This window comes from Tritonibacter multivorans, assembly GCF_001458415.1.
GTDB classification, from domain to species: Bacteria; Pseudomonadota; Alphaproteobacteria; order Rhodobacterales; family Rhodobacteraceae; genus Epibacterium; species Epibacterium multivorans.
This window is the reverse complement of the sequence record NZ_CYSD01000012.1, coordinates 449,103-559,033: the sequence shown is the minus strand read 5'-3', so window position 1 is coordinate 559,033 and position 109,931 is coordinate 449,103. Positions and strand designations below refer to the sequence as shown.

The following is a 109,931-nucleotide window of genomic DNA, read 5'->3' as shown; positions in this document are numbered from 1 at the left end:
GGTTTCCGCCTCCAACCGGCTGGCGGCATTGACGGTATTGCCGATCAGGGTGCGCGGCGCATGGTCGGCGGTGCCGATTTCCCCCAGCACAACGGTGCCCAGATGCAGGCCAATGCCGATCCGCAGGGGCTGTTCGCCATCTGCTTCCATGGCGGTATTGAACTGTTCGAGCGCCGCGCCCACGCCTTCCAACGCCCGCAGCGCGGCCCCCGCCACGGTGTCGGCAGGGCCGGCCTCGAACAGGGCAAGGAACCCATCGCCCAGATATTTGTCCACCCGTCCGCCCTGCGCCGTGATCTGCGGCACCACCGCATCAAAGAAGCGGTTCAGAAGGAACACCACATCATAGGGCAGCAGGCCGGTGGAGCGTGCGGTGAACCCCCGAATGTCGAGGAACATCACCGCCACCGGTTTTTCTTCGCCCGCGCCATTGCGGTTGCGGCGCCGGCTGACGGGGGCAAAGGCGCGGGTCACGGTCAGGGGGGCGGTGGGGCGGATCTGGCAGGCGAGGCGGCTGCCTTCGGGGGCTTTGGCGGCGCGCAGGGCGCGGGCCTCGGCTTCGCTTGGGGGATCCAGCGTGTCGCCGCCCTGCGGGATCAGCACCCGGCAGGTGGTGCAACGCCCCTTGCCGCCGCACAGCGAAGGGTGATCCATGCCATTGCTCTGGGCGATTTCCAAAAGCGTCATGCCGCGTTCGCCGGTGATCTGCGGGCCTTCGGTATAGGTGATCCGCACCGAGCGCCGCAGGCGCAGCCAGCGGGTGAGCGCATAGCTGACAAAGGCCGCCCCCAAGAGCAGCCCATAGGTGGCATTGCCGCGGTCGCTGACCATGGCCAGAAACGCAAAGCCTTCGGGATCCGGCCAGTTGAAATCGGCGCGCATGTCGTCCCAGTAGCCATCCTCAAAGGCCAAATCGACCAGCCGCCGCCCTTCGGTGAGCAAGCCCGCCAGCGAAAATGCAGGCAGCAGCACGGCGCCGGCAAACAGGACGCTCTGGCAGCGCTGCCAAAACGGCGTGAGTTTCAGCCAATGGTGCAGGCCAATGCAGCCGTGCACCCAAACCACCAGCAAAAGCGCGCTCTGCCACCAGATCGACGGGTTGCCCCACATCAGCAGGATTTCATAGGCATAGCTGTCATTGACCTCCAGCACCTCGTCTGCGACGCGGGTAAAGGTGATATGAGCGATCAGCTGCACCGGGATCAGCAGGCCCAGAATGGTCTGCACCCAGGCGGTGGGGGGCAGGCGCAGATTGCGCCGCTGTGACAAATCCCACACGGCCAGCCCGGCGTGGATCAGCAGCGCCCCATAGAGCAGTACAGACCCCGGCAGGCTGCGCTGGAGCAGCTGGCGGGCGTCTTGCAGCGCGTCCATCCAGCTGGGGCTGAGCAGGCCAAGGCCGAGGTTCAGGAAGTGAAACAGAGCCCAGACAAACAGGATCAAGCCGCTGATGATCCGCGCCCGAGCTTTCAGGCTGCCTTGCCAGATAGAATTTGCCATGCATCTGCCCTGCCTTGTTTGTTTCTAGGTGTGTCAGATGCTTCTGCGGGTCAAGCCCTTGCGCTGTTTCTTGCGCCTCTGGGTCAGGACTTGAAAAACAAAGCGACCTGTAATCAGGTGCTGCGCAGCCGCAGGTGTTTCAGAGGTTTTCTCGCGAGGGCTTTCTGGACCTTGGGGCTGGAATTTGAAGAAGGTTGATTTGATGACGATCCGGAAATTTCTACAGCTGGTCAGCAGTGGTGTGATCTTGGCCCTGCCGCTGGCCGCAGGGGCGCAGACCGTAGACGTGGATGCACGCGGCAAACAATTGGTGCTGCATCAGGATGTGGACCTGACCCGCAAACAGCAGCGCCGGTTGGACCGGTTTCTGAAGAAGGCGGATTTTTACGGCGCGCTGGCGGCGAATGTGACCGATCTGCGCGATGAGGCGTTTGGTGCGGCTTGGAATAAACATTCGCTCAAGGCGGCGACCTCGATTGCGATGGACTCCTGTCGGCACAAGGCCAAGACCCCGTCAGACTGCGTGCTGCTGGCAACCGTTGTCCCGGAGAACCGCACCAAGCTGCCGCCCGAGTCGCAGATGCTGTCGGCGCGGGCCCTGCGTGAATACGAGTATATGTTGTTGGAGCGTCTGGATGCCCCGAACGCTTATTTTGCGATGGCCACCAACATGAAAGAGACCTGGGCCTGGCGCGTCAGCGAAAAGAGCCTCGCCGACGCCAAAACCAAAGCGCTGCAGGGCTGTCGGGAAAACGTCAAAAGTGGCAAAAAGGGCAAGCCCTCTGCCTGGGACAAGGCCACCTACAAGGCGGAACACGACGTCTGCCGGATCCGCGCGATCCTAATGCCGCGCTGAGCCCGTCGAAGGCCCCCGAAACTCCCACAATAAAAGGCCGCCTCAGGGGGCGGCCTTTTTTGGGATTTTGGGACCAATTAGTCGTCTTGTTCAGCGAGGAAGCGTTCCGCGTCCAGCGCGGCCATGCAGCCCATACCGGCCGAGGTCACAGCCTGACGGTATTTGTGGTCGGTCAGGTCACCTGCGGCAAAAATACCGGGGATCGAGGTTTCAGTTGTGCCCGGTTTCACTTTGACGTAGCCGCCATTGTGGGTTTCCAGCACGTCTGCCACCAGTTCGGTCGCGGGCGCATGGCCAATCGCCACAAACACGCCTTTGGCCGGGATATCGGTGATTTCGCCGGTTTCAACATGTTTGACTTTGACGCCTTCAACACCCAGCGGGCTGTCGGTGCCATAGACCTCGTCCAGCTGGTGGAACCAGAGGGTTTCGATCTTTTCGTTCTTCATCAGGCGGTTTTGCAGGATCTTTTCCGCGCGCAGCTCGTCGCGGCGGTGGATCAGCGTCACTTTGGAGGCAAAGTTCGTCAGGAACAGCGCCTCTTCGACGGCGGTGTTGCCGCCGCCGATCACCACGATCTCCTGACCGCGATAGAAGAAGCCGTCACAGGTGGCACAGGCAGAGACGCCAAAGCCTTTGAATTTTTCTTCCGTCGGCAGGCCCAGCCATTTGGCGCGCGCACCGGTCGCCAGGATCACCGCATCGGCAGTATATGTGTTGCCGCTGTCACCCTTGGCCACAAAGGGGCGCTGGCTGGTGTCGAGCGAGGTGATAATATCGCCGATGATTTCGGTGCCCATGGCGCGGGCGTGGGCTTCCATATTGACCATCAGGTCAGGGCCTTGAATTTCGGTGTGACCGGGCCAGTTTTCGACCTCGGTTGTGGTGGTCAGCTGACCGCCGGGTTCAATGCCCTGAACCAGGATCGGCTCCAGCATCGCGCGGGAGGCATAGACCCCTGCGGTATAGCCTGCAGGGCCGGAGCCAATGATCAGGACCTTGGTGTGGCGCGTTTCGCTCATGTCTCATCCTCGAATTTGCCAAAAGCGGTCTTGCCGCCGTCGGAACATGCATATAACTGCAGCCCGCGTTCGCTTAAAGCCCTGGGTTACGAAGTTGTGTGATCAATGTTGTCGCAACTTCAGCGCAGGGCTGTCGCAAAGCCATCAATAATGTTGCTTGGGTGTGAAATAATATTGCGTGCCAAACAGGTGCTGCTATAAGAATCCCAATTGCCTGAAGAGGTCCGCATGGTCACAACCCGTCTTGATCCCATTGATCGCAAGATTCTTTCCGAGCTGCAGGCCGATGGTCGTATGACCAATGTCGAGCTTGCCAAACGTGTTGGTATCTCAGCGCCGCCCTGTTTGCGCCGGGTGCGCAGCCTTGAAGAGGCGGGCTATATCCGGGGCTACCACGCGGAGGTGAACTCGCGCGAATTGGGATTCGAAGTGCAGGTGTTTGCCATGGTCGGGCTGGAAAGCCAGGCCGAGGCAGAACTGTCGGCCTTCGAGGAAAAATGCCGCAGCTGGCCTTTGGTCCGGGAATGTCACATGCTGAACGGCGAGGTGGATTTCATCCTGAAATGTGTCTCCCCCGATCTGTCGACCTTCCAGTGCTTCCTGACCGGTGACCTTCTGACCACGCCGAATGTGGCCAGTGTCAAAACCTCGCTGGTCATTCGCGGCGCCAAGGATGAACCGGGCGTGCCTTTCGATGTGCTCGAAGAGCGGCTGGCGCGCGAAGCCTGAGCCACCCGCCATCGGCTGACCAGCCGCCATGCCATGCAAAAGCAGACAGCTTGCTGTCTGCTTTTTTCTTTGCTGACTGTGCGCTTCAGGTGGGGGCTTCGGTGCGCTGGCGCAGCATATCGAGACCCGCCCGGAGGCAGATCGTGACAACCGCCGCTTGCCCAACCATCACGGCAGGCCAGATCAGCGCAAACTGTGCATCCAGGTATTTTTGTGGGCCAAACGACACGAGCCCCATCAGGGCGGCCAGAACCGCCAGCTGGCGCCCCGTCCCGTGATCCGGGCCTAATACGATGGCGGCCGCCGCCACAGCGAGGCTAGCGCCAATAAAAGGCGCAATGCCGAAGAGTGGGGTGGCCACAGGCGGATGCGGCGGGATGCCTGCATAGAGCGCGCTGAGCATGACCGTTTGCAACACAATCAGCACCAAGAGCGCAGCGGTTTCAGGTTTGGGGGCGTGCATTTTGGTCTCCATTCGAAGCATGAGGGTGAATCCGTAATGAAGTGTACGGTTGTCTATATCCGTAATCAAGTGTACGGTCCCCTGTCAACAGGGCCGTGAACCGAGGGCGGGCAATGAGGGAAGACAAACAAAGAGAGCGGCGCGATCAGATCGAGGCTGCGGCCTATGCGCTTTTGGCGGAAAAGGGCTTTGCCGGGACGTCCATGCTGGCCATTGCCAAACGGGCGCGTTGCTCAAACGAAACGCTTTACAATTGGTATGGCGACAAACTGGGTCTGATGCGGGCCATGGTGGCACGCAATGCGGCGGCGGCGCGGGCGCTGTTGGTAGCCGCACCGGCCCAGGGCGAAACCCTTGCCGAGACATTGGATGTCTTTGGCCCGCGACTGCTGTCGATTTTGCTGTCTGATCGCGCGGTGACGCTCAATCGGGCGGCGGCGGCGGATGTCTCGGGCGCATTGGGGGGCGAAATTGCCGCCAGCGGGCGTGAGGCGATTCTGCCGCTTCTGGAGGCGGTGTTTCTGCGCGCCCGAACGCAAGAGGGGCTTGTGATTGACGATCCTGCGGCAGCGGTGGATCTGTATCTGTCGTTGCTGATCGGAGACCAGCAGATCCGCCGGGTGATTGGGCGCCTGCCAGAACCAAGCGCGCGCGCGCAGGCCAAACGCGCAACAGCCGCCCGAGAGCGGCTGCTGAAGCTCTTGAAGTGACGGGCCTTAGGCCTGTGTGGTCAAGGCGCGTTCAAAGGCCAGAGGGCCAAAGTCGGCAATGCTCTCCACATGGGGGAACATGTTCAGGAACAGGGTTTTGATCGGATAGCTGACCAGCCGCAGCGCATCCGTGCCGGGGTGGTAGCTTTCAAACAGCAGCCCGCCGACCTTTATGACCGCGTGGTTGCGCAGGCAGATGTGGAACATATCCACCGGCGCGGGCGGGGCGGTTTCAAAGATGTTTATCCCGTCCTGAAAATCCTGCACGGGTGTCAGGATTTCACCGGACTGGGCGCTGTGGCGCAGATGCGGCGGCGTTGCCAGAAGCCGCGCCGCAGGGCCGGCCACCACACAGGAGCTTGGCTTTTGCATGCCAAAGCTGTCCGCCATAAAAGAGGTCAGCTTCATCGACGCCCCCGTGGCAGAGCTACGGGCGGGGATCAGCGTGGTCATGCCTTTCCAGACCACTTCTTCAAAGTGGCCATCGGCCGTCTGGATCTGGTCGCCGGGCAGCAGATCTTCGATCGCGACGGGGCCAAAATCCGTCTCCACCAGCGAGCCGCGGGAAAAGGCGGTAAAGGCCTGTTCAAACAGCGGCAGGGCCGGGGCGATGTGGCGGGTTTCCGTCACCGACCCATTGGGCAGCAGGGTGCAGACCTCGTAGCGGCGCAGCTGCGCCGAGGGCTTGCCATCGGTCTTTGGCGTGTTGCGCAGCAGCTGATTGGCCGCTGTGGCATTGGCAGCTGCACGTTGCAGCGAGTGTGCGAGCGTCATGGTCTCGGGTCCTCTTTAAGCACGGTCGTCCGGACAGGCTGGGGTGCAACCGGGTCCGGACGGAGTGCGACACCACCGGGGCGAGCAGGCCGGGGGGTGCCGAATTCTCTCAGGGTTCTCCGTGAGAAGATCGGTTCAGGTTCAGCCGTGGCAGCCCTGCAGAGGGTTCGTCTGCGTCGAGCCGGGCTTGGTGATCAGCGGAGCGTCCTGTGCCGGTTGGGTCGAACCATGCATCCACGGCAGGGCAATCACATCCGTTTCGGAGGATCGCAGGATGGATTGAACGAACCGTTTCGTCTTCGGCATACTTTAACTCCTGAGTACTGCCCTGCACCGTAGCGGAGGACCGCAGGGGCGAAGGCAGGGCCTAAAATCACGTATCTGTCTTAAGATTTGGCATCCTAATGCGGTGCGAATATGGCTGCATGGTGAAATTCGTAGGTGAAACGTCAGAAATGAGGCTAGGCGTCCTAACCTTTTGGTCAGGAAGTAATCCTTATAAATTAGATATTTACGGTGATGTTATTTTTGCTGTGCCGGCAATGTGGGCAGCCTGCGGTGGGAATGTGGCACGATATGCGGGAGCAGGTTCGCTCTGCGCCATATTGTGAGGTTATAATGTATCGATGCGCCGCCTTGACCTTGCAGGTGATCCGGCGTGCGCCCCGGTGATCCGGCGGCGGCCGGTGGGCGCGCAATAAGGTCGAGACAGGGTCAACACAGGCCCAAGACAGGGCCAACACGGGGGCAAGCCCGATCGGGTTTAAAGGCGGATGCAGGCCACCAGACGGCCATAGTCGGCCTCGCGCGCATGGGTGGTGCGGCGGTACGAATAGAACAACGCCGGGTCTGCATAGGTGCAGTGGCGCGTCCATTCCGCGGCTTTGATCCCCAGTGCGCGCAGGCGGGCAAGGCCAAGGCCCGGAAGGTCAAACAGGAAACGGTCCCCTTCGCCTGCAATAAAGAAGCGGGCGAATTCGGGGTCTTTGTCGGTGAAATCGGCGTGGAATTCCGGGCCGACTTCGTAGGCGGGTTGCGAAATGCTCGGCCCGATCACCGCGCGGATCTGGTCGCGTTTGGCGCCCAAGGACTCCATGGTGTCCACCGTTGCATCCAGCACCCCATCCAGCGTGCCGCGCCAGCCCGCATGGGCGGCGGCGACAACGCCTGCCTCAGGATCCGCAAACAGCACCGGCTGGCAATCGGCGGTCAGCACTGACAGCACCAGACCGGGGGTGGCCGTGACCAGCGCATCGGCGCGGGGGGCGGCGTCATCTGCAGCCTGCGGGGCGTCGATCACCGCAACCTCGGCGGAGTGGATCTGATGCATGCGCACAAGACTGTCCGCGCCCATGGCATCGGCCACGCGGGTGCGGTTCAGCATGACGGCTTCGCGCAGGTCACTTGACCCAAGGCCGCAGTTCAGACCCTCGAAGATGCCCGAAGACGCGCCGCCCTGACGGGTGAAGAACCCGTGGGCAACAGGGGAGAGAAGGTCAGAGGTGATGGGGTCTAGTGTCATGGCTCGAGCCCTGCCGGCGGTTGTGCGTGTTCGGGGTAGATCCCGATGACTTTGAACAGGTTTCCCATTTCCTGCGGGTGCGTCAACCGTCGATGCGCGGCAATCAGCCGGTCCAATTGCGACCCGGACAGACCTTGGGCGAGAGAATTTGCCCGTTGGGTGATGCCAAGACGTTCCAGAAAGATCCCTTGTGGGGTCACCCGGCTGTGGCGCGCGCCGCCTGCGGTGGTGGCGGTGGCCAGCGCTTCAAAGTCCACATGGGTGGTAAGGTCGGCTTCGCCGGGTGTGTGCAGCGGGTCGGCGGGCGCATGGGCGCGCAGCGCCTGCAGTGTGTCCCCAAGCGAACGCCAGTCGCCGTAATCCACAATCACCGCCGCACCGCCCTGGGTGGCAATGATCTGTGCGATCTGTTCGGTGATCGGCGCTGCAGCTGGGCAAAGTTCGACCAGATCGCCGTCTTTGGTGTCTGCCAACCGATCGGTCAGTGCGGCTTGCGGCGCGGCAGCGCCGAGGCCGAAGGTGAGCGTACCGTCATTCAGACCAACACAGCGTTCGCGCCACAGATCGCCATCGCGCAGGAACTGGCGCACGGGCAGGGCGTCGAAGAACTCATTGGCCAGCAGAAACAGCGGGGCGTCGGGCAGGTCGGCAACCGTGTCGAGCCAGTCCGGGGCATAGCCCGCAAGCGTCTTGGCCTGCGCGGCGCGCAGGGTGGGGGAGGCCTCGACCAGTTTGATCCGCATGGCGGCATGAAAGCCGGGCACGGCTTTGGTGGCGCGCAGAAGATCGACCATCAGGGTGCCGCGTCCGGGGCCCAGCTCGGCCAGAGTGAAAGGCGCAGGGGCGCCCTGATCGAGCCAGCTTTGCGCCAAACTCAGACCCAGCAGTTCGCCAAACATCTGGCTGATCTCGGGCGCGGTGGTAAAGTCCCCCGCCTCACCCAGCGGGTCGCGGGTGGTGTAATAGCCGTGGACCGGGTGCAGCAGGCAGTCGGCCATGTAATCCGCTACGGTCAGGGGGCCGTCTTGCTGAATGCGGCTGGTCAGGTGGTCCAATAGGCTCATGCGGGTTTGCCTTCCGCTGCGGGCCGGGCGCGGAGCATAAACCACAGGCCAAGGGCGATCATCGGGATCGACAGCGCCTGGCCTTGGGTGAGGCCCCAGCCGTCAATCTGCCATGCAAGACCCAAGGGGTTGCCGGGGCTGACAAACTGCGCATCGGGCTGGCGGAAAAATTCGACAATGAAGCGCGCGGCGCCATAGCCTGCAAGAAATAAGCCGAGAACAAGACCGGGGCGCAGGAAGGCGCGCCGCGCGTAGACCAGCCAGAGAAGAACCGCGCCCAGCAACAGCCCTTCGAGCCCGGCTTCATAAAGCTGGCTGGGGTGACGGGCGCAGAGATCGCCAAGGGGCTGGCCGCAGTCTTGTGCGGCCTGACCGGGAAAGATCACCCCAAAGGGCGAACTGGTGGCGCGGCCCCAAAGTTCGGCATTGATGAAATTCGCAACCCGCCCCAGCAGGAGGCCGGGGGCGACGGTATGGGCGATCAGATCCGCCATGGACAGACGGGTGATGCCGTGGCGCGCGCTGTAGATCCAGGCGGCGACGATCACGCCGATCAGCCCGCCATGGAAGGCCATGCCGCCTTCCCAGACCCGCAGGATCTGCGCGGGGTTCGCCAGATAGTAAGCGGGTTGATAGAACAGCACATATCCCAGACGGCCACCAAGGATAACGCCAAGGATGATCCAGGTCATCAGATCCTCGACCTGACGAGGCTGCATTGGGGCCTGAACGGCTGGCCAGAGGTCGGCACGCCGGACCGCGCGCACTGCCAGCCACCATGCTATCAGCAGCCCCACAATATAGGCCATGGCATACCAGCGCAGGGCAAATTCCATCCCGAACAGAGAAATGGTGAAAATCTCGGGTGAGAGATTGGGAAAAGGGATCATGGGGTCCTCGGCTGTGGACTGCGGGCAAATGGAGGGGCGGGAACGGCTTGCCGTTTCACTGTTTGATCTCCATATAGAGGGCGAGCCCTTCGGGGGTAAGTGATTTCTGGGAGAGCCAAGCTGATGCAGACCCGCAATAAGATCCTTGATGATATTTCGCAGCTGATGACCAATGCCATGGGCGTAGCTCAGGGCGCACGCGAAGAGGCAGAAACCGCGATGAAAAGCATGCTGGACCGCTGGCTTGCCGATCGCGACTTTGTCACCCGCGAGGAGTTCGACGCGGTGCGTGCCATGGCGCAGAAGGCGCGGGAAGAAAACGAAGCCCTGAAGGCGCGTCTGGATGCGTTGGACGCCAAGGGCTGATCAAGTCTGATCAAGTCCGATCTGGTCCTGATCTGGGCCTGATCAGGGGAAGGGGCTTTGCCCCTCTGCGCAGCGGCGCATTCACCCCAGAGTATTTCCGGCCAAAAGAAAACAACGGCGTTCCGGGTGGGGCGCCGTTTTTTACTGCGCGGCGGCGGTCAGCCGCGCGGCGATGGTGTCGTAGTCCTTGGCGAGGTGGTGGCCGCCTTCAAAGCTGTGTTTGGCAATAGGTGCTGACACGCCGGGGCAGGCCGAGACTTTTTCTTTGGTGCCATAGAGACAGAGGATTTTATCTGCGGGCAGGGCGGCGGCGAGGCGGTCGATTTCCGGTGTGACCTTGGTTGCGCCGGTGGCCTGCCCCAGCCAGCCGCCAACGCGGATTTCAAAGCCGGTTTGTTGTTCGGGGGCCAGCAGCGCCACGGCGGCGAGGTCCTGTTGTAAACTGGGGGGCAGGGCATTGGCGGCAAAGGGCATGGTATTGGCCCCCAGCGAGAAGCCGACCAGCATCAGGCGGTTTGTCCCGAAGGCCCGGCGGTAGTGCGCGTCAATGCGGGCGATGTCTGCGGCGATCTGGACGGGGCGTTTTTCCTGCCAGAGGTAGCGCAGGGCTGAGAGGCCCACTACCGGAATGCCTGCGGCCGCGAGGCGGTCGGAGACTTCTTTGTCAAAGGCCGCCCAGCCGCCGTCGCCGGACAGGAAAATTGCGTAAGTGTCCGATTGGGTGGCGGTGGCGTTCTGATGGAGCGTCAGGGGCAGATCGGCGAGGGGGCCGGGCTGTGCTGCGGTGCCCAGATCAAAGGCGCTGTCGGTGCCCGCCACGCGCAGGTAGCTTTGGTAGAAGGCTTTGCGCGGGTCGGGGTCAGGCGCGACGATGGTGGCCCCCGAAATGCCCTGCGTGGCGGAGGTTTCAGCCGTTTCCGTGACATCCAGCCAGCGCAGCGGGGCCTTTTGGCCTGCGGTCAATGGGGTTGGGCAGGGGGCTGTGCCTGGTTTCAGATCAAGCGTAACCAGTCCTTTGAACTGCGCCGTGCCGCCGGTGGAGGCGGCCGCCAGTGCGATGGCGCCGCCACCATTGGGCAGGCCGACCAGAACCGGCGTGCGGGCCAGCGCGCCGTGCTGTTGCTGCTGGCTGCGCGCCAGATCGGCCAGTGCGGTGCCAAGCGCGCTGCAGTCGCCGCCCACGCGGGTCAGGAGCCCTTCGCCATCGATGACCAGCACCATGGTGTGCATCTCGCTCAGGCGCTGGGCGCGGGCGGTTTCCTCCGCGCCCCAGCCATCCTTGCCGGTGATGAACAGGGCGGTGGAGCGGGCCTCTTTGCCGTCGGGCAGTTGCACGGCCAAAAGGCCCGGCGGGCCGACAGGGCGCAGGAAGGCCGGCAGGCGGGCCAGCAGCGGCGCAAAGGTCAGAAAGATCAGAAACAGGAAGAGCAGGATAATCTGGATACGGGTCATGGCGCGTGTTGTGCAGTCTGAAGTGTGAGCGGGCCCCTCGTCGGGCAGGTATGCTCTTGCGCTTATCCTGCAAAGGTGGGAAAGGCCAGCGCCTGCCTGTACGGGCGTCTGGGGATGCGGGCAAATCGGGGTCACCTTGCTGTGAGCCCGCGCGGATATGGCGTGATTCTTCCGAAATGCGGCGCATATTGCGCCAGCTTGTGGCGGGGCACTGGGGGTTGCTGCCGCCGACCTTGGCAGGGTTTTGTGACGTTTTGACCAAGGGCCGGCATTTTGAGGTTAATTTGATCTCATCCACAACTTATTGCAGTTATCCCCAAAATAAAGGTTGCCACAGATCTCATGTCGCCGCACCATATCTAGTATGGAGCGGGGAAACCTCCCCGGTCCATAGAGGCGAAAGCTAGTGTTGGGGGCTATCTGCTGGCCCCTCAGCTAGAGACCAGAGAGGTGACGACATGGCCCTTTCCGAGCATCAGTTTCAGGACGATCTACACCCAATCGACATTGTCGAGAACATCGCATCCCATCATGACTGGGATTTCGATCGTATCGCCGATGATCAGATCGCTATGGCGGTCGAGGGGCAGTGGCGGACCTATTCACTGACCTTGGCGTGGTCGGATTACGACGAATGCCTGCGCATGGTGTGTTCGTTCGAAATGGAGCCGCCAAAAGACAAAGAAGCGGCCCTCTATGAGCTGGTCAACAAGATGAATGACCAGTGCTGGACGGGCGCGTTTACCTATTGGGCCGAGCAAAAGCTGATGCTGTTCCGCTATGGTCTCGTGCTGGCCGGTGGCCAGATGGCGAGCCCGCAACAGGTGGACGCCATGGTGCAGACCGCCGTGGCCAATTGTGAACGCTATTACCCGGCGATCCAGCTGACCACATGGGGCGACCGCCCTGCGGATGAGGCGATGAATGTCGCCATTGCAGAGGCCTACGGGCGCGCGTAAACCTGTCCCCAAAGGCCCCTCTGCGGAGGGGCCGCAACAGAAGGGGACTGATGATGAACATGACCGATATTGCAGGCCGTGGCCTGGTGCTTCTGGGCTGCGGCAAGATGGGCTCTGCGATGCTGGCGGGCTGGCTGGAGCGCGGGCTGAGCCCGGAAAAGGTCTGGGTCATGGATCCCAATCCCTCGGACTGGCTGAAATCCACCGGCGTGCATATCAATGCGGCGCTGGATGGCACCCCGTCGATTGTGCTGATTGCCGTGAAACCACAGATGATGGGCGCAGCCCTGCCGGGCATGGCCGATCTGGGTGGGGGCGCGACCTTGTTCCTGTCGGTTGCGGCGGGCACCTCGCTGGCCACTTACGAAAAGATGCTGGGCGCAGAGACGCCGATTGTGCGCGCTATGCCCAACACACCTGCGGCCGTGGGCCGTGGCATCACTGCGATCATTGGCAACACGCGCACCAATGCCACTGATCTGGACCGGGCCGAGGCGCTGCTGTCGGCCGTCGGCCAAGTGGTGCGTCTGGACGCCGAAGGCCAGATGGATGCGGTGACCGGGGTGTCGGGGTCTGGCCCGGCTTATGTGTTCCACCTGATCGAAACACTGGCCGCAGGCGGGGTGGCGCAGGGCCTGTCTGAGGAGCTGGCAATGCAACTGGCCAAAGCAACCGTTGCAGGCGCGGGCGCGCTGGCGGAGCAGTCCGGCGACAGCCCGTCGCAGCTGCGGGTCAATGTGACCTCTCCCAATGGCACCACGCAGGCGGCACTTGAGGTGCTGATGAACGAGGAGGGTGGCTTTCCGGTGCTGCTGCCCCGTGCCGTTGAGGCCGCGACCAAACGGTCAGAGGAGCTGTCGCGTGGCTGATGAGATCTCTTTCGATGAGTTCCTGAAGGTTGACGTGCGCATGGGCACTGTGATGCGCGCAGAACCCTACCCCGAGGCGCGGCGCCCGGCGATCAAGATGTGGATCGATTTCGGCCCGGAGCTGGGGGAGAAAAAGACCTCGGCTCAGGTCACCGCCCATTATGCGCCGGAAACGCTGGTCGGCAAGCAGGTGCTGGCGGTGGTGAATTTCCCGCCGCGCCAGATCGGCAAGTTCATGTCCGAGGTGCTGGTCTTGGGCCTGCCGGATAAAAACGGCGAGGTGGTGCTGATTGGACCCGATGGCGCGGTGGACGCGGATCTGCCGCTGGGCGGACGGCTGCACTGATGGCGCGGGTTCTGATCACTCGGCCAATGACGGAAGCCGTGACGGCGCGGGCAGTGTCGGAGTTCAGCGCAGAGATCCGGGCTGCGACCACGCCAATGACCCGCGCTGAAATTGTCGCAAGCTTGCAGGATTATGACCTTGTGGTGCCCACCCTGGGCGATCTTTTCACGGCCGAGGTTTTTGCGGCGGCTCCCAATCCCCGCTGCAGGTTGCTGGCAAATTTTGGGGTGGGATATAACCACATTGATGTCGCAGCCGCACAGGCGGCCGGGGTGGCGGTCAGCAACACGCCCGGTGCCGTGACCGATGCCACCGCCGATATTGCCCTGACGCTGATGCTGATGACCGCACGGCGTGCAGGCGAGGGCGAGCGGCTGGTGCGCAGTGGGGCGTGGCAGGGCTGGCACCCGACTCAGATGCTGGGGATGCACCTGACCGGCAAACGTCTGGGTGTTGTGGGGCTGGGCCGCATTGGCGACGCCATTGCCCGACGCGCGCATTTCGGGTTCGGGATGGAGATCGCCTATGTGGCACGCAGCCCAAAAGCCACGACCTATCCGGCAGAGCGGGCGGCGGATCTGCGCGCGCTCGCGGCCACCGTCGATGTGCTGGTGCTGGCGGTGCCGGGTGGGGACGACACCCGCCATCTGATCAACGCGGATGTGCTCGCGGCCATGAAACCCAGCGCGCTGCTGATCAATATTGCCCGGGGTGAGGTGGTCGATGAGGCGGCGCTGATCGCGGCGCTGGAAACAGGGCAGATCGCGGGCGCGGGGCTTGATGTCTATGAGTTTGAACCAAAGGTGCCAGAGGCCCTGCGCGCAATGGAGCAGGTGACCCTGCTGCCGCATCTGGGCACGGCGACCGAGGAAGTGCGCAGTGCGATGGGGCATATGGCGCTGGACAACCTCGCGGCGCATCTGACGGGCAGGGATCTGCCCAATCGGGTCTGAGGAAAAGGGCGCCTCTGGCTGGAGCGCTCTTTTTTCGCTCCGCCCTTTTGGGGGTCGTTGCAAATAGGGCGAAGCCCCGCACCAACGACTTATGGCGGCCTCTGTCCCGCTTGAACGGTTTCAATGTTGCATCCTTTAAGCCTTTGATTGGTCCGAGGGGGCTTGCGGCCAAGACAGACTGTCGATCAGCTGGGACTCGGAGAGCTGCAGTGCGGATGGGGTGGATGGCGTCTGCACCAAGCGTCGCATTTTGCGGCACACTGCAGAAGTCATCTTCTGTCAGGAAAGGAGCCCCATCATGGAAGTTACGACAATAGGATTGGATCTTGGGAAGGACGTTTTCCAAGTTCACGGTGTCACAGCTGACGGCACGGTTGCCTTCAATCGTTCGATCCGGCGGCGACAATTGCTCAAGTTCTTCGAAGCGTTGCCGCGTTGTCTGGTTGGTATTGAAGCCTGCGGATCTGCGCATCATTGGGCACGTGAGCTGACTGCGATCGGTCATGATGTACGGTTGATGCCTGCCACCTACGTTAAGCCGTATGTTAAACGCGGCAAGACAGACGCCGTTGATGCTGAGGCGATTTGCGAGGCCGTCACACGACCAACGATGCGGTTTGTCGCTGTGAAGTCGAAAGAGCAGCAGGCCCTACTGACCATCCACCGGGTGCGCCAGCTTGTCGTTCGCCAGAAGACCCAGATGTTGAATGTGATCCGTGGTCTTCTGCGTGAGTTTGGTCATGTAATCGGGAACGGACCAGTCGCCGCAATGCGCTTCATCAAGACGTTCCAGACGGATAACTGCCTGGACATGCCTGACGTGGCAAAGAGCATGCTCAAGACGCTCTGCGAACAGGTTAATGCGCTCGATGACCGGGTCACGTTTTACGATAAACTGATCGAGTATCATTCTCGGATCGATGAACGCGCCAAACGCATTAGGACCGTTCCTGGCGTCGGCCCCATCACTGCTTCGGCCATTGTCGCAACCATCGGCGACGGCCAACAGTTCAAGAATGGACGCGAGTTTGCTGCTTGGCTGGGACTTACGCCGCTGAACAAGTCGAGCGGTGGTAAAGAGCGCCTGGGCCGCATAAGCAAGAAGGGAGACCGATACCTTCGACGATTACTCGTGATCGGCATGACCTCTCAAGTTCAGCGTGCCCGTGGCTATCCAGAACGTGTGCACCCTTGGATCATGCAGCTTCTTGAACGCAAACCCGTTCGCCTCGCAACGATTGCTATGGCGAACAAGGCGGCCAGGATCATTTGGGCGATCCTCACCAAAGATACCTACTACCGCCAATCGGCGGCATAGAAGGAGCCGAGAAAACACGAATTGCAAGACGAATGCCATGATGGCACGTGCGGTCATCCGAAAACCTGAAATCCCGTGCTTTGTCCTGAACTCTCAGGTTCGCGTCGCCGATTGGGAACAGGTTTGCGGAACCCATCAAGGCCAGCAGCAAATACCAACACTGCGACCAAAGGCCGGACACAGGACTGTACTGACCAACCGCGCAATCAACGCATTTTTTTCTTGCAAAGCAGACGCCATCCACACAGGACAAAGCGTCCTTTCGCCGCATTGGCCCCAACGGCAGCTTTCGGCACCTTGCGTATTCAGAGAATAACACCAAGAACTGGCAACCGGTCATTCGCCGCGAGCGCAAGTTGGTCCAGCTCTTCTATCACAAGCACAGGTTGACCTTCTGCTGTCTACTGTTCGCGTGCAACCTACTGGCAAAGGTGGCCTTGATTTTCCTGGTGGCGTTCCGTATGCCCTCATACCGACCGGCGCAATGGCGGCAGGTGTCCGGGCCGCTGCACCGGCCATTGCCCTGCGGGCATAAATGCCGGTTATATCGACGCCGACGTGTTGACGGATTTGGATTTATTCGGAAACGATTTCGTTACGGTGAAACGTCGGTTCCTGGTAAGGTTCATTTTCTACACAGTCATAGAAAACCCTGTCACACACCGTTTGTAGAGCTGGCGAAAACCCTCGGCACATGTGATCGTCGGCAAGTTGGGACCTCCTTACGCCATTCCCACCGGCTCCTGATTGGGTCGCATATCATCAGGTCGCGCCATCAGGATCTCGTTCAAGTCAGCCTTCATCGCAGCGTAGTCGGGATCATCGAAGACATTGCGAAGCTCATGCGGGTCCTTCTCCAGATCATACATCTCGCCTGCGCCGGATTGCAGGTCCAGGGTCAGTTTGGCCGTCTTGCTGCGCACGGTGCGCAGAGACAATCCGACACCCACGCGACCGGGCAGAAGCTCCCATTCGCTCATTGCGGCCTTGCGCGTGCCGTCCCCCGAAATGACATCGCGCATGGACTGGCCGTGAATATCCATCAGGCTGTCTGCGCCTGCCCAATCCATGAAGGTCGCGCCCAGATCAAGGGTCGAGAGCGGTTCAAAGCTGACTTTTCCGACCGGAACATCGGGGCCTTTGACGATGGCGCGGACATTCAACAGTCCCTCAAACGGCATCGGCCCTTTCAGAACCAACCCATGGTCGCCCAGCCAGTCGCCGTGGTCGGCGGTGTAGACGATATAGGTGTTATCGGCCAAACCCTGCGCTTCGAGTTCGGTGATGATGCGTCCGACTGAATGGTCGATCAGGGACAGCTGGCCATAGGTATTGGCTATCACCTCGCGCAGCTGTTCATCCGGAATTTCAGGATAACGCGAATAGCTTGTGCGGATCTCGGCGCCCTTGCCTTCGATCTTGGTCTCGACCGCCGCCTTGTGCCACCACGGTCGGCCCTCGAAGTCGCGGGTTCGGTGTTCCGGCAGATCCACGTCTTCCGGCCGATGCAGGGACGCCCAGGGTTCGGGGCAGTCAAACGGGTGGTGGGGGTCGGGAAAGGACACCCACATACAGAACGGTTTCTCGTGGTCCTGCTTGATGAAATCAATTGCGCGGTCTGCGATCCATGAGGAATTGTGCCAGGCCACAGGCAACTTTGATGACCAGACCTGTGGCGCATCCTTATGATCGCGGTGGCTTTCCCACAGCAGCTTGTTTTTCTGCGCGCCCCGACCGTCGCCGTAGTACCATTCCTCATAGGCCAGACCGGCAGGTGGTTCTTCGGGATGCCACCAGTTGTGGCCGATGTGGACGAGTTCGGCATGATCAAAACCCATATAGGGCCCGCGCCATCCCTCTGGCACCTTGGCCGATCCGGGAATGGACTCGACCGTGTCGCTGTCGCCAAAGGTGTGATAGGTCGCAAAATGCGCCTTGCCGATCTTGGCGGTGCGATACCCCGCCGCAGACAGCGAGGCGGCAAAGCCTTTTTCGCCCAGCTCAGGGTCCAAATCGATTCCATTGTCATGCACACCATGGGTGCGCGGCAGAAGACCTGTCAGGATCGACGCCCGCGCGGGCTGACAGACCACACAAGGCGTCACAACCGTTTCAAGGCTGGTGCCTTCAGCGGCAAGCATATCCAGATGCGGCGTGTAGACATTGCGGCCGCGAAACCCATAGCAATCGCCGCGTTGCTGGTCAGAGGTGATGAACAGGATGTTGGGGCGGGTCATGGCATGTCTCCTTTTGGCTTGCGAAGAGACACGAAAATCACCGCCAATGCGCAGAGCATGAACATGGCGGCGATCGGGCTTTTGAAGAGGAACCAGGGATCGCCTCCGGTCGCGGAAAATGCCTGTCGTGCGGTGTCCTCAATACGCCCGCCGAGAATGAACCCAATCACAAAGGGGAGCGGTGAGATCGCAAAGCGCATCATGAAATAGCCAAGGATGCCAAAGCCGAAGGCAAACCAGATGGCGCTCATTGAGGTTTCCTGAACATATAGGGACGCAAGCGTCAACAGCAGGACAACCGGCAAGAGATATTGCTTTGGGATGCGCACAAGGACCCCAAGTGACCGCATGAAGACCCCACCCACCGTCCAGTTCAAAAGATTGGCCAGGATCATGGTCGTGAACAGCCCGAAGGCGATCACCAGTTCGGGGTTCAGATCGGACGAAAACTGAAAAACCGCCGGCCCCGGATTGAAACCGCCAATGGATTCTGCAGCCAGGATCAGGAAAACGGCGGCCGTATTGCCGGGAATGCCAAGGGACAGGACGGGGATCAGGTTTGCGCCCGAAACCGAAGAATTTGCGGCCTCGGTCGCGGCAATACCTTCAGGCGCGCCCTGCCCGAACGCCGGATCGCCCGGTTTCTTGGTTTTGGTATAAAGGCGTTTGCTGGTCGCGTACCCGATGGTGGCCGCCAGCGTTGAGCCAACGCCCGGAAGGGCCCCGATGGTCGTGCCGATGAGGGCCGAGCGGCCGATATAAGGAAAGATCCGGCGAATGTCGGCCCAGTGCAGTCGCTGGTCGCCTTCCTCCTTTGCGACTTGAATTGCGCCTGTTTGGCGTTTTTGGGCCCAAAGGTTTTCAAGCTCGGAAAAGATTGCCCCAATAACCAGTACGCCAATGACCGCAGCGGTGATGGGGATCCCGTCTGACAGGGCCGCCGTGCCAAAGCTCAGCCGCGGGTAAAAGTCCTCTCCGGTGCCGATATAGACGGCCAAGAGCCCAAGCCCGCAGCTGAGCAGCCCTTTGGCCGCCGACCCGCCGACAACGGCTGCGATAAAGCTGAGCGATAGGATAAGAAGCGCCGTCTTCTCGGGCAGGTCCAGATGGGCCTCAACCAGGATCGCAAGAAATGGGGCACAGACGATCAGGACAACATCCGAAAACGTGTCCCCTGTGACAGATGAAAAATGCGAGATCTTGAGGGCTTTGCGCGCTTTGCCCGACTGCGCCATCGGATAGCCGTCCAGCGTGGTCATATAGGCGTCAGGCGTGCCGGGGGTGTTGAACAGGATCGCCGGAACCGCGCCGCCGACGGTGGACCCTTTCATGACGCCGATCAGGAACCCCATCACCGGCAAAAGCGCATCCGCGTTAAAGCCGAAGATTGAGATCAGGATGGGTAGGGAGATGGCCATCGCTATGACCCCGCCAAGACCCGGTGTTGCGCCAACAACGATTCCAAGGATCAGCCCGAAGGCAACCATCATCACAGTGATCGACACCGAAACGCCAAGAAGCGAAAAAGCCTCGGGCCCCTGAAAGACCGCAAGGATGCCGAGCCAGACATAGTCAAAGGTGCCCAAATCGGCCATCAGACATCTCCATTCGGTGGCAGCAGCACGTCGTCAAACGGGAGATCATACAGGGCGATAATGCCGACCACCGCCGCCAGTGCCACCCAAAATGCACGCCAGGACACACGCTGCTCCACAAAGGACACAATGCAAAAGACCATCGTGCTGCCGCCGAGGACAAAACCAATGTATTTCCAGGGCGCCGTGTCACGAAGAAGCCTGTATTCTTCTGCCCCAAACACGCTGGTCACAACCGGCCCAGACCAGCGCATCAGCAGAATGCCAACGAGACCAAAAAACGAAATCGCTCCGATGAATGTCAGGTTCTGGCGTGTAGGGCGCGGGTCACGAGACCTGCGCTCGAACCACAGCATTACTCCGGCCAACAGAATGAAAGCCGCGGCCAAAGTCGGCGCAAGGCTATCGCCAACGATATAGCGACCGCGTTTGCGTTCAACCAACCAGGTTTCAACATCGAGCGGTATCCAGATGAAGGCAAGGATCAAAGCAAAGGCAATACAGCCCAGACCCAGTGCCGTGCTGGCAGAGAGATTGCGCATATCGGTCTCTTATGTTGGCAAAGACGATCGGGCGGCGTATCGGCCGCCCGTGCTATAGGCGTGTTCGCACAGAGCCTTATTCGGCCGCTGCCGCAGCAAGTGCGCCCGAAGACTCAAAGCCCTTCTGAACAACGGCCTCAAGTTCTTCTCCGGCGATGATCATGGCTCCGCCAAACCCTTTGGTCAGGAACGCATTGGCTTTTCCACCTTCTTGCGTTGCAACTTCAGCAATTGCAGAGGCGATCGCGGCGCGGGCCACAGGATCCATGTCCTTTGGACCGGCGAACAGGAACGCAAGTTCACTCACAAAGTTCACGCCGTATTCCGAAAGCAGCGGCGCCTCAGGCGAATTGATCAGAGGTTCGCTGCGGGCCGAAGCCAGCTCGACCATATCACCAGCCGCAACGGCTTTGGCCTGAATGCCCGCGCCAAAACCCACATCCATGTCGCCTGCATTCAAACCGTTCATCACAGCCTTGCCGCCCTTGACCGAGATGATGTTGAAGTCGACGCCGTTTTCTTTACCAACCAAATAGGCAATGTCACCTAAGGCCGGGGACATGACGCCAAAACGGATATCCTCACCGCCTTTGGCGGCTTCGATCACATCACCCAACGTGGACCAACCTTTGTCGGCCCGCGCAACGACCGCCATTTGCGTGCCTGCGGTGGTGGTGATCGGGGTCACGTCCTGTGGGGACCCGGCTTTCGCGGTGACCATACTATAGCCAAGGCTGCTTGTGACGATCATGGCAATCGTTGTGCCATCTGCCGGTGCATCTTTGACTGCATTCACTGCGTTCAGCCCACCCTTGCCAGTGACTTGCTCGGGAATGACTTTCCAGCCTTGCGTTGCTTCAAGCTCTTCGGCAATCAGGCGGGCCTGTGTGTCAGCGCCGCCGCCCGCCGCAAAGGCAATCACCATCTTGATGGGCCCCGGCGGGGCCCAATCCTCTGCCAATGTGGCCGTAGATGTCCCGATAACCGCGGCGGCAACCACCGCAGATTTAAGCAACTTCCTCATGTTTCCCTCCCTGAAGTGCAATGTCGTTGGGAACGTTTGTCATTTCGAAAGGTGGAAAAGTCAACATTTAAGTTGACTTTTCCACCAAACTGCCCGAATTTCGATTTGAAAGAAGGATCGCGGAAAATGACAAATTCGGATGATAGTGCGATCGGGTTGGGCCTATTGCTGCCCTTCCAGATCGCGCAATTGCACACTGCGCTGAACGCGCAGGCAAAGGTCATCATCTCTGCCTATGGTGATCTGAATCTTGCCCAATGGCGGATCGTTCGGGTTGTCGCCCTTGGCGTCGAAAGCACCACAACGCCGGTGCGCAAAGCGGCCGGTATAGACAAGAGCCAGTTCAGCAAGATGCTGGGCGCTCTTGAGCAAAAGGGTTACGTGGTGCTTCACCCTTACAAAGCTGACAAACGCCAACATGTGATCGAGTTGACCGACAAAGCGCATCTCGCCCACGCGCGGCTTGGGCCAGTGCTGGACGAACGCCAGCGGCATCTGGTGGCGACGCTCAGCGAAGAGGAGCTGTCCGTCATCTACAAGGCGATCAGGGTCATGGCAGCAGCTGCGCAAAAGACCGATTTCGACATCCCGATTCCTGCAATGGAAGAAGAATAACCTATGAAATCCTCCCCCAACCTCCTCGTCATCCTTTCGGATCAACACCAGGCGCGAGCCATGTCCTGTGCGGATCATCCGGTGGTGCAGACACCGCATCTGGACGAACTGGCAGCACGTGGCACACGCTTTACCAACGCCTACACGCCGTCCCCCATTTGTGTGCCGGCCCGCGCCGCCTTTGCAACAGGTCGGCAGGTGCATGACATTCGCAACTGGGACAATGCGATGCCCTACAAGGGAACGCCGCGCGGCTGGGGGCATGCGTTGCAGGACAAAGGCGTGCGCGTAGAATCCATTGGCAAGCTGCACTACCGCCACCAAGAGGACGACAGCGGCTTTGACGCCCAGCATATTCCTATGCATGTGGCCGATGGAGTCGGCATGGTGTGGGGCTCCATCCGCCGCGAAGACGAACGTGTTTACAACAAACACGTGCGGATGATGGGCGACACAATCGGGCCGGGCGAAAGCAGCTATACAAAATACGATCGCAGCGTCACGGACATGACCTGCGATTGGCTGTCTAAAACACAGGACAGCGCCGCGCCATGGTGTCTCTATGTCGGGCTTTTGGCACCGCACCACCCGCTGATCGCGCCTCAGGAATTCTACGATCTTTATCCGTTGGACAAGCTTCCGGCGGACAAGCTGCGGCGCAAGGATGGCTACGTGCGTCATCCCTGGCTGGACAAAATGGCTGACGCCATGGTCGCGGAGGACGGCTGGAAGGACGAAGAAGAGCGGCGCGTTGCGATTGCGTCGTACTACGGTCTGACCAGCTACATGGACCACAATGTCGGGCGGATCGTAAGCGCGCTGAAAGACAGCGGGCAGTTCGACAACACCACGATCATCTACTCAAGCGATCATGGCGAAAACCTGGGCGTGCGCGACCTGTGGGGCAAGATGAACATGTACGAGGAATCTGCCGCGATCCCGTTGATTGTCGCGCCAGCCCCCGATCTGGGGGTCGATCCCCGACCGACCAGCGCGACCACGACTAGCCTGCTGGACATCTCGGAAACGATCATCGACCACTTCGACGCCGCGCTTCCGGGCGAACGCCCCGGAACTTCGCTGTATGACATTGCCGCCTGCGAAGACGACACCGACCGCGCCGTCTTCAGCGAATACCACGCGATTGGCGCGGTGTCCGGCGAGTTCATGCTGCGAAAGGGCGATCTTAAACTGATCGAATATGTCGGCTTCGAGCCTGAGCTGTTCAATCTGGCCGAAGACCCAGAGGAACTGACCAATCAGGCGCAGAACCCGGCCTATGCGGATGATCTTGCCCGGATGCAGGCAGAGCTTCGCAAGATCTGCGATCCGGACGCCGTCAACACCGAAGCCTTTGAGGATCAGGACGCGATGATCGAGGCCTATGGTGGCAAAGAGGCTGCGTCGAAATTGGGGGCGCCTTCGGCGACGCCGCCGCCCGCCACCTGAGCGGCGTTTGGGACCATTCAAAACGAGGATCTGCCATGACGCAGGACACTATTTCTTTGGCTTTGTCTGAGCTGCGGGCTCTTTTGGGGGACCGTTTGTCCACCGGCCAATCCGTGCGCGAAATCCATGGCCGCGACGAGGCCTATTCGGAACCCGCATTGCCGGACGCCGTGGCCTTCCCCGACAACACCGAAGAGGTGTCGGCGATCATGAAGATCTGTTCGGCGCATAAAGTGCCCGTTGTGCCCTTTGGCATCGGCACATCGCTGGAAGGCCATGTGATCCCGATCCATGGCGGCATCAGTGTGGACACAAGCCGGATGAACAAGGTGCTGGACATCCACCAAAGCGATCTGGACGCGGTGGTGCAACCAGGTGTGACCCGCAAACAGCTGAATGACGATCTGCGGGCCACGGGACTGATGTTCACGGTCGATCCGGGCGCAAATGCCACGCTGGGCGGGATGACCTCGACCCGCGCGTCGGGCACCAATACCGTGCGCTATGGCACCATGCGGGAAAACGTTATGGCGCTCGAGGTTGTGTTGCCGGATGGCAGGGTGATCAACACAGGATCGCGTGCGCGCAAATCTTCGGCAGGGTATGATCTGACCCATCTGTTCGTCGGCTCCGAGGGCACCTTGGGTATCATCACCGAACTGACGGTGCGCCTGTTTGGACGACCCGATTCCGAACTGTCAGCCACCTGCGCCTTTGACACGATTGATGATGCGGTGAACACGGTGATCACGGCCATTCAAATGGGACTGCCCATGGCCCGGATCGAGCTTTTGGACGACGTGCAGATGAAGGGCATGAACATCTTCAACCCTGACCTGAACCTGCCCGAAAAACCGCATCTTTTCATCGAGTTTCACGGGTCTGAGGCAGGCGTCAAAGAACAGGTGGACCTGTTCGAAAGCGTCGCGGAAGAATTCGGCGTCTCCGGCTTTGACTGGGCCACAAAGCTGGAAGATCGCGAACGGTTGTGGCAGGCGCGTCACAACGCCTATTACGCGGGTAAGTCGCTGCGCAAGGGCTGCGAGGGGCTTGTCACGGATTGCTGTGTGCCCATCTCGGCGCTGGCAGATTGCATCGCCCGCACAAAAGAGCTGATCGCCGAATCCGGCCTGATCGCCCCAATCGTAGGGCATGTTGGTGACGGCAATTACCACCTTTTGATCCTGGTCGACCCGGACAATGGCGACGAAATGGCGCGTGCCAAGCAACTGGCATCCGATGTGAGCCGGACAGCGCTTTCTTTTGGGGGGACGGTGACGGGCGAACACGGCGTCGGGACCGGCAAGAAGAAATACATGCCAGAGGAACACGGAGAGGCCTACCTGCTTATGGCGCAGCTCAAGCAGTCCATTGATCCGCTGAACATCATGAACCCCGGCAAGCTGGTCTCGGTGAACTGACCGGAAACGCCGTGTTGTACTGCCAAACAGAACCGGCCCCCGCATGACAGACTTCACATCCAAAGTGCTGCAAGTGTCACTGGTCCTTGCAACAGCCATTGTAGGGGCTTTTGCAGCCCGTGTTATGGGCTGGCCTATTCCCTTCCTTCTGGGAAGTCTGGTGGCAACGGCGATCCTTGCGCTGACATTTGCCGCGCGCGCCGGCAGGCCGGTGTTCTTCCCCAAACCCCTGCGAGAGGTGTTCATTGCCGTGATTGGCGCGATGATTGGCACGACCTTCACGCCCGACGTGTTGACCATGGCGCCAACCCTTGCCGTCACCCTGTGCGCGATGATGGTGTTTGTCGTTCTCGCGCTGGCGTCGAACTATGCCATTTTTCACTATCTGGGCGGCTATGACCGGCCCACTGCGTTCTATGCAGCCATGCCGGGCGGGTTGATCGAAGCGGTGGAATTGGGGACGCAAGCGGGCGGCAATGTCGAGACACTGAGCATCCAGCATTTCGTGCGTATCATTCTGGTGATCCTGCTTGTTCCCTTGCTTTTTCTGGTGATGACCGGAGAAACGGTGGGCAGCGCCGCAAGCCAGACCCTTGAAAAGAGCGCCTCCGACTGGCGGGATTGGCTGATGGTGGCTTTGATCGCCCCCATTGGCCTTTGGATCGGCAAAGCCTCGCGATTGCCAGCGGCCCCGCTGCTTGGCCCATTGGTTTTAACGGCGATCCTGCAATCTTCGGGGGCCATTGATCTGGGCGGGCCCCCAGCACTTCTCAATTTGGCGCAACTGATCGTCGGCGCAAGCCTCGGCGCGCAGTTTGCCAAGACCACCCCACGACGATTGCTGTCGGCTCTCGCGCTTGGTTGTGTATCGGTCATGGTGACGCTTGCCATTGCTTCTGGGTTTGCATTGATGCTGGGACAGCTCCTTTCAATATCTTTCCAGACATTGCTGATCAGCTTTGCGCCGGGCGGGGTCACCGAGATGAGCCTGATCGCATTGAGCCTCGGTGTCAGTCCGGTCCTTGTCTCGACCCATCACCTTTTTCGCATATTGTTCACCGTGGGCCTGGCCGGATTTCTGTTCAAGCGGTTTGGCAATGGCCCAACAGACACTTAGGCTCACCCCATGACAAAAGACACGAAACAAGGCAGCTGCTGTAGCCCCGCCCGACGTGCTGGGGCAGACGCCCCGCCTGCCGCACCCATCGTGACCTGCGGCAGCCGGATACCAGAGGATGCCCTGCGCATTCCCGGCGGCAGGTCGCTGACGGGCACCAACCATCCCGAAATCCTGCATGACGGCGAAGACCCGTTCCGCAACACCCGCGTCACCCCTTTTCGCATCGGGGCAACCACGGTCACAAACGCGCAATTTGCCGCGTTCATCCGCGACACCAACTATCTCACCGAGGCCGAAAGATTCGGCTGGTCCTTCGTGTTCTGGATGCAGGTCCCAGAGGCGCTTGGCCCGACACTCGGCGTCAAGGATGTCGAATGGTGGCGCCGCGTGGATGGCGCCAATTGGCGCGATATCAACGGGCCGGGCACCATGGAGACCGCCTGGAGGCCGGACCATCCCGTTGTTCATGTGTCGTGGAACGATGCACAGGCCTATGCCAAATGGGCCGGGGGTCGACTGCCCACCGAGATCGAATGGGAACATGCTGCCCGTGGCGGTCTTGGCGATGTGCGCTTTCCCTGGGGCGACCGCGAACCCGATGACGCCACGTTCCAACCCTGCAACATCTGGCAGGGCGATTTTCCCAAAACCAACAGCGCCAAAGACGGTTTCGTCACCACCGCACCGGCTAGGCATTACGAGCCGAATGGCTATGGACTTTACAATGTGGTCGGCAATGTATGGGAATGGACGGCCGACGCCTATCGCATCAAATCTTTGAAGAAACACGTGCGCCAACGACTTGCAGCGATGAAAGGCTATAAACTGTCCAAGGGTGGATCGTTCCTGTGTCACGCCTCCTATTGCTATCGCTACAGGATCGCCGCCCGGTCCGGGACCTCGCCAGACAGTACCACCACCCACCAAGGTTTTCGTGTGGTCTGGTCGGAATAGGCAAGGTACCACTGCACGGCATTCTTTCGACCAACGCCGAACCTATTTGTCATGACGAATGCCGGAAACGATGGGCTGCGCTGCAGCGCTTACGCGCACCCATGAACGGCAAGTTTGGGCTGATTTTGTTGAAAAACTCGTCCTTGATCGAAGGGCTGTCGGCTGATTCAATTCCTGTAGGGATGGGAGGATCGACGATTATGGGACCGCGGCAGGAAGCGCAACCGGCGCTGTTCTACGAGTTCTCGCTTGAGGATCATGTTCCGCAAAACCACCTGCTGCGCTATATTGATCGATTTAAGGATCTGTCTGGGATCCGCACCTGCCTTGCCGATTTCTACAGCCATACCGGGCGGCCTTCGGTCGATCCGGAGCTCCCCATTCGGATGCTGCTGGTCGGCTATTGCTTCGGTATCCGGTCTGAGCGGCGGCTTTGCGATGAGGTGCATCCGAACCTGGCCTATCGCTGGTTTTGCCGCCTGGACCTCAGCGCCCGCGTCCCTGACCACTCAACCTTTTCCAAGAACCGGCATGGCCGTTTCCGTGACAGCGAACTGCTGCGGCACCTGTTCGAAACGACTGTCGCGCGGTGCATCGAAAAGGGCTTGGTCAGTGGCCAGCGCATGGCCGTTGATGCCAGCCTGATTGAAGCGGATGCCAACAAGCAGAGCTCTACGCCGAAGGAGGAGTGGGACGCCGGGTCGATCAATCCCGCCGACGCGCCCCGGGCCGTTCGCGAGTATCTCGCCATGCTGGATGAGGCTGCATTCGGTGCCGCCAGCGAGGTTCAGCCCAAGTTCACCTCCCATTCTGACCCGGCCAGCCAATGGACGGCGGCGCGCAAGGGACCGGCTTTCTTCAGCTATTCCGACAACTACCTGATCGACACGGACCACGGCGTCATCGTGGACGTCGAGGCCACCAGATCGATCCGGCAGGCCGAGGTTGGCTCGACGAAGACCATGCTAAAGCGCGTGAAGGCCAAGTTCGACCTTCATCCCGAGCACCTGATCGCGGATACGGCCTACGGCACTGCGTCTATGCTGGGCTGGCTGGTAGACCGAAAGAACGAACCCCACATCTCGGTCTTCGACAAGTCAGGGCGGAATGACGGGACATGGACCCGCGCCGATTTCGCGTAGGACGCCGAGAATGACCAGTACATCTGCCCTGAGGGGCACGAGCTGAAGCAATTTCGCAGGAACTATTCCGACCCGAACCGAGGTCCGACTGGCAAGGGGACGGCTCGCTATCGGGCTCTGAAAGAAGTCTGCCAGGCTTGCCACTCCAAGGCAAAATGCTGCCCGAACACTGATGCCCGCAAGATCACCCGCGAGGAACATGAAGACGCCCGACAGGTCGCCCGCGACATTGCGAAGACAGACCAACACGTCATCTCCATGAAGCTGCGGAAGAAGGTCGAGATGCTCTTCGCCCACCTTTAACGGATCCTGGGCATAAACAGGCTGCGATTGCGTGGACCCTGCGGTGCGAATGACGAATTTCTACTCGCCGCAACCGCCCAGAAACTCCGGAAACTGGCCAAAATCCTTCCTGCACCGCAGCAACCGCGAAAAGCCTGCCAGAAAAGGCATGCGCGCCAGGTTCAGCCGTCTTTATTCTGCGCCAGCGAACGGCTGTTTTTCAACAAAATCGGCTCAGAGCTGCTCTTTGCCGTAACGCGGAACCGTGGCGCAGCCGTCGCGCAGCATACCGCCCCAGCAACTAGCCCCACACAGCATTAGGCCAGGCCGCCCGCCTGACGACGGGCTGAGGTTTGGCTTGGGGGCTGCTGTTGCGCGATACACGGGCCAAAAACGGTGCCGCGCCGCGCGGATGCGCGGCGCGTGGCCCAACGGGAGGCGATCCTCTTTGGAGGATCTGCCGACGGGCGGGAGGGCTTGCCTTGCGCGCAGCGGCGGCGGTTTAGCGTGCCATCATGAGTTCGAGGTTCGCTTTCACCGCAGGCCACTCTGACGCGATGATCGAATAGACCGCGGTATCCCGGATCGTGCCGTTTTTCATAATTATATGCGATCGCAGGATCCCGTCGAGCTGCGCGCCGAGCCGTTCAATCGCCGCGCGGCTTTGCCGGTTCAGGCGGTGGGTGCGGAATTCGACCGAAATGGCGTCTTTGTCCTCAAACGCGTGGCGCAGCATCAGGAATTTGCACGCCGTGTTCAGACCTGTGCGCTGCACCGCCTTGCGGCACCAGGTGGAGCCGATCTCGACCCGGCGGCTGGCGTGGTCGATGTTCATATAGGTGGTCATCCCCACCGCGCGGCCCTCGGGATCCAGAATGGCGAAGGGCACCATGGTGCCTGCGTCCTGCAGGCCGAGGCGGCGGTCAATCTCGGCCTCGATCTGCTCGGGTGCGGGCACGGTGGTGTACCAGAGCTTGTGCAGTTCTCCGTCCGCCGAGGCCGCGCGCAGGTCGGCGGCGTGGTCTTGGGACAGAGGGGCAAGGGCGTACACGCTGCCTTGCAGATGGGTCGGGGTGAGCCAGAGTTTGGTCATATCAGGGCCTTCAACAGTCGTATCGTATCGTTCGACCCCTCAGATAAAAATAAAGCGGCCCTTTGCGTAGGGCCGCTTTTTGACTTTTTGACTTGTCCAATTTGACCTGTCCAATTTGGCAGGGCTGTTTTTCAGAGCGTTTAGCCGAAGACCGCAGTCAGCGCCTTGTCCACTGCATCGGTGATCTGGTCGATGTCATCCGCGGTTGCGATCAGCGCCGGGCTGAAGCAGAGCGTATTGTTGCGACCGGGGATCGAGCGGTTGGTGACACCGATGATCACGCCATGCTTGCCACATTCTGCAACCACCGCTTGGGCCTTGGCTTCGGGGACCGGGTCCTTGGTGGTGCGGTCGGTGACCAGTTCGCAGCCCTGGAACAGGCCTTTGCCGCGCACGTCGCCGATGACCTCGTGCTTCTCCATCAGCGCCTTCAGGTTCGCGTTCATGCGTTCGCCCATGGCGATGCAGTTCTCGAGCAGGTTTTCGTCTTCGATGATCCGCATGTTTTCCAGCGCCGCCGCCGGACCCGCTGTACAGCCCCCAAAGGTGGAGATGTCACGGAAGTAGTTCATCGGATCGGTGGCATCGTCTTTGAACATGTCAAAGACTTCTTCGGTGGTCACAAGGCAGGCAATCGCCGCGTAACCAGAGGCCACACCTTTGGCCATGGTCACGAAGTCGGGCTGGATGCCATAGTGCTGGTAGCCAAACCAGGTGCCGGTCCGACCAACGCCGCAGACGACTTCGTCGATGTGCAGCAGAACCTGATACTGCTTGCAGATTTCCTGCACGCGGTCCCAATAGCCTTCGGGCGCCTCAATCACGCCGCCGCCTGCGGTGACGGGTTCCAGACAAAGGGCGCCGACGGTTTCGGGGCCTTCGCGCAGGATGACCTTTTCGATCTCATTGGCGCAGGCAATGCCAAACTCGCGCCCCGACAGGGCCGCCAGTTCCGGACCCAGCTCGTGCTTGCGGTATTCCATGCAGTGCGGCACGCGGACGAAATCCGGTGCAAAGGGGCCGTATTGCGCGTTGCGTTCGTCCTGACCGCCGGCCGACATGGTTGCCAGCGTGGAGCCGTGGTAGTCGCGCTCGCGGTACAGGATCTTGGTTTTCTTGCCGCCGTATTTCTTGTGTGCGATCTGACGGATCAGCTTAAAGGCTTTCTCGTTCGCCTCGGAACCGGAGTTCACATAGTAGACGCGGGACATGCCGGGCATCTTCTCGATCAGTTTTTCCGCAAACAGCGCGCCAGGCACAGAGCCTGCGGCCTGAGCAAAGTAGTTCATTTTCAGAACCTGATCATAGACCGCCTTGGCAATGCTTTCGCGGCCGTAGCCGACGTTGACGGTCCAAACCGCGCCAGAGACAGCGTCGAGCCACTCTTTGCCGTTCTGGTCCCAGACACGCATGCCCTTGCCTTCGACAATAATGCGGGGGTCCGAAGTCTCGAACGGTTTGTGCTGCACCAGATGGTGCCAGACATGGGCCTTGTCGGCCGCAATAACATCGCTGAGATCGTTTTCCGAGAACGCGCCGTGCATAGCGAGATCCTTTCCCTGTAAGGCCGGAGCCTTCGTGAAAAGGACGGCCGATTGTTCATCTGTCTCCACATGAGGCCAGTTCGGTCCCGCTGAGTAGGGCCAGCCGCTGTGCTCAGATAAGTCCAAATATTTGACCGTATAGTCAAATTTATTCACGCAAACCGGGCATCCGGCAAGGGGTTTGCCAAAAAAATGAGCAACCACAGGGGGCGGCTGTCAGCCGACTTGGTCAATCCAGTCAAGGGATTGACCATGCGGGCCGGTCCGGGCAAGCGGCTGGCCGTTCCTGAGCAGCAGAAACTTGTCCGCATGGCGCGGGGTCTCAGGACCGGCGTATTGCGGGAACACGCGCAGCCCCTCATTGCTGAGCCAGACTGCCTGTGAATTGAGCATGTCTTGGGCAAATCGATCCCGCGCGGCCTGATTTTGGACATAGGTCAGGACGGCCGTGTGAAAGACCACAAGGGTCGCGCCCTGCGGGGCCTCTGCCATCAGCGGGGCAAGGTCGCGGGTCAGGTCACCGGCACAGAGGCGCGGGGGCGCGGCCTGCGCCACGGATATGGCGGCGCGCAGCCGGGCAAGACGGGCGTCCTGCCCTGGCCAGACCAGCGTTTCCAGCCAGGCCACATCCTCGGGGTTGTTCACATCCAGCGGGTTCAGATCCAGCCCGGCGCGCCAGACAATATCCGGATGCTGACGGGGCAGCGGCGCATTGGCGGATGTCTTGCAGGCAAAGACCGGGGGGGCGTATGGCACCGGTGAAACGGGCGGGCTCGTTCCACTGGGGGGCGCGGGCAGGGTCGCATGGCCCCAGTCATAGCCATAGGCATCCGGCAACAGGCACAGACCGGCAGAGGCGCCGACCTCGATCAGCGCAATGGGGCGCTGTGTCTGGTCCTGAATCTGGGCCAGCGCGGGCAGCAGGGTGGCGCAGCGGGCGGGTTCGTTGGTCTGGGTGGTGCGGGTCTGCATGACAGCGGCGATGTCGGCGCCCTTCTCGGTCAGGAGATCTTCAAGCTCTTCGGGCGCAATCACCCGCCCGGCGACCAGACGCAGGGCGGCCAGAAACAGGTTCGGCTGTTGCCGGTTGGCTGGCAGGGGGGCGAGAAACGAACAGGCCGAGGCTGAGGCGGCCACAGCCAACGCCAGCGCCTCGTATAGCGGCGCCTGACCCGCCGCCTCGGTGGTGGCAAAGCGGCGATAGCGGGCGGCGATCTGGGACGTCTGCGGTGTCATGGCGGCTGTCTCTCTCTATTGCGCTCACACTCTACGCTGTCGCGAATTTGCGCAATGGGCCTGACACTCTGCGGGGATGCTATCTGGGCAGGAGCTGTGGAAATCGTGAGGGGTACATTTTAGACGTCGCGTGGCAGGGCTGAGCTGGCTTAGGGTTGTGCCAAATCTGCCGTTTCGAGCGTCGAGGAGACCCGCCATGAACCAATACGCCAAAGCCAGCGCGCCCACGGGCGCTGTCCTCTGCGATCTGCGCAGCGATACCGTCACCCGCCCCGATGCCGCCATGCGCGCCGCCATGGCCGCGGCTGAGGTCGGTGATGACGTCATGGGCGATGACCCCACGGTGGCCCGGCTCGAGGCCACGCTGGCCGAACGTCTGGGCAAAGCGGCGGGGCTGTTCCTGCCTTCGGGCACGCAAAGCAATCTGGCGGCGATGCTGTCCCATTGCGGGCGCGGCGAAGAGGTCATCACCGGGCGCGGCTATCATGTGTTTAAATACGAGGCCGGCGGGGCCTCGGCCTTGGGCGGGATTGTGATGGATCCGCTGGAAGTGGCATCTGATGGCGGGCTGGAGCCTGCGGCGATTGCGGCTGCGGTAAAGGAAGACGACAGCCACCATCCGGTCAGTCGGCTGCTGAGCCTCGAGAACACCCACAATGGCAAAGCCGTGTCACTGGAGCGGATCCGCGTTGCGGTGGACGCGGGCCGTGCGGCGGGGCTGATGGTGCATCTGGACGGCGCGCGGCTGTTCAATGCGGCCACTGCGCTGGGAGCGGCTGCGGCAGAGGTCACGGCACCGTTTGATACGGTGTCGGTCTGCCTGTCCAAGGGGCTTGGCGCGCCGGTGGGCTCGGTCCTGCTGGGGCCTGACGCGTTTATCGCGCGGGCGCGGCGCTGGCGCAAAATGCTGGGCGGCGGGTTGCGTCAGGCCGGTGTGCTGGCGGCGGCGGGGCTGCACGCGCTGGACCACAACGTGGCGGGGCTGGCCGCAGATCATGCACGGGCCGAGGCGCTGGCCGGAACGCTGCGCGCCCTTGGCGCTGGTGCGGTCGAGCACAACAGCAATATGGTGTTCTTCACGCCGGACAGCGCGGTAAATGCGCAGCTTGGGGCAGAGTTGGCGGCGCAGGGCGTTCTGATTGCAGCAGGTGAGGCGGGGCCGATCCGCATGGTGCTGCACCGCGATGTGACGGATGAGGCGCTGGCGGCGGTGCAAGGTGGATTGCAGCGGTTTTACAGCTGACCAAAGCGCCTGCCGCAAAGGGCGCGCTCCCGCCCGATCGCTTGTCGCAGCAAAGCTGCGTTGCGATCGGTTGGGCATGGCGCCGCGCCCGTGGCGCGGCGCGGCACCGTTTGGCGCTGAGTGGGCGCGCTACATTGGCCATGTGCCACCGCCGCAGCGCGCCGCAGGCGCGCTGCCTGGCCCAACGGGAGGAAATCATCTGTGATGATTGATCGACGGGCGGGAGCGCCCCGGCCGCTTGGCGCAGCCAAGCGGAACGCAGTGTCGGCGGGGCTGCACCTGGGCCGAGATGGAGCTAGATTTCCTTGCGGGCCATCATGGCGGCGGTGATGGTGCCGTCGTCGAGGTAGTCCAGCTCTCCGCCAACTGGCACGCCCTGTGCCAGCGAGGTGAGCTTGACCTGCCCGCCCAGCTGATCCGCGATGTAATGCGCGGTGGTCTGGCCGTCGATGGTGGCGTTCAGCGCAAGGATCACCTCGCTCACCGCTTCGGCGGCAACCCGGTCCACCAGACGCGGGATGCGCAGGTCTTCGGGGCCGACCGCATCCAGCGCCGACAGCGTGCCACCCAGCACATGGTACCGTCCCTTGAACACGCCAGAGCGCTCCATCGCCCAGAGGTCGCTGACATCCTCGACCACGCAGATCTCGCCATTGGCGCGGGTCTCATCGGCGCAGATGCCGCAGATGTCCGAGGTGCCGACATTGCCGCAGTTCAGGCATTCGCGCGCGGTTTCGGCCACGCGCCCCAGCGAATCCGCCAGCGGCGTCAGCACCAGCGCCCGTTTGCGGATCATATGCAGCACCGCGCGCCGCGCTGAGCGCGGCCCAAGCCCCGGCAGTTTCGCCATCATCGCAATCAGATGTTCAATATCGCCAATGTCAGTGTCGGCCATGGGGCGGGATCCTGTTCTGGGTCTGTTCATATAGCCTATGAAGGGCGGGGCGGTGCAAGGGGCATCGCATAGATTCTGACTGGGATTTCGACAGGGTTTTCGACTGGGATTTTGACCGGGATTTCGACAAGGGTTTTGCGAGCCCGCACCACAGTTTTGCGCGCAGGCCCGCGCTGTGGCATACTGTGGATGTTTTTATTGTATGTGTTGAGGATTTTGCGAGTGACCTACATATTTCACCCAATGGGCCCCGGGAACATCGTTGGCGTTGCGACGCCAGAATGGGACGCTGAATTTGGCATCATCGCAGGCGAAGACCACGGCGCTGCCGCTCTATCCGGTGTGTTTCGCTATGGATTGCGGTCTTTAAAATGCAACGAAGTGCCACAAAGGTTGATCGCGAACGAAACTCGCAAGAAATGGTATGACAGCTTCTTAATCACCGGATCGCTTAGCGTTGTGCGCGAACCTGTCAAAGACATTATCGAAGGACTGGATCCTGGGGTCCATCAATTTTTCCCGCTGACGATTGAAACCAAACGCGGGAAGATGATTGAGGGGCCGTGGTTTGCGATGAATGTCACGGCGCGACAGGACTCGGTTGTGATGGAGCAATCGTCTGTCAATGTGAATAAGCGCTTCCCCGATGAACTTTGTAGTTTTTTTCATGACGGCGAGGATCGGGTCACGGTGGACGCTGGTCGTCAATCCGGTCTGCATTTATGGCGCGAGCAACGGTTTCGGGGGAGCCTCTTGGGTTCGGACGCTTTGATGGCTGAGCTGAAAGCGCAAAAGCTGCGGTTCTTTCCCCGCGCGTTTCGGGCGCTGGACCTTTTGGTCGAGGCGGACTGAACGCCGCCTCCCGAGGCCAGCCACCGGTTTAGCTGTCGTTCGCTGGCGTCAGACAGGCCGTCCGGTTCCGGCAGGGCGCTGTTGATACAGGGGATTTTGCCGAAACGGCCAATCTGTGGCATGCTTTGGGTGTTGTTTTATGAGTTGAGGATTTTGCGAGTGACTTACATATTTCACCCAAGCGGGCCCGGGAACATGGTCGGTGTTGAGAAACCGGAATGGAAGGAAAAATTTGGCGTCGGTTCCGGTAGCGATCCGAGCGCTGCTGCACTGTCAAGCGTGTTCCATTATGGATTGCGGGAGCTGCTTGAGGACGAGGTGCCAAAAAGGTTAATCGCAAAAAAAATCCCCCAAAAGTGGCACGATAGTTTTCGAGTGAGTGACGCGCTGAGTGTTGTGCGCGAACCTGTCAAAGACATTATCGAAAGGCTGGACCCCGGGGTCCATCAGTTTTTCCCGCTAACCATCGAAACAAAACGCGGGAAAATCATTGAGGGACCGTGGTTTGCGATGAATGTCACGGCGCGACAGGACTCGGTTGTGATGGAGCAATCGTCTGTCAATGTGAATAAGCGTTTTCCCGATGAACTTTGCAGTTTTTTTCATGACGGCGAGGATCGGGTCACGGTGGACGCTGGTCGTCAATCCGGTCTGCATTTATGGCGCGAGCAACGGTTTCGGGGGAGCCTCTTGGGTTCGGACGCTTTGATGGCTGAGCTGAAAGCGCAAAAGCTGCGGTTCTTTCCCCGCGCGTTTCGGGCGCTGGACCTTGTGGTCGAGGCGGACTGAACGCCCCCTCCTGAGGCCAGTCACCGGTTTAGCTGCCGTTCGCTGGCGTCAGACAGGCCATCCGGTTCTGGCAGGGCGCTGTTGATACAGGAGATTTTGCTGAAACGGCCAATCTGTGGCATAGTGGTCTTGTTTGAACGAGTGCTTTGTGGAGTTTCATTATGACCTATGTGTTTTGCCCGCCGGGGCAGGGCAATGTGCGCGCGACGGATATGCCGGAGTGGCGCAAGAGATACCCGGTTCCTTCTGAACACAAACCCAATGGGGCCGATTTGTCGGCTGTGTTCATGTATGGCGAACGGCGGCTGTTGTCGGAAGAAGTGCCAAAACGGCTGATCGCCAAACATCCGCGCAGGATCTGGCCGGATGCGTTTCTGGCGACCGGGTCTTTGTACGTGGTGCGCGAGGCGATTGCCGAGATCATCGACACACTTGACCCCGCCCGACATCAGTTTTTCCCGCTGCGGCTGGAGACGCCTTATGGCAATGCAATCGCGGGGCCGTGGTTTGCCATGAATGTCTTTGCCCGTCAGGACAGTGTTGTGATGGAAAAATCCTGTGTCTATCAGAGCAAGGACCACCCCGAGGAGCTGTGCAGTTTTTTCCACGATGGAGAGGATCGCGTCACCGTGGACCCGGACCGGCAGACGGGGCTGCATCTGTGGCGCGAGAGGCGGTTTCAGGGCAGTCTTCTGGGGTCTGACACGCTAATGGAAAAGCTGGCGGCAAAAGAGCTGGGGTTTTTTCCCAATGCCTTTCGCGCCTTTGACCTTGAGACCCGGGTGTTTTGACAGCTGGGCGCACAAAAAAACGCCTCGGCGCAGGGCCGGGGCGTTGCAGATCCTGAGCGGGACAGCCTTGATCAGAAGGGCAGTTTCATGTCTGCCGGCAGGCCGAGGCCTTCGGTCAGCTTGCCCATTTCTTCCTGGGACCGCTCGGCCGCTTTGGCTTGCGCGTCTTTGACCGCGGCGAGGATCAGGTCTTCGACCACTTCTTTGTCGTCGCTGTTGAAGATCGAAGGATCAATGTCCAGCGCCTTCAGGTCGCCTTTGGCGGAGGCGGTGGCTTTGACGAGCCCTGCGCCTGCTTCGCCGACGACCATAATATTGTGCAGTTCTTCCTGCATTTCGCCCATCTTGCTTTGCATTTCCTGGGCTTTTTTCATCATCCCGGCCATATCACCGAGGGCACCGAGGCCTTTGAACATGGGTATCTCCAATCCATCCGTCTTCTTTGCGCTCTAGATACGAACGCTTCTGCCCTAGGGCAAGGGGGCTGGGGTTTATAGCTGTTGGGAGAAGGGGGCGCTGCCCCCTCGACCGCAAGCGGTCTCACCCCCGGGATATTTTGGAAAAGATGAAGTGAGAGCCGGATCACGAAGTGGCAAACGACGTGGGGCGTCGTTTGAGGCTCGAACGGGCGGAGCCCAGCCGGACCACGAAGTGCAACGAGGTTGGGCGTCGTTTGAGGTGCGAACGGGCGGAGCCCAAATCTTTCAGGTGGGCCGTGCCGCGCGAGGCGGCGGCGGCTTGGCCTCCGACCGGGCCTTGCGGAAAAGATCTACTGGGCCGTCTTCGAGGCGTGGTTCACTCCTCGAAGGGGTCCCATTCGTCTTCGACCTCGGGGAGGGCTTCGGCCTGGACCTCGGCCTGCAGTTCCTCAACGGTGCGGATCTTGGCGATCTTGGCCTTGGGGAAGGCGTGCAGCACGGCCTGTACCAGCGGGTGAGCGGTGGCCTCTTCCTTGAGTGCGTTGGCGGCGGCGTCGCGGGCCTCAGAAATGGTTTCAGCGGTGCCGTCGGGTACGATCGAGACCACCCAGCGACTGCCGGTCCAGTTCTGCAGCGCCGAGCCCAGCCGGGCGGCGAGGTCTTTGGGCGCGTTGGCGGAGGGCGTGAATTCGATCCGGCCCGGCTGATAGGCGACAAGGCGCACGCCGCCTTCGACCTCGACCAGCAGTTTCACATCGCGGTTCTGACGGATCAGTTCGATGACATGTTCAAAGCTGGGATAGCGGGCAAGGGCGGCATCGGCACGGGGGGCGAGGGCCACAACCTGCCCCCCTGCCTGACCGCCCGGATTACTGGCGGACATGGTGTGCCCGGCGGGATTGCCCTGCGGGCCACCCTGGTTCATGCTGTAGGCTTGGGGCTGTCCCTGACCTTGTGGGGCGTGTTGCACGGGCATGCCGCCACCGGGTCCACCTGGACCACCGGGATGCGGCGGGGGCGGGGTGTCTTGCAGCTTGCGCAGCAGTTCCTCGGGCGAGGGCAGATCGGCCACATGGGTCAGACGGATCACCGCCATTTCTGCCGCCATCATCGCGTTCGGGGCGCTGGCGACCTCTTCCAGCGCTTTCAGCAGCATCTGCCACATGCGCGTCAGAACCCGCATCGGCAGGGCCTGTGCCATGGCCTGACCGCGCTGGCGTTCATCGGGGCTGATGGTGGGATCCTCAGCCGCGTCGGGGGTGATTTTCACCACCGAAACCCAATGGGTGATTTCGGCCAGATCGCGCAGGACGGCCATGGGGTCAGCGCCTTCGGCATATTGCGCCGACAGTTCGGTCAGGGCGGCCGCCGCATCGCCGCGCAGGATCATATCGATCAGATCAAGCACCCGGCCGCGGTCGGCCAGACCCAGCATGGCGCGGACCTGATCGGCGGTGGTTTCGCCTGCGCCATGGGAAATCGCCTGATCCAGAAGCGATGTCGCATCGCGGGCCGAGCCTTCGGCGGCGCGGGTGATCAGCGCCAGCGCGTCCTCCGTGATCTGGGCGTTTTCTGCGCCCGCGATTTTCTGCAACAGGCCAATCATCACCTCGGGTTCGATCCGGCGCAGGTCAAAGCGCTGGCAGCGGGACAGAACGGTGACGGGGACCTTGCGGATCTCGGTCGTGGCAAAGATGAATTTCACATGGGCGGGCGGCTCTTCCAGCGTTTTCAACAACGCGTTGAAAGCCGAGGTCGACAGCATGTGGACCTCATCGATGATGTAGATCTTGTAGCGCGCAGAGGCCGCGCGATAGGCCACGCTGTCGATGATTTCGCGGATGTCATTGACACCGGTGCGCGAGGCCGCGTCCATCTCCATCACGTCCACATGGCGCCCTTCCATGATCGCCTGACAATGTTCGCATTTGCCGCAGGGTTCGGTGGTGGGGCCGCCGTTGCCGTCTTCGCCAATGCAGTTCATGCCCTTGGCAATGATCCGGGCGGTCGTCGTTTTACCGGTGCCGCGAATGCCTGTCATAATGAAGGCCTGCGCAATCCGGTCGGCGGCAAAAGCGTTCTTCAGCGTCCGCACCATCGCGTCCTGACCCACAAGGTCGGCAAAGGTCTCGGGACGGTATTTGCGCGCGAGAACCTGATACTGGCCACCGGATGGGGTGCCGGATTGGGGATCGCTGGAGAGGTCGCTCATGAATTCTGGGCCCCGGTATTGGGAGGTGTCTTGGGTCAATCTGTGCCATCTTGGGCGACCCTGAAAGCCGGGCCGGTTGCGGCAACTTGCACAGCCTATGCTGTTGCGGCGGCGGCGTCCACCATTGAGCGCCCCGCGCGGTGGGTGGGGCTGAAACTGCGGCGAAAAAGGAATCGTTAGGGACAATGGCTGATTCCCCCCTAAGCTGAATGCCGGAGCAGCCAGCTGCAGGGCTGCGACCTAGTGAAGTACTGGGTAAAGTACTGGGTGACGTACTGGGTGACGTACTGGGTGACATGGGGGAAACCATGGGGGAAAACAGAGCCATCGAGGTGGAAACCGCCTCGAGTATGAAGACATTGCATGCGCTGTCTGTGCTGGACGGCATGCTTGCGATCTGCGCCGCGCCGGGGTGGCGGGGCAACTATCAGGCGGATCTGGATGACATTCACGTCTGGCGTCCGGGTCTGGTGGTGTCGATGACCACCGATGCCGAACATGTGGAATTCGGATCCCCGCATCTTGGCAGCGATATTCAAAGCCTGGGCAGCCGCTGGATCCACTTGCCGATCTGGAAGGACACGGTTCCAAGCCCCGATGTCTCTGCCCTGTGGCCGGACGCCAGTGCACAGATGCGGCAGGCCCTGTCAGGGGGCGGGCGTGTGCTGATGCATTGTCGGCGCGGCTGTGGCCGATCGGGGATGATGGCGCTGCGGCTGATGATCGAATGTGGCGAGGCCCCCGAACAGGCCCTGTCCCGGCTGCGGGCCTTGCGCCCCTGCGCCGTGCACACCGGTGCGCAGCTTCAATGGGCCTATACCGGCTAGCGCTGCGGTTTAGACAAGCGCTGCGGGGGCTGCCAAGGGGCGGGCCTCTCCAAAGCTCTGAGGCGCGGCGGTGCCGTGATAGGGCGCAGCAGAGGGCGACAGCATGGCATCGGCAAAGTGGTTCAGCGCGGTGAAATCGGCGTCGTCTTCGGTGCCGCAGAAGACCCGGATGCGGTCGTGGCTGGCCTGAAACCGCGCGAGACAGGCACGGTCGCAGCCTTCAAGCTGGCTTTCGCCGGTCACTTCAAACCCGTCTTCTGTAGCGCCTTTGGCGCTGGCCAGGGCCCTGGCCAGCGTGCGCAGCATCCGGTTGGCCGCCGGGCAGGGGCGGCCAAGGTGCATACACATCGATAGGGTAAAGCTGTGGGTGTCTTCGGCGGTCATATCGGCGGTGAAGCCGGGGGTCATATCGTTCATTTCACTGCGACCTCCGCGCAAAGGGGAGGGTGTGGACAGAACCGGGGCGTTTGGGATGCCTGCCAGCCCAAGGGCTGCGCGGGGCGGAAACGGGCCACCGGATCTCTGCCGGACACCCCGCCCGGGTTCGAGTTTTCACGGATGGCAGGTCTCCTGACTTGCGGGTCACGACGTCGCTTGCACCTTCCCAGCCGGGCCGAGGGCCGTGGCCAGTGGCATTTACAAGGACGCTCGCCGCTTACAGTTGCGGGGGCAGTCGCGGCATAGGCACCAGAGGCGCCGCACCGTGTTCCCTTTTCATTCTGCCGCCTCAGTTTTGAGGAAGCGGAAACCATCTGCCATCACGCTAGCGGTGCAGATCGGGAGTCGTCAACGGAGGATTTTGCGTGCGCAGAAATTTTTGCTGCATTGCAGTGCGGATCAGCGCAATTTAGTTGCGCGTTGCCCGGTCGCACACAAAGGCCGATCCCTTGGCCGATCCATTGAATGTCTTCGGATGTCTGCGGATGTGTGCGGGGGGAGATAAGTGAGAGGTTGGACATCGACCCAAGCGGGGCTCGTTGTGGCTGCTTCCTTCCGGACCTGACCAGGTTGGCGAGGCGCTCGCCCGCGCCAACCTCTCGAATCCCGATATAGGGAAGTGACGGAAAAATGACAAGGTGCCTTTGGACATTGAAGGGGCAGATTGAGAAGGGGCAGATTGAGAGGGGGCTTGAGGTTGGGAAACAAACCCCCGCGTGATCTGCGCTCAGAGATCCAGTTCCAGCGCAAGGAACCCGCGCGGGGTCAGGTCTTCCTGCAGGCGCACGCCAGCGGGCAGGTCGTCCAGATGCGCGCGGGCGCCGGGGCCGGTCAGGGCAAGCGCCGAAACGCCGAGATCTTTGGCAAATCGCCAGGGGTACGGCAGGTCTGCCAGCGGATCCTGCGGCAGTTGGCCCTGAATGTAGGATTGCAGCGCATCGCGCACCGAAATTGGCGGCAGTTCAACCGGGGTTGCCGATTTCAGCATCAGGAAGTTGCCGCCGCCATCTGCGCGGTAGCTGTTCACCGCCACGGCAAAGCGCATGTCATCGCTCACTGGTTGGCCCTGATAGCGCAGGTCGCGAATGCGATGGGCCTCGGACGCGACAAGGGTGCCATCCGCGCCAAAGCGCGCAGGCGCAGTGGGGTCGATCTGGTACTGGATGCCAAAAATACTGTCAAAATTATGCCCGGCCCGCAGCGGATCCCCCAGCAGGGGCGCGCTGTTCTGGCCGGTGCGGCCAGCCGTGGCGTGGCGGAAGTAGCCCGCAGCCATCTCCAGCCAGTCGCGCAGGGTCGCGCCATCAACCACAAGGCAGCGCAGTTCGTTGGGATACATATAGAGGTCGGCCACATGGCGCAGGCTCAGCGGGCCTGCGGGCACATCGGTAAAACAGCGCGGCCCGGCGCGACCGCCAAACTTTGCAGGCGACATGGCCGACAAAAGCGGCAGATCTGCCCAGCCCGTGCCCGCCAGCGCCTGCCGGACAGCGGCGGCCTGGGCCTCTGCGGCCAGTGCAAGCGCGCGGTCGGGGGCCAAGAAGGTGAAATAGGAATGCAGATTCTGCGACGCCTGTCCCACGGGTTCAGCCATGGCGGCGCGGGTCAGCTGGTGATCTTCTTCCAGCAGGGTTTCCAGCCCCAGATCGGTGTCCACCGGCGGCAGGCCCGCCGGGCAGATGGCGCGCAGCTCTGTCTGTGCGGCCTGACGCTGCCAGCGCGTGCCGTCAAAGGCAAAGCTGAGGTCGATGACCCCAAGGTGCGACCCGGCTGTGCCGGGCATGACGGTGGGCGCGGGCAGGGCGGGGGCCTTGCCTTCGGGGTCCGGCAGCAGCAGATGGGTGTGGCCGCCCACCACCGCATCAAGCCCGGGCAGGGCGGCGATGGGGCGCAGGGCGTTTTCCATCATGGGTTCTGCATGTTCTGCGCCAAGCCCGGTATGGGCAAGCGCCACAACCGCGTCGCAGCCCTGGTCGCGCAGGGCGGCAATGCTGGCGCGCGCCACCTCTACCATATCAAGGAAAGTGGCCCGGCCGCTCAGATGGGCGCTGTCCCAGGTGGCGGTCTGCGGTGGCAGGACGGAGAACACGCCAATCCGCAGCGGCGGAAGGTCCGCGTTGTCGCTGATCTGCCGCTCCAGCACCACATGAGGCGCAATTGGCAGCGGCGCGGTGTCCTGTGTCAGCTGGATATTGGCGCAGAGGACCGGGCAGGGGGCTGTTGTCAGCACATCCCGCAGCACATCCAGACCAAAGTTGAACTCGTGATTGCCCAGCCCCACGGCGTCATAGGCAAGATAGTCAAAGGCACGAACGGCCGGGTGCACACGCCCCGCGCGCAGCACCACAGAGCCGCCCTGAACCGCCACTTCGCCCATGGGCGTGCCCTGCATCCAGTCGCCATTGTCGACCAACAGCGTGGCCCCCGGCGCGGCGTCGCGGTCCATTTCGGCGCGCGCATCGGCAATCAGCTTGGCGGTCCGGGTCAGGCCAATGGTCGGATTGTGGTTGTCTGAGTAGTAGTCGAAACTTTGCAGATGAACATGCACATCCGAGGTCGCCAATACACGCAGCCGCCCGGCTGCCGCGTCTGCGGCAGATCTGGTTTCGACTGATTTTGCCTGCGGCTGTGTCATGACGCGGGGCATGGTCCTTCTGGATGTCTTAACCTTTCTTCAATCAGGGAAGCGGGTTCGGGGGAAGCCCGGCGATTTTTTGCCGAGATGTTTTGGAAGAGCGTGGCATTTTTGCAGTAGCGCGTGACCCTGTTGCCACCGGAGCGCGGGCGGCCGGATCCGGGCACAGTCCCGCTTGTGCTGCGGGCCGCCCTATCGCTACAAGCGGTGCAAGTATCTGAGGTATGACCAATGTGGCCAAAGGCTGCGGGCAGGGATTTATGAAACGGGCAGAAGAGGTTGTCTTTGGCGGCAGCGGGCTGGATCGGGCCGCGGCGCTGCGCAATGATCCCGAAGGGCTGCAAGCCCTGTGGCAGGATCCACGCAGCCGCGTGCTGCTGATGTGGCGTGGAAAACCGCTGTGTTTCCGGGCTGCTGACCTGCCTGAAGATTACGCACCTGATGGCCTGGGCCTGCTGCCGACAACACATGATCTGGTCGGGTTCGAGGGCACGCTTTTTCTGGGGCTGGACGAAGACGGCGGCGGCTATTTTGCGCAAAATCTGGTCTGGGACCCTGCGGGCGATGCGATCCCCGACGGGTTTCTGGATCTGAGCGAACAGCAGCATCCCGACCTGCCACAGACCCATGTCTTTGCCGAATTGCGCCGGGTGATGACCCGGCTGACCCCGCGTGAAGCAGAGCTGGCCGCCACCGCACGTGCGGTGCTGAGCTGGCACCAGAGCCACGGCTTCTGTTCGGCCTGCGGCGCGAAATCCGAGATGCTGGAAGCAGGCTGGCAGCGGCAGTGCCCGTCCTGCGGCACCCGCCATTTCCCGCGCACCGATCCGGTGGTTATTATGTTGATCACCCATGGCGACAAGGTGCTGCTTGGCCGGTCGCCGGGGTGGCCCGAGGGGATGTATTCGCTGCTGGCGGGGTTTGTGGAGCCCGGCGAGACGCTGGAAGCCGCCGTGCGGCGCGAAGTTTTCGAGGAGGCGGGCATCACCGTTGGCGCGGTGTCCTATCTGTCCAGCCAGCCCTGGGCCTTCCCCATGTCGCTGATGATGGGCTGTGTCGGCGTGGCCACCAGTGATGAGATCAAAATTGACCCGCTGGAGATTGAAGATGCCCGCTGGCTGACCCGTCAGGAGGTCATGGCCTCTTTTGCGGGCGCCCACCCATTGGTGAAGCCCGCGCGCAAAGGTGCAATTGCACATTTTCTTCTGGAAAATTGGCTGGCGGATACGCTCGGGTAATGAACATAGTGGATACTTAATTGGCGTGGTGCGACTCAGGGCTGGATGGGATGTAGCCCGCAGCGAGCGCGCCCATACGCGAAGTGGAAGAGGTGAACGCATATGCAGTTTGTGGCCAAAGAAGACATTGATGCCCCAATCGAGGAGCTGTTTGAAGCTTTGTCCGATTTTGAAGGGATGGAACGCTCTGCCATCCGGCGCGGTGTTGAGGTCCAGCGCAAAGGCGATATTTCGGCCCCTGCGCCGGGGCTGGCCTGGGACACCGAATTCACCTTCCGCAGTGCGCAGCGCAAGATCGCCGTGGAACTGGTCACCTTTGAGCCCAGCACCATTATGGCCTTTACCGGCGAAGGCAGCGGGATCTCTTCGGATATGGAGGTCGAGCTGATCGCCCTGTCGCCGCGCCGCACACGTCTGACCGTAACCCTGAAGCTGAAGCCAAAAACACTGGCAGGCCGCCTGATGGTGCAATCGCTGAAACTGGTGCGGGGCAAGGTGGCGCGTCGGTTCAAATCCCGCGTGTCGGATTTTGCCCGGATGGCGGTCGACAAGAACGCGCAGGTCGCCTGAGTCGATTCGGCTGATCCGCGCCCTGCACTTGGGCGTTTGACCGGATCAGCCCGCTGATTGTCCCGCCGCCAAAGCGGTCGCGGTGGATCGCGCCAGGCTTAGCGCTTGCGGTCGGTCGGGTAGACGCCAAGGATTTCCACATTGGTGGTGAAATACCGCAGCTCGTCCAGCGCGAGCTGCACATTTGCGTCGTCCGGGTGGCCGTCAATATCGGCATAAAACTGGGTCGCGGTGAAAGACCCGCCGACCATATAGCTTTCCAGTTTGGTCATGTTGACGCCATTGGTCGCAAAGCCGCCCATCGCCTTGTACAGCGCGGCGGGGATGTTGCGGACCTGAAAGACAAAGCTGGTCATCATCCCGTTCTCGCCGCGCCGGGTCAGATCCGGTTCGCGTGACATGGTCAGGAAGCGGGTGGTGTTGTTGCCCTGATCCTCAATATGGCGGGCCAGCACATTGAGCCCGTAGATTTCACCGGCCAGTTCGCTGGCCAGCGCAGCGGTGCGTTTGTCACCTTTGGCGGCCACTTCGCGGGCGGCGCGGGCATTGTCAGAACTCACCCGGCCGCGAATCCCATGGTCGGACAGGTAGGTGGCGCATTGCGGCAGCAGCACCAGATGCGAATAGGCTTCTTCGATATCCTCGACCGTGGCGCCGGGCACGCCAAGCAGATTGATGTGCACCCGCACAAAGGTTTCATCAATGATGTGCAGACCGGAATGGGGCAGCAGGCGGTGAATATCAGCCACCCGGCCATAGGTGGTGTTTTCCACCGGCAGCATCGCCAGTTCCGCCTCGCCCGAGCGCACCGCATTGATCGCATCCTCGAAACCGCGGCAGGGCAGCACCTCCATGTCGGGGCGTTTGTTGCGGCAAGCTTCGTGGCTGTAGGAGCCGAGCTCCCCTTGGATCGCGATTTTCTGGGTCATAGGTGCGTCATCTTTGCAAAAACTTTTTCATCCGGTCATTTGGTCGCGGTGTGTATACCTTGTCAGGGTATTGGGGAAGCCTTAGACATCAAAACAGACAGCTGAAATGGACACGCCATCATGTTTGACACTATGACCCTGACCAAAGCGACCGCTGGTTTGTGCGGCGCGCTTCTTGTTCTCCTCCTTGGCAAATGGGTTGCCGAAGAGCTGTATCACGTGGAAGCACATGGTGAGGCTTCTTATGTGGTTGAAGTGGCCGACGCGGGCGCCGCCGCCGATGAGCCGGAGGTTGATTTCTCTGAGCTGCTGGCATCTGCCGATGTGGGCAAAGGCGCGAAGGTCTTCAAGAAGTGCTCTGCTTGCCACAAGCTGGAAGCGGGCGTGAACTCTACCGGTCCCAGCCTGTATGGTATCGTCGATCGCCCGAAAGCGGCGGAAGCGGGCTATGCCTATTCTGGCACATTGGCTGGCATGGGCGGCGACTGGACCGTCGACAACCTGAACGCTTTCCTGACCAAACCCTCTGCTTACGCGCCGGGCACATCCATGTCCTTCTCTGGTCTGAAGAAAGACAAAGATCGCGCCAATCTGATCGCCTATCTGCAGGGCATTGGCGGCTAAGGCCGGACCTGCCTGAAAAAATCTAGGCTGTCTCGGGGCTTGTTCCGAGAACCAGAGCCGCTGCGCGTGTCGCAGCGGCTTTTGCGCATTTTGCGGCGTTTTATTCAGCAATCTGCAATCGTGGTTAATTTTCGCTTAGCTCTCCTCTGCTTCAATTCGCTGTAATCTCGAATTCGTTGCTTGAAACTCTATGTGACGGACCATTAGCTTGAAGGCTAAGAATATTGCCCTCAGGCAAAGTCATAGGCAGGAAGGGGAAACAGATGTTGCAGAGATCGAAGAGCGTCACCAAAGCCGTCGCAGTTGACCACAAGCGGGTCAAAACCTGGGGTGGTGTCATGATGGCCGGGGCTGCCGCGCTGGCGCTGATGGTGGGACAGGCCCGTGCTGACACCGACGCGATGGTCACAAGCCACGGCTATTCCTTCTACGGTGATCTGAAATACCCGGCCGATTACACGCATTTTGACTATGTGAACCCCGACGCACCAAAGGGGGGCGAGATTTCCATTCCCTTTGTGGGTTCGCTTGATTCCATGAACCCCTATTCCGGCAAAGGGCGTGCGCATCTGTTTTCGATCTACCCCTATGAGAGCCTGCTGGGCGACGCGCCAACCACCTCTGCCCCTGCAGATGTGTACGGTGAACAATACTGCCTGCTGTGTGAAAGTCTGGAATACCCGGCGGACAAGCCTTGGGTGATTTTCCATATGCGCCCCGAGGCGCGGTTCTCGGATGGGACACCTGTGACCGCGCATGACGTGGCCTTCAGCCACAATCTGTTTTTGGATCAGGGTCTGAAATCCTATGCCGATGCGGTGCGCAAACGGATCCCGAAGGTCGAGGTTCTGGATGACCTGACGCTGAAGTTCTATTTTGCCGATGGCATTTCGCGCCGCAGTCTGATTGATCAGGTGGGCGGCGTGCCGACGTTTTCGAAGAAATGGTTTGATGAAACCGGCCAGAAACTGAACGAAACCTGGATCGAAGGCCCGCCCGGCTCTGGCCCCTATGTTATTGATGAAATCGACCTCAGCCGCCGGATCGTGCTGAAACGCGACCCGGACTATTGGGGCAAGGATCTGGCGTTTAACGTCGGGCGCAACAATTTCGACAGCATCCGTCTGGAAATCTTTGCCGATGACACGGCGTCTTTCGAGGGCTTTAAGGCGGGCGAATATACCTTCCGTGCCGAGAGCGACAGTCGCAAATGGGCGACGGCTTATGACTTCCCCAAGGTGCGCGATGGCTTTGTAAAGCAAGAGGCGCTGCCCAATGGGTCACCGCCGACGCCGTCGGGGATCGTGTTCAACCTGGCCTCGGAACCGTTCAAAGATGTGCGCGTGCGTCAGGCGCTGGCGTTGATGTTCAACTTTGAATGGACCAATGAAAGCCTGCTGAACAGCCTGTTTGCCCGTCGCGAGTCCTTTACCCAAAGCACGCCCTTGATGGCGATGGAAGCCCCCACAGGCGCGGAACTGGAGTTCCTTCAGGGCCTTGGTGATCTGGTCCCGACCGAGATGATTGAGACCGCGGTCTATGTGCCCGAGACCTCGAATGCGGCCCGTCTGTTTGACCGTCGCAAGGCGCGCGCGGCGGCGAAGCTGCTGGACGAGGCGGGCTATGGTGTTAACGGCGAAGGCAAGCGCCTGACCCCGGATGGGGAACCGTTCAAACTGGAGTTCCTGTTTTCCTCGGCGTCCTCGCCGACCACCAGCGCGGTGATGGAGAACTATGTCGCCAACCTGCAGGCGATCGGCATTGAGGTGGTGTTTGATGCGGTGGACACCGCGCAATACACCAAGCGCGAACGCGACCGGGATTACGATCTGGTGGTCGACAGCTATGCGAGCTTCCTTGGCGCGGGCACCGGCCTGATGCAGCGGTTCGGCTCTGAGGCGGCAGAGTTTTCGCTGTTCAACCCGGCAGGTCTGGCCTCGCCGCTGGTCGACAAGATCATTGAATCCGCGCTTGCGGCCACGACCCGCGAAGAAGAAGAAGCCATCCTGACCGCGCTGGACCGCGCGCTGCGGTATGAGTTCATCCTGATCCCGCTGTGGTACAATCCCGATCACTGGGTTGCCTATTACGATGAATACGAACATCCGGCGGAAATCCCCCCTTACGGTCTGGGCTACCTTGATTTCTGGTGGTGGAACGCCGACAAGGCAGCCACCCTGCGCGATGCGGGCGTTCTGAGGTAACCCCCTGATGGCAAGCTATATTCTGCGGCGTCTTGCGCTTGTGCTCCCCACACTTCTGGGGATCATGATCGTCAATTTTGCCCTCGTGCAATTTGTCCCCGGTGGCCCCGTTGAACAGGCCATTGCACGCCTGGAAGGCGGCGGTGATGTGTTTGGTGGCTTTGCCGGTGGCAACAATGACGCAGGCGGCGAAAGCGTGGGCGAGGTCGACAGCCGATACGTCGGTGCGCGCGGCCTGCCGCCCGAACTGATCGAAGAACTGGAGCGGCAATACGGCCTTGATAAGCCGCCGCTCGAACGTTTTGCGACCATGCTGTGGAATTACATGCGGCTGGATTTCGGGGAGAGCTATTTCCGCAAGATCGGGGTGATTGATCTGGTGATGGAGAAAATGCCGGTGTCGATCTCGCTTGGGCTCTGGTCGACGCTGATCGCCTATCTGATCTCGATCCCGCTTGGCGTGCGCAAGGCGCTGCGCGATGGCAGCAAGTTCGACAGCTGGACAAGCGCCGTGATCATTGCGGCCTATGCGATCCCCGGTTTTCTGTTTGCGATCCTTCTGCTGGTGCTCTTGGCGGGCGGGTCCTATTGGCAGATTTTCCCACTGCGCGGGCTGACCTCGGACAATTGGGAAAGCCTGAGCCTGATGGGCAAAATCGCCGATTACATGTGGCACATCACCCTGCCGGTGATTGCCTCTACCATTTCGGCCTTTGCCACGCTGACGCTGCTGACGAAGAATTCGTTCCTGGATGAGATCAAGAAACAGTATGTGATGACCGCGCGGGCCAAGGGGCTGAGCGAGAGCCGCGTTCTGTACGGCCATGTTTTCCGCAATGCGATGCTGATTGTGATCGCGGGCTTCCCGTCGGTCTTTGTCGGCATCTTTTTCACTGGCAGCCTGATTATCGAGACGATTTTCTCGCTCGACGGGTTGGGGCGTCTGGGGTTCGAGGCCGCTGTGGCGCGCGATTACCCGGTGATCTTTGGCACGCTGTTTATCTTTGGCCTGATGGGCCTCGTTGTTGGGATCCTGTCGGATATTATGTATGTGCTGGTCGATCCGCGCATTGATTTCGAGAAGAGGGAGGGCTGAGGCCATGGCGCTTTCTCCGCTGAACCAGCGACGCTGGAACAACTTCAAACGCAACCGCCGCGCCTTCTGGTCCTTGTGGATCTTTGGCATCCTCTTTGGCCTGTCGCTGTTTGCTGACCTTCTGGCCAATGACAAGCCGATCCTGGTGAACTATCGCGGTGAGTATTTCACGCCGATCTGGAATTTCTATCCCGAGACCGCCTTTGGCGGCGATTTCCAGACCGAGGCTGTTTATGGCGACCCGGAGGTCAAATGCCTGATTGCAACGGGTGGGGTGGAAGACTGTTTCGACGATCCCGAAGGCATCATCGACGCGGTCGCGGCAGGCACCTTTGCGGCGGATGGGTTTGACAAGGGTTGGGCGATCTGGCCGCCGATCCCTTACAGCTTTGACACTGCTGTGGACCGTCCCGGTGCTGCACCGTTGCCGCCCAATGGGCAGAACCTGCTGGGCACCGATGATACCAAACGCGACGTGCTGGCGCGCGTCATTCACGGCTTCCGCCTGTCGATTGTTTTTACCCTGATCGTGACCGGGGCCGCGACCCTGATCGGGATTTTTGCCGGTGCCATTCAGGGATATTTCGGCGGCCTTACGGACCTGATTTTCCAACGGATTATTGAGATCTGGGGCTCTACCCCCTCGCTCTATGTGATCATCATCATGTTTGCGATCTTGGGGCGAAGTTTCTGGCTCTTGGTGATCCTGATGATCCTGTTCAGCTGGACCGCGCTGGTTGGTGTGGTGCGGGCCGAGTTTCTGCGCGCACGCAATCTGGAATATGTCCGCGCAGCCAAGGCGCTGGGGGTGGGCAATATGACGATCATGTTCCGCCATATGCTGCCCAATGCGATGGTGGCGACGGTGACCATGCTGCCGTTTATCATTACCGGCACCATTGGCGGGCTGGCGTCGCTCGATTTCCTTGGCTTTGGTCTGCCATCTTCGGCGCCCTCTTTGGGTGAGCTGACGCTGCAGGCAAAACAGAACCTGCAGGCGCCCTGGCTGGCCTTTGTCGCCTTTACCACTTTTGCCACCATGCTGTCGCTTCTGGTCTTCATCTTTGAAGGCGTGCGCGATGCCTTTGACCCCAGAAAGACCTTCTCATGAGCGCGATTTTGCAGGTGAAAGATCTGCGGGTGTCCTTCCGTCAGGAGGGCCGCATCAGTCAGGCCGTCAAAGGCGTGTCCTTCGCGGTCGATCGCGGGGAAACCGTGGCACTGGTTGGTGAATCCGGGTCGGGGAAATCCGTCTCGGCGCTCTCGACCGTGCAATTGCTGGGGGACAGCGCCATCGTCGAAGGCTCCGTAACCTATGACGGAACCGAGATGATCGGCGCAGACGAACGCACCCTGCGCCGGGTGCGGGGCAATGATATCTCGTTCATCTTTCAGGAACCGATGACGTCCCTGAACCCGTTGCACACCATTGAAAAACAGCTGGGCGAAGCCCTTGCGCTGCATCAGGGGGTTGTCGGCGGCGCGGCCCGTGGCCGTATTTTGGACCTTCTGAACAAGGTCGGCATTCGCGATGCAGCAAGCCGTCTGGGCGCTTACCCGCACCAGTTGTCGGGCGGCCAACGCCAGCGGGTGATGATCGCCATGGCGCTGGCAAACAAACCGGACGTGCTGATTGCGGACGAACCCACCACGGCTCTGGATGTGACCATTCAGGCGCAGATCCTTGAGCTTCTGGCCGAGCTTAAGGACAGCGAAGGCATGGGGCTTTTGTTCATCACCCATGATCTTGGCATCGTGCGTAAATTTGCCGACCGCGTCTGCGTGATGAAGGATGGCGAAATTGTTGAGACCGGCCCCACAGCCGAAGTGTTTGACGCGCCACAACACCCCTACACACAGATGCTTCTGGCGGCAGAGCCCTCGGGCACGCCAGAACCAGTGCCTGCAGACGGGGCAGAGCTGGTCTCGGCCGAGGACCTGAAAGTCTGGTTCCCAATCCAGCAGGGGTTTCTGCGTAAAACCGTCGGCCATGTGAAGGCGGTGAACCCGATGTCACTGTCGGTGCGCGCAGGCGAAACCCTTGGGATCGTGGGCGAAAGCGGGTCGGGCAAGACCACGCTGGCGCTTGCCATCATGCGGCTGATCGCCTCCGAAGGTGCGGTGCGCTTTCAAGGCAATGACCTGCGCCAATGGTCCACGCGCGAATTGCGGCGTCTGCGCAAGGACATGCAGATCGTGTTCCAAGATCCGTTCGGCTCGCTCAGTCCCCGGATGACCTGCGCGCAGATCATTGCCGAAGGTCTGGCTGTTCACGACGTCGATAAATCCCGCGCCCCGCGCGATCTGGTGGCCGAGATCATGGAAGAGGTCGGGCTCGACCCGGCGGCAATGGACCGCTACCCGCATGAATTTTCCGGCGGTCAGCGCCAGCGGATCGCCATTGCCCGCGCCATGGTGCTGCGCCCGAAACTGGTGGTGCTGGATGAACCCACATCGGCGCTCGACATGACGGTTCAGGTGCAGATCGTGGAACTGCTGCGCGACCTGCAGGCCCGCTATGGGCTGGCCTATCTGTTCATCAGCCACGACCTCAAGGTGGTGCGTGCCATGTCGCATAAGGTGCTGGTGATGAAACAGGGCGATGTGGTCGAGGCAGGCGCTGTAGAGAAAATCTTCGACGCGCCCGAACAGGACTACACTCGCACCTTGCTCGCGGCCGCGCACTGACCCCTGCTGTTTCTTTTGGCCCAAAATACTCCGGGGAGTATGAGGGGCAGCGCCCCTCACTCTTTTTTGACTATGCGTGTCAGATCGCAGAAGAATGTTTGGCGGTGTCCATACCATAGGCATCGAACACCTGTGCAATCATCCGGGTCAGGGGGCGGCCCTCGCTTAGAACACAGAGCACCCCATCGGTGATTTCGACCATGCCGGGAAAGGCGCGCGCGGCCTCGGCAAACAGCGCGTCTATCTGTGCGCGACCACCGCCAAATTCGGCCTCCAACGCCGGGGCGGAGATTTCGAAACTGCACATCAGGCTTTCAATCATCCGGGCGCGCAATATGTCGTCGCCCATAAACTGATGCCCGCGTTTGGTCGAAAACCGACCCGCCCGGATCGCCGCAGTGTGGGCGGATGTCGAGGGGTCATTCTGTGCATAACCCTGCGGGAAGCGTGAAATCGACGAGGCCCCCAGCCCGACCAAAACCGGGCTGGGGTCCACCGTATAGCCCTGAAAATTGCGCCGCAGCTGCCCGGTGCGTTGCGCGATCGCCATGCTGTCATCGGGGAGGGCGAAATGGTCAATGCCGATCTCGCGGTAGCCGTCCCAGGTAAACAGCCGCCGGGCGGTGTCAAACAGACCCAGACGCGCTTGCGGTGTGGGCAGGGCCTCGGTCGGGATCATGGTCTGACGCCGCGCCATCCACGGCACATGGGCATAGCCATAAAGGGCGACACGATCGGGCGACAGGCTCAGCAGCTTTTGCACACTTTCCGTCAGCCGTTCGCGGGTCTGATGCGGCAGCCCATACAGGATATCGGCGTTCAGGCTGGCAATGCCCCGCGCGCGCAGACCGTCGACCACCCGGCGGGTGTCCTCATAGGGTTGGATGCGGCCAATAGTGTCCTGAATTTGCGGGTCAAAGTCCTGCACCCCAAGAGAGGCGCGGTTCATACCCAAGGCCGCCAACACATCCATGCGCGGCGCGTCGATTTCCATCGGGTCGATTTCAACCGAGAACTCTGCGCCCTTGGCCATTGGGGTCACGGCAAAGATGGCCTCTGCCAAATCCCGCATCATGTCAGGCGACAGAAGCGTTGGCGTGCCACCGCCCCAATGCAGCCGCGACAGGGTGACGCCACTGGGCAAATGCCGTGCAAACAGCGCGATTTCTTCTTTCAGAAGATCCACATAGGCCTGCACAGGGGACAGCGTCTGGGTGCCCTGCGTGCGGCAGGCGCAGAACCAGCAGAGCCTGCGACAGAAGGGCACATGCACGTAAAGAGAGATTTCACTCCCCGCCGGAATCTGGCTAATCCACGTACCAAAGCGCCCTGCGTCCACATCGTTTCGGAAGTGGGGCGCAGTGGGATAGCTTGTGTACCGCGGCACTTTGGCGTCGAAAAGGCCGAGTTTGGCCAATTGTGAATCCTGTGTCATGCGCATAGGATAAGTGAAATCCTACGCATCGCTTTGATGCAGATCAATCGAGGTCCAGATGAGCGCGCCACAACTGCAAGCTGTACAATGTGCCGATTGCCCGATCCGCCACCGCGCGGTCTGTGCGAAGTGCAACACGGATGAGCTCGAGACGCTGGATCACATCAAATACTATCGCACCTTTGAGGCCGGGCAGCCGGTGATCTGGTCCGGCGATGCCATGAGCTTTGTGGGCTCTGTGGTGTCGGGGATCGCGACCCTGACCCAGACCATGGAAGACGGCCGCACCCAGATGGTGGGGCTGCTGCTGCCGTCTGATTTTGTCGGCCGGCCGGGGCGCGATACGGCGGCTTACAATGTTGTGGCGACGACCGAACTGGTCATGTGCTGTTTCCGCAAAAAGCCGTTCGAGGACATGATGGTCGAGACGCCGCATATTGCGCAGCGTCTGCTGGAAATGACCCTTGATGAACTGGACGCGGCGCGGGAATGGATGCTGGTTCTGGGGCGCAAAACCGCACGCGAAAAGATCGCCAGCTTGCTCGCCATTATCGCCCGTCGCGAAGCGTCCCTGCATAAGGAAACGGTCAAAGGCGAAATGGTCTTTGACCTGAAACTCACCCGCGAGGCGATGGCGGATTATCTGGGTCTGACGCTGGAAACCGTGAGCCGCCAGATTTCTGCGCTCAAAAAGGACGGTGTGATCGTGCTGCAGGGCAAACGCCATGTGACGGTGCCCGATATGCAGCGCCTGATGGAAGAAGCGGGCGACGACAGCGACGGTGGGTTCCTCGTCTGACGCCGCCCGGTTCGGGTTAGCCTTCGATGTCTTCCATTTTGGTCGCATTCAGCTGCGCATAGTTTTCCGCGCCAATGCGATCATGCAGTTCAATCTGCGTTTCAAGGAAGTCGATATGGCCTTCCTCATCCTTCAGAAGTTGCTCAAACAGGGACATGGACACGTAATCGCCCGCGTCTTTGCACACGTCGCGGGCTTCTTTATAGAGCGCCTGCGCCTCGTATTCGGCCTTGAGGTCGCATTCCATGCACTCTTTGGGGGTTTCACCGATGCGCAGCGGCGCAAGGGTTTGCAGGTTGGGATGGCCTTCGAGAAAGATAATACGCTCGATCAGCTTGTCGGCGTGTTCCATCTCCTCAATACTTTCCTCCCGGCTTTTCTTTGCCATGGAGCCCAGACCCCAGTCATCCTGAAGCCGGTAATGTAGCCAGAACTGGCTGACCGCCGTCAGTTCGTGGCGCAGCGCTTTATTGAGATAGTCGATAACCTTCGGGTCGCCCTTCATGGGGTGCCTCCTCACTCCCTGACACAGTTCGGCCAGCGCGCAGGTTGCGCAGCTGCGCCGGTACGCTCAGCTTATCATTGGCGCGCATTGTGTCGAGGAACAGGGACATGCACCCACCACAGTCAGCCTTCTTGCCAAGCGCGTGGTAAATTTTCCCCGGAGTTATAATGACTTCTGGGTCAGCGGTGCGCATCCAATCGATCGCGGCATTGATGTCGTGATCAGAGATGCGGGTGCAGTGGCAGATAATCATGGGAGGCGTCGTATTCTGATGATTCTGGTTTGTTGTGCTCCGCTTATATCTGATTAAAACAATCGGAAATCAACCGGGCGCGGCGATTTTGTGCCGCTATATTCCGAAAGTTGAAAGCTGGGCGTGCAGGTGAGGGCGCTTTGGTGTTTGGATTGCGTACAAAAACGGGCGCTGCCCCGAAAGGCCGCGCCCGCAATGCGATTGCCCGTTCTGGGGTGTTAATGCGCCAAGAACACCGGCAGGGTGGCGTGTTCCAGCATCGACCGCGTGGTGCCGCCCAGAATTGCCTCGCGGAAGCGGGAATGCCCATAGGCGCCCATGACCAGAAGGTTGGCGTCGCAGTCTTGTACATGGCGCAAGAGCACATCCGAGATCCGTGGCAACGTGCGCGACAGGATGTCGATCTCGCAAGAGATGCCGTGACGCACCAAGAGCTGGCAGAGCCGCCCGCCGGGGTCAGAGCGTTCCGGCCCATGACGCGGCGGGTCGACAACCACAATCCGCACCAGATCCGCCTGTTGCAGCAGCGGCAGCGCTTTCTTCGCGGCGGTCAGTGCTTCGATGCTTTCGTCCCAGGCCACAACCACCTGACGCGGGGGCTCTAGCGTGGTGCCAGTGGGCAGCGCCAGAACGGGGACGCGGGCGTCGAACAGGGCGGCTTCTACAATGGATTCGTCTTCCGGGTTAGCGCCGGGGCCATAGGGCAGGCCCGCCACCATCAGGTCGGCATAGCGGGCATGGTGGCCCACAAGGCGGCCGATTTCTTCGCTGCGGGCCACGGTGGCCTCTACGGCAAAGGGCACCTGCGAGGTTTTCAGCTGCGCGTTGGTTTCTGCACGCAGGGATTTGGCCACCGACTGCGCTTGCTCCATCGCGTGCTGCACCGTGATCGCCGAGGCGGTCGAATCGTAATAGGCGGTGCGGGTGTGGTCGATGCCGATGCACAGCACATCCAGATGCCCGCCTGCCTTGGCGGCAATGGCTTCGGCCTGTGCCAGGGCCGTGTGATTCTGATCCGGCGCTGTGCGCGTGGCCAAAATTGTCTTGTAGGTCATGGGTCTGGACCTTTCCTGCAAAAGGGCTCCGTCAGGATCGGAGCCCGCTGAACATGCCGCAGGCTCTGCGGCGAAGGTGCGTGTTTCCATCCCCTTTATGCCGCTCTGGCCAGAGTGGTGTCTTGATGCAGATCAAGGTGCGTTGAAGTTGCGTGATTTAGAACCGCCTCGGATCACTACGTCCGGCGGGCCTGCGCCCCAAACGCATTTTCCGTCGGCGCCAAACTTCGCAAGAGGTTCTTCGAAACTTCTCAAAGGGGCATGAAATGTCTAATTATATCAAGCTAATCGTGCTTGGCGTAATCACCGTCTTCATGGCGATTGCGGCAAACTACGGGCGAGATCTGGCCTATCAGGTCCATGCCATCCTGTTGATGGTCGTGGCTGGCGGGTTGTTTCTCTACACCCTTCGCAACACTGATGAGCCAGAGCCCGTCGGTGTTTACAATCCCGGTGAATACTTTGACAGCGTCATTCGGGCAGGCGTCATTGCGACGGCCTTCTGGGGCGTGGTTGGGTTTCTGGCGGGGACCTTTATTGCGTTTCAACTGGCCTTCCCGGTTCTGAACTTTGACTGGGCGGAGGGTTTTGCCAACTTTGGGCGTCTGCGGCCGTTGCATACATCGGCGGTGATCTTTGCCTTTGGCGGCAACGCGCTGATTGCGACCTCGTTCTACATTGTGCAGCGCACCTCGGCGGCGCGCCTGTGGGGCGGCAACCTCGCGTGGTTTGTGTTCTGGGGCTATCAGCTGTTCATCGTGCTGGCGGCGACCGGCTATCTGCTGGGCGGCACCCAATCGAAAGAATATGCGGAACCTGAATGGTATGTGGACCTGTGGCTGACCGTGGTCTGGGTGGCCTATTTGGCGGTGTTCCTAGGCACCATTATCAACCGCAAGGAGCGCCATATCTATGTGGCGAACTGGTTCTTCCTGGCGTTTATCGTGACCGTTGCGATGCTGCATCTGGTCAATAACCTGACCATTCCGGTGTCGATCTGGGGCAGCAAATCCGTGATCGTCTGGTCCGGTGTTCAGGACGCGATGGTGCAGTGGTGGTATGGCCACAACGCTGTGGGCTTCTTCCTGACGGCGGGCTTCCTGGGCATGATGTATTACTTCATCCCCAAGCAGGCCGAACGTCCGGTGTTTTCGTACAAACTGTCGATCATCCACTTCTGGGCGCTGATCTTCCTGTACATCTGGGCCGGTCCGCACCACCTGCATTACACCGCGCTGCCGGACTGGGCCTCGACCCTTGGCATGGTGTTCTCGATCGTGCTGTGGATGCCCAGCTGGGGTGGCATGATCAACGGTCTGATGACGCTGTCTGGCGCCTGGGACAAGCTGCGCACCGACCCGGTTCTGCGGATGCTGGTGATCTCGGTTGGCTTCTACGGCATGTCCACCTTTGAGGGCCCGATGATGTCGATCCGCGCGGTGAACTCTCTGTCGCACTACACCGACTGGACCATTGGTCACGTGCACTCTGGTGCGCTGGGTTGGAACGGTATGATCACCTTTGGGGCGCTCTACTATCTGGTTCCGGTGCTGTGGAAACGCGAGCGTCTGTATTCGCTGTCCATGGTCAGCTGGCACTTCTGGCTCGCCACCATTGGGATCGTCCTTTACGCCGCCTCCATGTGGGTGACCGGCATTATGGAAGGCCTGATGTGGCGTGAAGTGGATGCGAACGGTTTCCTTGTGAACTCTTTCGCCGACACCGTGGCTGCGAAATTCCCGATGTATGTGGTGCGCGGTCTGGGCGGGGTCATGTTCCTCGCGGGCTCCATCATCATGTGCGTGAACCTCTGGATGACTGTCCGGAAGGCCCCGGCCCGCGAGGCCAGCCTCTCTGTCGCAGTCCCGGCTGAATAAGGAGGGATGAGCAATGGCAATTCTCGACAAACATAAAATCCTAGAGACGAACGCGACGCTTCTGCTGATCTGTTCCTTCCTTGTTGTCACCATTGGTGGCCTGGTGCAGATCACCCCGCTGTTCTATCTGGAGAACACCATCGAGAAGGTGGAGGGCATGCGGCCCTACACCCCTCTCGAGATGGCGGGGCGCGAGATCTACATCCGCGAAGGCTGCTATGTCTGCCACAGCCAGATGATCCGCCCCATGCGCGACGAAGAAGAACGCTACGGGCATTATTCGCTGGCGGCAGAATCCATGTATGACCACCCGTTCCAGTGGGGGTCCAAACGCACCGGGCCGGATCTGGCCCGTCTGGGCGGGCGGTATTCGGACGAGTGGCATGTGGACCACCTGCGCAACCCGCAGGCCGTGGTGCCGGAATCGGTGATGCCGAAATATGGCTTCCTTGAACGCACCCTGCTGGAAGGCGAATACATCGGTGACATTATGGCCACCAATGCGCTGGTTGGTGTGCCTTACACCGAGGACATGATCAAGGAAGCGCAGCGGGACTTCCGCGCGCAGGCGGATCCCGACAGCGACTATGACGGGCTGCTGGAGCGCTACGGCGAGGACATCAATGTGCGCAACTTTGATGGCCAGCCGGGCGTGTCCGAGGCCGATGCGCTGATCGCTTACCTGCAAATGCTGGGCACGCTGGTCGATTTCTCGACCTTCACGCCTGATGCAAGCCGCTGAGGGAGGGAACCATGGAAACCTATACCCTGCTTCGGGAATTCGCAGACAGCTGGATGCTTTTGTTCCTGTTCACCTTCTTCATGGGCGTTGTGTTCTGGGTCTTTCGCCCCGGCAGCCGCGCGGAACATCAAGACAGCGCCAATATCCCCTTCCGCAATGCTGATAAGCCTGCGGCCCAAGAGACGGAGGTCTGAGCGATGACCAAACCTGTCGATAAATTCAAAGGCGATCCAAATACCACTGGCCACCAGTGGGACGGGATCGAAGAGTTTGACAACCCAATGCCGCGGTGGTGGCTATGGACCTTCTATGCCACCATCATCTGGGGCGTGATCTATACCATTGCCTACCCGGCCTGGCCGCTGGTCAATTCGGCCACCGCAGGTCTGATGGGCTGGTCGTCGCGTGCCGATGTCGCGGCAGAGATCGCCGCTGTGGAAGAGGCCAATGGCCCGATCAATGCCAAGCTGGAGCAAATGGAGCTTGCGGCCCTCACCAGCGACCCAGAGCTGAACCGCTATGCGGTCTCTGCGGGGGGGGCGGTGTTTAAAACCTGGTGTGCGCAGTGCCATGGCTCTGGTGCGGCGGGGGCTGTTGGCTATCCGAACCTTCTGGACGATGACTGGCTCTGGGGTGGCTCTGTCGAGGACATCCACGCCACCGTGTCTTATGGCATCCGCAATGAGGAAAGCGACGATGCGCGCTATTCCGAGATGCCCGCTTTTGGCCGCGATGAGCTGTTGGAAAAAGGCGAGATCGACGCGGTTGTGAACTATGTCATGTCGCTGTCCGGCACCCCAGAGGATGCAACGCTTGTCACCGTAGGGGCTGAGGTCTTTGCCGACAACTGCGCGTCTTGTCACGGCGACACTGCGCTGGGCGACCGCGACCAGGGGGCGCCGAACTTGGCGGATGCGATCTGGCTCTATGGTGGGGACTACGCCAGCCTGAAAGAGACCGTGACCAATTCGCGCTATGGCGTCATGCCCAATTGGGACAGCCGCCTGACCGAGGCCGAGATCCGCGCGGTCACCGCCTATGTGCACCAGCTGGGTGGCGGTGAATAAGTGCGCTGAGGCAGACCCAAAGAAAGCCGCCCAACCGGGCGGCTTTTTGCATTTTGCGCCATTTGGTTGATCGAGGTCAAAGTCTGCAAGTGGTGGTGGTGGCACATTGGGGCTGCACGTTGGCCCCTTTCCCATGAGGGGTCTACCTCCACTAGGGATGGCCCAATACCTGCCGTTCCTCTGGCGCCGGTCTTTCGAGTGTTCGCGCGTTTCCTGAGAGACCGGCGTTTTTTCCAAAAACGCTAACCCATTGACGTGTCAGAGCCATGGTCGATGGCGCGGTTGCCGTCATGGATTTCGCTCCAGATGGCGAGGCCGGTCCAGCTGATCACATAGGCTGCGCCAAGGCCAATCATGACCTCGCCCGGAATGGGGCCGACATCTGATCGGGTGATCACGTCACTCCAATGCGAGATCGGACCCGGATGCACCATGACCTTGCCTGCATAGGCGGCGGATTGGATCAGCAGGATCCATAGGTAATTGCGCCGGATGCGTCGCCCGATCGCGGTGAGGAACGACACGTGATAGCCCGGTTTACGATAGTCCCCGGCCAGCACTTTCTGCCAGTTCTCCTCCAGATGCAGATCGCCATCATCCAGCATCGGCGCGTAGAAATGGGTTTCCATCCATCGGGCGCGGGCACGCCAGACGTTGAAGTACCTGTAACGCCGCGCCTCGAGCATCAGAAAGAAGATGATCAAAACCCCCACCAACACCAAGGGCAGGGGGGAGGCATCGGGGGACGAGAAGGAAATCGACAGCGCCACGCCCAGCGTGACCACGGACCAGTTGGTGGTTGTGTCAAGCCGCGTGCGCCAGATGGTCGAACGGTAAACCTCGGCCCGGTACAAATGGGCCAGCGCCCCGATCTCGGCGGCGTTCAGGGATTTTCGGTCTAACGGGTCCGGTTTGCTGGCGTCGGCGATGGCGGCTCCTCCCTTCCGCAGTCACCCCCAGCCTAGCGCAGGGAAATGCTGTGGGTCAAAAGCATGTTTTTTGAAGGACGCGACAAAACGACCGATGAAAACATCCAAGTACGATACCCATTTTTGATCCACGTCAAAGTTCTGGCCGCGTGCTTCTGGGACAAGCAAGCTGAGCCAATAGCCAGACCGGAGAGCCTCCGTGAGCGATTCCCAACAAGTCCCCAGCCTCTATGCTGCCCGTGAACCGATCTTTCCCCGACGGGTCAGCGGCAAGTTCCGCAATCTGAAATGGGTCATCCTCGCGGTGACGCTTGGGATTTATTACCTGACCCCTTGGATCCGCTGGGACCGGGGGCCGGAATTGCCGGATCAGGCGGTTCTGTTGGATCTGGCCGGGCGGCGGTTTTACTTCTTCTGGATCGAGATCTGGCCGCATGAGTTCTATTTCGTTGCGGGCCTTTTGATCATGGCAGGGCTGGGCCTGTTTCTGTTTACCTCTGCGCTGGGGCGGGTCTGGTGCGGCTATGCCTGTCCGCAGACTGTCTGGACGGATTTGTTCATTCTGGTGGAGCGCTGGATTGAAGGCGACCGGAACGCCCGCCTGCGTTTGCACCGGCAAGCCAAATGGGACCTGCGCAAGGCCCGTCTGCGGGTGACCAAATGGGTGGCTTGGCTGCTGATCGGCCTCGCCACCGGGGGGGCTTGGGTGTTCTATTTTGCCGATGCGCCGACGCTGGCGGTGGATCTGGTCACAGGCCAAGCGCATCCTGTCGCCTATACGACAATGGCGATCCTGACTTTCACCACCTTCTTTTTTGGTGGGTTTGCCCGCGAGCAGATCTGTATCTATGCCTGCCCCTGGCCGCGCATTCAGGCGGCGATGATGGACGAGGACACGCTGACCGTCGGCTACCGCCCCTGGCGTGGAGAGCCGCGCGGCAAACATCGCAAATCCGAGGAAGCCAAAACGATGGGGGACTGCATCGACTGTATGGCCTGCGTCAACGTCTGCCCCATGGGCATCGACATTCGCGACGGCCAGCAGATGGAATGCATCACCTGCGCACTGTGCATTGATGCCTGCGACGACATTATGGACAAGGTTGGCAAACCCCGCGGTCTGATCGACTATATGGCGCTGTCGGACGAGCCGCGCGAGCGCGAAGGCCAGCCGCCACGCCCGATCTGGCAGCATGTCTTCCGCCTGCGGACGATGGTTTATACCGTGCTTTGGGGCGGCGTCGGTCTGGCGCTGGTGTTTGCGCTGTTCATTCGGTCGGACATCGACCTGACCGTGGCACCGGTGCGCAACCCCACATTTGTCACATTGTCCGATGGCGCGATCCGCAATACCTATGATGTGCGCCTGCGCAACAAACATGGGGAGGCGCGCCCGTTTGAGCTGAGCTTGGGCAAGGCCGATGGGCTGGATCTGCGGCTGGAGGGTCAGGATGGCACTGCGGTCACCGTTCCGGCCGACACGGCGCTGCTGCAGCGGGTCTATATTGTGGCACCCAAAGACAGTGCTGCTGCCGAGGCAGAGGCCACAGACCTGCGGATCTGGGCCGAAGATGTTATCAATGGAGAGCGCGCGCACCGCGACACCACCTTTAATGGACGGGGGAACTGACCCATGGCTGATCAGAGTGCTGAACACACCGGACGCAAGCCCCGCGAATTCACCGGCTGGCATATGCTGGCGGTCTGCGTGGGCGCTTTTGGGGTCATTATCGCGGTCAATATCTCGCTGGCGGTGAATGCGGTGCGGACCTTTCCGGGGCTTAACGTCAAGAATTCTTACGTTGCCAGTCAGGAGTTCGACACCCGCCGCGACGCGCAGCTGGCGTTGGGCTGGGATGTGTCGGCTGTGGTGGAAGGGGGCGAATTGCGCCTCAATATCCGCGACGCAGGGGGCAGCCCGGTGCAGCCTGCGACCCTGCAGGCGGTGCTGGGCCGGTCGACCCATGTGCAGGACGACCGCGCGGTGGACTTCACTTTTGACGGCACGGCGCATGTGATGCCGGTGGATCTGAGCCCCGGCAAATGGGTCCTGCGCCTGCGCGCGGTCTCTGAAGATGGCACCGAATTCCAGCAGCGCATTGAGCTGCACGTGAGAGGCTAAGCCATGACTGCCGTCGATCCTGATTATCTGCGCCACCAAACTGCGGTCTGTCCGGGCTGCGCGGCAGGTCCGACCGAACCCGTCAAGGACGCCCCAACCGAGGCGCGCTTGGCGATTTCCCTGCCAACCATCCACTGTCAGGCCTGTATTTCGGCAGTGGAGCGTGGGTTGAATGCCGTGCCCGGCGTGCGCGATGCGCGGGTGAACCTGACCCTGAAGCGCGCCCTGATCGAGGCCGAGCCCGAGATGCGCGCTGCCGATCTGATCCCGGTCTGCGAGGGCCTTGGCTATGAGGCGCATGAGCTGGACCTCACCGCGCTGAGCGCAACCGAAGCCGACAAGGCGGGCCGTGATCTGTTGTTGCGGCTGGCGGTGGCGGGGTTTGCCTCGATGAACGTCATGCTCTTGTCGATCTCGGTCTGGTCCGGGGCGACGGATGCGACGCGCGATATGTTCCATTGGATTTCGGCGGCGATCACCTTTCCGGCGATCCTCTATGCGGCGCAGCCGTTTTTCAAAAACGCCTGGTCGGCGCTGCGGGTGCGGCGGCTGAATATGGATGTGCCGATTGTGCTGGCGCTGGTGCTGGCGCTGGTCACATCGCTGTGGGAAACCACGCTGTCGGGCGAACACGCTTATTTCGATGCAGCGCTGACGCTGACCTTCTTCCTGCTTGCAGGGCGGTATCTGGACCATCGCACGCGGGCGGTGGCCCGATCTGCCGCGGAAGAGCTGACCGCGCTGGAGGTGCCCCGTGCCCTGCGTCTGCGTGACGGTGTGGAAGAAGAGGTCGCCGTGTCTGACCTGCGCGAAGGCGACATGGTGTTGGTGCGCCCCGGCGGGCGGATGCCGGTGGATGGGGAGGTTGTGTCGGGACATTCCGAGCTGGACCGGTCCCTGCTGACCGGAGAGACCCTGCCGGTTGCCACAGCCCCGGGGGATGTGGTTTCGGCGGGTGAAGTGAACCTGACCGGCCCGCTGACCCTGCGGGCCACCGCCGTGGGCGAGGAGACCTCGCTCCATCGGCTGGCGGATCTTGTGGCCATCGCAGAGTCCGGGCGGTCGCGCTATACCTCGCTCGCCGATCGGGCGGCAAAGCTCTATGCGCCCGGGGTCCACATCCTGTCGGCGCTGGCGTTTCTGGGCTGGTATCTGTTCACTTTTGATATGCGCACGGCGTTGAACATTGCGGCGGCGGTGCTGATTATCACCTGCCCCTGCGCGCTGGGGCTGGCGGTGCCTGCGGTGACCACGGCCGCGTCCGGGCGCTTGTTCCGGGCGGGGCTTCTGGTGAAACACGCCACCGCGCTGGAGCGTCTGGCAGAGGTCGACACGGTTGTGTTTGATAAAACCGGCACCCTGACCGAGGGCCAGCCTGAGCTGGTCAATCTGGACCAGATCCCTGAACAGGATCTGGCGGTGGCGGCGGCGCTGGCCGCAGGCTCTGCCCACCCGTTGGCGCAGGCGATTGCCAAGGCCGCGCGCGCCGCGAATGTGGCACCTGCTGCGGTCGCGGACCTGCGCGAGGTTCCGGGATTTGGTGTTGAGGGACACTGGCAGGGGCATCGCGTGCGTTTGGGGCGGGCAAGCTGGCTGGGCGCGCCGATCAGCCGTCAGACCATGACCTGGCTGGATCTGGGATCGGGTGCGCCGCGTGGCTTTGGCTTTGTTGATGCGTTGCGCCCCGGCGCGGCAGAGACCGTTGCGGCACTGAAGGCGTCGGGAAAGTCCGTTCTGCTGATCTCGGGCGACAGCGCACCGGCAGTTCAGGATCTGGCAGAACGTCTGGGCCTGACCGACTGGCAGGCAGAGGCCGTGCCGCAGGACAAATCCGCCCGTGTTCAGGCCCTGTCGGAGGCTGGTCACAAGGTGCTGATGGTGGGCGATGGGTTGAATGACACTGCCGCGCTCGCTGCGGCGCATGTGTCAATCTCGCCTGCGTCTGCGTTGGACGCGGCACGGGTGGCCTCTGATATTGTTCTGTTGGGGCGTGATCTGACCCCGATCCATGCGGCCTGTGGGGTGGCGCAGAAAGCGACCCGCCGCATTCGCGAGAACTTCCGGATTGCGACGCTGTACAATGTGATTGCTGTGCCGCTTGCGGTGGCTGGTCTGGCGACACCGCTGATCGCGGCACTGGCAATGTCCACCTCGTCGATCACCGTGTCTTTGAACGCGCTGCGACTGCGCTAGGAGGGGCTTGATGTCGGTTATTTCTTATTTGATCCCGATTTCACTGGTCCTGGGGGGGCTGGGACTGTGGGGGTTTGTCTATACCCTGCGCAGCAATCAGTATGAGGATCCCGATGGCGATGCCCGCCGCATCCTGAGTGACGAATGGGACGACCATCCGCGCCCCTGACGGGCGCGGGCAGGCGGGGCGCTCCCGCCGCCTTCATCTGAATTGCAAATTCAGCCTTGGCTGTTGGGCCCGGCGCCGCGCTTTGGCGCGGCGCGGTCGCGTTTGTGGCTGTGTCGTGGAATGCGGCGCGCCGGGATCAAGAAGGCCCAAGCGTATCGCAGGAGACATTGCGTGCGCGCAGGCGGCTGCAGGCGCTTTCAGCCCCTTCCTGGGTCATTCCCAGGAAATGAGCATCAAAGCCACGCGGGCTCTGCACCACTTTGCGCAGGGATCCGTCCAGCGTTTCCATTTCAGACAGGGCAGTGCGCAGCAGCACCTTTTCGGCCTGATAGCGGCTGGCATAGCGGCCCACATTGATGCCCCAATAGCGGCCACCGGATGTGGAAATCCGGGTCACCAGAACGGGTTCCTCGGGCGCGACTTCGGCGGTGCGGGTTGCCAGATCTGTCGGGCGCATACGCGGGCGGGGGCCGCTGTAACGGGCCAGAACCGCAGGGGTCTGTGCAGCGGCGCTCACAGCGGTGTCTGCGGCTGCGGTGCCCTCCTGAGCTGCGGCAACTGCTGTGGCAACAGCGGTTTCGCGGCGCGGACGCAGGTCAATGATCGGACGCGGCGCGCTGTCGGGGGCGGTGATGTCCTGTGCCGACACCGACAGCTGTTCAATTTCGGTTGCGTCTTCCGCTGAGGTGTCAGCTGACACTTCGGCCAGCAGGCTGTTGATGCTGTTTTGCAGTTCCGGATCCTGTGGCGCAGGCTGGGCTGCAGCCACCAGCAGCGACGACGGGCGCATGCGTGGGCGGATGGTGGTCTTGAGCGGACCGGTTTGCAGCTTCGGCTTTGGATCGGCGGCCGCGACCTGAAGGTCCTTGTTGCCGGTGTAGCGCGGCAGGGCCGGTTTGCGCAGCTTGGCGTAGGAGGGCGCGCGGCGGAAGCCGAGGTCCAGAAGCTCGGCCACTTTGGCATTGCGAGAAGGCGTGGATTTGCCGCCAAAGACGGTGGCAATAATGCGTTCATTGCCGCGCTTGGCCGAGGCCACGAGGTTGTAGCCCGCCGCGCGGGTATAGCCGGTTTTGATGCCATCTGCGCCCCGGTAGCTGCCCAGTAGACGGCGGTTGGTGTTGTAGACCACCTTCAGCCCCGCATCGGTCGAGGTGCGGGAGAACAGATTATAGTACTCGGGGTAATCATAGAGGATATGGCGTCCGAGAATGGTCATGTCGCGGGCGGTGGACTGGTGGCCCTTGGCGGTCAGGCCATGCGCGTTCTTAAACGTCGTGCGGGTCATGCCCAGCGATTTGGCGGTACGGGTCATGCGACGCGCAAAGGCAGCTTCCGAGCCGGAGATCGCCTCACCAATTGCGGTGGCCGCGTCATTGGCGGATTTCACCGCAGCGGCGCGCAGCAAGTAGCGCAGAGCGATTTTCTGCCCTGTCCGCAGGCCCAGCTCAGACGGCGGCTCAGCCGCGGCATTGCGGCTGATGGTGATTTTCTTGTCGAGCGAGATTTCGCCGTTCCGCACCGCCTCGAACGCAATATAAAGCGTCATCATCTTGGTCAGAGAGGCCGGGTGAAGCCGGGTGTCGGCATTGCGGGAATGCAGCACCTTACCGGTGCGCGCATCCATCACCATGGCCGCATAGGGCGCGGCGATCGAAAAGGACGGTGTCAGGGCGGCGACCAGCAGGGTCAGACCCAACAAAAGCGCCGCACCTGACCTCCGCATGGCGACTGCCATGTTTCGGGGACCAATAAAGGTGTCCGGACTCCGGCTGTGGGAACCCTGCGCGATCTTTGCCATGTCTGCCTCGTGTCGTCGATTTTTCGACTGACTCTTTGTGGTTGCAAAGAGGCTAACACAGCTTGGTCAAGGAATAAACAATTGAGCGTTCGCTGAAAATTAAATCCAATCCGAGATTTGTCCATATTTTGCGGGGCGTTCCTGGGTGCCCACCACATCTCGGTTTCGTTAAGCCTTCGTTAGGAAAAAACTTGCGCGCGCGACCTTCCTGCAACGCTTGGGCTGCTCAAAGGTCGCGCGATTTTACGGTTAAACCTCGATGGTCAGGTAATGGGGCGACAGAAACCGCAGCTCCACGCCGAGCGCGGTGGGCGACGGCAGGCCCTGCGCGATTCTGTGGGCCAATTTGTCCTGCAGCGCTTGCAGGAAGGCGGGGGTGCGATGCGCTTTCTCCAGCAATGCAATCTGCAACAGGACGTGGCGATGATGGGTGTCTGCCACCGCAAAGGCCCGCCCTTTGCAGGCCCCGGACGAGGGGTCGTGGGTGTGAATGATCGCCTCAATATCCCGCAGCAGCGCAGGGGCATCGAGGGCGAGGTCTTGGCTGTAGTACAGTTCAGCTTGGGGCATGGGCGGTTCAGTCCAGTTGGTCCAGAAGGGCGGGCAGGGCGCTGAGATCGGCGATTTCATGGTAGCGGGGGCTGTCGGTGGGCGGTTCGGCGTGTTCGACCTCCCAGACCAAACCGTGCGGGACATAGGTGCCCCAGCCGCCGGCCTCGACAACAGGCACCACATCGGACCGCATGGAGTTCCCGGCCATCATGGCGTGGGCCGCGCCATCGCCGTGGCGGTTGAAAATGTCTGTATAAACTTCGGGCGTCTTCTCTGACACGATCTCGACCGCATCAAACAGGTCGCCAAGGCCGGATTGTGCCAGTTTCCGTTCCTGATCCAGCAAATCGCCTTTGGTGATCAGCACCAGTTTGTATTGACCCGCCAGCGCCTCAACTGCGTTGCGGGCGTGGGGCAGCAGTTCGATCGGATAGGACAGCATCATCTGACCCGCGACCAGCAGTTCCTTGATCACGGTGGTCGGCACATCATGGCCCGAGACATCAATCGCGGTCTCGATCATCGACAGCGTGAAGCCTTTGACGCCATAGCCATAGCGGCCCAGATTGCGTTTTTCCGCGTCCAGAAGCAGCCGGTCCAGTTCCTCGCGCCCCAGATGTTCGGGCGTGTGATCCATCATCAATTCGGCAAAACGGTCCTGCGTCATGCGAAAGAAACGCTCGTTGTGCCAGAGCGTATCATCTGCGTCAAAACCCACTGTCGTGATCTGTCTTGCCATTATAGTGTTCTCAATCTCTTTTCCTTATGCACCGAAAGCCTATATAAGCCGGTGTTGAATTTCCATGTATGACCGGAATACGAGAAGCGATGCAGCAGCCTGTGATGATGTCGGACAATACAGATGACGAAAACGATCTGGGTCTTTTGACCAAGACGCGTCCGCGCACCCAGCGCCCGCCGCGCTATAAGGTGCTGCTTCTGAATGATGACTACACCCCGATGGAATTTGTGGTCATTGTGCTGGAACGCTTCTTTGGCATGACCCATGCGCAGGCCTTTGAAATCATGCTGACGGTCCATAAAAAGGGCCTTGCTGTGGTTGGCGTGTTCAGCCATGAGGTCGCGGAAACCAAGGTCGCACAGGTGATGGATTATGCCCGTCGCCACCAGCATCCGCTGCAATGCACCATGGAAAAAGAAGAGTAACCTCAAGCGGTTAATCTGCCAGGCGCGCGGCGCACTGGCGAAGAAAGGACTTCCCCATGTCTATTCGTCTGACCCTCGCGGTAGAGGCGCAGGGCTTTGTTGTGCCCGAAGAAGGCCGCGTTCTGGTGATGCAGGCCACCGCTGCGCATGACCTGTCTGCCCTGCCGCGTGACCGTGTGCTGGTGGTACAGCCGCTGAAGCCGGACCATGACGGCTGGGCCGCGCAGGGTTTTGCTGTGGCCGCTGAAATTCCTGCCGATGAACGCTTTGCGGCGGCGGTGGTTTTTGCCACGCGTGCCAAGGCGGAATGCCGCCAACGTGTGGCCGAAGCGGCGGCAGTGACCGATGGTCAGCTGCTCTTGGATGGGGCCAAGACCGAGGGCATTGATTCTCTGTTGAAAGAGCTGAAAAAGCGCACAACACCGTCGGCGGCGATTTCCAAAGCGCATGGCAAGGCGTTCTGGATCGAGGCCGGGCTGGATCTTGCCGATTGGCTGCCCGGAGAGCGGGCCCCTGTCGAAGGGTTCGTCACCGCGCCTGGTGTGTTCTCGGCCGATGGGGTCGATCCGGCCTCGCGGATGCTGGCGGCGGCACTGCCAGAAAAGCTGGGCGCACGGGTCGCGGATCTGGGCGCCGGTTGGGGGTATCTGTCGGCGGCGGCTTTTGAACGTGCCGGTGTGAAATCGCTGGATCTGGTGGAGGCCAACCATGTGGCGCTGATCTGCGCGCGTCAGAACGTGACCGACGAACGCGCGTCCTTCCACTGGGCGGATGCCCGCGACTGGGGGGCGAAATCCAGCATCGATACGGTGATCATGAACCCGCCATTCCATTCGGGCCGCAGCGCCGAGCCGTCGCTGGGTCAGGCCTTTATCACCAATGCATCGCGCATTCTGGTGGGCTCTGGCCGGCTGTATCTGGTGGCGAACCGCCATCTGCCCTACGAGGCAACGCTGGATGGCGCTTTTGCCAAAGTGACCGAGGTCGCAGGGGATCGCAGTTTCAAGGTTCTGCTGGCGGAACGTCCCAAACGGGCACGCTAGGGCGTCGCGCACCATTAATTTTGTTCAAAACCCGAAGTATACGGGGTAACGTCCGCTTCGGTGCCAGCCGGTTTTGCGGCGGAACAAAACACATGAGGGCTTCTAGGATGAGTTTCTCCATCAGCGGCAAGACCGCCATTGTCACCGGTGCGGCCAGCGGTATTGGCCTTGCGATTGGCCGCCAGCTGGCCAATGCGGGCGCCAATGTGATGTTTGTGGATACCGATGAGGCCGCGCTGCTGGCCGAACTGGGCGAGCAGGCCGAGGACAGCAATATCCGCTATTTTGTGGGCGATATGCGCGAGCGTCTGGCGGTGGCGAACCTTCTGTCGGCGACCATTGATGCCTTTGACGAAATCGACATTCTGGTGAATGGGGCACGGCAGGTTGTGACCTCTGACCCGCTGGACCCGCAGGATGAAACGGTCGAACAGCTGTTGCAGCAGAACCTGATGACGGCCATGCGGCTCAGCCAGCAGGTTGCCAAACGCATGATCCGCCAGTCCGAAGACAGCGAAGACGCGGGCGAACAGGTTGGCACAATTATCAATCTTTCGTCGATCTCGGCGCGCCGGACGCACCCGGATCTGCTGGCCTATTCCGTGGCGTCAGCCGCGCTGGATCAGATGACCCGGTCGCTGGCCGTGGCTCTGGCGCCGCATCGCATCCGGGTGAATTCAATCGCCTTTGGCTCGGTGATGAGCGCGTCGATGAAAGAGGTGCTCAAGGGCAACCGCCCCTTGCGCGAAGACATTGAACAGCACACGCCACTTGGTCGCATTGCGGCGCCCACCGAATTGGCTGAAACTGCCTTGTTCCTGGCCTCTGAGGCGTCGGCCTTTCTGACCGGTCAGGTGATCACAGTGGACGGTGGTCGCACGCTTTTGGACCCGGTGACCGTTCCTGTGCACTGAGTTTGAAGGACACGATCGATGACAAGCCCCGCGCAAGAGATGCACTCTGAAAAAGCCCGCGCTGCAGACTGGTTTCGCGCGCTGCGCGATCAGATCGTTGCAGCCTTCGAGGCGCTGGAAGACAACCACAGCGAAGGCCCCTTTGCCGATATGGCGCCGGGCCGGTTCGAGGTCACTGAGACCACGCGCGAAGGTGAGGGCGGCGCGGATGCAGGCGGTGGCCTGATGAGTGTCATGCGCGGCGGCCGGGTGTTTGAAAAGGTTGGCGTCAATATTTCCGAGGTCTACGGCACCCTGGGCGAACGTGCGCAGATGGCAATGGCCGCGCGCAAAGGCCTGCCGGGGATGAAAGAAGACCCGCGTTTCTGGGCCTCGGGCATTTCTTTGGTGGCGCATATGCGCAACCCGCATGTGCCTGCGGTGCACATGAACACGCGGATGTTCTGGACGCCTCATGGCTGGTGGTTCGGCGGTGGGTCGGACCTGAATCCTTGCATTGAATACGCCGAGGACACGGCGCATTTTCACGGCGTCCAAGAGGCGCATCTGGCGCCGCATGGGGATGACCTTTATCCCAAGCTGAAGGCCTGGGCCGATGAGTACTTCTTTATCCCGCACCGGGGGCGGGCACGTGGCGTTGGCGGTATCTTTATGGATGACCGCAACAGCGGTGACTGGGCGGCGGATTTTGCCCTGACGCAGGACATTGGCCGCGCGTTTCTGCCGGCCTATGTGCCACTGATCGAAAAACGCCGGGTCCAGCCCTGTGACGACGCCGACAAGGACGCGCAGCTGATCCACCGTGGGCTCTATGCGGAATACAATCTGGTCTATGACCGGGGCACCAAGTTTGGTCTGGAAACGGGCCATGATGCCAATGCGGTTCTGATGAGCCTGCCGCCCTTGGCGAAATGGGTGTGATCCCTCTGGCCGGAGCGGTTGGCCGGGACCTGCCGAGGCGCTGATTTTACGCTGTGAGACCTTGCTTTTGACAGGCTGTCCCGGTCCAATCGGGGCAGCTTTTGTTTTGCGAGCAGGAGAATTTATGCGGCGGCTGTTTGCTTTGGCACTTTTCCTCTTGGCGGCCTGTGGATCTGGTCCCGGATCTGCTCCGGATACAGGTCCACCTTCGACCAGCGCGAACGCCGCATCGGTGGCCCGGCTGGCGGTTTATCCAAAGTTTGGTGACAGCGACCCGCATGACTGGCAGGGGCGCCGCCCGCACAATTACCCGGTGCATGGGATCGACGTGTCGCGCTGGCAAGGCGCGATTGATTGGTCGCGTATTCGGCGCGAAGGCGTCAGTTTTGCCTATATCAAGGCCACCGAAGGCGGGGATGTGCTGGACCCGAAGTTCCGGGACAACTGGCGCGGGGCGCGCCGGGCGGGGGTGAAGCGCGGGGCCTATCACTACTATTATTTCTGCCGCTCGCCCGAGGCGCAGGCGCGGTGGTTTATCCGCAATGTGCCCCGCGACAGCAGGGCTTTGCCGCCAGTTCTCGATATGGAATGGAACCATCAGTCGAAAACCTGCAAGCGGCGACCAAAAGGGGCGCAGGTGCGCCGCGAGGCGCAGCGGTTTATCAATCTGATCGAACGCCACTATGGCAAGACACCAGTGATTTACACAACCGTGGATTTCTGGCGGGACACCGGGATTGGGCGGCTGCGCGGCGCGCAGTTCTGGCTGCGGTCGGTGGCAGGTCACCCGCGCGAGGTCTACCCCGGCGCAAACTGGCTGTTCTGGCAATACACGGGCACCGGGCGGATGGCCGGGATTGCCGGTGACGTTGACATCAATGTCTTTGCGGGCAACCCAGAGGCTTGGCTGCGCTGGGCATCGCAATAGCGGTTTTTGCCATGGCGCGAGCCCTGTGATTTGGCGACCGGAGAGAGGGTTTGCGCTGCGCTACGCGCATCGCCGGGAGGCAGGCCGCGCCTTCGGCGCGGCCTGCCTGGCCCAACGCTTTTGAAGGAGGCTCTGCCTCCTGAAAAAGGGGCGGGAGTGCTCCGCCCGCCGCAGGCGAAGGCGGGTCCAACTTTGACGATGCCTGACGAAATACAGGCGGGGCTGGGCGGTTGCGCGCTTAGCTATGCCAGTCAAAAAAGCCCGGACCAGCCTGATTGCGCAGCTGCGCTGCCAGGGACTGACCAATGTCACGCGCATCGGACACAGCACCGCTCAGCGCGCCAGAGATCGCTTCGGAGCCGTCCGGGCGCAGCAGTTCGCCGCGCAGGTGCAGCTGACCACCTGTCAGCTCTGCCAGCCCTGCGATGGGGGTTTCGCAGGACCCATCCAGCGCCTCGAGGAAGGCGCGTTCTGCGGTCAGGCGTTGGCCGGTTTCACCGTGGTGGATGGCGGCCAGCATCTCGCCTGTGCGGTCATCGCTGATCCGACGTTCAATGCATATGGCGCCCTGCGCAACGGCAGGCAGCATGTCGGTGACCTCTACCGCCGTCGCGGGCACCTGATCCAACATGTCCAGACGGCTGAGGCCTGCCATGGCCAGGAAGGTGCATTGCGCGACGCCATCGTTCAGTTTCTTCAGGCGGGTCTGCACATTGCCGCGGAATTCCACGACCTTCAGGTCCGGGCGGCGATAGAGTAGCTGTGCCCGGCGGCGCAGAGAGGACGAGCCCACAACCGCGCCTTCGGGCAGATCGGCAATGCCCTTGAACGACGGGGACACAAAGGCATCCCGCACGTCTTCGCGCGGCAGGAAACAGTCGATCACCAGCCCCTCGGGCTGCACTGTCGGCATGTCTTTGGTCGAATGCACCGCAATGTCGATGGTGCCGGCCAGCATGGCCTCTTCGATTTCCTTGGTGAACAGACCCTTGTTGCCGATTTCCTTGAGCGGTCGGTCGGCGTCGATCATGGCGCGGTTGTCGCCCGTGGTCTGGATCACCACGATCTCGAACGCCTCTTCCGGCAGGCTGAACGCCGCGCTGAGCCGCGCGCGCGTCTCATAGGCCTGCGCCAGCGCCAAAGGCGAACCACGGGTGCCGATTTTGAGGGGCGAAGCGGGGGAGGGCAGGGTCAATGTCATGGCCACAGCCATAATCGCGACATTCTGTCGTGGCAAGCGCGCGGCCTTCCACCTTGACAATTTGCCGCTGAAAGCAGACCTCGGAGGGGCATCAAATTAAAAGAGGCAGATCATGAGCGAGCAGAAGAAAATCCTGAAAGCCCTTGCAGGCGAAACCCAGGACGTGCCGCCGATCTGGATGATGCGTCAGGCGGGCCGTTACCTGCCGGAGTACCGTGCCACCCGGGCGCAGGCTGGGGATTTTCTGTCTCTGTGCTATAACCCCGAGCTCGCGGCCGAGGTCACGTTGCAGCCGATCCGTCGATACGGGTTCGACGCGGCGATCCTTTTTGCCGATATCCTGCTGATCCCCCAGGCGCTGGGCGCGGATCTGTGGTTTGTCACCGGCGAAGGCCCGCGCCTGTCGACCATCACCACCCAAGGCGATTTTGACAAGCTGGGCCCGGTGTCGGACATTCACGAGACCCTGAACCCGATCTACGAGACAGTGAAAATCCTGTCGCGCGAACTGCCGCAAGAAACCACGCTGATCGGTTTTGCAGGCGCACCCTGGACCGTGGCGACCTATATGATCGCTGGCCGTGGCACTCCGGATCAGGGTCCGGCCCATGCGTTGCGGCAGGAAAACACCGCCCTGTTCGAGGCGCTGCTGGATCGCATCACGGCCGCCACCATCGAATACCTGAGCGCGCAGATCGAAGTGGGCGCTGAAGTGGTGAAGATCTTTGACAGCTGGGCGGGGTCGCTCAAGGGCGAGGCCTTCCGCAAATACGCGCTGGAGCCCTGCCGGGTCATCACAGCGGCGCTGAAAGACCGCCATCCGGGCATTCCCGTCATCGGTTTCCCGCGTGAAGCAGGCGAGGCTTACGTGGGCTTTGCCAAGGAGACCGGGATCGACTGTCTGGCGCTGGATAACTCTGTCGCGCCGGATTGGGCGGCGGCCAACCTGCAAGTCGATGGCTGCGTGCAGGGCAACCTCGCCTCGCGCCATATGGTCACGGGTGGCCAAGAGCTGGTGGACGAGACCCGCAAGATCGTGAAGGCGTTCTCCAAGGGGCCGCATATCTTCAATCTTGGCCATGGCATCACACCGGACGCAGATCCCGACAATGTGCAGCGGATGATTGATACCGTCCGCGAGGGCTGATCCGCACCGTCCCCCTGTTGCCGCTTGGGCGGCGGCACTTTATCCCTGTAATTGTGAACTGCTTCACATTGTCTCCTGCGCCTCTGGGGTAGGAGACTGGGATCAAATAAGGGACGGCCTATGACCTCTATCCTGTCCATCAAGGACCTGCGTAAAACCTATGACGGCGGGTTCGAGGCCCTCCGGGGGGCGACGCTCGATATTCGCGAGGGCGAGATCCTTGCGCTGCTTGGTCCCAATGGGGCGGGCAAGACAACCCTGATTTCCACGGTTTGCGGCATTACCAAACTGACGTCGGGAACGGTGACGGTGGGCGGATTTGACATCCAGTCGGAATACCGCGCCGCGCGCGGCCTGATCGGTCTGGTGCCACAGGAACTGACGCTGGAGCCGTTTGAGACCGTCTTTAACACCGTGCGCCTGTCGCGGGGCTTGTTCGGTAAGCGGCGCAATGATGCGCTGCTGGAAGAGGTGCTGAAGAAGCTGTCGCTTTGGGACAAGCGCAATGCGCAGATCCGCGAACTGTCGGGCGGCATGAAGCGCCGCGTGCTGATCGCCAAGGCGCTGAGCCATGAACCCCGTGTTCTGTTTCTGGACGAACCCACCGCCGGCGTGGACGTAGAGCTGCGCAAGGATATGTGGGAGGTCGTCGCCGACCTGCGCGACAGCGGTGTGACCGTGATCCTGACCACCCATTACATCGAAGAGGCCGAGGCCATGGCAGACCGGATTGCGGTGATCGCCAAGGGCGAGATCCTTCTGGTTGAAGACAAAGACCACCTGATGCAGCAGATGGGGCAAAAGGAACTTGAGGTGCAGCTGACCGACACGCTGGCAGCCGTTCCAGAGGCGCTGGACAGCTATGATCTGCGCCTGGGCGAAGGCGGCAAAAGCCTGATCTACACCTATGACACCCGCGCCGAACGCACCGGGATTACCGCACTTTTGAATGATGTGGCTGCGGCAGGCCTGACGCTTGCGGATGTGCAGACCCGCCAATCCAGCCTCGAAGATATCTTTGTGACGCTGGTCAATGACGCCCGCCCGCAGGAGGCTGCACAATGAACTGGACCGCCATTGCCGCCATCTACCGCTATGAGATGGCGCGGTTTTTCCGCACGCTTGCCCAAAGCTTCCTGTCGCCAGTGATTTCCACCTCGCTGTATTTCGTGGTCTTTGGCGCCGCGATTGGCAGCCGGATCCAAGAGGTCGAGGGCGTGCCTTATGGCGCCTTCATTGTCCCCGGCCTGATCATGCTGACCGTGATGACCCAGGGTATGACCAATGCCTCCTTCGGGATTTATTTCCCGAAATTTATGGGCACGATTTATGAAATCCTTTCGGCGCCTGTGAACTTCCTTGAGATTGTCATTGGCTATGTGGGCGCGGCCGCAACCAAGGCGTTGTTTATCGGGGTGGTGATCCTTGCGACCTCGGCGCTGTTTGTGGATCTGACCATTGCCCACCCGCTGGCAATGGTGCTGTTTCTGGTCCTGACCTGCGTCAGCTTTGCGCTGATGGGGTTCATCATTGGCATCTGGGCGCGCAGTTTCGAACAGCTGCAGCTGATCCCGCTTTTGGTGGTGACCCCCTTGGTGTTTTTGGGAGGCTCTTTCTATTCGATCAGCATGCTGCCGCCGTTCTGGCAGACGGTGACGCTGTTCAATCCGGTGGTCTATCTGATTTCGGGCTTCCGCTGGGCGTTCTTTGATCAGGCGGATGTGCCTGTCGGCCTCAGCCTGTTGGCCATCGCCGGGTTCACCGCGCTGTGTCTGGCCATCGTTGGCTGGATCTTCCGCACCGGCTGGCGTCTGCGGGACTAAGCCAGCGGGCGGCATGATTTGCATATGAATGTGGGGCGATCTGTTGTGCAGACGCCCCCATTCGCGTTCAATTTACCTATGTGGGAATTTCCCGCGCCTCGAAACCTTGTTTGAGGGACGCGCGCATTCTACATGGGCGCCATGAGATTTCGTCTGCCTTTCGTCAAACGCCCGCCCGTGGTCTCTGTCGTGCGCCTCAATGGCGCCATCGGCATGGCCGGTCGCGGGGCGCTGAATGACATCACGCTTGCTCCAGTTCTGGAGCGCGCGTTTCGCCGTGGAAAACCCGCAGCCGTCGCACTGGAGATCAATTCTCCCGGCGGGAGCCCGGTGCAAAGCTCGCTGATTGGCGCGCGTATCCGCCGCCTGTCCGAAGAACTGGATGTCCCCGTCATCGCGTTTGTCGAAGACGTCGCAGCGTCTGGCGGCTACTGGCTGGCCGCCGCCGCGGATGAGATCTACGCCGATGAAAGTTCGGTTCTGGGGTCGATCGGGGTGATCTCCGCAGGTTTCGGCGCGCATGTGTTTCTGGCCCGTCAGGGGATCGAACGCCGCGTCCACACCGCGGGTAAAAGCAAATCCATGCTCGACCCGTTCCGCCCGGAACAGAAAGAGGATGTCGCTCGCCTTGAAGGGTTGCTTGGGGATATCCACGCCAATTTCATCAACCATGTGACCGCGCGGCGGGGCGACAAGCTCGACACTTCAGAAGAGCTGTTCACCGGCGAAGTCTGGCTCGCCCGTCGGGCCGAGGCGCTGGGTCTGATTGATGGGATCGGGCATCTGAAACCATTTCTACAGGCGCGCTTTGGCAAGAAGGTCAAATTCCGCCGCTATGGCGTGAAGCGCCCGATGCTGGGCCGCATTGGTCTGTCCGTGGCGCAGGACGCCATGGCGATTGTCGAAGAACGCGCGCATTTTGCACGCTTCGGCCTCTGATCGGCGGGTGCGGGTGTGCTGGTAAAAATCGTCACCTTCTTTCTGATCGGGATGGCGGTTCTGGCCATGTTTGGCCGCCTGCGGTTTCCCGGACAGAAAAAACTCAATTCCGCCCGCTGCTCCAAATGCGGGCGTTTTAAGATCGGCAAGGGCCCCTGCGACTGCAAGGGGAAACCTGGCAAAAAAGGAGATCCCCGATCATGATGCCCTGGTTGCTGTCCGGTCTCGGACTGCTCATCCTGCTCTTGGCGGGCGATGCGCTGGTGCGCGGCGCTGTGAACCTATCCCTGCGCCTTGGCGTGCCTGCCCTGATTGTCAGCCTGACGATCGTGGCCTTTGGTACCTCTGCGCCAGAGCTGCTGATTGCAATCAGCGCTGTTCATGAGGGATCGCCGGGGATTGCGATGGGGAATGTGGTGGGATCGAACACCGCCAATATTCTACTGGTCCTGGGCGTGCCCGCCCTGATGCGGGCGCTGCACACCAGCGAATGCGACACGCGCAAGAACTACGTGTTCATGCTGCTGGCAACCGTGCTGTTCATTGCGCTGGCGTTCTTTGGTGTCTTTACCTTCTGGTCGGGCCTGATCCTGCTGGCGGCGCTGGTGCTGGTGCTGGGCAATGCCTTCCGCGAGGCGCGGGCGCATCGGGCAGCCGGTGAACCGGACGAGCTGGAAGACATCGAAGAAGCCGATCCCGACATGCCTTACTGGCGCATTGGGATCTACCTGCTGTTGGGGCTGATCGGCCTGCCGCTGGGGGCGGATCTGTTGGTGGAAAACGCCACCGTGATTGCCCGCATGTATGGGTTGAGCGAGACCGTCATTGGGCTGACGCTGGTGGCCATCGGGACCTCTTTGCCGGAACTGGCCACCACCGTGATGGCGGCGCTGCGGCGTCAGGCCGAAGTGGCGCTTGGCAATGTGATTGGGTCGAATATGTTCAACCTGCTTGCGATCATCGGTATTGCCACCTTTGTGGGCCCGATCCCCGTCGCCAAAGAGTTCCTGACCTTTGACCTTTGGGTGATGCTTGCGGCGTCGCTGGCGATTGTCCCCTTCGTGTTCATGCGCCGCGATATCACGCGGGTCTGGGGCATCGCCCTGACGGCGGTCTATGGTCTTTATATGGCGGTGCTGCTCTAGGCGCGTTGCCCCTTAATTGGATTGAAATTTTTGGCCTGCATCCCGTGCCGTTCGGGGCGCAGGTTTTTTTGTTTTTAAAACATCGCCAGACAGGCCGTGTCCGGGTGGTGTGCGCCTTGGGTTTGCTGCGCCCTGGACCCTGTGGCAGGAACAGAGGCCGAACAGCGCAGGGGCCTTTGGAACTTCGGCGACTTGGGGGGGGAGCAAAGGTGCATAAGTACCTGAAATTGCGGCGCCACTGTTCAATTTCCCTAGGGTCAGCCGAACTTATACACCCGAAACAAAATGGTTACTGAAGTGTTACAAAAACTCTTTAGGATTCAAGCACTTGCCATTTGGTCAAAAAAGTTTTATTTAAAATCATATACTTAACAATATGCCTGTTTTTTAATCAACCCTAGTTTTCCGCCCAAAAACAAGGGAAATTCGCAGATAGCCCAAAGATATCACCGGGGTTATCCACAGGATCCGTGGATGTATCCACGCTTGCAATCGTGATCGAATGATTGCAGCACGAAGCAGGGAATCATATGTAGGCTAAATGAGCGACCCGATCGAAACCCCGTCTTCCGAAACGACCGAAAACAGCGGCCTGCGCGGCTATGCGGTGATTCAGGACTACCTGAAAAATCTGGAGACCGCACCGGGGGTTTATCGGATGCTGGATGAGGACAGCCGGGTGCTTTATGTGGGCAAGGCGCGGAACCTGCGCGCGCGGGTGTCGAACTATTCCCGTCCCGGTCACAGCGCCCGGATCGAGAAGATGATCGCGCAAACCGCGTCGATGATGTTCCTGACCACGCGCACCGAGACCGAGGCGCTGTTGCTGGAACAGAACCTGATCAAGCAGCTGAAGCCCAAATACAATGTGCTGCTGCGTGACGACAAAAGCTTTCCCAATATTCTGGTCGGCAAGAACCACGCCTTCCCGCAGATCAAAAAGCACCGCGGTGCGCGCAAGGAAAAAGGCAGCTATTTTGGCCCCTTTGCCAGTGCCGGCGCGGTCAACCGGACGCTCAACCAATTGCAGAAAGCCTTCCTGCTGCGCAATTGCACCGACGCGCAATTCGAAGCCCGCACACGGCCCTGTCTGCAATACCAGATCAAGCGCTGCTCTGGCCCCTGCGTCGACCTGATCTCGCGCGAGGATTATGCCGCAAGCGTCCGCGATGCGGAACGGTTCCTGTCGGGGCGGTCGACCAAAATTCAGGAAGAACTGGCAGAGCAGATGATGGCCGCCTCGGAAGCAATGGAGTTTGAACGCGCCGCCGCCCTGCGCGACCGGATCAAGGCGCTGACACAGGTGCAGACCAGCCAGGGCATCAACCCGCGCGGCGTGGCCGAGGCGGATATTATTGGCCTGCATATGGAAAGCGGTCAGGCCTGCGTTCAGGTGTTCTTTATCCGCGCGAACCAGAACTGGGGCAATCAGGACTTCTACCCGCGTGTGGCCGAAGACATGAGCCCAGCCGAGGTCATGGGGGCGTTTCTGGGGCAGTTCTATTCCACCAAGGAACCACCGCGCCAGCTGATCCTGTCCGACGACATCGAAGACCAAGAGGTCATGGCCGAAGCTTTGGGCGAAAAGATCGACCGCAAGGTCGAGATCGTGGTGCCGCAGCGTGGGGAAAAGACCGAACTGGTCGCCAGCGCGGTGCGCAACGCCCGCGAAAGCCTTGCCCGGCGGATGGCCGAAAGCGCCACACAGGCCAAGCTGCTGCGCGGCATTGCCGAGGCTTTCAGCCTGGAGGGGCCGCCGCAGCGGATCGAGGTCTACGACAACTCGCACATTCAGGGCACCAATGCGGTGGGCGGCATGATTGTCATGGGTCCCGAGGGCTTCATGAAAAACGCCTATCGCAAGTTCAATATCAAAGGCGAGGACCTCGTTCCGGGCGATGACTTCGGCATGATGAAAGAGGTGCTGAACCGCCGCTTTTCCCGCCTGCTGAAGGAAGACCCCGATCGTGACAAAGGCCTCTGGCCCGATTTGCTGCTGATCGACGGTGGCGCGGGGCAGGTCTCGGCGGTGGCCGAAATCATGGAAGAGCACGGCGTGCAGGACATCCCCATGGTCGGCGTCGCCAAAGGGGTGGACCGCGACCACGGCAAGGAAGAGTTCTACCGCCCCGGCGCGCGCGCCTTTGCCCTGCAGCGCAATGACCCGGTGCTGTATTTCATCCAGCGGATGCGGGACGAGGCGCACCGCTTTGCCATTGGCACGCACCGGGCCAAACGGGCAAAGTCCATGGCCGCAAACCCGCTGGATGATATTGCCGGTGTCGGCGCCAACCGGAAGAAGGCGCTGCTGACCCATTTTGGCAGCGCCAAAGCGGTCAGCCGGGCAAACCTTGCGGACCTGAAGGCGGTGGATGGTATCTCGGCAGCGCTGGCCGAAAAGATCTATAACTATTTCCAGGACAGCTGAGGCCTAGGCCAGCAGGCGTTCGGCCATCGCTTTGGCTTCGGCGGCGGGAGCGTCGCTGTGTGACATGGCGGCCAGAACAATCGCGCCTTCCTTGAGGATCAGCATCTGGCGCGCCATCGCCTCGGGGTCGGCGCATTCGGCCGCCCGGCAGAGCGCGGTGAAATGCACCAAAAGCAGTTCCTTGTGCTGATAGGCCTGCTGGTTGATCGGGTCGCTGGCCTGCTGAAACTCGGCCGCGGCTTTGACAAACATACAGCCCTGATAGCCCGGCTCGCGAAACCATTCGCCAAGCGCGTCAAACATCGCAAGCAGCTGTCCCTTGGGCGTATCCGCAAGGTCCTCCATGCGGCGGTACAGCCAGTTGCGGAAGTTTTCGTCGCGCAGCCGCAGCACCGCAAGGATCAGTTCTTCCTTGGTGCGGAAGTGTTTGTAGATCGAGGTTTTGGAAACGCCGGTTTCCTTGGCGACCAGATCCATTCCCGTGGCGGTAAAGCCATTTCGGTAAAACAGGGGCAGGGCGTTTCGAATCAATTCGGCGCGTTTGTTCTGGCTCATTCAGGGGGTCCGGCTGTTGTTGTGTGTTAAAAATGGACTGAGTGTACCGATCAGTCAACTTTATTTCCGGGCTCTTTTGCTAATATTTCAAACGTTTCCGTGAGATTTTGGAGAGTGCGTCTCACAGTATGCGGAAATTTCACTTGGAAAAACGTGAACAGATCGGTACACCTCTCGATATGAAGTTAACCGATCTGTTCACCTTGGCGCGTCGATAGCGCCCCGCACAAGCAGGAGACACGTCATGTCCCGCGAAATCCTCTCTGCCATTCTTGCCGCTTTTCTGGCCGGTATCCTTTTGTCGCCGGTCACCATGCCAACCGCTGGCGGGGCAAATGCCCTTGTCGCCGCGACAGCGGGACCGCTGCGGGCGCTTTGAGCCGAGGCTAAGGGAAAAGAAACCGGCGTCGGGCGTGCTCTTCCCTTTTCGCGCCCGTGATCAGGCGTTAGGTATGTGCGCATGATCTGGAACGTGCCAAATATTCTGACCCTTCTACGCCTGCTGGCCGCGCCTGCGCTGGCATTGGTGTTTCTCGCCCTCGCCCGCCCCTATGCGGATTGGGCTGCTCTTGTTCTCTTTGTTGGGGCTGCGGTCACGGATTGGTTTGACGGCCATCTGGCGCGGGCCTGGAAACAGCAGACCAAAATCGGCGCAATGCTCGACCCGATTGCCGATAAGGCCATGGTGGTCATTGCCTTGATGATCCTTGTCGGGTTTTCCGGTCCGGACTGGAGCTACTGGCTGGCGCTGCCCGCCGCGCTGATTCTGTTCCGCGAAGTCTTTGTGTCAGGTCTGCGTGAATTCCTTGGCGACACGGCGGGCACTTTGAAGGTGACCAAGCTTGCAAAATGGAAGACCACTGCCCAGATGGTTGCCATTGCCACCCTGTTTGCACAGGGCATTTTTGAACATCATCTGGTGGTTGGCAGCCTTGGTATGGACCCCGCGATTGTCGAAGCGATCCTGACCGGCGCAGAGGACGACGTGATTGGTTTGCGGTTCTTCCTGCAGGGCATGATCTGGACCGGTATGGCCGGGTTGGTGTTGCTGTGGGTTGCTGCAGCCCTGACCGTGATTACGGGCGCTGATTACCTGAACAAGGCGCTGCCGCACCTGAAGGAGACGACGTAATGGATGTAATGTATTTCGCTTGGGTGCGCGAACGGGTCGGACTGCCAAAAGAAAAGGTCGAAACCTCCGCCGCCACTGTGGCCGAGCTGATCGAAGAGCTGAAATCTCGCGAAGACCGCTACGCCGCTGCCTTTGCCGATCTGTCCGCCCTGCGCGTGGCGCTGGATCAGGAACTCAGCGATTTTGACGCCCCGCTTGAGGGCGTGCGTGAAGTGGCGTTTTTCCCTCCGATGACGGGCGGCTGAGCGTATGAAGATCGTCGTTCAGGAAGCCCCCTTTGATTTCGGCGCAGAGGCACAGGCGTTTTCAGATGCGGCCAAAGGGGCAGGGGCGGTTGTGACCTTCACCGGGGTTGTGCGCGAAGCGGATGCGGGCGCCATGGCGGTGATGGAGATCGAACATTACCCCGGCATGACCGAAAAGGCGCTGGAAAAGATCGCGGCCGAGGCCATGACACGCTGGTCGCTGACGGATGCGCTGGTCATTCACCGGCATGGCCGATTGGTGCCCGGCGACCAGATCATGATGGTCGCCACAGCGGCACGCCATCGCGTCGCAGCCTTTGAGGCGGCGGAATATCTGATGGATTACCTGAAATCCCGCGCGCCCTTCTGGAAGAAAGAAATCCTCGACGATGGCGCCGCCGCCTGGGTGGATGCCAAGGACGAAGACGAGGACGCGCTGAGCCGCTGGTAAGGGGGCTCAGATTGGCTCTCTGGATCGGTTGCGACGGCTGTATTACCCGCCGACCACTTGATTGCGCAGGGCTTCGTTTTCCTGACGCGCATCGCGCAGACCATCCATGGCCGCGCGCAGCTCTGCTTCGGTCTGGGCCAGCTGGTTGCTCAGTTCTGCTTCGCGCTGCTGAAGATAGGTGATCGCCTGATCACGGGTCTCTTCTGCTTCGTGCAGTTCCTGGCTCATCCGGTCCAGATCCGCCACGTCGCTTTGGCGGACGCGGGTAAACCGGTGGACCAGCCAGTTGGCAAACCATCCCAGTGCAAAAGCCACGAATAGAATAATGGCTGTGGTCAGGATGAACTCGGTTCTGTTCATTCGCCTGCGTTCCCTTCCTGCGCCTCGGCGCTTGTGCTCTTGTCCTCGGTCAGGCGGAATTCGATCCGCCGATTGGCCTCGCGGCCTTCTTCGCTGCCGTTGTCGGCAATTGGGTCTGTCTCACCGTAACCTTTGGCGCTGAAACTGCCGGTCAGCAGGCGACGGGCCGCCAGTGCGTTCAGCACCGATTGTGCCCGCGCTTGGCTGAGGTTCAGGTTCATTTCTTCGCGACCCTGGCTGTCGGTGTGGCCCTGAATTTCCAGCGGGAGTTCGCCACATTGTTCGAGCACAGCGGCGATCTTGTCCAGCACGCGTGTGCTGCCTTCGGCCACAGTTGCAGAGCCCGGCTCAAACGCGATCTTTTCGACCCGCTGCACGGCAGCAAGCTCTGCTTCACACAGGGCCGGGGCCATAAGCCGTTCCGGCGATGACGGCGGCGCCTCGTAGGTGATGTCGAGCTGGTAGCGTTCCGCTTCACCCAGCTTCTCCGACAGCATCCGCGACACTTTGGCCGAGGCCTCTTCTTCGTGGCTCATGCCGCGCAGGGTGATCGTGTCTGCGTCGACCAGCACAATCCCGCGTTCCAGATGTGCCAGCGCCTCCAGACCAGCCAGAACCCGCAGGGCCCAATCGTCGGGGAGGTCGTCGACATTGCGGGTGGCGAGATGCACATTGCTGCTTCCGAACCGCGCACGGGCATAGCTTTCGGCGGTTTGTCCCTGCAGGTCATCGGCCAGCCGGCCGCGCATCTGCACCTGACCTTCCGGGCTGAGCGTGGCCGAGAATTCCTGCGCGTCGGTGTTCTTTTCTTCTTCGGGTCTGGGCAGAACCGCATGCAGCGCGAAGACGTTTGGCAGGGCCTGTTCCAATTCGCCCGCGACGCGTTCAAACAGGGCCTCTTCGGTGCCCATTGCTGCAACCAAAGTGACGTCGGTGTTGGACAGCGTGACAGAGCCTTTGCCAATTAGGGACAGGCTGTGAATGGCCTGTGTCGCGGCCTGTGCCCAGTTCACGGAGGGTACGCCAAGGCCGATTACGCATTCCGTTGTTGCCCGCAGTCCGGCCTCTTGCGCGGCGCGCAGAATGGTCACCCGGGTCTGCGCGCTTTCGGCTGAACACGCGTCAAAGCGGCCGCCGTTTTCATCCATCACATAGCGCAGAATGAAAGGAGAGATCACCGGGCGCGGGGCGGCGATTTCAATATTGGCTTTTACATTGGCGGGCAGAAGGCGGTTCAGCTGGGTTTCCAGGGCCGCTTTGGCCTCGGGGCTGTCTGAAATTGCGGTGATTTCAACAGTGCCCGCCTGAACCGAGATTTTGCTGCGCGGCAGAAGGGCCAGTGCTTCAAGCCCAAACGTCAGCGCCGCGCCCCAGTCTTTGGGCGCGCGATAAGCCGCGGTTTCAAGGAAATCTGTGACCGGCAGATCCTGATCCAGGTCTCGCAGGGTTTTCAGGACACGTCTGTGATTGCTGCTGTCGGGGATCAGGCCAATGATGGAGATGCCCGCATCATTGCGCAGGATTTCGGTGGAAAACCGTGGCGGGGCAATCCCCTCGGAGGGTTTGACCTCCATCTTGTCGATCACCCTCGCCGCATCCACGACACCGCCCACCAAGGAGATTGCCGCAAACCGGTCGGCTTCATCGGGGGCTTGGCCGGACAGTTCCACCTGCAGGCCGTCGGCGGCCACCTCGGTCCAATTGAACCCATTGGTGTCCAGCGCGCGGCGCACGGCGATTTCCGTGCCTTGCTCCACGGCTGTGGCGGCAAAACCGGCGACGATCAAGCTCAGCCCTGCCGCGCTGGCAAAAGTGGTGGCAAGGATCAGGAGCGAGGACAGGCGCATTGGGTCGCAGTTTCCGTAAGCAGTTGGTTGCACATGGTCTTACAGGTTGGGCCCGCGCGGATCAATCACGCGGGCGGCGCAAATCAAGCCAAGAGAGCCAGGCAGAAGAAAATGAGCGGAATCAAGCCGGTGTCGCGGTTGGAGCGGAACACAGCCAGAAGTTTCGCCGGGTCTTCGTCGTCAAACCGTTTCAATTGCCAAACCATATGCCAGCCCATCGCCCAAGGGCCGACCAGCGCCAACGCCAGCGCCATCACCGAGGCTTCGGTTTGCAAGGCTGAAATGATCGCAACCGCCATCAGCAGAACCGTGGCCACAAGGAACCGGCGCAGCCACATGGGGCTGCTTGAGCCAAACAGGCGGGCGGTGGATTTCACCCCGATCAGGGCGTCGTCTTCGGTGTCCTGATGGGCATAGATGGTGTCGTAGAACAGTGTCCAGGTCATGCCCGCAAGGTAAAGCACCACCGCAGGCCAGCCGAGGCTGCCGCTATGCGCAACCCAGGCCAGTAGGATGCCCCAGTTGAAGGCCACCCCCAGAAACACCTGCGGCCACCAGGTGAACCGCTTGGCAAAGGGGTAGACCGCGACCGGAAGCAGCGCCAGAACGCCCATCGCAATGGCCGCCGCGTTCAGGGTCAGCAGCAGGCCAAAGGACACCAGCGCCTGAAGCGCCATCCAGACCAGTGCCCCTTTGACGGAAACCTGACCGGAGGGAATGGGGCGCGAGCGGGTTCGCGCCACCTGCGCGTCAAAATCGCGGTCGGTGATGTCATTCCAGGTGCAGCCCGCACCGCGCATCAGCCAGGACCCTGCCGCACAGACAAAGGCAATCCAAAGATCGCTCCAGTTGCTGGACTGGCTGTTCAGCATCGCCAGCACCAGCCCCCAGAGGCAGGGCAGGAACAAAAGCCATGTGCCAATGGGCCGGTCTGCACGGCTGAGCCGCAGGTAAGGGCGCGTCCATTCCGGCGCGAGTGTGTCAACCCAGTTGCCTTTTACCGCATCCTGAACCTGACCGTCTGGCGTTGGGGCCTTGCCTTGCATATGTAGTCTCTCATGAGTGCAAAAGTCAGACTGTATGTAGATCACCCTTTGGGGGCAGGGCAATCGGTTCCTCTGGACCGCGATCAGGCGCATTACCTTTTTGGGGTGATGCGATTGGCGCAAGGCACCCGCGTGGCGCTGTTCAATGGACGCGATGGGGAATGGCAGGCCGATGTGGCCGAGGCCGGGAAACGCGGTGGCAGCCTGACCTGTCTGGAGCAGAGCAAACCGTTGCAACTGCCGCCGGACCTGTGGCTGATCTTTGCGCCGATTAAAAAGGCGCGGACCGATTTTATTGTGGAAAAGGCGGCCGAGATGGGCGCGGCCCGGATTATGCCGGTGGTCACCGATTTCACCAATTCCGAACGCATCCGTCAGGACCGCCTGCAGGCCCACACGGTGGAGGCGGCAGAGCAATGCGGTGGCACCTATGTGCCTGAGGTCGCGGATCTTCAAAAACTGTCCCGCCTTCTGGATCACTGGCCCGAGGATCGCCAGTTGATGTTCTGCGACGAGGCCGAAGTCGGCAATGCGCTGGAGCTGGCAGCGGATGCGCATAAAGATGCCCCTTGGGCGATTGTCATTGGGCCCGAAGGCGGGTTCTCTGATGGCGAACGCAAACGGCTTGCGGCGATGGCGCAGTCTCATGTGGTCAGCCTTGGCCCGCGTATTCTACGGGCCGATACGGCGGCCGTGGCGGCGATGACATTGTGGCAGAAAACTCTGGGCGATTGGTAAGGAACAGTTGAGATGGCATGGCGCGCGGCAGAAGAGACGGATCTGGATTGGATTGGCGCGCTGTTGCGCGACCATATCCAGACGTCCATGTTCCTGTTGGACAATCTGCAGAAATACGGGCTTGGGTCCGATGCGCCTTATGGCATGCAGGTCTGGTGCCTGAACGCCTGTGACGGCATCTTTGCCATCACCAATTCTGGTTCGGTTATGATGCAGGCACCACATGCAACAGAAGCGGACTGGGGCGCGCTGGGGCCGCTGATCGCCGGGCGCGAGATTGCCATTGTCCTTGGGGATTCGGTCCAGTCCCGCGCCTTTATGGATGTCACGGGGCTTGCTGCCCATCCCACCACCCGCGATGCGGATGAGCCGGGGTTTCACTTGAACCTTGAGGAACTGGTGCTGGATCGCCGCGCCGATGAAGCCCTGCGGCCCTTTTCCGATATTCCACATGAGCAGCTGATGGCGTGGGGCACGGCCTATAACGTCGAGGTCACAGGCAAGGACCCCGCGGTTGCCCGTGAGCTGACCGAGATGAACACCGCCATTTACCTCGAGCGCGACAGCCACCGGCTGTTGTATGACGGCGACCGCCCCGTGTCGCGCACCGGGATCAATGCACAAGTGGGCGATGTGGTCCAGATTGGTGGCGTCTACACGCCGCCGGATCTGCGGGGGCAGGGCTATGCCCGTCGCGCGGTGGCCTATCATCTGGACGAGCTGCGCCAGAAGGGTGTCCGGGCGGCGGTTCTGTTTGCCGCCAGCGACAAGGCCGCCAAAGCCTATCGCGCGATCGGCTTCAAACCCGCAGGCAGCTTTACCCTGGTGGTCTATGAGCCGCCCGTTGTTTTCAAACAAAGCGTCGAAGAAGGACCCTGCTGATGACCTTTATCCGACCCGAGGCCCGTGCGCAGCTGTGGAACTGGCGCGAACTGATCGCGGCGCTGTGTCTTTTGCTGCTGGGCCTCCACTGGGCGCTGACTGGGGTCGGCGTCTGGACGATCACCGGCTGGGCGGTGATTGCGGTGTCCGTTCTTTTGGCCGTGGTCGGCGCGCAGCGCGTGCGGTTTCGCCAAGGCGGCGGCGGGCCCGGCGTGGTGCAGGTGGTCGAAGGGCAGATCTCTTATTTTGGACCATTGACTGGCGGCGCGATAGCGGTGTCCGAACTGCACAGCCTGACGCTGGACCCGACCGCGCGCCCGCCCCATTGGGTGCTGGAACAGCCGGGCCAGGAGGCCGTTGCCATTCCGGTCAATGCTGCCGGGTCCGAGGCGCTGTTTGACGTCTTTGCCGCCCTGCCGGGGATCAAGACGGAACGGATGCTGAACGAGCTGCAAGGCTTGCGCGGGGAAGGCGGTGCTCACCCGGTCGTGATCTGGCAAAGACGCGAAGAGGCCCCCGAGCGTCGCTGGCTGCATTGACTCTGCTGCGGTTTGCGATCACCAGTGAGAGCCCGGTACAGATTGCATCTTGCAACAGAGATCGGGCGACTTATGTCAGGCAGACACGAAAAAACGGGGGCTTCAGATGTCCATTCCTCAGTCCGGTGGCGGGCCGATCGAACGCCACGAACAGCTAGCTGAATATCTGGCCTCTGGGTGCAAACCCAAGGACGACTGGCGCATTGGCACCGAGCACGAGAAATTCGGCTATTGCAAAGATACGCTGAAGCCGCTGCCCTATGAGGGCACGCGGTCGATTTTGGCCGTTCTGGAAGGTCTGCGCGACCGCCACGGCTGGGATCCGGTCACCGAACAGGGCAAATTGATCGGCCTTGTCAAAGGCATGGCCAATGTCAGCCTGGAGCCCGGTGGGGCGCTTGAACTCTCCGGCGCGCCGCTCGAGACCATTCACGAGACCTGCGACGAGGTGAACACCCACCTGCGCGAAGTCAAAGACATCGCCGATGAGATCGGTGTTGGGTTCATCGGCCTTGGCGCCGCCCCGATCTGGAGCCATGAGGAAATGCCCCTCATGCCCAAGGGCCGTTACACGCTGATGAACGACTATATGGAAAAAGTCGGGACCATGGGCCGCGCGATGATGCGCCGGACCTGCACCGTGCAGGTGAACCTCGACTTCGCGTCCGAAGGCGACATGGTGCAAAAACTGCGCGTGGCGCTGGCCTTGCAACCCGTTGCAACGGCGCTGTTTGCGAACTCGCCCTTCTTTGAGGGCAAACCCAATGGTCTGAAATCCTGGCGCAGCCATATCTGGCGGCATCTGGATGACGCGCGCACCGGCATGCTGCCGTTTGTGTTCGAGGACGGCATGGGGTTTGAACGCTATGTGGATTATGCGCTCGATGTGCCGATGTATTTTGTCTACCGCGATGGCAAATACATCAATGCGCTGGGCATGTCCTTCCGCGACTTCCTGAAAGGCGAGCTGCCCGCGCTGCCCGGTGAGATCCCGACGCTCAGCGACTGGGCCGATCACCTGACCACCGCCTTCCCCGAAGCGCGGATCAAGAAATACATGGAAATGCGCGGTGCCGATGGCGGCCCGTGGCGTCGCCTGTGCGCGCTGCCCGCGTTCTGGGTGGGGCTGATGTACGACCAATCCGCACTGGATGCGGCCTGGGATCTGGTCAAAGGCTGGGATGCAGAAACCCGCGAGGCGCTGCGTGTTGGCGCCGCTGTTGATGGGCTTCAGGCGCAAGTCGGGTCGATCAAGATGCATGATCTCGCCGCGCAGGTGCTGGAACTCTCTGAGGCAGGCCTGATCTCCCGCGCGCGTGCAGGCGCCGGCGGCATGGTCCCGAACGAGACGCATTTCCTGAACGCGCTGAAAGAAAGCATCGAGACCGGCAAAACCCCTGCTGACGAGCTTTTGGATTGCTACAATGGCGATTGGGGCGGGGATCTGACCCGGATCTACGGCGACTTCAGCTACTGAACGATCAGGGCGCCCCAGCGGCGCCCTTTTTTATATGGGCTAGGCTTCGTGCTGACATTTAGTTATCATGATAACGAATCAAGCGAAGCGGAGTATTCAGATGACGTTGACCTATCTTGCCGAAATCCACCCCAAGCCCGAGTGTTTTGCAAAGGCGGAAAGCGCCGTGCAGAGCATCATTGCCCAGACGCGCGCAGAAGAGGGCTGTCTGGAGTTCACCTTCTATGCGGATGCAAATCGCGAGCGGCTGTATATCCTTGAGACCTGGACCGACATGGCCGCGTTCGAGTTTCACCACGCGCAGGATTACGTGCTTTCGGTCATGGCGGAATATGGGGACTGGTTGCATCAGCCACCGGTCTTGACGGAAATCACCGAACGTCCGGCGTTAGATGCGGCCTGATGTTTTTCCTGAAAACCCTGCCAAGTCTGGACATGGTGCGTGGCTACACGGGTGACGCAGGCGCGGCTGAAACCGTGTTGGACGCGTTGGGCATGCTCCGACGAGCCAGCCTGCTGTTGCGGGACATAGAGCAGTATTTTGCACGCCACGGCCTGTCGCAGCAGAAGTTCCTGATCATGGTGGTCATCGACCGCGAACCCGATCGCAACAGCCTGCGCCTGAGCGAAATTGCAAATCGGTTGGATGTGTCCAAACCGGTGCTTCATCGCACCATCAAGGCAATGACTGCGGCTGACCTGCTGATGTCAAAGCCAGATCCGAAGGACGGTCGGTCGGACCTGATCCAGCTGACCCCACAGGCAAAGGATCTGCTGACACAGATCATGCCGGGGTATTTTGAGATCCTGCTTGGGGCGGATCGTCCAGTCCAAGACACCGGATGATCAGCCGGTTCCTGCATCTGGGCCTGTGTTGGGTGTGTGCCTTTTGTACTGTCAGCGGTTTGTAATGGGCGATGGCGGCGATCCAAGTCCCAACATCATTGCGGACTTTGCTGCTCACGGGTGTTCTGGTACCGCTGATGATCTTGTGTATCGGTCCCCTGACAGCCGGTTGGGCTGCGCGATTGGCGCAGGCGTTGGACAGCAAGTGGCATCCCTAAGCTAGGCCGCGTTTGTTCCAAAAGGAACCGGCGACAAGTTGCCCTGTCGCCGGTCCGTGTTCAGTGAGTGGTGCGTGTCTTATTGCAGCAGGTCTGCCGGGGCTGCGTCCTCAATGGTTTCCCAGGACACGTCTGCTTTCTGGATGAAGCCCGGGATGTCCGCGACCCAGCGTTCCTGAATGTCTTGGGACAGGTTCAGGTACAGAACGTCGTCAACGATTTTCCAGTGGTTCGGGTCACCGTCGAACTTGAAGCCCATTGCGGTGCCAAAGGCGCAGTAGCCGCCGTAGGCCGGGATGTAGGCTTCGGGGTTGGCTTCAAACAGGGCTTTGTTTTCTTCGGTTGCGAACCAGTAAGTCGCCTCGTCAAAGGTGGAGGTCAGTTTGTAGTCGCCCTTGGTCGGTGCGCCTTCGGTGAAGTAAGCAACCGGGTCAAAGCCCTGCAGTGCTAGACCCGTCGAAGAGGCATTCACGTCCACGCCTGCGGCCAGCGCAGAGGTTGCCAGAGCGACGGAAAGGGCAATGCCGCCCAGGAAAGATTTGGTTTTGGTCATAGTTCATATCCTTCAGATCAGACCGGGCAGAGCGAATTTCCCGGCAATGGGGTTTTAATGTCTTGTGGCCAGCGGCGTCCTTGCTGCCACGACACCGATCTGGGGATGGGGGCGGTAACGTTCAAAACACTTCATTTTGTATGTGCGTGGATGGTCAGTGACTTTCGCAAATCTGCACAGCCGATCAGGGGCCAGCAGAAAAAAATCCCCGCACCGGGTCGGATGCGGGGATGAATCTCAGTGCGTCGTCAAAGATCGAAGAACAATCAGCGTTGCCCGATTTTTGGCTCTGTCCCTGCGCGGATGCGGCCAATGTTGGCGCCGTGGCGCCACAGCACGATGCAGGCAAGGCAGATGGTGAGTGCAACACCGCTGCCAAAGGAAAAGGCGACCGCCCAAAACGGCGATGCCATTGCTGCGGTCAGGGCCCCCATCGACGAAATCCGGCTCAGCAGCGCCGCAAACAGCCATGTGGCGCAGCAGGCAAGACCCACAGGCCAGGCCAGTGCCAGCATCAGGCCCAGGAATGTGGCCACGCCTTTGCCGCCCTGAAACTTCAGCCAGACCGGGAAACAGTGACCAAGAAAGGCCAGAAGACCGGCGATCTGGGCCGCATCTTCGCCGGCCAAAGCGCGCGCCAGAAGCACAGCCGCCGCGCCCTTGCCCGCATCCAGCAAAAGCGTCAGCGCCGCCGCCGCCTTGCTGCCGGTGCGCAGCACATTGGTGGTGCCAATATTGCCTGATCCGATTTCGCGCAGATTGCCCAGCCCCATCGCGCGGGTCAGCACCAGACCAAAAGGAATAGAGCCCAGCAGATAGCCGATAACCGCCCACAGCAGCAGCAGGGGCACAGAGCTGGTCAGCTCGGGAAACATCTGGATCATGGCTCTCTCCGGTAGACTTCGCGGCCGGACACATATGTGGCCAAGACCCGACCCTGCATGCGCTGGGTGTCAAAAGGGGTGTTTTTCGATTTGGACTGCAGTTTGAACCGATCCAACACAAAGGGGGCGTCGGCGTCAAACAGAACCAGATCCGCAGGCGCGCCTTCGGCCATGCGGCCGGCGTCCAGCCCAAGGCGACGGGCCGGGTTCAGGGCCAGGGCACGGAACAGCGTGGGCAGATCCAGCAGATCCGCATGATAAAGCCGCAGGGCCGCAGGCAGCAGGGTTTCCAGCGCAACAGCGCCCGCTGCGGCCTCTTCAAACGGCAGGCGTTTGCTTTCTTCGTCCTGCGGGGTGTGCATGGAGGAAATCGTGTCGATCAAACCCGAGCGCACGGCCTCGACCACCGCGAGCCGGTCGTCTTCGGACCGCAGGGGCGGCTTCACTTTGAAGAAGGTGCGATAATCCGCCACGTCCAGTTCGTTCAGGGTCAGGTGGTGGATCGAAGTGCCGGCGGTGATGTCTAGCCCATTGGCCTTGGCGCGTTCCAGCGCGGGCAGGGCGCGGGCGGTGGTGATCTGGTCGGCGTGGTAGCGCGCGCCGGTCATTTCCAGCAGCGCAATATCGCGGTCCAGCCCCATGCGTTCAGCCATGGGCGACACCGACGGCAGACCGCGCAGGGCGGCAAACTTGCCCGAGGTCGCAGCAGCACCTGCCGAGAGGCCGGGTTCCTGTGGGTGGGCAATGACCAGCGCACCGCAGCTGCGGGCATAGGTCAGGGCGCGGGTCAGGACCTTGGTGCTTTGGACCACGCGGTCGCAATCGGTAAAGGCCACGGCGCCGGCATCCATCAGAAAGCCGATCTCGGTCATCTCGCGCCCTTCGCGCCCTTTGGTCAGGGCGGCCATGGGCAGAACGTTGACCGGTGCGTCAGCCTGCGCGCGCCGTTGGACGAACTCCAGAGTTTCCGGATTGTCGATGGTTGGCGTGGTGTCGGGGCGTGTGACCATGGTGGTGACGCCGCCATAGGCCGCCGCCCGTCCCGCAGTGCGGTAACTTTCCTTGTGACGTTCGCCGGGCTCGCAGACTTTGACGCCAATATCGACCATGCCGGGGGCCAGATATTTGCCACCGCAGTCTATGACCTCTGCACCTGTGGGCGCAGGGGCATCTGCGGACAGCAGTGCGGCGATCTTGCCTGCCTCGATCAGCACGGCCCCGGGGGTCACACTGTCGGTTTCAGGATTGATGATCCGGGCGTTGGTGAAGAACAGGCTGGATGCTGTTGTCATGTCGGGGGTCTCCATCAGGGCGTCCGTCACGTGGCGAGCACGTAGATCAGCAGTAAAATCAAGGTCATCACAATGGCAAACAGGGTTGCACCAATGCGGCGAGCCTTATTGCGGGCGGCACGCGGTGACAGGCGCTGAGGCTCTTCTTGGGCTTCGGGCTTTGCGCGCCAATTCGTTTTTGTCTCGCCCAGACGCAGGATCAAAGAGATCGGCGCAGCCGGGGTCAGGGTGGCCCCGGCGTCAGCAAAGGCGCGGGCGCGGATCAACAGAAGATGGCCGGTATAGGCTGCCAGCTCCTCGGCATAGGGCTCCAGATCCGCCAGCGGAATGCCGATCCCGTCATGCAAGTAGCCAACCAGACCAATACCTTCCAGATCGGCGGCATCAAAGACCTCGACCTGATTCATGTCTATGTGTTCAAGCCCAAGGACCTGCGCCAGCGCGCCTTCTTCCTCGCGCAGGAACCGCACCTGTTCGGGCGGCATATCAAGCGCAAACAATAGGATTTCAGAGCGGGATCCTTTGAGGATTTCAACCACATCTGCCAAGGGATCAGGCCTCGCCTTCTGTGCGGCGTTGACGCAGATTGCGGGCCAGCAGGTCCATCGCAGCCATGCGCACCGCAACGCCCATTTCCACCTGTTCCTGAATCACCGATCGTTTGATGTCGTCGGCGATAGTGCCGTCAATTTCCACGCCGCGGTTCATTGGGCCGGGGTGCATGACAATGGCATCCGGTTTGGCCAGCGCCAGCTTGTCCGCATCCAGACCGTAGCGGTGGAAGTATTCGCGCTCGGAGGGGATGAAGCCGCCATCCATGCGCTCTTTCTGAAGGCGCAGCATCATCACCACATCCACGTCCTTCAGGCCTTCGCGCATGTCGTCATAGATTTCTGCGCCAAATTCCGCGAATTGGCTGGGCACCAGTGTTGGTGGGCCCACGAGGCGGATGCGGTTTTCCATCTTGCCCAGCAGGATCAGGTTGGATCGTGCCACGCGGCTGTGGGTGACGTCACCGCAGATGGCAATGTTCAGGCGGTGCAGCCGGCCCTTGGCGCGACGAATGGTCAGCGCATCCAGCAGGGCCTGTGTCGGGTGTTCGTGCTTGCCGTCGCCTGCGTTCAGCACCGCGCAGTTCACTTTCTGCGCCAGCAGATCCACGGCGCCGGAATGCGGGTGGCGGACCACCAGCAGATCCGGGTGCATCGCATTCAGCGTCATTGCCGTGTCGATCAGGGTTTCGCCCTTTTTGATCGACGAGGCCTGCATCGCCATGTTCATCACATCCGCGCCCAGACGTTTGCCCGCCAGTTCAAACGACGCCTGTGTACGGGTGGAGTTCTCGAAGAACATATTGATCTGGGTGAGGCCCGCCAGCGCATCCGAATGCTTCTGCGTCTGCCGGTTCAGGTCGACGTATTCTTCGGCCAGATCCAGGATTGCTGTGATTTCGCGAGGATGAAGCGGTTCGATCCCCAAAAGATGTTTTTGCTGAAAGGCCGATGGGTCTGACTGGACGGTCATTGGCTGCAACTCTCCCCGATTTTCGCCGGTTATAGGCGGGGGAGTGTATTGGGACAAGAACTCTTGGCTGTGGCCGCAAAGATCGCACATCGCAGCGTAGCGACCGGGCGCGGGCCTGCTTTGCACCGCTTGGCATTTACCTCAGTCGTCGAGAGGTTTAGCGTCAGCCTCATGGAATCGCAGCTGGATTATTGGAGCGCACGGGCGCTGTTGGAGTGGCAGGTCGAGCTGGGCGCGACCGATGCGATCGGTGATGCGCCCGTCGACCGCTATGCGCTGGAAGACCGCAAACCCGTAGCTGCCCCCGCAAACCGTCCAGCGACACCGCCGCCGCCTGTAAAACCCAAAGAGGTCGACCCCGTTGCAGTGGCCACAACACTGGCCGCGCAGGCGGGCGATCTGGCGACGCTGGAACAGGCATTGGCCGGGTTCGAACACTGCGCCCTGAAACGCGGTGCGCGCAATCTGGTCTTTGCCGACGGCCAGCCCGATGCGCGCGTGATGATCATTGGCGAAGCGCCGGGGCGCGACGAGGACCTGCAGGGCAAGCCTTTTGCAGGGCGCGAAGGGCAGCTGTTGGACAAGATGCTCGCCGCTATTGATCTGTCGCGCGACGCTGGCGTCTACCTCACCAATGTTCTGCCCTGGCGCCCGCCGCAGAACCGCGACCCCCAGCCTGCGGAAATCGCCATGCTGATGCCGTTCCTTGAACGCCATGTGGCGCTTGTTAAACCGGATGTGCTGGTTGTCATGGGCAACACGCCTGCGCAGGCCGTGCTTGGAAAACGTGGAATTTCCCGTGTGCGCGGCCAATGGGACCGGGCCTGGGATCTGCCGGTGATGCCGATGTTCCACCCCAGCCATCTTCTGCGTCAGCCACAAGCCAAGCGACAGGCCTGGGCGGATTTGCTGGAGCTCAAAGCGCGTCTTGCGTCCTTAAATTAGAGAGGCCCTTATGCCGACACTCAGGATCCTAGCCTTCTCCGATCTCCATCTTGCCGCGAACCGTGCAGCGGCGCTTGTGACAGCCAGTTCAGAGGCTGATCTGGTGATCGGGGCCGGCGATTTCTGCAATGCGCGGCAGGGGCTGGATGAGGCGATGGAGATGCTGTCCGGCATTTCTGTGCCCATGGTTGTCGTGCCGGGAAACGCCGAAGATGATGCCGAACTGCGCGCAGCGGCCCTGCCGAATATGACGGTACTGCATGGCGATGGCGCTGTGGTCGAGGGGCTGCGGTTTTTTGGCTTCGGCGGCGCCGTGCCCGAGACACCTTTTGGCGACTGGTCCTTTGACCTGAGCGAAGCCACCGCCGCGGCCGCGCTTCGGACGTGCGAAGCGGCGGATATTCTGGTGACCCATTCCCCGCCCAAAGGGGCAGGGGATACAACCGGCAGCGGCCTGTCTGTTGGCTCTACCGCCATTCAGGCGGCCATCACGCGGTTGCAGCCGCAGCTGGCGGTCTTTGGGCATGTGCATGAAAGCTGGGGTTTTCGCGGTGAGGTCGGGGCCACCCCATGTGCTAATCTTGGCCCACGCCCGAACTGGTTTGAGGTCACAGTATGATCGCGGCAACAACTCTTTTGGCGTTTGTACCCGCAGCACTTGCGCTGAACCTGACGCCGGGGGCGGATATGATGTTCTGTCTGGGGCAGGGCCTGCGCGCAGGCAGCCGGGCGGCGCTGGCGGCCAGCCTTGGCGTGGCGTTTGGCGGCATGGTGCATGTGACGCTGGCAGGTCTTGGCGTTGCCGCGGCCATCGCGGCGGCCCCGCAGATGTTCGATGTGATCCGCTGGGCCGGGGTCGCGTACCTCTTGTGGTTGGCCTGGGGCGCGTTTCGCCACGGGGCCGATGTGCAGGAGGGTGCAGAAGAGGCCCCTGGGCGCGCGTTCCGCAGTGGGTTTTTGGTCAATCTGACCAACCCCAAGGTGATCCTGTTTGTGCTGGCTTTTGTGCCGCAGTTTGTGGATCCCGGTGCCGGGCCGGTATTGCTGCAGTTTCTGATGTTTGGCGCCATTATCGGTGCTGGTGGTGTTGCCGTGAACGGGCTTTTGGTGGGGCAGTTTGCAGGCCGCGCGCGGCGGCTTTTGTTTGCTTCGCCTGCGGTGTCACGCTGGCTTGGCCGGGTCACCGGCACAATTTTCGCCAGTCTCGCCCTGAGACTGGCGCTTCTGGAAAGGACCTGAGGATCCCCATGTCCCGCATTGACGAAACCCTTGAATTCATCCCCACGCGCATTGCCGTTCTGACGGTGTCGGACAGCCGCAGCCTCGACGAAGACCGCTCGGGCCAGACGCTCGTTGACCGCCTGACGGGGGCTGGGCATCTGCTGGCTGACCGCAAGATCCTGCGCGATGAACGCGGCGAGATTGCAGATCAGCTGCGCGCCTGGGTTGCCGACCCTGAAATCGACGTGGTGATCTCGACCGGGGGCACGGGCCTGACCGGGCGGGACGTGACGGTTGAAGCGCACCGCGACGTCTACGAGAAAGAGATCGACGCCTTTGGCACGGTGTTTACCATTGTCTCGATGCAGAAGATCGGCACCTCGGCCATTCAAAGCCGCGCCACCGGTGGCGTTGCAGGGGGCACCTATCTGTTTGCCCTGCCCGGAAGCCCCGGCGCTTGTAAGGACGCGTGGGATGAAATCCTCTCTAAACAGCTGGATTTCCGTCATCGCCCCTGTAACTTTGTCGAGATCATGCCCCGTCTGGACGAACATTTGCGACGGAAGTGATCCCAATAGCCGTATAAGTGCGTATACTTGAAAGGAACCTTCTAAAGGGAAGGTCCTTTTGTTGCCGAGCTACCGCAAGGATCCTGCGCATGCGCTTTCTTCGACACAGTATTACGGGTCTGTTCCTTCTGGGGGCCGCTTTGGCGCTGATGCTGTTTGCCGCCCAGCTGGTGGTATCCGCTGTCCAAGTCCGCATGGCCGAAGAACCACGCGACCGCCCGGCGCGGGAACGGGTTTTTGCGGTGAATGTGGTGACGGCGGAATTGGCGACCGTGGTGCCAGAACTCGAAGCCTTCGGACGCGTGGAAAGCCGCCGCACGCTGGAACTGCGCGCTGCCGTGCCGGGGCGCATTGTCTGGCTGTCCGAGAATTTTCAGGAAGGTGGCCGGGTTCAGGCCGGTGATATTCTGGCGGAAATCGACAAGGCCGACGCGCAGTCGGCTCTGGCGCGGGCCGAGGCATCGATGATGGAGGCTCAGGCCACGCTGCGGGACGCGGATCGGGCTTTGACGCTGGCGCAGGACGAACTGGAAACCACAAAAGCGCAGGCGGATCTGCGGCAGCGGGCGTTTGACCGTCAAATCAGCCTGCGCGACCGCGGTGTCGGCACCGAAGCCCTGGTCGAAGCTGCCGAGCTCGCTGCGGTGCAGGCGCGCCAATCCGTGATCACCCGCCGTCAGGCGGTGTCTCAGGCCGAAGCCCGCGCGGATCAGGCCCAATCCCAGGTTGTGCGCTCTCAAATTGCCTTGGACGAAGCGCAGCGGGATCTGGTCGATGCCACAGTCACGGCGCCTTTTACGGGGACGCTGCAAGAGGTCTCTCTGGTCGAAGGGCGGCTGGTGTCGAGCAATGAAATCCTGGCTGAACTAGTGGACCCCGACCGGCTTGAGGTCGCGTTTCGGGTCTCTACGGTGCAATACGCGCGGCTGCTGGATGAAAACGGCACGCTGCGTGACTCGCCGGTGTCGATCACGCTGGATGCCTCTGGCGCCGACCTGAGCGTTCCGGGCCGTGTGTCGCGCGCCAGTGGTGCGGCAGGCAATGGTCAGACGGGGCGCCTGCTGTTTGCCCGGCTGGACAGCGCAAAAGGGTTCAAACCCGAAGACTTCGTGACGGTGGCCGTGTCCGAACCTGCGTTGCAGCAGGTGGCGCGTCTGCCTGCCTCTGCTTTGGATGCCAGCAATCGTGTCTTGATCCTCGGCCCGGAAGGGCGGCTCGAGGTTCTGCCGGTCACGCTTTTGCGCCGACAGGGCGATGATGTGCTGGTCCGCGCCGAAGGTCTGGAGGGCCGTCAGGTTGTGGCCAAACGCACGCCCCTTCTGGGGGAAGGTATCAAAGTGCGCCCCCTCAATCCGGATCAAGCAGAGCTGACGCCTGCAATGATCGAACTCAGCGCGGAACGCCGCGAGAAACTGCAGGCCTTTGTGCGCGACAGTGGTCGCATGCCAGAGGCCGCCAAGGCCCGCGTGCTGGATCAACTGGCCAAGGCCAAAGTTCCGGCCGCGCTTGTAGACCGTCTCGAACAGCGCGCGGGAGGCTGACATGCGCCAGCTTCCCTCCGGTCCCGGCGGCATCCTGAGCTATTTTACCCGCCATCGCACGGCTGCGAATTTGCTGCTGGTGATGCTCTTGGTCTTTGGCCTTGCGGCCTTTCCCAATATGCGGGCGCAGTTCTTTCCCGATGTGATCGTGGAGACGGTGCGCGTCAATGTCAGCTGGGACGGGGCCGGGCCGGAAGATGTGGACAGCGCTATTGTGCAGGTTCTGGAACCTGCCCTGCTGGCAGTGGATGGCGTGTCCGAGACAGAAAGCACCTCGCGCGAGGGATGGGCCAATCTGTCGATCGACTTTGAACCCGGCTGGGACATGGCCCGCGCCGCTGACGATGTGCAGGCGGCGGTGGATGGGGTCACAACGCTTCCTGAAGACGCCGAAGAGCCCAAGGTCATCCGGGCTGCGTGGCGGGATCGGGTTACAGATGTGGTGATCACCGGCCCGATTGGGTCGGCGCAGCTGGGGCTTCTGGCCGATGAACTGGTCCGCCGCCTGTTTGCCGAAGGGGTGACGCGCTCTACCATTCGCGGTGTGGCCGCCCCGCAAACCCTGGTCGAGGTGCCCTCGGCCAGTTTGATCGCCCACAACATCACCATGGCCGTGATTGCCAGCGTGATTGCCGCCGAGGTCGAGGTCAATCCGGCCGGTGAAGTCGACAGCGCCAATGCCCGTGTGCGCACCGGCACCCAGAAACGCCGCGCCGAGGAGATTGCCGCCATTGTCCTGCGCACTGAAGCGGGTGGCGCGGCGCTGACCATTGGTGATGTGGCCACCATCCGCGTCGAAGGCGTGGACCGCAATCGCAGCTACTTTGTCGGCGACAATCCCGCCATGTCGGTGCGTGTGGACCGGTCCAACCAGGGCGACGCAATCCGCATTCAGGGCCAGGTCAATGACGTCGTAGACGACATGCGACTGAGCCTGCCGGATGGGGTCAAAATCGACCTGATCCGGGCGCGCGCGGAATCAATCACGGCGCGTCTGGACCTGTTGATCGACAATGGGCTGGTCGGGCTGGGGCTGGTTCTGATCCTGTTGTTCCTGTTCCTCAATGCGCGGATCGCGTTCTGGGTGGCCGCCGGTATCCCGGCTGCCATGTTTGCCGCCATTGCGCTGATGTATCTCGGTGGCCTGACGCTGAATATGATCTCGCTCTTTGGGCTGATCATTACATTGGGCATTGTGGTTGATGACGCCATTGTGGTCGGGGAACATGCCGATTTCCGCGCCCGCCGTCTGGGCGAATCCCCTGTGGTCGCGGCCGAGAACGCCGCGCGGCGGATGGCAACGCCGGTTTTTGCCGCCACGCTGACCACGGTAATTGCCTTCTTTGGCCTGACTGCGATCAGCGGGCGTTTTGGCGAGCTGATCGCCGACATCCCCTTTACGGTGATTGCGGTGCTGATCGCATCGCTGGCCGAATGCTTTCTTATTCTACCCAATCATATGGCCCACGCGCTGGTCCATGCGCAGGCGCGCCATTGGTATGATGCCCCAAACCGCGTGGTGAACCGGGGGTTCCGCTGGTGTCGCGACAGCTTGTTCCGCCCGCTGATGGTCTGGGTGGTGCGCGCCCGCTATGCAGTGGTTGCGGGGGCTTTTGTGCTGCTCGCTAGCCAAATGGCGCTGTTCATCAGCGGAGAGGTCACCTGGCGGTTCTTCAATGCCCCCGAAAGGGGATCGGTGACGGGCAACTTCGCCATGGTCGAAGGGGCCACGCGCGAAGATACGCTGGAACAGATGCAGGCCTTCCAAGCCTCGGTTGAAGAGCTTGGCGCTGAATACGAGGATCGCTATGGCCGCAACCCCATTGCCTATGTAATTGCCGAGGTCGGCGGCAATTCGGGGCGTGGCCTGTCCGGCGTCGACACCAAGGACCGCGACCTGTTGGGTGGGATCGCGATTGAACTTATTGACGCAGACCTGCGCCCCTATAGTTCTTTCGCCTTTGTCGGAGAGCTGCAGGACCGCGTCACCCGCATGCCCCTGACCGAGGTGCTGTCTTTCCGCAGCTGGCGGTCGGGTCCCGGCGGCGATGCGCTGGATGTGGAGTTCTTTGGCGCTGACGTGGTGACCCTGAAAACCGCAGCCGAGGAACTGAAAAAAGCGCTTCTGCCCTTTGGCGAAGTCTCTGCCGTTGAAGATGACCTTGCCTATGACAAAGAAGAGCTGGTGCTGGATCTGACCCCGCAGGGGCAGGCGCTGAATTTTACCATTGAAAGCCTTGGCCGGGCCCTGCGCGCGCGGCTCAATGGGATTGAGGCAGCGACCTATCCAGACGGGCCGCGCTCGGCCGAGATCCGGGTTGAACTGCCCAAGGGCGAGCTGACCGCGGATTTCCTTGAACGCACGCTGATGCGCACATCAAACGGCGATTATGTGCCGCTTGCGGATATTGTCTCGGTCACGCAACGGGCCGGGTTTTCCAGCGTGCGGCGGCAAAACGGTCTGCGGGTGGTCAATGTGACCGGCGATATTGCCGATGATGACCCGCAGCGCGCGGCCGAGATCACGCGCGCTATTGCCGAAGAGATCCTGCCCCGCATTGCCGAAGAGCAGCAGGTGGATTACCGCATGGCGGGCCTGTCCGAACAAGAGGACACGTTCCTGCAGGATGCGCGCAATGGTCTGATCCTATGTCTGGCCGGGATCTACCTTGTGCTGTGCTGGATCTTTGCCAGCTGGACCCGGCCGCTCGTGGTTATGGCGATTATTCCCTTCGGACTGGTTGGGACAATCTGGGGCCACTCCCTTTGGGATGTGCCGACCAGCATGTTTACGGTTGTCGGGCTCTTGGGAATGACAGGGATCATTATCAACGACTCGATTGTTCTGGTTGGCACGATCGATGATTACGCCCGCGAACGGGGGCTGGTGCCCTCGATTATTGATGGCGCTGCGGATCGCCTGCGGCCTGTGATGCTGACCACGCTGACAACCGTGCTTGGGCTTGCGCCTTTGCTCTATGAGGGATCGCAGCAGGCGCAGTTTTTGAAACCAACGGTGATCACGCTGGTCTATGGGCTTGGGTTTGGCATGTTTCTGGTGCTGCTGGTGGTGCCTGCGCTGGTGGCCATTCAGGCGGATGTGGCACGCCCGCTGGCCGCGATCCGCCGCGCCCGCCGGGCCGTGCGGCTGCGCGGGCTTTTGGCGGTCTCGGCAATGGCGCATCTTGGCTGGCTGGGGGCGACCCTGGGCTATGCTATGGCAACCGGCAGCCTGAACCCCATTTTGCGCGGGGTCGGCCTTGGCGCATTTGACCCTGTGCGTGGGTCGCTTCTGGCCTGTCTTGCGGGCATGCTGGTGATTGCGGTGCTGAGTTACTTCGCAGGCGCGGCAGGCGCGGTGCGGCGCACACGGGCCAAGGCCTCGCGGGCAACTTCGGCCACCTGATCCAGAAGCTTCAGGTCGCTTGTGTCCAGCGCATCAACCGGGATCCAGGCGGCATCGGCCGCATCATCTGCGGCCTGCAGAGTGCCGCTGGGATGGGTGCAGAGGGTGGCGACCAGCAAATAATGTCGCTCCACCGCGCCATTGCTGTTTCGTTGAATGACATCAATATTGCGCAGGTGACCGGCGGCCTTTGCGGTCAGGCCCGTTTCCTCGTGCAATTCACGCAGTGCTGCGTCACTTGCGGTTTCACCCAGTTCCACATGGCCGCCGGGAAATCCCCAAAAACCTGCATTGGGCGCTTTGCCACGCTGCACCAGCAGCACATGCGGGGCGTCATTGATGTCCTCACAGAGGACCGCAATGGCGCCAAGAACCGGACGGGCTGTCATATCTGTTGTCCCCTCGTGCTTATCCTGCGGTGCAGCCGCGGATATCCACGGCATGGTTTTGCCCCAGAACGGTGATCCGCAGGGTGGAGCGATCGACCGCAAGCGGTCCGTCTTCCAGCGCAAACAGCTCTGTGCGGGCAATGAGTGTGCCGCCTGTGCGCTCTGTCTTTGTGTCGCCTGCAACCACATCAGCACGACCGCTTTCAATCACGGCGACCTCTTGGCCACCGGCGCTGGGCATGGTGACGCGCGCTTCGACTTCGAGGCCATATGCGCCGGGTTTCAGGCGGCAGGTCGCAGCGGTCACGCCCGCTTCGGCGGCGGAATAGGGGCGGGCGGCAAGCGCGGCGGCAATCACCGGGTTGCGCGTCGCGTCCGGGTCCGGGCGGTGATCAAACGCCAGCTCTGAGGGGATACAGACGTCCTTGCAGATGCCCAGCTGCATCTCGCCCCGCAGGCGCAGGGGCGCGCCGGGGCGTTCGGGGGTGATTTCGACCGGCAGGATCATTTCATCATGATAGCCAATGGTGCGCAGTCCCGCTGTTTCAAACACATCGGGCGTCGGCCAGGCAAAGGTCACCTGACCCACATTGCGCGACCCTTTCCACGACACACGTGGCGGGATGCCCGCATCACCGGGGCTGCGCCAATAGGTCTTCCAACCTTCGGCCAGACGCACCCTGAGGGCGGCCTGATAGGTGCCACGCGGCGTCCAGCCGCCATCCAGAACCTCCATCTCGGCCACATTGGCAAACCGGTCTCCGGCAGTCGCAGGGACAGCACAGCCAACCACAAGGGCGGCGCAGAGGGCAGACAGGGCACGTCGAGGGTCGAAAGCAAAAGGCATGGTTGTTCAATCCATGTTGAATTGGGCAGATCAGTTGTGAGCCAAGCCGCGCGAAAAGCCAAGTCACGTTCCAGCGAGAGCGCTTAAACCCGCGCAAGATGCGCCCGATTTGACGGCGGCAATCGTGCTGCATCTGCACGGCACGCTTGCGCCCAGACCAAGCGAGGGGCAAGGTAGGGGAGAGAAGACAAGAAAAGGGCAGCCCATGACCGATCTGGAGATGGATCTCACAGGGAAAATGCTGATCGCCATGCCGGGGATCGCCGACGGGGTCTTTGATCATTCCCTCGTGTATCTCTGCTCGCATAATGCCGAAGGGGCGATGGGGCTGGTTGTCAACCGCCTGACCCCCGAGGTTGGGCTGAAAGAACTGCTAAAGCAGCTGGAAATTCCCGCATCGGCCGCAGCAAAGGCGCAGCCGGTCTATTTTGGTGGGCCGGTTGAACTGCAGCGGGGCTTTGTTCTGCATTCCTCGGATTACACCTCGAAGGTCAATTCCCTCGAGGTGAGCGAAGACCTGTCCATGACCGCGACGCTGGATGTGCTGGAAGACATTGCCGAAAGCAAAGGGCCGGACAAATATCTGGTCATGCTTGGCTATTCCGGCTGGGGGCCGGGGCAGCTCGAGGGTGAGATCGCCCAAAACGGCTGGCTCACCACGGACGCAAGCTTTGAGCTGCTGTTTGAAGTCCCGCCGGATGAGAAATGGCAAAAGGCGTTGGAAACCTTGGGGGTGGATGCGATTTCGCTCTCGGCCGAGGCGGGACACGCCTAGGTCTGGTTCAATCTCTCGGCGCAGCCGCGCGGCGCAGGCGGTCATTGATCGCCACACCAAGGCCCGTTTCAGGAACCGCAGCCACGGCAATGGGCAAGGCGCGCGCGTCCAGCGCGTGCAGATGGCCAAACAGATTGGCTGCGGCCTCTGCCAGGTCACCGGTGTCAGACAGGTTCAGATCGCAGTCCATCGGCCCAAACCCCAACAGCAGTTCGCCGGACGCAACCGAGGTGGCGTTCAACCGCACACGGGCATTGGGCGCGTAATGCGACAGCAGTTGGCCGGGCGCTGTCAGCGGATCTGCGGCATCGCGTAGGACCAGGGGCTGGCCCAAGGCGGCTTCGATATCCTCGGCCGCCAGACCACCGGGGCGCAGCAGCATCGGCGCGTCGCCTGCAAGGCCAACAATGGTGGATTCAACGCCAACACCGCAGGCGCCATCATCCAGAATCGCTGCGATCTTGCCTTCCAGACCGGCAGCCACATGCGCGGCGGTGGTTGGGCTGATCTTGCCTGACGGGTTTGCCGACGGCGCAGCCACTGGCCCGCCGACCGCTGTCAGCAGCCGGCGTGCGGCGTCTTGCGCAGGCACACGCACCGCCAGCGTCGAAAGCCCTGCCGTGACCAGCGGCGACACGCCGTGACCTGCGCGCAGCGGCAGCACAAGCGTCAGCGGACCCGGCCAGAAGGCTGCGGACAGCACATCCGCCCAGTGATTCCATTCCACCAGCTCTTGCGCCATTGCCACATCGGCCACATGGGCAATCAAAGGATTAAAACTTGGCCGCCCTTTGGTTGCATAGATCGACGCCACCGCCGCGCCATTTTTTGCATCCGCCCCAAGGCCATAGACGGTTTCGGTGGCAAAGGCGACCAGACGGCCGTCGCGCAGAAAATCCGCGGCCTGGGAAATGCCTGCGGCATCAGGCGCCAATCTAAGGGTCTGTTCTGACGTTGCTTTCATAAGATCCTGCTGGCCCCTTCGTCACCTGTCGTGGTGACGCCGCGTTTTGATTGCACTGCTGCCCCACCTGTTTACCTAATCGAGCAAAGCAAAGTACATAGCGGTAAGACCGCTTGAAGCCAAGGCGCCCGGTCCTCAACAGGCCGCAGAGGCGCAATCGGCACTGAATAGGGGATCCCATGAGCTTTCGCGCGCCTGTAACCGAACATGAATTCATCCTGAAGGATATCCTGGGCTACGAGCAGATCGCAGCCACCGAAAAATTCGCAGAAGCGCCCGGCGATGTCGCCACCGCGATCCTGTCGGAAGCCGGCAGAATGTGTGAAGAGGTCATCGCGCCCCTGAACCGCGCAGGCGACCTGAATCCGGCCTATCTTGAAAACGGCGTGGTGCGCACATCCCCCGGCTTCAAAGAGGGCTTTGACGCCATCGCCGAAGGCGGCTGGGTCGGCATGAGTGCCGATCCCGAATACGGCGGCATGGGCCTGCCAATGTCGCTGACCACCTCTGTGATGGAGATGCTGTCGTCCTCCTGCGTCAGCCTGCAACTGCTGCCGCTGCTGACCCAGGGGCAGATCGAAGCGCTGGAGCATCACGCCTCCGACGCGATCAAGGAACTCTACCTGCCCAAACTGAACTCGGGCGAGTGGACCGGGACCATGAACCTGACCGAACCGCATGCGGGTTCGGACGTGGGTGCGCTTTCGTCGAAAGCAGAGCGCAATGATGACGGCACTTATTCTGTGACCGGTCAGAAAATCTTTATCACCTGGGGTGATCTGGATTTTGCCGACAACACGCTGCATCTGGTTCTGGCGCGTCTGCCCGATGGGGTCCCCGGCACCAAAGGCATTTCCCTGTTCCTCGTGCCCAAGTTCCTGCCGGACGAGAACGGCAACCCCGGCCAGCGCAACAGCGCGAATGTTGTCAGCCTTGAACACAAAATGGGCATCCACGGATCGCCCACCTGCGTGATGCAGTTTGATGGCGCCAAAGGCTGGCTTGTTGGCAAAGAGCACGGTGGCATGGCCGCGATGTTCACCATGATGAACAATGCGCGTCTGGGCGTTGGTGGTCAGGGTGTTGGTATTGCCGAAGCGGCCTATCAGCACGCGCTGTCTTACGCGCTGGAGCGCAAGCAGGGCCGGACGGAAAACAACTGCATCGCTGACCACGCCGACGTGCGTCGTATGCTGATGGAGATGAAAGCCGATCTGTTTGCCTCCCGCGCGATCACGCTGGCCTGTGCCGGTGCCATCGACATGACCACCGCCACCGGGGATGAAGACTGGAACGCCCGCGCGGCCTTCCTGACGCCGATCGCCAAATCCTTTGGCACCGAGGTCGGCATGCGCGTGTCGGAAACCGGCGTGCAGATCCACGGCGGCATGGGCTTTATTGAAGAAACCGGCGCGGCGCAGTTCTCGCGCGATGTGCGTATCACCGCGATCTACGAGGGCACCAACGGCATTCAGGCCATGGACCTTGTGGCCCGCAAAATGATGGACGGCGGCGATATGGCCAACCGTATCATTGACGAGATCGAGGAACAGGCCGAACGCGCCCGCGCAACCCACCCGCGCATGGCCGAAAGCGTCTGGCAGGCCTGCGAATCCCTGCGTGAAACCACCGAATGGCTGGTGGCACAGGGTGACCTGAACGACCGTTTTGCTGGTGCGGTGCCCTATCTGATGGCCTTTGCCCGTGTTCTGGGTGGCCACTACCACCTCGCGGCTGCTATGGCCGATCAGGGCGGAGCGCGCGAAAAACTGGCCCGCTTCTATATCAACCGCCTCCTGCCGCAGCATGCCTCTTATCTGGCGCATGCGCAGGCCGGGGCCGAAGGCGCCTATGCGCTGACATTTGAAGAACTGGCGAGCTGACACATGACATCGGTCCCTGACGTTTCCCCGAAAACCCCATGGACCGAACCGCCCACTGAGGGCGAAGCCATAGAGATTGCGGCAGGCGTGCTTTGGATGCGCCTGCCGCTTCCGATGAAGCTCGATCACGTCAACATCTACGCCTTTGATGAAGGCGACAGCTGGACGCTGGTCGACACAGGCATGTCCTCGAACAAATCCCGCCGCATTCTGGAACGACTGATGGCGAGCCCTTTGGGGGGCAAACCGATCAGCCGCGTTCTGGTCACGCACCACCATCCCGATCACGTCGGCAATGCAGGCTGGTTCCAGTCCGAACATGGCGCAGAGCTGGTCACCTCGCGCACCGCCTGGCTGTTTGCCCGCATGCTGACGCTGGATGTGCAGGAACACTGGCCCGAAGAAACTCTGGCCTATTACCGCAGTGCCGGTATGGACCCCGCGTTTTACGAGGCCCGCAAGACCGATCGCCCCTTTAATTTTGCCGATACCGTCTACCCCATGCCGCTGGGCTTTACCCGGATCAAACAGGGCGATGTCTTCCGCATGGGCGGGCGCGATTGGGATGTGCACATGGGCAATGGCCACGCGCCGGAACATGTGACGCTGTGGTCGCGCGATGACAATCTGGTGATCACCGGCGATCAGGTGCTGTCCTCGATCAGCCCCAATCTGGGCGTCTATGCCACGGAACCCGAGGCTGATCCGGTGGGCGAATGGCTGGAGGCCTGCGAGCGTCTGGCGACCCTCGCGCGGCCCGAACATCTGTGTCTGGGCGGGCATAAACTGCCGTTTTCACGACTGCCTTTGCGGATGCGTCAACTGATCGACAACCACCACGGCGCATTAGAGCGCCTGATGGACTTCATGTCCGAACCCCGCACGGCGGCGGATTGTTTTGCACCGCTCTACAAGCGCGAAATCGGCGCGGGTGAATATGGGCTCGCCTTGGTCGAAGCGGTCGCCCATTGCAATCACCTCTGGCTTGACGGCAAAGTGACCCGTGAACGCGGCGCAAATGACGCATGGGTCTATACGCGCCGCGACTAAGGGAGCAGACATGCAAGACACCGTCGAAACATCCGCCGAGCTGGCCGAAGCCGCAGCCCTGCGCAAATGCCACGAGGTCCACACGGACGCCAAGGCCAAAGCC

General features: G+C 61.1%; 110 protein-coding genes, 1 other RNA gene, 1 pseudogene and 1 riboswitch (2 of these 113 cut by a window edge). Of the genes and pseudogenes, 68 read left to right on the top strand and 44 right to left on the bottom strand.

Annotated features, from left to right (window positions below; genetic code table 11):
• Positions 1-1,500, bottom strand: the 5' portion of a protein-coding gene (locus TRM7557_RS03985) for an adenylate/guanylate cyclase domain-containing protein (protein ID WP_058288895.1). 171 nt of this gene lie to the left of the window's left edge; only the first 1,500 of its 1,671 coding nucleotides appear in the window; the start codon lies at positions 1,498-1,500; its stop codon lies off the left edge, out of view.
• A 202-nt stretch (positions 1,501-1,702) separates the two neighbouring features.
• On the opposite strand from TRM7557_RS03985, the gene TRM7557_RS03980 reads away from it, so the two are divergent.
• The gene (locus TRM7557_RS03980) at positions 1,703-2,356 is read left to right on the top strand and encodes a hypothetical protein (RefSeq protein WP_058288894.1); all 654 of its coding nucleotides are present in this window, start codon (positions 1,703-1,705) and stop codon (positions 2,354-2,356) included.
• Positions 2,357-2,433: 77 nt separating this feature from the next.
• Here the strand turns inward: TRM7557_RS03980 and trxB are convergent, their stop codons facing one another.
• Positions 2,434-3,378, bottom strand: a complete 945-nt coding sequence (gene trxB, locus TRM7557_RS03975; protein ID WP_058288893.1) for a thioredoxin-disulfide reductase — start codon at positions 3,376-3,378, stop codon at positions 2,434-2,436.
• A 228-nt stretch (positions 3,379-3,606) separates the two neighbouring features.
• Here trxB and TRM7557_RS03970 point away from each other — a divergent pair, with 228 nt between their 5' ends.
• Positions 3,607-4,107 (top strand): Lrp/AsnC family transcriptional regulator, encoded by a 501-nt coding sequence (locus tag TRM7557_RS03970; protein ID WP_058288892.1) that lies wholly within the window; start codon positions 3,607-3,609, stop codon positions 4,105-4,107.
• An 85-nt stretch (positions 4,108-4,192) separates the two neighbouring features.
• On the opposite strand, the gene TRM7557_RS03965 is transcribed toward TRM7557_RS03970, so the two are convergent.
• Positions 4,193-4,570, bottom strand: coding sequence for a hypothetical protein (locus TRM7557_RS03965; protein WP_074942149.1), 378 nt, complete (start codon positions 4,568-4,570; stop codon positions 4,193-4,195).
• A gap of 113 nt (positions 4,571-4,683) precedes the next feature.
• Between TRM7557_RS03965 and TRM7557_RS03960 the strand changes: the two genes are divergently transcribed.
• Complete coding sequence (locus TRM7557_RS03960) at positions 4,684-5,280, top strand: TetR/AcrR family transcriptional regulator (RefSeq protein ID WP_058288890.1); 597 nt, start codon at positions 4,684-4,686, stop codon at positions 5,278-5,280.
• A 6-nt stretch (positions 5,281-5,286) separates the two neighbouring features.
• Here TRM7557_RS03960 and TRM7557_RS03955 read toward each other — a convergent pair whose 3' ends face one another.
• From TRM7557_RS03955 to lgt, 5 genes are all read right to left on the bottom strand, one after another.
• Positions 5,287-6,054 (bottom strand): Hint domain-containing protein, encoded by a 768-nt coding sequence (locus TRM7557_RS03955; RefSeq protein ID WP_058288889.1) that lies wholly within the window; start codon positions 6,052-6,054, stop codon positions 5,287-5,289.
• A 141-nt stretch (positions 6,055-6,195) separates the two neighbouring features.
• The gene (locus TRM7557_RS19965) at positions 6,196-6,360 is read right to left on the bottom strand and encodes a hypothetical protein (protein WP_165592404.1); all 165 of its coding nucleotides are present in this window, start codon (positions 6,358-6,360) and stop codon (positions 6,196-6,198) included.
• A gap of 457 nt (positions 6,361-6,817) precedes the next feature.
• The gene (pgeF, locus tag TRM7557_RS03950; protein ID WP_058288888.1) at positions 6,818-7,576 is read right to left on the bottom strand and encodes a peptidoglycan editing factor PgeF; all 759 of its coding nucleotides are present in this window, start codon (positions 7,574-7,576) and stop codon (positions 6,818-6,820) included.
• On the bottom strand, positions 7,573-8,640 hold the full coding sequence (locus TRM7557_RS03945) for a class I SAM-dependent methyltransferase (protein WP_058288887.1): 1,068 nt from the start codon (positions 8,638-8,640) through the stop codon (positions 7,573-7,575). Before TRM7557_RS03945 ends, pgeF begins: the two co-directional genes overlap by 4 nt.
• Positions 8,637-9,530 carry a prolipoprotein diacylglyceryl transferase gene (gene lgt / locus TRM7557_RS03940; RefSeq protein WP_058288886.1) on the bottom strand — a complete coding sequence of 298 codons (894 nt, stop codon included), beginning with the start codon at positions 9,528-9,530 and terminating at the stop codon, positions 8,637-8,639. The genes TRM7557_RS03945 and lgt overlap by 4 nt, the downstream gene beginning before the upstream one ends.
• Positions 9,531-9,653: 123 nt before the next feature.
• Here lgt and TRM7557_RS03935 point away from each other — a divergent pair, with 123 nt between their 5' ends.
• Positions 9,654-9,896, top strand: coding sequence for an accessory factor UbiK family protein (locus TRM7557_RS03935; RefSeq protein WP_058288885.1), 243 nt, complete (start codon positions 9,654-9,656; stop codon positions 9,894-9,896).
• A gap of 141 nt (positions 9,897-10,037) precedes the next feature.
• Here the strand turns inward: TRM7557_RS03935 and TRM7557_RS03930 are convergent, their stop codons facing one another.
• Positions 10,038-11,348 carry an AcvB/VirJ family lysyl-phosphatidylglycerol hydrolase gene (locus tag TRM7557_RS03930; protein ID WP_058288884.1) on the bottom strand — a complete coding sequence of 437 codons (1,311 nt, stop codon included), beginning with the start codon at positions 11,346-11,348 and terminating at the stop codon, positions 10,038-10,040.
• Positions 11,349-11,806: 458 nt separating this feature from the next.
• Between TRM7557_RS03930 and TRM7557_RS03925 the strand changes: the two genes are divergently transcribed.
• The 5 genes from TRM7557_RS03925 (at position 11,807) to TRM7557_RS03905 (ending at position 15,793) form a co-directional block, all read left to right on the top strand.
• Complete coding sequence (locus tag TRM7557_RS03925; protein ID WP_058288883.1) at positions 11,807-12,307, top strand: type III secretion system chaperone family protein; 501 nt, start codon at positions 11,807-11,809, stop codon at positions 12,305-12,307.
• Between the two features lie 53 nt (positions 12,308-12,360).
• Positions 12,361-13,176, top strand: a complete 816-nt coding sequence (gene proC, locus TRM7557_RS03920) for a pyrroline-5-carboxylate reductase (RefSeq protein WP_058288945.1) — start codon at positions 12,361-12,363, stop codon at positions 13,174-13,176.
• On the top strand, positions 13,169-13,522 hold the full coding sequence (locus TRM7557_RS03915) for a tRNA-binding protein (RefSeq protein WP_074942142.1): 354 nt from the start codon (positions 13,169-13,171) through the stop codon (positions 13,520-13,522). Before proC ends, TRM7557_RS03915 begins: the two co-directional genes overlap by 8 nt.
• A gap of 26 nt (positions 13,523-13,548) precedes the next feature.
• Entirely contained in the window at positions 13,549-14,475 is a 927-nt protein-coding gene (locus TRM7557_RS03910) for a 2-hydroxyacid dehydrogenase (RefSeq protein ID WP_235811386.1), read from the top strand.
• A 298-nt stretch (positions 14,476-14,773) separates the two neighbouring features.
• Entirely contained in the window at positions 14,774-15,793 is a 1,020-nt protein-coding gene (locus TRM7557_RS03905) for an IS110 family RNA-guided transposase (protein ID WP_058288881.1), read from the top strand.
• Positions 15,794-16,515: 722 nt separating this feature from the next.
• On the opposite strand, the gene TRM7557_RS03900 is transcribed toward TRM7557_RS03905, so the two are convergent.
• From TRM7557_RS03900 to TRM7557_RS03885, 4 genes are all read right to left on the bottom strand, one after another.
• Complete coding sequence (locus TRM7557_RS03900; protein WP_058288880.1) at positions 16,516-18,030, bottom strand: sulfatase-like hydrolase/transferase; 1,515 nt, start codon at positions 18,028-18,030, stop codon at positions 16,516-16,518.
• Positions 18,027-19,625 (bottom strand): tripartite tricarboxylate transporter permease, encoded by a 1,599-nt coding sequence (locus tag TRM7557_RS03895; protein WP_058288879.1) that lies wholly within the window; start codon positions 19,623-19,625, stop codon positions 18,027-18,029. Before TRM7557_RS03895 ends, TRM7557_RS03900 begins: the two co-directional genes overlap by 4 nt.
• Positions 19,625-20,167, bottom strand: a complete 543-nt coding sequence (locus TRM7557_RS03890) for a hypothetical protein (protein WP_058288878.1) — start codon at positions 20,165-20,167, stop codon at positions 19,625-19,627. The genes TRM7557_RS03895 and TRM7557_RS03890 overlap by 1 nt, the downstream gene beginning before the upstream one ends.
• A 76-nt stretch (positions 20,168-20,243) precedes the next feature.
• The gene (locus TRM7557_RS03885) at positions 20,244-21,191 is read right to left on the bottom strand and encodes a Bug family tripartite tricarboxylate transporter substrate binding protein (RefSeq protein WP_074941851.1); all 948 of its coding nucleotides are present in this window, start codon (positions 21,189-21,191) and stop codon (positions 20,244-20,246) included.
• A 126-nt stretch (positions 21,192-21,317) separates the two neighbouring features.
• Between TRM7557_RS03885 and TRM7557_RS03880 the strand changes: the two genes are divergently transcribed.
• The 6 genes and pseudogenes from TRM7557_RS03880 to TRM7557_RS03855 form a co-directional block, all read left to right on the top strand.
• Positions 21,318-21,806, top strand: coding sequence for a MarR family winged helix-turn-helix transcriptional regulator (locus tag TRM7557_RS03880; RefSeq protein ID WP_058288876.1), 489 nt, complete (start codon positions 21,318-21,320; stop codon positions 21,804-21,806).
• Positions 21,807-21,809: 3 nt separating this feature from the next.
• Positions 21,810-23,255, top strand: a complete 1,446-nt coding sequence (locus tag TRM7557_RS03875) for a sulfatase-like hydrolase/transferase (protein ID WP_058288875.1) — start codon at positions 21,810-21,812, stop codon at positions 23,253-23,255.
• Between the two features lie 35 nt (positions 23,256-23,290).
• A complete protein-coding gene (locus tag TRM7557_RS03870; RefSeq protein WP_058288874.1) occupies positions 23,291-24,676 on the top strand; it encodes an FAD-binding oxidoreductase in 1,386 nt (461 codons plus the stop codon).
• Positions 24,677-24,719: 43 nt separating this feature from the next.
• Positions 24,720-25,793 carry an AbrB family transcriptional regulator gene (locus TRM7557_RS03865; RefSeq protein ID WP_058288873.1) on the top strand — a complete coding sequence of 358 codons (1,074 nt, stop codon included), beginning with the start codon at positions 24,720-24,722 and terminating at the stop codon, positions 25,791-25,793.
• Between the two features lie 9 nt (positions 25,794-25,802).
• On the top strand, positions 25,803-26,750 hold the full coding sequence (locus tag TRM7557_RS03860; RefSeq protein ID WP_058288872.1) for a formylglycine-generating enzyme family protein: 948 nt from the start codon (positions 25,803-25,805) through the stop codon (positions 26,748-26,750).
• Between the two features lie 197 nt (positions 26,751-26,947).
• Positions 26,948-28,315: pseudogene (locus tag TRM7557_RS03855) on the top strand (IS1182 family transposase); the annotation flags it as partial.
• 361 nt (positions 28,316-28,676) lie between these two features.
• Here TRM7557_RS03855 and TRM7557_RS03850 read toward each other — a convergent pair.
• The 3 genes from TRM7557_RS03850 to TRM7557_RS03840 form a co-directional block, all read right to left on the bottom strand.
• Positions 28,677-29,267: a GNAT family N-acetyltransferase gene (locus TRM7557_RS03850; RefSeq protein ID WP_058288871.1), complete on the bottom strand. Its 591-nt coding sequence runs from the start codon at positions 29,265-29,267 to the stop codon at positions 28,677-28,679.
• 140 nt (positions 29,268-29,407) lie between these two features.
• Complete coding sequence (locus tag TRM7557_RS03845) at positions 29,408-30,811, bottom strand: aminotransferase family protein (protein WP_058288870.1); 1,404 nt, start codon at positions 30,809-30,811, stop codon at positions 29,408-29,410.
• A gap of 216 nt (positions 30,812-31,027) precedes the next feature.
• Entirely contained in the window at positions 31,028-32,047 is a 1,020-nt protein-coding gene (locus tag TRM7557_RS03840; RefSeq protein ID WP_058288869.1) for a DUF2332 domain-containing protein, read from the bottom strand.
• Positions 32,048-32,243: 196 nt separating this feature from the next.
• Here TRM7557_RS03840 and ltaE point away from each other — a divergent pair, with 196 nt between their 5' ends.
• Positions 32,244-33,290, top strand: a complete 1,047-nt coding sequence (gene ltaE / locus TRM7557_RS03835) for a low-specificity L-threonine aldolase (RefSeq protein ID WP_058288868.1) — start codon at positions 32,244-32,246, stop codon at positions 33,288-33,290.
• A gap of 295 nt (positions 33,291-33,585) precedes the next feature.
• Here ltaE and recR read toward each other — a convergent pair whose 3' ends face one another.
• A complete protein-coding gene (gene recR, locus TRM7557_RS03830) occupies positions 33,586-34,185 on the bottom strand; it encodes a recombination mediator RecR (RefSeq protein ID WP_058288867.1) in 600 nt (199 codons plus the stop codon).
• A 222-nt stretch (positions 34,186-34,407) separates the two neighbouring features.
• On the opposite strand from recR, the gene TRM7557_RS03825 reads away from it, so the two are divergent.
• From TRM7557_RS03825 to TRM7557_RS03815, 3 genes are all read left to right on the top strand, one after another.
• Positions 34,408-35,037, top strand: a complete 630-nt coding sequence (locus TRM7557_RS03825) for an imm11 family protein (protein WP_131727514.1) — start codon at positions 34,408-34,410, stop codon at positions 35,035-35,037.
• 195 nt (positions 35,038-35,232) lie between these two features.
• Positions 35,233-35,826 (top strand): imm11 family protein, encoded by a 594-nt coding sequence (locus TRM7557_RS03820; RefSeq protein ID WP_131727513.1) that lies wholly within the window; start codon positions 35,233-35,235, stop codon positions 35,824-35,826.
• 161 nt (positions 35,827-35,987) lie between these two features.
• A complete protein-coding gene (locus TRM7557_RS03815; protein ID WP_058288864.1) occupies positions 35,988-36,617 on the top strand; it encodes an imm11 family protein in 630 nt (209 codons plus the stop codon).
• Between the two features lie 71 nt (positions 36,618-36,688).
• On the opposite strand, the gene TRM7557_RS03810 is transcribed toward TRM7557_RS03815, so the two are convergent.
• Together TRM7557_RS03810 and TRM7557_RS03805 are read right to left on the bottom strand one after the other, a co-directional pair.
• Positions 36,689-37,033 carry a YbaB/EbfC family nucleoid-associated protein gene (locus TRM7557_RS03810; protein WP_058288863.1) on the bottom strand — a complete coding sequence of 115 codons (345 nt, stop codon included), beginning with the start codon at positions 37,031-37,033 and terminating at the stop codon, positions 36,689-36,691.
• Positions 37,034-37,412: 379 nt separating this feature from the next.
• On the bottom strand, positions 37,413-39,248 hold the full coding sequence (locus TRM7557_RS03805) for a DNA polymerase III subunit gamma/tau (protein ID WP_058288862.1): 1,836 nt from the start codon (positions 39,246-39,248) through the stop codon (positions 37,413-37,415).
• A 308-nt stretch (positions 39,249-39,556) separates the two neighbouring features.
• On the opposite strand from TRM7557_RS03805, the gene TRM7557_RS03800 reads away from it, so the two are divergent.
• On the top strand, positions 39,557-40,075 hold the full coding sequence (locus TRM7557_RS03800) for a protein-tyrosine phosphatase family protein (protein WP_058288861.1): 519 nt from the start codon (positions 39,557-39,559) through the stop codon (positions 40,073-40,075).
• 9 nt (positions 40,076-40,084) lie between these two features.
• On the opposite strand, the gene TRM7557_RS03795 is transcribed toward TRM7557_RS03800, so the two are convergent.
• From TRM7557_RS03795 to TRM7557_RS03790, 3 genes are all read right to left on the bottom strand, one after another.
• Positions 40,085-40,492 carry a hypothetical protein gene (locus tag TRM7557_RS03795; RefSeq protein WP_110590802.1) on the bottom strand — a complete coding sequence of 136 codons (408 nt, stop codon included), beginning with the start codon at positions 40,490-40,492 and terminating at the stop codon, positions 40,085-40,087.
• Between the two features lie 126 nt (positions 40,493-40,618).
• A riboswitch (cobalamin riboswitch) is annotated at positions 40,619-40,843 on the bottom strand.
• Positions 40,844-41,016: 173 nt separating this feature from the next.
• Positions 41,017-41,115, bottom strand: an RNA gene (gene ffs, locus TRM7557_RS19510) — signal recognition particle sRNA small type.
• Positions 41,116-41,240: 125 nt separating this feature from the next.
• Positions 41,241-43,148, bottom strand: a complete 1,908-nt coding sequence (locus tag TRM7557_RS03790; protein ID WP_058288860.1) for a 5'-nucleotidase C-terminal domain-containing protein — start codon at positions 43,146-43,148, stop codon at positions 41,241-41,243.
• Positions 43,149-43,408: 260 nt separating this feature from the next.
• On the opposite strand from TRM7557_RS03790, the gene nudC reads away from it, so the two are divergent.
• Together nudC and TRM7557_RS03780 are read left to right on the top strand one after the other, a co-directional pair.
• Entirely contained in the window at positions 43,409-44,386 is a 978-nt protein-coding gene (gene nudC, locus TRM7557_RS03785; protein WP_058288942.1) for an NAD(+) diphosphatase, read from the top strand.
• 102 nt (positions 44,387-44,488) lie between these two features.
• The gene (locus tag TRM7557_RS03780; RefSeq protein WP_058288859.1) at positions 44,489-44,956 is read left to right on the top strand and encodes an SRPBCC family protein; all 468 of its coding nucleotides are present in this window, start codon (positions 44,489-44,491) and stop codon (positions 44,954-44,956) included.
• Positions 44,957-45,054: 98 nt separating this feature from the next.
• Here the strand turns inward: TRM7557_RS03780 and TRM7557_RS03775 are convergent, their stop codons facing one another.
• Positions 45,055-45,885, bottom strand: coding sequence for a prephenate dehydratase (locus TRM7557_RS03775; protein WP_058288858.1), 831 nt, complete (start codon positions 45,883-45,885; stop codon positions 45,055-45,057).
• 120 nt (positions 45,886-46,005) lie between these two features.
• On the opposite strand from TRM7557_RS03775, the gene TRM7557_RS03770 reads away from it, so the two are divergent.
• From TRM7557_RS03770 to TRM7557_RS03750, 5 genes are all read left to right on the top strand, one after another.
• Entirely contained in the window at positions 46,006-46,509 is a 504-nt protein-coding gene (locus TRM7557_RS03770; protein ID WP_058288857.1) for a c-type cytochrome, read from the top strand.
• Positions 46,510-46,877: 368 nt separating this feature from the next.
• A complete protein-coding gene (locus TRM7557_RS03765) occupies positions 46,878-48,713 on the top strand; it encodes an extracellular solute-binding protein (protein WP_413081152.1) in 1,836 nt (611 codons plus the stop codon).
• Between the two features lie 7 nt (positions 48,714-48,720).
• Entirely contained in the window at positions 48,721-49,809 is a 1,089-nt protein-coding gene (locus TRM7557_RS03760) for a microcin C ABC transporter permease YejB (protein WP_058288855.1), read from the top strand.
• Between the two features lie 4 nt (positions 49,810-49,813).
• A complete protein-coding gene (locus TRM7557_RS03755) occupies positions 49,814-50,920 on the top strand; it encodes an ABC transporter permease (protein ID WP_058288854.1) in 1,107 nt (368 codons plus the stop codon).
• Positions 50,917-52,497 carry an ABC transporter ATP-binding protein gene (locus tag TRM7557_RS03750; protein ID WP_058288853.1) on the top strand — a complete coding sequence of 527 codons (1,581 nt, stop codon included), beginning with the start codon at positions 50,917-50,919 and terminating at the stop codon, positions 52,495-52,497. Before TRM7557_RS03755 ends, TRM7557_RS03750 begins: the two co-directional genes overlap by 4 nt.
• 79 nt (positions 52,498-52,576) lie before the next feature.
• Here TRM7557_RS03750 and hemN read toward each other — a convergent pair whose 3' ends face one another.
• The gene (hemN, locus tag TRM7557_RS03745; RefSeq protein WP_058288941.1) at positions 52,577-53,932 is read right to left on the bottom strand and encodes an oxygen-independent coproporphyrinogen III oxidase; all 1,356 of its coding nucleotides are present in this window, start codon (positions 53,930-53,932) and stop codon (positions 52,577-52,579) included.
• A gap of 58 nt (positions 53,933-53,990) precedes the next feature.
• On the opposite strand from hemN, the gene fnrL reads away from it, so the two are divergent.
• The gene (fnrL, locus tag TRM7557_RS03740) at positions 53,991-54,731 is read left to right on the top strand and encodes a transcriptional regulator FnrL (protein WP_058288852.1); all 741 of its coding nucleotides are present in this window, start codon (positions 53,991-53,993) and stop codon (positions 54,729-54,731) included.
• A gap of 16 nt (positions 54,732-54,747) precedes the next feature.
• Here fnrL and bfr read toward each other — a convergent pair whose 3' ends face one another.
• The 3 genes from bfr to TRM7557_RS03730 all read right to left on the bottom strand — a co-directional run bounded on the left by bfr (position 54,748) and on the right by TRM7557_RS03730 (position 56,544).
• Positions 54,748-55,236, bottom strand: a complete 489-nt coding sequence (gene bfr, locus TRM7557_RS03735; RefSeq protein WP_058288851.1) for a bacterioferritin — start codon at positions 55,234-55,236, stop codon at positions 54,748-54,750.
• A complete protein-coding gene (locus tag TRM7557_RS20230; RefSeq protein WP_074941853.1) occupies positions 55,199-55,489 on the bottom strand; it encodes a (2Fe-2S)-binding protein in 291 nt (96 codons plus the stop codon). The genes bfr and TRM7557_RS20230 overlap by 38 nt, the downstream gene beginning before the upstream one ends.
• Positions 55,490-55,707: 218 nt before the next feature.
• Positions 55,708-56,544, bottom strand: coding sequence for a universal stress protein (locus TRM7557_RS03730; RefSeq protein WP_058288850.1), 837 nt, complete (start codon positions 56,542-56,544; stop codon positions 55,708-55,710).
• A 266-nt stretch (positions 56,545-56,810) separates the two neighbouring features.
• Between TRM7557_RS03730 and ccoN the strand changes: the two genes are divergently transcribed.
• Genes ccoN through ccoP form a run of 4 tightly spaced genes read left to right on the top strand, consistent with a single transcriptional unit; the run spans position 56,811 to position 60,230 of the window.
• The gene (ccoN, locus tag TRM7557_RS03725) at positions 56,811-58,421 is read left to right on the top strand and encodes a cytochrome-c oxidase, cbb3-type subunit I (RefSeq protein ID WP_058288849.1); all 1,611 of its coding nucleotides are present in this window, start codon (positions 56,811-56,813) and stop codon (positions 58,419-58,421) included.
• A 13-nt stretch (positions 58,422-58,434) separates the two neighbouring features.
• Entirely contained in the window at positions 58,435-59,163 is a 729-nt protein-coding gene (gene ccoO / locus TRM7557_RS03720; RefSeq protein WP_058288848.1) for a cytochrome-c oxidase, cbb3-type subunit II, read from the top strand.
• Between the two features lie 11 nt (positions 59,164-59,174).
• Entirely contained in the window at positions 59,175-59,357 is a 183-nt protein-coding gene (locus TRM7557_RS03715) for a CcoQ/FixQ family Cbb3-type cytochrome c oxidase assembly chaperone (RefSeq protein WP_058288847.1), read from the top strand.
• Positions 59,358-59,360: 3 nt separating this feature from the next.
• On the top strand, positions 59,361-60,230 hold the full coding sequence (gene ccoP / locus TRM7557_RS03710) for a cytochrome-c oxidase, cbb3-type subunit III (RefSeq protein ID WP_058288846.1): 870 nt from the start codon (positions 59,361-59,363) through the stop codon (positions 60,228-60,230).
• 242 nt (positions 60,231-60,472) lie between these two features.
• On the opposite strand, the gene TRM7557_RS03705 is transcribed toward ccoP, so the two are convergent.
• Positions 60,473-61,084: a DUF2270 domain-containing protein gene (locus TRM7557_RS03705; RefSeq protein ID WP_413081150.1), complete on the bottom strand. Its 612-nt coding sequence runs from the start codon at positions 61,082-61,084 to the stop codon at positions 60,473-60,475.
• A gap of 274 nt (positions 61,085-61,358) precedes the next feature.
• Here TRM7557_RS03705 and ccoG point away from each other — a divergent pair, with 274 nt between their 5' ends.
• The 4 genes from ccoG to ccoS are packed head-to-tail and all read left to right on the top strand — an operon-like array spanning position 61,359 to position 65,643.
• Entirely contained in the window at positions 61,359-62,789 is a 1,431-nt protein-coding gene (ccoG, locus tag TRM7557_RS03700; protein ID WP_058288844.1) for a cytochrome c oxidase accessory protein CcoG, read from the top strand.
• A 3-nt stretch (positions 62,790-62,792) separates the two neighbouring features.
• Positions 62,793-63,281, top strand: a complete 489-nt coding sequence (locus TRM7557_RS03695) for a FixH family protein (RefSeq protein ID WP_058288843.1) — start codon at positions 62,793-62,795, stop codon at positions 63,279-63,281.
• Between the two features lie 3 nt (positions 63,282-63,284).
• On the top strand, positions 63,285-65,474 hold the full coding sequence (locus TRM7557_RS03690) for a heavy metal translocating P-type ATPase (protein WP_058288842.1): 2,190 nt from the start codon (positions 63,285-63,287) through the stop codon (positions 65,472-65,474).
• A gap of 10 nt (positions 65,475-65,484) precedes the next feature.
• Entirely contained in the window at positions 65,485-65,643 is a 159-nt protein-coding gene (gene ccoS, locus TRM7557_RS03685; RefSeq protein ID WP_058288841.1) for a cbb3-type cytochrome oxidase assembly protein CcoS, read from the top strand.
• Positions 65,644-65,779: 136 nt separating this feature from the next.
• Here the strand turns inward: ccoS and TRM7557_RS03680 are convergent, their stop codons facing one another.
• The 3 genes from TRM7557_RS03680 to TRM7557_RS03670 all read right to left on the bottom strand — a co-directional run bounded on the left by TRM7557_RS03680 (position 65,780) and on the right by TRM7557_RS03670 (position 68,732).
• Positions 65,780-67,378 (bottom strand): D-alanyl-D-alanine carboxypeptidase family protein, encoded by a 1,599-nt coding sequence (locus TRM7557_RS03680; protein ID WP_207382614.1) that lies wholly within the window; start codon positions 67,376-67,378, stop codon positions 65,780-65,782.
• Between the two features lie 312 nt (positions 67,379-67,690).
• Positions 67,691-68,011, bottom strand: a complete 321-nt coding sequence (locus TRM7557_RS03675; protein ID WP_074941855.1) for a hypothetical protein — start codon at positions 68,009-68,011, stop codon at positions 67,691-67,693.
• Positions 68,012-68,018: 7 nt separating this feature from the next.
• A complete protein-coding gene (locus TRM7557_RS03670; RefSeq protein ID WP_058288838.1) occupies positions 68,019-68,732 on the bottom strand; it encodes an HAD family hydrolase in 714 nt (237 codons plus the stop codon).
• A 104-nt stretch (positions 68,733-68,836) separates the two neighbouring features.
• Here TRM7557_RS03670 and clpS point away from each other — a divergent pair, with 104 nt between their 5' ends.
• From clpS to TRM7557_RS03645, 5 genes are all read left to right on the top strand, one after another.
• A complete protein-coding gene (gene clpS, locus TRM7557_RS03665) occupies positions 68,837-69,160 on the top strand; it encodes an ATP-dependent Clp protease adapter ClpS (protein WP_058288940.1) in 324 nt (107 codons plus the stop codon).
• 56 nt (positions 69,161-69,216) lie between these two features.
• Positions 69,217-70,203 (top strand): class I SAM-dependent methyltransferase, encoded by a 987-nt coding sequence (locus TRM7557_RS03660; protein WP_058288837.1) that lies wholly within the window; start codon positions 69,217-69,219, stop codon positions 70,201-70,203.
• 107 nt (positions 70,204-70,310) lie between these two features.
• Positions 70,311-71,117, top strand: coding sequence for an SDR family NAD(P)-dependent oxidoreductase (locus tag TRM7557_RS03655; RefSeq protein ID WP_058288836.1), 807 nt, complete (start codon positions 70,311-70,313; stop codon positions 71,115-71,117).
• An 18-nt stretch (positions 71,118-71,135) separates the two neighbouring features.
• Positions 71,136-72,038 (top strand): oxygen-dependent coproporphyrinogen oxidase, encoded by a 903-nt coding sequence (gene hemF / locus TRM7557_RS03650; RefSeq protein ID WP_058288835.1) that lies wholly within the window; start codon positions 71,136-71,138, stop codon positions 72,036-72,038.
• Positions 72,039-72,162: 124 nt separating this feature from the next.
• On the top strand, positions 72,163-72,966 hold the full coding sequence (locus TRM7557_RS03645; protein WP_058288834.1) for a glycoside hydrolase family 25 protein: 804 nt from the start codon (positions 72,163-72,165) through the stop codon (positions 72,964-72,966).
• Between the two features lie 238 nt (positions 72,967-73,204).
• On the opposite strand, the gene hemC is transcribed toward TRM7557_RS03645, so the two are convergent.
• Positions 73,205-74,167 carry a hydroxymethylbilane synthase gene (hemC, locus tag TRM7557_RS03640; protein WP_058288939.1) on the bottom strand — a complete coding sequence of 321 codons (963 nt, stop codon included), beginning with the start codon at positions 74,165-74,167 and terminating at the stop codon, positions 73,205-73,207.
• 112 nt (positions 74,168-74,279) lie between these two features.
• Here hemC and hemE point away from each other — a divergent pair, with 112 nt between their 5' ends.
• The 7 genes from hemE (at position 74,280) to uvrC (ending at position 81,649) form a co-directional block, all read left to right on the top strand.
• A complete protein-coding gene (gene hemE, locus TRM7557_RS03635) occupies positions 74,280-75,314 on the top strand; it encodes a uroporphyrinogen decarboxylase (RefSeq protein ID WP_058288833.1) in 1,035 nt (344 codons plus the stop codon).
• Positions 75,315-75,434: 120 nt separating this feature from the next.
• Positions 75,435-76,379 (top strand): ABC transporter ATP-binding protein, encoded by a 945-nt coding sequence (locus TRM7557_RS03630; RefSeq protein WP_058288832.1) that lies wholly within the window; start codon positions 75,435-75,437, stop codon positions 76,377-76,379.
• Positions 76,376-77,137 carry an ABC transporter permease gene (locus TRM7557_RS03625; RefSeq protein ID WP_058288831.1) on the top strand — a complete coding sequence of 254 codons (762 nt, stop codon included), beginning with the start codon at positions 76,376-76,378 and terminating at the stop codon, positions 77,135-77,137. The genes TRM7557_RS03630 and TRM7557_RS03625 overlap by 4 nt, the downstream gene beginning before the upstream one ends.
• A gap of 141 nt (positions 77,138-77,278) precedes the next feature.
• Positions 77,279-78,076, top strand: a complete 798-nt coding sequence (locus TRM7557_RS03620) for a S49 family peptidase (RefSeq protein WP_058288938.1) — start codon at positions 77,279-77,281, stop codon at positions 78,074-78,076.
• 15 nt (positions 78,077-78,091) lie between these two features.
• The gene (locus TRM7557_RS20225; RefSeq protein ID WP_058288830.1) at positions 78,092-78,280 is read left to right on the top strand and encodes a hypothetical protein; all 189 of its coding nucleotides are present in this window, start codon (positions 78,092-78,094) and stop codon (positions 78,278-78,280) included.
• Positions 78,277-79,221 (top strand): calcium/sodium antiporter, encoded by a 945-nt coding sequence (locus TRM7557_RS03610; RefSeq protein WP_058288829.1) that lies wholly within the window; start codon positions 78,277-78,279, stop codon positions 79,219-79,221. The genes TRM7557_RS20225 and TRM7557_RS03610 overlap by 4 nt, the downstream gene beginning before the upstream one ends.
• A 541-nt stretch (positions 79,222-79,762) precedes the next feature.
• Complete coding sequence (gene uvrC / locus TRM7557_RS03605) at positions 79,763-81,649, top strand: excinuclease ABC subunit UvrC (RefSeq protein WP_058288828.1); 1,887 nt, start codon at positions 79,763-79,765, stop codon at positions 81,647-81,649.
• A 3-nt stretch (positions 81,650-81,652) separates the two neighbouring features.
• On the opposite strand, the gene TRM7557_RS03600 is transcribed toward uvrC, so the two are convergent.
• Entirely contained in the window at positions 81,653-82,204 is a 552-nt protein-coding gene (locus TRM7557_RS03600; RefSeq protein ID WP_058288827.1) for a TetR/AcrR family transcriptional regulator, read from the bottom strand.
• A gap of 244 nt (positions 82,205-82,448) precedes the next feature.
• Between TRM7557_RS03600 and TRM7557_RS20340 the strand changes: the two genes are divergently transcribed.
• From TRM7557_RS20340 to TRM7557_RS03585, 4 genes are all read left to right on the top strand, one after another.
• Positions 82,449-82,583 (top strand): hypothetical protein, encoded by a 135-nt coding sequence (locus TRM7557_RS20340; RefSeq protein ID WP_268873705.1) that lies wholly within the window; start codon positions 82,449-82,451, stop codon positions 82,581-82,583.
• A gap of 81 nt (positions 82,584-82,664) precedes the next feature.
• On the top strand, positions 82,665-83,336 hold the full coding sequence (gene pgsA / locus TRM7557_RS03595; protein ID WP_058288826.1) for a CDP-diacylglycerol--glycerol-3-phosphate 3-phosphatidyltransferase: 672 nt from the start codon (positions 82,665-82,667) through the stop codon (positions 83,334-83,336).
• Positions 83,336-83,581 (top strand): molybdopterin converting factor subunit 1, encoded by a 246-nt coding sequence (moaD, locus tag TRM7557_RS03590; protein ID WP_058288825.1) that lies wholly within the window; start codon positions 83,336-83,338, stop codon positions 83,579-83,581. The genes pgsA and moaD overlap by 1 nt, the downstream gene beginning before the upstream one ends.
• Before the next feature lie 4 nt (positions 83,582-83,585).
• Positions 83,586-84,032 carry a molybdenum cofactor biosynthesis protein MoaE gene (locus TRM7557_RS03585; RefSeq protein ID WP_058288824.1) on the top strand — a complete coding sequence of 149 codons (447 nt, stop codon included), beginning with the start codon at positions 83,586-83,588 and terminating at the stop codon, positions 84,030-84,032.
• Between the two features lie 42 nt (positions 84,033-84,074).
• On the opposite strand, the gene TRM7557_RS03580 is transcribed toward TRM7557_RS03585, so the two are convergent.
• The 3 genes from TRM7557_RS03580 to ubiA form a co-directional block, all read right to left on the bottom strand.
• Positions 84,075-84,392, bottom strand: a complete 318-nt coding sequence (locus TRM7557_RS03580; RefSeq protein ID WP_058288823.1) for a hypothetical protein — start codon at positions 84,390-84,392, stop codon at positions 84,075-84,077.
• Entirely contained in the window at positions 84,389-86,239 is a 1,851-nt protein-coding gene (locus tag TRM7557_RS03575) for an OmpA family protein (protein WP_058288822.1), read from the bottom strand. The genes TRM7557_RS03580 and TRM7557_RS03575 overlap by 4 nt, the downstream gene beginning before the upstream one ends.
• Before the next feature lie 83 nt (positions 86,240-86,322).
• Entirely contained in the window at positions 86,323-87,285 is a 963-nt protein-coding gene (gene ubiA, locus TRM7557_RS03570) for a 4-hydroxybenzoate octaprenyltransferase (RefSeq protein ID WP_058288821.1), read from the bottom strand.
• A 12-nt stretch (positions 87,286-87,297) separates the two neighbouring features.
• On the opposite strand from ubiA, the gene TRM7557_RS03565 reads away from it, so the two are divergent.
• The 6 genes from TRM7557_RS03565 (at position 87,298) to TRM7557_RS03540 (ending at position 91,767) form a co-directional block, all read left to right on the top strand.
• Positions 87,298-88,023 carry a 16S rRNA (uracil(1498)-N(3))-methyltransferase gene (locus TRM7557_RS03565; RefSeq protein ID WP_058288820.1) on the top strand — a complete coding sequence of 242 codons (726 nt, stop codon included), beginning with the start codon at positions 87,298-87,300 and terminating at the stop codon, positions 88,021-88,023.
• 12 nt (positions 88,024-88,035) lie between these two features.
• Positions 88,036-88,905, top strand: coding sequence for a GNAT family N-acetyltransferase (locus TRM7557_RS03560; RefSeq protein WP_058288819.1), 870 nt, complete (start codon positions 88,036-88,038; stop codon positions 88,903-88,905).
• A complete protein-coding gene (locus tag TRM7557_RS03555; RefSeq protein ID WP_058288818.1) occupies positions 88,905-89,444 on the top strand; it encodes a hypothetical protein in 540 nt (179 codons plus the stop codon). The genes TRM7557_RS03560 and TRM7557_RS03555 overlap by 1 nt, the downstream gene beginning before the upstream one ends.
• Positions 89,445-89,550: 106 nt before the next feature.
• Entirely contained in the window at positions 89,551-90,921 is a 1,371-nt protein-coding gene (locus TRM7557_RS03550) for a glutamate--cysteine ligase (protein ID WP_058288817.1), read from the top strand.
• Positions 90,922-91,021: 100 nt separating this feature from the next.
• The gene (locus TRM7557_RS03545; RefSeq protein WP_058288816.1) at positions 91,022-91,324 is read left to right on the top strand and encodes a putative quinol monooxygenase; all 303 of its coding nucleotides are present in this window, start codon (positions 91,022-91,024) and stop codon (positions 91,322-91,324) included.
• Positions 91,324-91,767 (top strand): MarR family winged helix-turn-helix transcriptional regulator, encoded by a 444-nt coding sequence (locus tag TRM7557_RS03540; protein ID WP_058288815.1) that lies wholly within the window; start codon positions 91,324-91,326, stop codon positions 91,765-91,767. The genes TRM7557_RS03545 and TRM7557_RS03540 overlap by 1 nt, the downstream gene beginning before the upstream one ends.
• Positions 91,768-92,064: 297 nt before the next feature.
• On the opposite strand, the gene TRM7557_RS03535 is transcribed toward TRM7557_RS03540, so the two are convergent.
• From TRM7557_RS03535 to TRM7557_RS03515, 5 genes are all read right to left on the bottom strand, one after another.
• The gene (locus tag TRM7557_RS03535) at positions 92,065-92,538 is read right to left on the bottom strand and encodes a YHS domain-containing (seleno)protein (protein ID WP_058288814.1); all 474 of its coding nucleotides are present in this window, start codon (positions 92,536-92,538) and stop codon (positions 92,065-92,067) included.
• Between the two features lie 266 nt (positions 92,539-92,804).
• Positions 92,805-93,413, bottom strand: a complete 609-nt coding sequence (gene plsY / locus TRM7557_RS03530) for a glycerol-3-phosphate 1-O-acyltransferase PlsY (protein WP_058288937.1) — start codon at positions 93,411-93,413, stop codon at positions 92,805-92,807.
• A gap of 5 nt (positions 93,414-93,418) precedes the next feature.
• Positions 93,419-94,714 (bottom strand): dihydroorotase, encoded by a 1,296-nt coding sequence (pyrC, locus tag TRM7557_RS03525; protein WP_058288936.1) that lies wholly within the window; start codon positions 94,712-94,714, stop codon positions 93,419-93,421.
• A gap of 26 nt (positions 94,715-94,740) precedes the next feature.
• Positions 94,741-95,253, bottom strand: coding sequence for a hypothetical protein (locus TRM7557_RS03520; protein WP_328586537.1), 513 nt, complete (start codon positions 95,251-95,253; stop codon positions 94,741-94,743).
• A gap of 13 nt (positions 95,254-95,266) precedes the next feature.
• The gene (locus TRM7557_RS03515) at positions 95,267-96,238 is read right to left on the bottom strand and encodes an aspartate carbamoyltransferase catalytic subunit (RefSeq protein WP_058288812.1); all 972 of its coding nucleotides are present in this window, start codon (positions 96,236-96,238) and stop codon (positions 95,267-95,269) included.
• A gap of 171 nt (positions 96,239-96,409) precedes the next feature.
• Here TRM7557_RS03515 and TRM7557_RS03510 point away from each other — a divergent pair, with 171 nt between their 5' ends.
• From TRM7557_RS03510 to TRM7557_RS03485, 6 genes are all read left to right on the top strand, one after another.
• Positions 96,410-97,183, top strand: a complete 774-nt coding sequence (locus TRM7557_RS03510; RefSeq protein ID WP_058288811.1) for a uracil-DNA glycosylase — start codon at positions 96,410-96,412, stop codon at positions 97,181-97,183.
• A gap of 10 nt (positions 97,184-97,193) precedes the next feature.
• The gene (locus TRM7557_RS03505; RefSeq protein ID WP_058288810.1) at positions 97,194-97,802 is read left to right on the top strand and encodes a metallophosphoesterase family protein; all 609 of its coding nucleotides are present in this window, start codon (positions 97,194-97,196) and stop codon (positions 97,800-97,802) included.
• Positions 97,799-98,422, top strand: a complete 624-nt coding sequence (locus TRM7557_RS03500; protein ID WP_058288809.1) for a LysE family translocator — start codon at positions 97,799-97,801, stop codon at positions 98,420-98,422. Before TRM7557_RS03505 ends, TRM7557_RS03500 begins: the two co-directional genes overlap by 4 nt.
• A gap of 8 nt (positions 98,423-98,430) precedes the next feature.
• The gene (gene moaB, locus TRM7557_RS03495) at positions 98,431-98,973 is read left to right on the top strand and encodes a molybdenum cofactor biosynthesis protein B (RefSeq protein WP_058288808.1); all 543 of its coding nucleotides are present in this window, start codon (positions 98,431-98,433) and stop codon (positions 98,971-98,973) included.
• 89 nt (positions 98,974-99,062) lie between these two features.
• Positions 99,063-100,514, top strand: coding sequence for an efflux RND transporter periplasmic adaptor subunit (locus TRM7557_RS03490; protein WP_058288807.1), 1,452 nt, complete (start codon positions 99,063-99,065; stop codon positions 100,512-100,514).
• Between the two features lies 1 nt (position 100,515).
• Positions 100,516-103,920, top strand: a complete 3,405-nt coding sequence (locus TRM7557_RS03485; protein ID WP_058288806.1) for an efflux RND transporter permease subunit — start codon at positions 100,516-100,518, stop codon at positions 103,918-103,920.
• On the opposite strand, the gene TRM7557_RS03480 is transcribed toward TRM7557_RS03485, so the two are convergent.
• Positions 103,848-104,309, bottom strand: a complete 462-nt coding sequence (locus TRM7557_RS03480) for an NUDIX hydrolase (RefSeq protein WP_058288805.1) — start codon at positions 104,307-104,309, stop codon at positions 103,848-103,850. The genes TRM7557_RS03485 and TRM7557_RS03480 overlap by 73 nt on opposite strands.
• Positions 104,310-104,328: 19 nt before the next feature.
• Positions 104,329-105,156: a protein-disulfide reductase DsbD domain-containing protein gene (locus tag TRM7557_RS03475; protein WP_058288804.1), complete on the bottom strand. Its 828-nt coding sequence runs from the start codon at positions 105,154-105,156 to the stop codon at positions 104,329-104,331.
• 220 nt (positions 105,157-105,376) lie between these two features.
• On the opposite strand from TRM7557_RS03475, the gene TRM7557_RS03470 reads away from it, so the two are divergent.
• Positions 105,377-105,931, top strand: coding sequence for a YqgE/AlgH family protein (locus TRM7557_RS03470; RefSeq protein ID WP_058288935.1), 555 nt, complete (start codon positions 105,377-105,379; stop codon positions 105,929-105,931).
• 7 nt (positions 105,932-105,938) lie between these two features.
• Here TRM7557_RS03470 and TRM7557_RS03465 read toward each other — a convergent pair whose 3' ends face one another.
• Positions 105,939-106,895, bottom strand: coding sequence for an L-threonylcarbamoyladenylate synthase (locus TRM7557_RS03465; RefSeq protein ID WP_058288803.1), 957 nt, complete (start codon positions 106,893-106,895; stop codon positions 105,939-105,941).
• A 179-nt stretch (positions 106,896-107,074) separates the two neighbouring features.
• On the opposite strand from TRM7557_RS03465, the gene TRM7557_RS03460 reads away from it, so the two are divergent.
• The 3 genes in view from TRM7557_RS03460 to TRM7557_RS03450 are tightly spaced (at most 10 nt apart) and all read left to right on the top strand, a layout consistent with a single transcriptional unit that may run on beyond the window.
• Complete coding sequence (locus TRM7557_RS03460) at positions 107,075-108,778, top strand: acyl-CoA dehydrogenase (protein ID WP_058288802.1); 1,704 nt, start codon at positions 107,075-107,077, stop codon at positions 108,776-108,778.
• A gap of 3 nt (positions 108,779-108,781) precedes the next feature.
• Positions 108,782-109,828 (top strand): MBL fold metallo-hydrolase, encoded by a 1,047-nt coding sequence (locus TRM7557_RS03455; RefSeq protein ID WP_058288801.1) that lies wholly within the window; start codon positions 108,782-108,784, stop codon positions 109,826-109,828.
• A 10-nt stretch (positions 109,829-109,838) separates the two neighbouring features.
• Positions 109,839-109,931, top strand: partial view of a DUF6173 family protein gene (locus TRM7557_RS03450; RefSeq protein ID WP_058288800.1) — the 5' portion only. It continues 366 nt past the right edge of the window; only the first 93 of its 459 coding nucleotides appear in the window; the start codon lies at positions 109,839-109,841; its stop codon lies beyond the right edge, outside the window.

Excerpts from the sequence above, each read along its gene's own strand:
- bfr (WP_058288851.1), bottom strand. The coding sequence starts at position 55,236 with ATGAAGGGCGACCCGAAGGTTATCGACTATCTCAATAAAGCGCTGCGC.
- TRM7557_RS03865 (WP_058288873.1), top strand. The coding sequence starts at position 24,720 with ATGACAGACTTCACATCCAAAGTGCTGCAAGTGTCACTGGTCCTTGCA.
- TRM7557_RS03955 (WP_058288889.1), bottom strand. The coding sequence starts at position 6,054 with ATGACGCTCGCACACTCGCTGCAACGTGCAGCTGCCAATGCCACAGCG.
- TRM7557_RS03485 (WP_058288806.1), top strand. The coding sequence starts at position 100,516 with ATGCGCCAGCTTCCCTCCGGTCCCGGCGGCATCCTGAGCTATTTTACC.
- TRM7557_RS03965 (WP_074942149.1), bottom strand. The coding sequence starts at position 4,570 with ATGCACGCCCCCAAACCTGAAACCGCTGCGCTCTTGGTGCTGATTGTG.
- TRM7557_RS03505 (WP_058288810.1), top strand. The coding sequence starts at position 97,194 with ATGCCGACACTCAGGATCCTAGCCTTCTCCGATCTCCATCTTGCCGCG.
- pyrC (WP_058288936.1), bottom strand. The coding sequence starts at position 94,714 with ATGACAACAGCATCCAGCCTGTTCTTCACCAACGCCCGGATCATCAAT.
- TRM7557_RS03840 (WP_058288869.1), bottom strand. The coding sequence starts at position 32,047 with ATGACACCGCAGACGTCCCAGATCGCCGCCCGCTATCGCCGCTTTGCC.
- TRM7557_RS03475 (WP_058288804.1), bottom strand. The coding sequence starts at position 105,156 with ATGCCTTTTGCTTTCGACCCTCGACGTGCCCTGTCTGCCCTCTGCGCC.
- TRM7557_RS03625 (WP_058288831.1), top strand. The coding sequence starts at position 76,376 with ATGAACTGGACCGCCATTGCCGCCATCTACCGCTATGAGATGGCGCGG.
- TRM7557_RS03910 (WP_235811386.1), top strand. The coding sequence starts at position 13,549 with ATGACGGAAGCCGTGACGGCGCGGGCAGTGTCGGAGTTCAGCGCAGAG.
- TRM7557_RS03755 (WP_058288854.1), top strand. The coding sequence starts at position 49,814 with ATGGCGCTTTCTCCGCTGAACCAGCGACGCTGGAACAACTTCAAACGC.
- TRM7557_RS03935 (WP_058288885.1), top strand. The coding sequence starts at position 9,654 with ATGCAGACCCGCAATAAGATCCTTGATGATATTTCGCAGCTGATGACC.
- TRM7557_RS03670 (WP_058288838.1), bottom strand. The coding sequence starts at position 68,732 with ATGGCAAGACAGATCACGACAGTGGGTTTTGACGCAGATGATACGCTC.
- pgsA (WP_058288826.1), top strand. The coding sequence starts at position 82,665 with ATGATCTGGAACGTGCCAAATATTCTGACCCTTCTACGCCTGCTGGCC.
- TRM7557_RS03970 (WP_058288892.1), top strand. The coding sequence starts at position 3,607 with ATGGTCACAACCCGTCTTGATCCCATTGATCGCAAGATTCTTTCCGAG.
- pgeF (WP_058288888.1), bottom strand. The coding sequence starts at position 7,576 with ATGACACTAGACCCCATCACCTCTGACCTTCTCTCCCCTGTTGCCCAC.
- TRM7557_RS03850 (WP_058288871.1), bottom strand. The coding sequence starts at position 29,267 with ATGACCAAACTCTGGCTCACCCCGACCCATCTGCAAGGCAGCGTGTAC.
- ltaE (WP_058288868.1), top strand. The coding sequence starts at position 32,244 with ATGAACCAATACGCCAAAGCCAGCGCGCCCACGGGCGCTGTCCTCTGC.
- ccoS (WP_058288841.1), top strand. The coding sequence starts at position 65,485 with ATGTCGGTTATTTCTTATTTGATCCCGATTTCACTGGTCCTGGGGGGG.
- TRM7557_RS03820 (WP_131727513.1), top strand. The coding sequence starts at position 35,233 with ATGGTCGGTGTTGAGAAACCGGAATGGAAGGAAAAATTTGGCGTCGGT.
- TRM7557_RS20340 (WP_268873705.1), top strand. The coding sequence starts at position 82,449 with ATGTCCCGCGAAATCCTCTCTGCCATTCTTGCCGCTTTTCTGGCCGGT.
- TRM7557_RS03480 (WP_058288805.1), bottom strand. The coding sequence starts at position 104,309 with ATGACAGCCCGTCCGGTTCTTGGCGCCATTGCGGTCCTCTGTGAGGAC.
- TRM7557_RS03775 (WP_058288858.1), bottom strand. The coding sequence starts at position 45,885 with ATGACCCAGAAAATCGCGATCCAAGGGGAGCTCGGCTCCTACAGCCAC.
- ccoN (WP_058288849.1), top strand. The coding sequence starts at position 56,811 with ATGTCTAATTATATCAAGCTAATCGTGCTTGGCGTAATCACCGTCTTC.
- TRM7557_RS03890 (WP_058288878.1), bottom strand. The coding sequence starts at position 20,167 with ATGCGCAATCTCTCTGCCAGCACGGCACTGGGTCTGGGCTGTATTGCC.
- TRM7557_RS03900 (WP_058288880.1), bottom strand. The coding sequence starts at position 18,030 with ATGACCCGCCCCAACATCCTGTTCATCACCTCTGACCAGCAACGCGGC.
- plsY (WP_058288937.1), bottom strand. The coding sequence starts at position 93,413 with ATGTTTCCCGAGCTGACCAGCTCTGTGCCCCTGCTGCTGCTGTGGGCG.
- hemF (WP_058288835.1), top strand. The coding sequence starts at position 71,136 with ATGACAAGCCCCGCGCAAGAGATGCACTCTGAAAAAGCCCGCGCTGCA.
- TRM7557_RS03770 (WP_058288857.1), top strand. The coding sequence starts at position 46,006 with ATGTTTGACACTATGACCCTGACCAAAGCGACCGCTGGTTTGTGCGGC.
- TRM7557_RS03790 (WP_058288860.1), bottom strand. The coding sequence starts at position 43,148 with ATGACACAGCCGCAGGCAAAATCAGTCGAAACCAGATCTGCCGCAGAC.
- TRM7557_RS03465 (WP_058288803.1), bottom strand. The coding sequence starts at position 106,895 with ATGAAAGCAACGTCAGAACAGACCCTTAGATTGGCGCCTGATGCCGCA.
- clpS (WP_058288940.1), top strand. The coding sequence starts at position 68,837 with ATGATGTCGGACAATACAGATGACGAAAACGATCTGGGTCTTTTGACC.
- TRM7557_RS03545 (WP_058288816.1), top strand. The coding sequence starts at position 91,022 with ATGACGTTGACCTATCTTGCCGAAATCCACCCCAAGCCCGAGTGTTTT.
- TRM7557_RS03875 (WP_058288875.1), top strand. The coding sequence starts at position 21,810 with ATGAAATCCTCCCCCAACCTCCTCGTCATCCTTTCGGATCAACACCAG.
- TRM7557_RS03780 (WP_058288859.1), top strand. The coding sequence starts at position 44,489 with ATGCAGTTTGTGGCCAAAGAAGACATTGATGCCCCAATCGAGGAGCTG.
- TRM7557_RS03880 (WP_058288876.1), top strand. The coding sequence starts at position 21,318 with ATGACAAATTCGGATGATAGTGCGATCGGGTTGGGCCTATTGCTGCCC.
- TRM7557_RS03845 (WP_058288870.1), bottom strand. The coding sequence starts at position 30,811 with ATGCACGGCGCGTTCTCGGAAAACGATCTCAGCGATGTTATTGCGGCC.
- TRM7557_RS03765 (WP_413081152.1), top strand. The coding sequence starts at position 46,878 with ATGGTGGGACAGGCCCGTGCTGACACCGACGCGATGGTCACAAGCCAC.
- TRM7557_RS03715 (WP_058288847.1), top strand. The coding sequence starts at position 59,175 with ATGGAAACCTATACCCTGCTTCGGGAATTCGCAGACAGCTGGATGCTT.
- TRM7557_RS03510 (WP_058288811.1), top strand. The coding sequence starts at position 96,410 with ATGGAATCGCAGCTGGATTATTGGAGCGCACGGGCGCTGTTGGAGTGG.
- TRM7557_RS03800 (WP_058288861.1), top strand. The coding sequence starts at position 39,557 with ATGGGGGAAAACAGAGCCATCGAGGTGGAAACCGCCTCGAGTATGAAG.
- fnrL (WP_058288852.1), top strand. The coding sequence starts at position 53,991 with ATGAGCGCGCCACAACTGCAAGCTGTACAATGTGCCGATTGCCCGATC.
- TRM7557_RS03750 (WP_058288853.1), top strand. The coding sequence starts at position 50,917 with ATGAGCGCGATTTTGCAGGTGAAAGATCTGCGGGTGTCCTTCCGTCAG.
- recR (WP_058288867.1), bottom strand. The coding sequence starts at position 34,185 with ATGGCCGACACTGACATTGGCGATATTGAACATCTGATTGCGATGATG.
- nudC (WP_058288942.1), top strand. The coding sequence starts at position 43,409 with ATGAAACGGGCAGAAGAGGTTGTCTTTGGCGGCAGCGGGCTGGATCGG.
- TRM7557_RS03905 (WP_058288881.1), top strand. The coding sequence starts at position 14,774 with ATGGAAGTTACGACAATAGGATTGGATCTTGGGAAGGACGTTTTCCAA.
- TRM7557_RS03645 (WP_058288834.1), top strand. The coding sequence starts at position 72,163 with ATGCGGCGGCTGTTTGCTTTGGCACTTTTCCTCTTGGCGGCCTGTGGA.
- TRM7557_RS03680 (WP_207382614.1), bottom strand. The coding sequence starts at position 67,378 with ATGGCAGTCGCCATGCGGAGGTCAGGTGCGGCGCTTTTGTTGGGTCTG.
- TRM7557_RS03730 (WP_058288850.1), bottom strand. The coding sequence starts at position 56,544 with ATGACCTACAAGACAATTTTGGCCACGCGCACAGCGCCGGATCAGAAT.
- TRM7557_RS03690 (WP_058288842.1), top strand. The coding sequence starts at position 63,285 with ATGACTGCCGTCGATCCTGATTATCTGCGCCACCAAACTGCGGTCTGT.
- TRM7557_RS03655 (WP_058288836.1), top strand. The coding sequence starts at position 70,311 with ATGAGTTTCTCCATCAGCGGCAAGACCGCCATTGTCACCGGTGCGGCC.
- trxB (WP_058288893.1), bottom strand. The coding sequence starts at position 3,378 with ATGAGCGAAACGCGCCACACCAAGGTCCTGATCATTGGCTCCGGCCCT.
- TRM7557_RS03500 (WP_058288809.1), top strand. The coding sequence starts at position 97,799 with ATGATCGCGGCAACAACTCTTTTGGCGTTTGTACCCGCAGCACTTGCG.
- TRM7557_RS03930 (WP_058288884.1), bottom strand. The coding sequence starts at position 11,348 with ATGACCCGTATCCAGATTATCCTGCTCTTCCTGTTTCTGATCTTTCTG.
- lgt (WP_058288886.1), bottom strand. The coding sequence starts at position 9,530 with ATGATCCCTTTTCCCAATCTCTCACCCGAGATTTTCACCATTTCTCTG.
- uvrC (WP_058288828.1), top strand. The coding sequence starts at position 79,763 with ATGAGCGACCCGATCGAAACCCCGTCTTCCGAAACGACCGAAAACAGC.
- TRM7557_RS03575 (WP_058288822.1), bottom strand. The coding sequence starts at position 86,239 with ATGCGCCTGTCCTCGCTCCTGATCCTTGCCACCACTTTTGCCAGCGCG.
- ccoO (WP_058288848.1), top strand. The coding sequence starts at position 58,435 with ATGGCAATTCTCGACAAACATAAAATCCTAGAGACGAACGCGACGCTT.
- TRM7557_RS03815 (WP_058288864.1), top strand. The coding sequence starts at position 35,988 with ATGACCTATGTGTTTTGCCCGCCGGGGCAGGGCAATGTGCGCGCGACG.
- TRM7557_RS03470 (WP_058288935.1), top strand. The coding sequence starts at position 105,377 with ATGGATCTCACAGGGAAAATGCTGATCGCCATGCCGGGGATCGCCGAC.
- TRM7557_RS03805 (WP_058288862.1), bottom strand. The coding sequence starts at position 39,248 with ATGAGCGACCTCTCCAGCGATCCCCAATCCGGCACCCCATCCGGTGGC.
- TRM7557_RS03550 (WP_058288817.1), top strand. The coding sequence starts at position 89,551 with ATGTCCATTCCTCAGTCCGGTGGCGGGCCGATCGAACGCCACGAACAG.
- TRM7557_RS03870 (WP_058288874.1), top strand. The coding sequence starts at position 23,291 with ATGACGCAGGACACTATTTCTTTGGCTTTGTCTGAGCTGCGGGCTCTT.
- TRM7557_RS03810 (WP_058288863.1), bottom strand. The coding sequence starts at position 37,033 with ATGTTCAAAGGCCTCGGTGCCCTCGGTGATATGGCCGGGATGATGAAA.
- ccoP (WP_058288846.1), top strand. The coding sequence starts at position 59,361 with ATGACCAAACCTGTCGATAAATTCAAAGGCGATCCAAATACCACTGGC.
- TRM7557_RS03925 (WP_058288883.1), top strand. The coding sequence starts at position 11,807 with ATGGCCCTTTCCGAGCATCAGTTTCAGGACGATCTACACCCAATCGAC.
- TRM7557_RS03610 (WP_058288829.1), top strand. The coding sequence starts at position 78,277 with ATGATGCCCTGGTTGCTGTCCGGTCTCGGACTGCTCATCCTGCTCTTG.
- moaD (WP_058288825.1), top strand. The coding sequence starts at position 83,336 with ATGGATGTAATGTATTTCGCTTGGGTGCGCGAACGGGTCGGACTGCCA.
- TRM7557_RS03630 (WP_058288832.1), top strand. The coding sequence starts at position 75,435 with ATGACCTCTATCCTGTCCATCAAGGACCTGCGTAAAACCTATGACGGC.
- TRM7557_RS03540 (WP_058288815.1), top strand. The coding sequence starts at position 91,324 with ATGTTTTTCCTGAAAACCCTGCCAAGTCTGGACATGGTGCGTGGCTAC.
- TRM7557_RS03555 (WP_058288818.1), top strand. The coding sequence starts at position 88,905 with ATGACCTTTATCCGACCCGAGGCCCGTGCGCAGCTGTGGAACTGGCGC.
- TRM7557_RS03860 (WP_058288872.1), top strand. The coding sequence starts at position 25,803 with ATGACAAAAGACACGAAACAAGGCAGCTGCTGTAGCCCCGCCCGACGT.
- TRM7557_RS03760 (WP_058288855.1), top strand. The coding sequence starts at position 48,721 with ATGGCAAGCTATATTCTGCGGCGTCTTGCGCTTGTGCTCCCCACACTT.
- TRM7557_RS03460 (WP_058288802.1), top strand. The coding sequence starts at position 107,075 with ATGAGCTTTCGCGCGCCTGTAACCGAACATGAATTCATCCTGAAGGAT.
- TRM7557_RS20230 (WP_074941853.1), bottom strand. The coding sequence starts at position 55,489 with ATGATTATCTGCCACTGCACCCGCATCTCTGATCACGACATCAATGCC.
- TRM7557_RS03660 (WP_058288837.1), top strand. The coding sequence starts at position 69,217 with ATGTCTATTCGTCTGACCCTCGCGGTAGAGGCGCAGGGCTTTGTTGTG.
- TRM7557_RS03580 (WP_058288823.1), bottom strand. The coding sequence starts at position 84,392 with ATGAACAGAACCGAGTTCATCCTGACCACAGCCATTATTCTATTCGTG.
- TRM7557_RS03980 (WP_058288894.1), top strand. The coding sequence starts at position 1,703 with ATGACGATCCGGAAATTTCTACAGCTGGTCAGCAGTGGTGTGATCTTG.
- hemN (WP_058288941.1), bottom strand. The coding sequence starts at position 53,932 with ATGACACAGGATTCACAATTGGCCAAACTCGGCCTTTTCGACGCCAAA.
- TRM7557_RS03585 (WP_058288824.1), top strand. The coding sequence starts at position 83,586 with ATGAAGATCGTCGTTCAGGAAGCCCCCTTTGATTTCGGCGCAGAGGCA.
- hemE (WP_058288833.1), top strand. The coding sequence starts at position 74,280 with ATGAGCGAGCAGAAGAAAATCCTGAAAGCCCTTGCAGGCGAAACCCAG.
- TRM7557_RS03695 (WP_058288843.1), top strand. The coding sequence starts at position 62,793 with ATGGCTGATCAGAGTGCTGAACACACCGGACGCAAGCCCCGCGAATTC.
- TRM7557_RS03565 (WP_058288820.1), top strand. The coding sequence starts at position 87,298 with ATGAGTGCAAAAGTCAGACTGTATGTAGATCACCCTTTGGGGGCAGGG.
- TRM7557_RS03535 (WP_058288814.1), bottom strand. The coding sequence starts at position 92,538 with ATGACCAAAACCAAATCTTTCCTGGGCGGCATTGCCCTTTCCGTCGCT.
- TRM7557_RS03945 (WP_058288887.1), bottom strand. The coding sequence starts at position 8,640 with ATGAGCCTATTGGACCACCTGACCAGCCGCATTCAGCAAGACGGCCCC.
- TRM7557_RS19965 (WP_165592404.1), bottom strand. The coding sequence starts at position 6,360 with ATGCCGAAGACGAAACGGTTCGTTCAATCCATCCTGCGATCCTCCGAA.
- TRM7557_RS03895 (WP_058288879.1), bottom strand. The coding sequence starts at position 19,625 with ATGGCCGATTTGGGCACCTTTGACTATGTCTGGCTCGGCATCCTTGCG.
- TRM7557_RS03885 (WP_074941851.1), bottom strand. The coding sequence starts at position 21,191 with ATGAGGAAGTTGCTTAAATCTGCGGTGGTTGCCGCCGCGGTTATCGGG.
- TRM7557_RS03560 (WP_058288819.1), top strand. The coding sequence starts at position 88,036 with ATGGCATGGCGCGCGGCAGAAGAGACGGATCTGGATTGGATTGGCGCG.
- TRM7557_RS03960 (WP_058288890.1), top strand. The coding sequence starts at position 4,684 with ATGAGGGAAGACAAACAAAGAGAGCGGCGCGATCAGATCGAGGCTGCG.
- TRM7557_RS03490 (WP_058288807.1), top strand. The coding sequence starts at position 99,063 with ATGCGCTTTCTTCGACACAGTATTACGGGTCTGTTCCTTCTGGGGGCC.
- ubiA (WP_058288821.1), bottom strand. The coding sequence starts at position 87,285 with ATGCAAGGCAAGGCCCCAACGCCAGACGGTCAGGTTCAGGATGCGGTA.
- TRM7557_RS03795 (WP_110590802.1), bottom strand. The coding sequence starts at position 40,492 with ATGAACGATATGACCCCCGGCTTCACCGCCGATATGACCGCCGAAGAC.
- TRM7557_RS03675 (WP_074941855.1), bottom strand. The coding sequence starts at position 68,011 with ATGCCCCAAGCTGAACTGTACTACAGCCAAGACCTCGCCCTCGATGCC.
- moaB (WP_058288808.1), top strand. The coding sequence starts at position 98,431 with ATGTCCCGCATTGACGAAACCCTTGAATTCATCCCCACGCGCATTGCC.
- TRM7557_RS03620 (WP_058288938.1), top strand. The coding sequence starts at position 77,279 with ATGAGATTTCGTCTGCCTTTCGTCAAACGCCCGCCCGTGGTCTCTGTC.
- TRM7557_RS03515 (WP_058288812.1), bottom strand. The coding sequence starts at position 96,238 with ATGACCGTCCAGTCAGACCCATCGGCCTTTCAGCAAAAACATCTTTTG.
- TRM7557_RS03455 (WP_058288801.1), top strand. The coding sequence starts at position 108,782 with ATGACATCGGTCCCTGACGTTTCCCCGAAAACCCCATGGACCGAACCG.
- hemC (WP_058288939.1), bottom strand. The coding sequence starts at position 74,167 with ATGACATTGACCCTGCCCTCCCCCGCTTCGCCCCTCAAAATCGGCACC.
- TRM7557_RS03600 (WP_058288827.1), bottom strand. The coding sequence starts at position 82,204 with ATGAGCCAGAACAAACGCGCCGAATTGATTCGAAACGCCCTGCCCCTG.
- proC (WP_058288945.1), top strand. The coding sequence starts at position 12,361 with ATGAACATGACCGATATTGCAGGCCGTGGCCTGGTGCTTCTGGGCTGC.